This window comes from Roseateles sp. (genome assembly GCF_044373315.1).
GTDB lineage: Bacteria > Pseudomonadota > Gammaproteobacteria > Burkholderiales > Burkholderiaceae_C > JACDQM01.
Genome location: NZ_JBILQK010000001.1, coordinates 1 through 112,796 on the forward strand (window position 1 = coordinate 1; position 112,796 = coordinate 112,796).

Sequence of the window (112,796 nt, forward strand, 5' to 3'; positions counted from 1 at the left end):
GTTCGACAAACTGGGCTTGCCCAGGCTCTCATAACCTCAAGCGCTCGAACCGCCTGGTGCGGACCCGCATGCCCGGTGGTGTGGGAGGGGTGGAGTCGATAATGGCTCACCCCTATCCCGATTGCAGCTTGTTCCGGTAGATCCGACCCGCCTTCATCACCAGCCGCACGCCTTGCTCGGGCTGCTCCAGCATGGTCAGGCCCTGGCGCGGATCGCCATCAATCAGCAGCAGATCGGCATAGGCGCCAGGCTGAATGCGGCCGATGTCCCGCTCCTGACGCATCAGTTGCGCGGCAGTCCAGGTCGCACTCTGCAGAATCTCCAGCGGCGGCACGGCAGCTGCCCGCAGCGCAAACTCGCGGTTCTGGCGCGGCTGCATGTGACCCAGCAGATCGGTGCCGAAGGCCATCGGAATGCCCACAGAGCGCGCCAGACGGATGGCCTCTATGCCACGCGACTGCACCCGCTCCAGCTTGGCCAACATCTCGTCTGTCCAGCCCAGCCGAGCCCCCTCCTCGCCCAACGCCTCGTAGGTCGCCAAAGTCGGCACCAGATAAGCGCCATGGCGCTTCATCTCGCGGGCAGATTCTTCGTCAAGCAGATTGCCATGTTCGATCGAACGCACGCCGGCTTGCACCGCGCGGATGATGGAGCGCGGCGAGTAGGCATGCGCCAGCACGTAGAGATTGGCAGCATCGGCCTCCTCGCAGACGGCCGTCAATTCGGCCATCGAGTACTGAGTGCCGTCGATAGGATCGGTCGGGCTGGCAACGCCGCCGCCGGCCATCACCTTGATATGGTTGGCGCCGTTGCGCACCTGCTCGCGCACGGCGCGGCGCACTTCGGCATCACCATCGGCGATTGCACCGAACAGTCCCAGTCCAGCGCAGGTGCAGAAGATTTCTTTGGTGCCTTTGGGCCTGGCATCGGCATGACCGCCGGTCTGCGTAATCGGGTGGCCGGCAATAAACAGCCGCGGCCCATCGAACAGCCCGCGTTCGACCGCCTCCTGCAAGCCGAAATCTGCTCCGGCGGCATCGCGCACCGTGGTGTAGCCGCGTGCCAGCAGGCCTTCCAGCACGCCTTTGCTCTGCGCTGTGATGAGCGACGGCGGCTGGGCCGACAGGCGAAGCACATCGTGCGACACCGCCGTCACATGCACATGGGCGTCGATCAGGCCAGGCAGCATCACTCGGCCGCGGGCATCGATGTGTTGCGCCGCATCCTCCACCTGCAGAGGTTGCTGAGTCACATGGGCGATGCGCTGCCCCTCCACCACCACCGTGGTGTGCGGCTGCAGTTCGAGCGTGGCACTGTCGAACAGGCTGCAGTTGCTGATGACCAGGCGCTGGCTCATGGCAAGACCTTTGGGCAAGAGATCGAAGACACAGGCCTCGCTTTTGCCACAGCGCGGACATAAAAAAGCGGGGTTAGCCCCCGCCTTCGTCACCCAGGCGATGCAGATCGCCCGCCCTGCGGCTTCATCAGCCCAGCGCCAGACGCTCGCGCGCGGCCTGGTACTCGCGCGCCAGGCGCTCGACCAGCACGCGGGCCGGCACCACCTCGCGAATCGCACCGATGCCTTGTCCGCAGCCCCAGATGTCCTTCCAGGCTTTCTTGGCGTCACCGCCGAAGTTCATCTGGCTGGCATCACTCTCGGGCAGCTTATCGGGGTCCATGCCGGCCGCAACGATGGAGCCGCGCAGATAGTTGCCATGCACGCCGGTGAAGAGATTGCTGTAGACGATGTCGTCGCTGTTGCTGTCGACGATCATCTGCTTGTAGGCGTCCACCGCACGCGCCTCTTCAGTGGCGATGAAAGCCGAGCCGATGTAGGCAAAGTCCGCCCCCATGGCCTGCGCGGCCAGCACGGCATCGCCACTGGCAATCGAGCCGGACAGTGCTATCGGGCCGTCAAACCACTCGCGGATCTCCTGGATCAGCGCGAACGGGCTCTTCAAGCCCGCGTGGCCACCAGCACCGGCCGCCACCGCGATCAGGCCATCCGCGCCCTTCTCGATGGCCTTCTTGGCGAACTTGTTGTTGATGATGTCGTGCAGCACCACGCCACCCCAGGCATGCACGGCGGCGTTGACGTCTTCACGCGCGCCAAGCGAGGTGATGATGATGGGCACCTTGTACTTGGCGCAGACCTGCATGTCGTGCTCAAGCCGGTCATTGCTCTTGTGCACGATCTGGTTGATGGCGAACGGCGCCGCCGGCTTGTCCGGGTTGGCCTTGTTGTAGGCCGCCAGCGTCTCGGTGATCTCGGCCAGCCATTCGTCCAGCTGCTCGGCAGGACGGGCATTCAGCGCCGGCATCGAGCCGACGACGCCGGCCTTGCACTGCTCGATCACGAGCTTGGGATTGCTGATGATGAACAGCGGCGATCCGATGATGGGCAGGGGCAGGTTTTGCAGGATGGGAGGCAGTGCCACGCGAGTCTCCAATTGATGTCTATTCGGTGCCGGACAGGCTAGTGTGGTGACGGGGCGCAAAGGCCCCAATCACCTGGGCGACAGTCGAGCCCTCAGAAGGCCTCGAGCGGCAAGGCTGTCACGCTGTCTGCGCCTTCGACGATGGCATCGCGCAACCCGCCTGCACGGGTCAGGATGTGCTCGGCATAAAAGCGTGCCGTCGCGATCTTGGCGCTCATGAAGGCCACCTCTTCGCCTGCGGCCAGCTTGTCTTCCGCCACCATCAGCGCGCGCGCCATCTGCCAGCCCGCCACCAGATTGCCGGCCAGCATCAGATAGGGCACCGAGCCGGCGAACGCGGCATTCGGATTGCCCTTGCCCGAGCCGGCGATGAACTCGGCCGATTCCACAAAGGCCACGCGAGCTGCCGACAGGCGCTTGAGCATCACCGCTGCCGCAGCACTGCTGCGCTGAGCCAGCAACTGCTCGGTCGCCTCGATCTGCACAGCCACGGCCTTGGGCATCTGGGCGCCGTCGCGCAGGGTCTTGCGCCCGACCAGATCATTGGCCTGGATAGCAGTGGTGCCCTCGTAGATGGTCAGGATCTTGGCATCGCGGTAGTACTGCGCCGCACCGGTCTCCTCGATGAAGCCCATGCCGCCATGCACCTGCACGCCGAGGTCGGTGACCTCCAGACTCATCTCGGTGCTGTAGCCCTTGACCAGCGGCACCATGAACTCGTAGAAGGCCTGGTTCTGCTTGCGCGTGTCGGCATCAGGGTGGTGATGCGCTGCGTCGTAGGCCGACGCAGCCACCAGCGACATGGCACGGCAACCCTCGGTCAGCGCACGCATGGTCATCAACATGCGGCGCACATCCGGGTGATGGATGATGGCGGCGCTGCCGGCCACCGAGCCGTCCACCGGACGCGACTGCACGCGATCGCGCGCATAGCCCACGGCCTTCTGATAAGCGCGTTCCGCGATGGCGATGCCCTGAACGCCCACACCGAAGCGTGCGGCGTTCATCATGATGAACATGTATTCCAGGCCGCGGTTCTCCTGGCCGATCAGGTAGCCCACAGCACCACCGTGGTCGCCGAACTGCAGCACCGCCGTCGGGCTGGCCTTGATGCCCATCTTGTGCTCGATCGAGACGCAGTGCGCGTCATTACGCGCGCCCAGCGAGCCGTCCGCGTTGACCATGAACTTCGGCACGATAAAGAGGCTGATGCCCTTCACCCCTTCCGGCGCGCCAGCCACACGGGCCAACACCAGATGCACGATGTTCTCGGACATGTCGTGCTCGCCATAGGTGATGAAGATCTTGGTGCCAAAGATCTTGTAGCTGCCATCGGGCTGCGGCTCGGCGCGCGTACGCACCAGGGCCAGGTCCGAACCGGCCTGTGGCTCGGTCAGGTTCATCGTGCCGGTCCAGCTGCCGTCGATCAGCTTCGGAATGTAGGTGGCACGCTGCTCGTCGCTGCCCGCTGTCAGCAGGGCCTCGATCGCGCCGTCGGTCAGCAGCGGGCACAGCGCGAAGCTCATATTGGCGCTATTGATCATCTCGCCGCAGGCAGCACCGATGGTCTTGGGCAGGCCCTGGCCGCCAAACTCGCTCGGGTGTTGCAAGCCCTGCCAGCCGCCTTCGGCGAACTGGCGGAACGCATCCTTGAAGCCGGGCGTGGTGAAGACCTGGCCGTCCTTCCAATAGGACGGGTTCTTGTCGCCTTCCCAGTTCAGCGGGGCGATCACGTTCTCGTTGAGCTTGGCGCACTCTTCGAGCACAGCCTGTGCAGTCTCGATACCAGCATCGGCGAACTCGGGGATCTCGGTCAGGGTCTGCAGGCCGGCGAGTTCCTGCATATTGAACAGCATGTCCTTGACGGGGGCACGGTAAGTCATGTTCTTGTCTCCAGATACAACAAGGGCGCCGCGACCGCGAAGTCGGGCGCCCTGGGGCTCGCTAGACCAGCGAGGCTCAGAGGGCGTTCACCAACTCCGGCACGGCCGCAAACAGATCGGCTTCCAGGCCGTAGTCAGCCACCGAGAAGATCGGCGCTTCCGGATCCTTGTTGATCGCCACGATCACCTTGGAGTCCTTCATGCCAGCCAGGTGCTGAATGGCACCCGAGATACCCGCGGCGATGTAGAGCTGCGGCGCCACGATCTTGCCAGTCTGTCCAACCTGCCAGTCGTTGGGAGCATAGCCGGCGTCCACGGCGGCACGGCTGGCACCCAGTGCGGCGCCCAGCTTGTCGGCCAGCGGCGTCAGCACTTCATTGAACTTGTCGCTCGATCCCAGCGCGCGGCCACCCGAAACGATGATCTTGGCCGCGGTCAGCTCAGGGCGGTCGCTCTTGGTCACCTCACGGCCCACGAAGCGGCTCTTGCCGCTGTCGTCCGACGCCGCCAGGCTCTCGACGGCGGCGCTGCCGCCCGTGGCTGCTGCCGGGTCGAAGCCGGTGGTGCGCACGGTGAGGATCTTGGTGGCATCGCCGCTTTGCACGGTGGCAATGGCGTTGCCGGCGTAGATCGGGCGCTCGAAGGTGTCGGCGCTGATGACCTTGGTCACATCGCTCAACTGGCCCACATCCAGCAGGGCCGCCACGCGCGGCGCCACGTTCTTGCCCGAGGCCGTGGCCGGGAACAGGATGTGGCTGTAGTTGCCGGCGATGGCCAGCACTTGCGCGGCCAGGTTCTCGGCCAGGCCTTCGGCCAGGCTAGCGCCATCGGCGTGCAGCACCTTGGACACGCCGGCGATCTGGGCCGCAGCGGCAGCAGCTGCGCCAGCGTTATGGCCAGCCACCAGCACATGCACGTCGCCGCCACAGGCAGCAGCGGCGCTCACAGTGTTCAGGGTCGCGCCCTTGATGGACGCATTGTCGTGTTCGGCAATGACGAGTGCGGTCATGGTCAGATCACCTTGGCTTCAGTCTTGAGTTTCTGGACGAGCGTGGCCACATCGGCCACCTTGATGCCGGCGCTGCGCTTGGGCGGCTCGGCCACAGTCAGCGTCTTGATGCGCGGCGCCACGTCTACGCCCAGATCAGCCGGCTTGAGCACGTCGAGCTGCTTCTTCTTGGCCTTCATGATGTTGGGCAAGGTCACGTAGCGCGGCTCGTTCAGGCGCAGGTCGGTGGTGATGACGGCCGGCAGGCTGATGCTCAGCGTCTCCAGCCCCCCGTCGACTTCCCGCGTCACCGAGGCACGGCCGTCGGCCACTTCGACCTTGGAGGCGAAGGTCGCTTGTGGCAGACCCGCCAGCGCGGCCAGCATCTGGCCCGTCTGGTTGCAATCGTCGTCAATCGCCTGCTTACCGAGGATCACCAGCTGCGGCTGCTCCTTGTCCACCAGCGCCTTGAGCAGCTTGGCCACGGCCAGCGGCTGCAACTCGACATCGGTCTCGACCAGGATGCCGCGGTCCGCGCCGATGGCCATCGCAGTGCGCAGGGTCTCCTGGCACTGGGTGACGCCACAGGAAACGGCGATCACCTCAGTGACCACGCCCTTCTCCTTCAGACGCACCGCCTCTTCGACGGCAATTTCGTCAAAGGGGTTCATGCTCATCTTCACATTGGCCAGGTCGACGCCCGAGCCATCGCTCTTGACGCGAACCTTGACGTTGTAGTCCACCACTCGCTTGACGGGAACCAATACCTTCATCGAAGTGCTCCAGGATGAATTGACGTTTACGTTAACCGCGGATTCTACGGGCGCCCTCTGGCAAGACAGAGTCACCCAAGCGCCAAAACGACAAAAAATAGAACGACCGTTCTATTTTAACGACGCGGCGCGGCCCCGGCAGTGCGGCAACTAGACTGCCGATCCTGATGATCCGTGTGCACCAGCCTCCCATCGCCTGCATTGGCGTCTTCGACTCCGGCGTCGGCGGCCTGACCGTGCTGCGAGCCTTGCGGCGCGCACTGCCATTTGCGCCGCTGCATTACGTCGCCGATACCGCTTTCGCACCCTACGGCGAACGCCCCAGCGAATTCATCCAGCAGCGCAGTCTGGCCATTGCCGAGCATCTGTGGAATTCAGGCGCCAAGCTGCTGGTGGTGGCATGCAACACAGCCACCGCGCACGCCGTGACCACGCTGCGCCAACGCTGGCCGGACCGTCCGATCGTCGGCATCGAACCTGGCATCAAACCCGCCGTTGCTGCCAGCCGGAACAAGCGCATCGGCGTGCTGGCCACACCTGCAACGCTGGCCAGCGCACGCTATCAGGCGTTGCTGAGCGAGCATGCGCCTGAGGTGCAGGTCATCAGTCAGCCCTGCCCTGGCTTGGCCGGGCTGATCGAAACGGGACAGCTCGCAAGTCCTGCCCTGATTGAGCTCGTCGAGCGCTGCTGCGCTCCGCTGCGACAGTCCATGGTCGACACCGTGCTGATGGGCTGCACGCACTATCCCTTGATCCAAGCGCTGCTCCAGGAAAAGCTGGGCAGCGGGGTTCAACTGCTCAATGTCGAAGACGCCGTGGCCCGGCAAGCCCTGCGGTTCTGGGCCGCGAGTGACGACACGAAGTCTGCCTTTCTGAGGCTGGAAGCCACCGGCGAACTGACTGGCCTGCAAGCCTTGGCACCTGCTGCATTGGCCAACGCCCCGTTCACCCTCGACAAGGTCTCGATCTAGCTCGCGCTCATTCAGCCCGGGCCACGGCCTGGCCGCGCGCCACATCGACACCCGACAGGATCCACCAGCCCAGCAGAAAGAAGGCGCCCGTGCTGAGAATGGCCAAGCGATGGTTGCCATCGGTCAGCACAGTGACGATCCCGTAGCTCAGCGGCCCGATGATGGCCGCCAGCCGTGTGGCGAAGGCCCAAAGCCCGTAGAACTCAGCCAATCGGTCGGACGGAGTCAACGCGCCCACCAAGGCACGCCCGCAGGACTGGCTTGATCCCATGCACAGACCAGCCAGCACGGCAGCCATCCAGAACAGCCAGGGAACGGTGGCAACGAAGGCCAGCAGCGTCATGCCCGTCCACCCCGCCAGCGTGAATGCCAAGGCCCGTTGGTGGCCGACTCGGTCCTCGTAATAGCCGAACCCGAAGGCGCCCACCGCCGACGCAATATTGACCAGGAACACCAGAGCCATGGTCTGCGCCTGAGTGAAGCCCAATGTCTGCTCGGCATAGACCGCGGCCAATGCGATGACGACAGCGATCCCCGCCTGATAGCTGGTGCCGCACAGCAAAAACCGAAGAAAGTCCGGATAGCGCTTGGCCCGCGCCCAGGAAGCTCCAAGCCCGGCCCATGCCGACACCTTCAAGCGCGTCGCTGCAGCGGGCGCTGCCGAGCCACTGCTTCCGCGCTCACGCAGCAGCAAGAATGTCGGCAAGGCGGCAGCGGCGTAGACGGCCGCCGTGATGTACATGGTCACTGGAACGAACTCGGTGGCAGGAATGCCCGCTGCCTGCGCGTACAGCACATAGGCAAGGCTCAAGCCGAGCGCCAGCATCCCGCCGAAATAGCCGAAGGCCCAGCCCCACCCGGACACGCGTCCGAGCGAATCTCGCCGCGCCAGTTCGGGAAGGAATGCCGCAATCAAGGCCTCGCCGCAGGCATAGCAGGTATTGGAGATCACGACCGCGGCTGCGGCCCAGGCCAATTCACCTTGGCCCGCAAGCCCAAGGCCCACCGTCGAGGCCACGCAACCAAGGGTCATTAAGCCAAGCAGACGCTTCTTCGCAGAGCGTCGATCCGCATACGCACCCAACCCCGGCATGATCAGCATCACCAGCAGATTGGATAGCGCCAGCAGGCTGGTCCAGATCAGCGTCGCTGACGCTGCACCTTGTGCGATAACGCTGACGAAGTAGGCGTTGTAGACCGCCGTTAGCACTACCGTCGTGTACCCGGAATTGGCGAAGTCGTACATCGCCCATCCGAACACTTCGCGCTTGGCGACGCCATCGTTCAGCATGTCGCGGGCAAACAGAGCCATTGCTAACCCTCAGAGTGAATAGCGCCGCTGGTGCCCAGGACGGGACTCGAACCCGTACGCCCGATCAAGGGCCGCGGATTTTAAGTCCGCTGCGTCTACCAATTTCACCACCCGGGCGGCGCTGATGCGACGGCATTATCACCGTGCACCTCACATCGACAGGCGTCACCAGTCGCAAAGAAAAAAGGGGAAATCCGAAGACTTCCCCTTTTCACATTTGGAGCGGGTAACGAGGCTCGAACTCGTGACCTCAACCTTGGCAAGGTTGCGCTCTACCAACTGAGCTACACCCGCATTTCGCCTGACGTTTGGTGGCGTCAAGCCCGGCGCGAGCCGGTCTTCTGGAGCGGGTAACGAGGCTCGAACTCGTGACCTCAACCTTGGCAAGGTTGCGCTCTACCAACTGAGCTACACCCGCATGTCTTTGGAGGCGCGGGCCGGAGTCGAACCGACCTACACGGATTTGCAATCCGGTGCATAACCGCTTTGCTACCGCGCCCCAGAATCTCTTGGTTAGATTCCGACAGCGCTGCTGTCAGAAACAGCAGCTTCGATAAAAAAGGGAAGCCGGGGCTTCCCTTCGAAAACTGGAGCGGGTAACGAGGCTCGAACTCGTGACCTCGACCTTGGCAAGGTCGCGCTCTACCAACTGAGCTACACCCGCTTAGTTTCAACACACTGCACACAATGCAAACTCCCTGAGGACCTTGCGCTGCGCCGTCTGCGCTGAAGCTCATATTCTAAGCTGAAATTCTCGTCCCGCGCAAGCATTCTGCGCGGAACAATTCAAATCAGTCAGTGCTTGATGGACTCGCTGGTCGCATCAGCCTTTGCCACTTCGGCAGTCGCTGGCGCATCCTTGGCCACCGGCTCTTCATCCGGCAAAGCCTGAGGCACAGACTCAAGTGCGACTTCAAGCACTCGATCAATCCACCTGACCGGGACGATCTCAAGCTGATTCTTGACGTTCTCGGGAATGTCTTGAAGGTCCTTGACGTTCTCTTCCGGGATCATCACGGTCTTGATGCCACCGCGATGTGCCGCCAGCAACTTTTCCTTCAGCCCGCCGATCGCGGTCACTTCGCCACGCAGAGTAATTTCCCCAGTCATCGCGACATCGGCGCGAACCGGAATGCCCGTCAGCGCGGAGACAAAAGCGGTGGTCATCGCGATACCAGCACTCGGCCCGTCTTTCGGCGTGGCGCCGTCCGGCACGTGAATGTGCACATCTCGCTTCTCAAACGCCTCGTCCTTGATACCGAGTCGACGCGCCCGGGAGCGCACGACCGTACGGGCAGCTTCGACGGACTCCTTCATCACATCGCCCAATTGTCCGGTGCGGATGATGTTGCCCTTGCCCGGCATGGCCGTGGCCTCGATGGTCAGCAGATCGCCACCCACTTCGGTCCATGCCAAGCCAACCACTTGACCGACCTGGTTCGATTTCTCCGCCCGACCGAAGTCGTACTTGCGCACACCGAGGAAGTCATGAAGGTTCTCTTCCGTCACGACAACCTTGCCTTCGTAAGTCTTGAGCTGAATGCCCTTGACCACCTTGCGGCAAATCTTCGAGATCTCGCGCTCAAGCGAACGCACACCAGCTTCGCGCGTGAAGTAACGGATGATGCCGCGGATCGCGGACTCGGTGACATCCATCTCCTCGTCCTTGACGCCATTGTTCTCACGCTGCTTGGGCAACAGATAGCGTTGGGCGATGTTGACCTTCTCGTCCTCGGTATAACCGGACAGGCGGATCACTTCCATCCGGTCCAGCAGAGCCGGCGGGATGTTCATCGAGTTCGATGTCGCCACGAACATCACGTCAGACAGATCGAAATCGACCTCGACATAGTGGTCACCGAAGGTATGGTTCTGCTCCGGATCCAGCACCTCCAGCAGAGCCGAAGAAGGATCTCCGCGGAAGTCCATGCCGAGCTTGTCGATCTCGTCGAGCAGGAACAGCGGGTTGCGCGTGCCGACCTTGGACAGGCTTTGCAGCACCTTGCCCGGCATGGAGCCGATATAGGTGCGGCGGTGCCCACGAATCTCAGCCTCGTCACGCACACCGCCCAGGGCCATACGAACGAACTTGCGTCCGGTCGCCCGTGCCACGCTCTGTCCGAGCGAAGTCTTGCCGACGCCGGGTGGGCCGACCAGGCACAGGATCGGAGCCTTGACCTTCTCGACGCGCTGCTGAACAGCAAGATATTCAAGGATGCGATCCTTGACCTTCTCCAGACCGTAATGGTCTTCGTTCAGCACCGCTTCGGCGTTGGACAGATCGTGCTTGATCTTGGTCTTCTTGCTCCAGGGCAGATTGACCAGAGTCTCGATGTAGTTCCGAACCACCGTCGCTTCCGCCGACATCGGCGACATCAACTTCAGCTTCTTGAGCTCACCATCGGCCTTCTTGCGCGCCTCCTTGGGCATGCGAGCGGCTTGAATCTTCTTGTCCAGTTCGTCCAGGTCAGCGCCTTCATCGCCGTCGCCGAGCTCCTTCTGGATGGCCTTGACCTGCTCATTCAGGTAGTACTCGCGCTGGCTCTTCTCCATCTGGCGCTTGACGCGGCCACGGATGCGCTTTTCAACCTGCAGGATGTCGACTTCGTGTTCAAGCAGATCGAGCAGCTTTTCAAGCCGCTGGGAAACATCGGCCAGATCGAGTACCGACTGCTTGGCGTCGAGTTTGAGCGGCAGATGGGCGGCAATCGTGTCCGCCAGCCGACCGGCATCATCAATGCCTGCGATCGACGTCAAGATCTCCGGAGGGATCTTCTTGTTCAGCTTGACGTACTGGTCGAACTGCTGAGTCACGGCGCGGCGCAAGGCCTCGACCTCAGGCTTGGCGTCGGTCTCAGGCGGAATCGGCATCACTTCGGCAGTGAAGTGCTCTTCACCGTCGGTGATGGTTTGCGTGGTTGCGCGCTGCAAGCCTTCAACCAGCACTTTGACCGTGCCGTCAGGCAGCTTCAGCATTTGAAGGATGCTCGAGACGCAGCCGACCTCAAACATGTCGTCGGACTTGGGTTCGTCCTTGCCGGCGGCTTTCTGAGCCACCAGCATGATCTGGCGCCCGGCTTCCATCGCCGCTTCCAAGGCCTTGATGGACTTGGGGCGGCCGACGAAAAGCGGAATCACCATGTGCGGGAACACCACCACATCGCGCAGCGGCAGCAGCGGCATCGTGATGGGTTCTGCAGGCAGGATGGGATGACCGGACATTGAAAACCTCTCTTTCTCAGGCTCATCTGTGGCCTGAGCGGCTAAATGCAATACGCCGAATCAGCGGAATCGGCCTCAGGCGCTGGCTTTCGCCTGCTCCCGATAGACCAGCAGAGGTTTGGCATCCTCTTCGATGTTGTGCTCATCCAGCACAACCTTGGCCACGCCATCCATGGCGGGCAAGTCGAACATGGTGTCGATGAGTGACTGCTCCATGATGGAGCGAAGCCCTCGCGCGCCAGTCTTTCGCGCCAGCGCCTTGCGCGCGATGGCCGCCAACGCCGAAGGCCGAACCTCCAACTCGACGCCATCCATCGCGAACAGCTGCTGATACTGCTTGAGCAGGGCGTTCTTGGGCTCAGTCAGGATCTGAACCAGCGCGTCCTCAGTCAGTTCGCCCAAGGTCGCAACCACAGGCAGGCGACCGACCAATTCCGGGATCAGGCCGAACTTGATCAAGTCCTCAGGCTCGACCTCGCGGAAGACCTCGGACACGCGGCGCTCGCTCTTGGTCTTGACCGTTGCCCCAAAGCCGATACCAGACTTCTCTGAACGGTTCTGGATCACCTTCTCCAAACCGTCGAAAGCTCCCCCACAGATAAACAGGATGTTGGTCGTGTCAATCTGCAGGAAGTCCTGATTCGGATGTTTGCGGCCGCCTTGAGGCGGCACCGAGGCCATCGTGCCTTCAACCAGTTTCAGAAGCGCCTGCTGGACGCCTTCACCTGAAACATCGCGTGTGATCGAAGGGTTGTCGGCCTTGCGGGAGATCTTGTCGATCTCGTCGATGTAGACGATGCCTCGCTGAGCGCGCTCCACGTCGTAATTGCAGTTCTGCAGCAGCTTCTGAATGATGTTCTCGACATCCTCACCCACATAGCCTGCTTCGGTCAGCGTCGTGGCATCGGCGATGACGAAAGGCACATTGAGCAAGCGCGCCAATGTCTGCGCCAGCAAAGTCTTGCCTGAACCCGTCGGGCCGATCAGCAAGATATTGCTTTTTGAAAGCTCGACGCTTTCCTTGCTGTCCGCCATGTGGCGCAGACGCTTGTAGTGGTTGTACACAGCCACTGAGAGCGTGCGCTTAGCCACGTCCTGGCCAATAACATACTGATCCAGGCTCGCCTTGATCTCACTGGGAACAGGCAGGTCGGACTTGCTGGTGCGCGACGAGGCTGTCTCGGACGGCACTTCATCGCGAATGATGTCGTTGCACAGCTCAATGCACTCATCGCAAATGAACACCGACGGTCCGGCGATGAGCTTCTTCACCTCATGCTGGCTCTTGCCACAAAAGGAGCAGTACAGGACTTTCTCGCTGGAATTGCCTTTTTTCTCGGCCATGGATCTGCTTGACTGTTCAGGCGGTACTGCCTGTCTGGATGATAGTTCAAGCGCCGGAGTGGGCCTTTGCTCGATAAGGCCCGCCAACCGGCACCAGTTGGGTCCACTGGACCACGATGACATGGCTCAGGGGCGCTTTTCGATCACTTCGTCGATCAGACCGTAGTCCTTGGCCTCTGCGGCGGACATGAAGTAATCGCGCTCGGTGTCGTTCTGGATCTTCTCGAGGCTCTGGCCGCTGCGCTCGGCAAGGATGCGGTTGAGTTGCTCACGCGTCTTGAGAATCTCGCGGGCATGGATTTCGATATCCGTGGCCTGCCCCTGAGCCCCGCCCAGCGGCTGGTGGATCATGATCTTGGAGTTCGGCAACGCCAATCGCTTGCCCTTGGCGCCAGCGGCTAGCAAGAAGGCCCCCATGCTGGCGGCCATGCCCATGCACAAAGTCGAAACCTGCGGCTTGATGAACTGCATGGTGTCAAAGATCGACATCCCTGCTGAGACACTGCCGCCGGGCGAGTTGATGTACAAGAAAATGTCCTTGTCCGGGTTCTCGCTCTCGAGGAACAAGAGCTGCGCAACCACCAGATTGGCCGTTGCGTCATTGACCGGCCCGACCAGAAACACGATGCGCTCGCGCAGCAGACGGCTGTAGATGTCGTAGGCGCGCTCACCGCGGCCCGATTGCTCGATGACGATGGGCACCATGCCCAAGTTGCTAGTTTCCAGAGCGCTCATGAATTCCTCGTTGTGCGTGAGAGTCTTGATTATGTAGCGGCTGCAATGGCCTTGCCGCAAACGACAAGGGCGCCGGCCTCGCGGCGCGGCGCCCTTGCAAGGCGATCGCTGGGGCGATCAGCCGGCAGCAGCCATCAACTCATCGAACGGCAGGCTCTTGTCGACCACCTTGGCCTTGGCCAGAACAAAGTCGGTGACATTGTTCTCGATCACCACAGCCTCGACTTCGGCCAGACGCTCGCGGTCACTCAGGTACCAGCGCACGACCTCAGCCGGCTTCTCGTAGCTCTGCGACAGTTCTTCAATATGCGCCTGCAGTTGCTCGGGCTTGGCTTGCAGATTGTTTGCACGCACCAACTCAGCAACAACCAGCCCCAGACGAACACGCTTTTCAGCCTGCGGCTGGAAGATCTCGGCAGGAATCGGCGCTTTGTCCGCATCCTTGACGCCGCGCTTCTTCAGGTCTTCGCGGGCAGCACCCACCATACGCTCGGTCTCACCGTTGACCAGGGCCTTCGGCACGTCCAACTCGGCGACAGCAACGAGGGCATCCATGACGGCACCCTTGTTGCGGGCCAGCACGCGGAACTTGACCTCGCGCTCGAGGTTCTTCTTGATGTCGGCGCGCAGCGCTTCGATCGACGCTTCCTTGATGCCCAGCGACTTGGCAAAAGCCTCGTTCACTTCGGGCAGATGCTGCGCTTCGATCTTCTTAACCGTCACCAGGAAGTCGGCTTCCTTGCCTGCCACGTCTTTGCCGTGATAGTCCTCAGGGAAGGCCAAGGGGAAGGTCTTGGACTCACCCGACTTCATGCCGCGCACGGCCTTCTCGAAGGCTTCGAGCATCTGGCCTTCGCCCAGGATGAACTGGAAGCCTTCAGCCTTGCCGCCAGCGAAAGGTTCGCCGTCGATCTTGCCTTCGAAGTCGATGGAGACGCGGTCCCCGTCCACTGCAGCGTCGGCAGCAGCGCGCTGCGCAAAGCTGCGGCGCTGCTTGCGCAGGATTTCGACGGTCTTGTCGATGGCTTCTTCGGTCACTTCGCTAGCGACGCGCTCGACTTCTGCGGTCGCCAGGTCACCCAGCTTCACTTCCGGGTAAACCTCAAAGGTGGCATCGAATGCCATTTCGCCTTCGGCGGCATCGTCCTTCTGAGCAATGCTCGGCACGCCGGCCACACGCAGCTTGGCCTCATTGGCAGCGACGCTGAAGGCCTCGCCCAACTTGTCGTTCATGACTTCGTACTGAACCGAGTAGCCGTAGCGCTGAGCGACAACGCTCATTGGCACCTTGCCGGGGCGGAAGCCGTCGGCCTTGACGGTGCGTGCCAGCTTCTTGAGACGGTTCTCGACTTCGCTGTTGATGTCAGCGGCCGCCAGCGTGAGCGTGATGCGGCGTTCGAGCTTTTCGAGGGTTTCGACGTTGACAGCCATAGTTGACTCTGAACAAAGTTATCTGGTGCGCGGGGCCGGACTCGAACCGGCACGCCCGTGAAGGCGTCAGGACCTAAACCTGGTGCGTCTACCAATTTCGCCACCCGCGCGAGTGGAATCAAGTCAGTCTTGGTGCGAGCACCGCCACAGCCTTGAGGCATTTCGGCAAACCGGTGATTGTATCCACTGCGAGGCCGAAATTCGCCGCCCCGCAGAAAAGCCGCGGGGCGACGACTTCAGTGGTTCAAAAACGGGAGTTGCCGCCCGTGGGGCGCTTGATTCGGAACCACGCCGCGTACATCGCCGGCAGCGCAAGCAGCGTCAGCGCGGTAGCGACAATCAGACCGCCCATGATGGCGACGGCCATAGGCCCCCAGAACACTGAGCGCGACAAGGGGATCATGGCGAGCACGGCCGCCGCAGCGGTCAGCACGATAGGCCGGAAACGGCGAACCGAAGACTCCACGATCGCCGACCAGGCCGGCACGCCGCGCGCCCTGTCCTGCTCGATCTGGTCGATCAAGATCACGGAGTTGCGCATGATCATGCCCATCAGTGCGATCACGCCAAGCAGGGCCACAAAGCCGAACGGCCGATTCAGCAGCAGAAGGGCGCCTGCAACACCGGCAATCCCCAGCGGCCCGGTCAGGAACACCAGCATGGCTCGGGAGAAGCTTTGCAGCTGAAGCATCAGCAGGGTGAAGGTCAGGAACAGCATCACCGGCACGCCGGCAGCAATCGAACCCTGGCCCTTGCTGCTTTCCTCGACCGCGCCGGCAATCTCGATCCGGTACCCCTGTGGCATCTTGATCTGCAGCTCCTTGAGCGTCGGCCAGATTTGCGCGGTAACTGTCGCCCCCTGCACACCATCAACCACATCCCCCTGCACCGTCACAGCGTAGCTGCGCCCCTCGCGCCAGAGCACACCTGGCTCCCACTCGAAGCCGATCTTCGCAATCTGGGTCAGCGGAATGCTGCGCCCGCTTGCAGTGGGCAGATAGGCGCTACCCAGATCAGTGATGGCAGACCGCTCATCCAGAGGCTGGCGCAAGACGATGTCGATCAGCTTGTCCCCCTCCCGGTACTGTCCGATCGTCGTTCCAGACAGAATGGTGCGTGAGGCCTGCGCAATGCTCTGGCTGCTGACGCCGAGTGCACGGGCTTTGTCCTGATCGATTTCCAGTCGCAACGCCTTGATCGACTCGTTCCAGTTGTCATTGACGCCGCGCATGCTCGGATTGGCGCGCAGCACTTCCTTCACCTCATCGGCCCAACGGCGCACCTCCTTGGGGTTCTCGCCGATCACGCGGAACTGGACCGGATAAGGCACGGGGGGACCATTCGGCAACAGTTTGACCCGGCCGCGCGCCTCAGGAAACTCGCTCGCCAAAATCGTGGGCAGGGCCTTTCGCAAGCGTTCACGCTCTGTCAGATCCTTGGGCAACACGATGATCTGGCTGACGTTGGTCTGAGGGAAGATCTGATCTAGCGGCAAGTAAAAACGCGGCACTCCGCTACCCACCCAACTGGTCACCGTCTGCACGCCAGCGTCCGAGGCGATACGCTTTTCGAAACGCTCCACCAACGCCTTGCTCTGAAGAATGGTCGAGCCCTCTGGCAACCAAAGATCGACCAGCACCTCAGGACGGCTCGAGTCCGGGAAGAACTGCTGCTGCACCTTAGACATGCCCACCAAACCGAGCACGAACACCAGCACGGTGAAGGCAATCGTCTTCCATCGGTTTTCCACACACCAGCGAACCACGCTGCGGAAGCGGTTGTAGAACGGCGTGTCAAACAACTCGTGTGATTCGCCAGGCTTGGCCGCATGCGTGCGCAGCAGCAAAGCGCCCAGGTAGGGCACGAAGTAAACCGAGACAATCCACGAAATCACCAAGGCTGCGGCGGTCACAGCGAAGATCGCAAAGGTGTATTCACCCGTCATCGACTTGGCCATCCCAATGGGCAGGAAGCCAACCGCGGTGATCAAGGTGCCCGTCAGCATGGGCATGGCCGTTGCGTCATAGGCAAACGTGGCGGCATGCATCTTGTCGTAGCCCTCCTCGAGCTTACGCACCATCATTTCCACGGCGATGATGGCGTCGTCGACCAACAGGCCCAGCGCAATGATCAGTGAACCCAGCGAGATCTTGTGCAGGCCAACGCCCCAATAGAACATCGTCACGAAGGTAATCGCCAGCACCAGCGGAATCGTGATCGCGACAACCAAACCTGGCCAGATGTCGATGCGCAAGGGGCGCGTGTGCAGGCCCAGGGAGATGAAGCTGACCGCAAGCACGATCACCACCGCCTCGATCAGCACCTGCACGAATTCGTTGACCGAACGGGCCACGGCCTGCGGCTGATCCTGGACCTGAGCCAGTTCAAGTCCAACCGGCAGGCCTTGCTGGATCTGGGCCTTGGTGGCCTTCAGGGCCTTGCCCAGGGCGATGATGTCGCCACCTTTGGCCATCGACACGCCGAGCGCAAGAACGTCCTTGCCTTGGTGGCGGACCATGACCCCCGGTGGGTCGGCGTAATCCCGCTTGATCTGGGCAATGTCGCTGAGCCGCAAGTTGCTGGCTTGTCCGGTGGCCGGATTGATCGCGCGAATCGGGAAAGACTCCAGCGCCTGCACAGAGTTCAGCTGGCCCTGAACCCGCACCTGCAGATTGCCCGTGTCGGCGCTCAACACGCCCGCACCTTCAACTGCGTTCTGTGCACCCAGCTGCGCGATGATCTGGTTGAAGTCCAGACCCAGCTCAGCGAGCCGCTTCTGCGAAATTTCGATGAACAGCTTTTCCGGCTGCACCCCAAAGATTTCAACCTTCGCGACGCTCTTCACCTTCAGCATCTGGCCGCGCACCCGCTCGGCATACTCTCGCAATTCCTCGCGGCTGTAGCCTTCGCCTGAGAGCGCGAAGATGGAGCCGTAGACGTCGCCAAACTCGTCATTGAATCCTGGGCCGATCACCCCTTGCGGCAAGGTGTGACGCATATCGCCAAGCTTCTTGCGAACCTGGTACCAGACGCTTGGGACCTCTTCCGGGGGGGAGTTGTCCGCAATCTGCAGAATCGTCAGTGACTCGCCAGGCTTTGTGTAGGAGCGGATCTTGTCCGCATGAGGCACTTCCTGCAGTGTCTTCTCGATCTTGTCCGTCACCTGCTCAGCCATCTGCTGTGCGGTGGCGCCAGGCCAGTAAGCCGTCACCACCATGGCTCGGAAGGTGAAGGGGGGATCCTCATCCTGGCCAAGCTGGAAATAAGCCGCAAAGCCCATCACCATCAGCACGACCATCAGGTAGCGCGTCAACGCCGGGTGTTCAAGCGCCCAGCGCGATACATTGAAGCGCGAGACGAGGTGGTTCGAGTTGCTGCTGCTCATGCGACGCCCTTTCAGCGGGAAGCCGCGCTGGCGGGAACAGCAGGCGTCGCTGCAGCGTAGCGCCGCACCTTCTGACCTGGCGTCAGGACATGCACGCCGGCGGTAACGACCTCCTGACCAGGAACCAGACCTGAGGCAATCAGCACCTCATTGCCATCCGCGCCGCCAATCGTCACGGGCACCAGCTTGACCGTCAGGCTCTTGGCGTCCAGCAGCCACACAGCGCTCTTGCCTTGCTGCTCCAGCACCGCACTCAGGGGCAGCTTGATCGCCTGAGGCTGCTTGGGCAGTACCAGGCTGATACTCGCAGTTTGGCCAAGCCGGGCGTCCAGGCGCCCAGCCTCTGCCTTGACCAGGAAAGTCCGCGTCACAGGATCAGCCGCCGCCGACACCTCGCGCAGCTTGGCTGGCAGAACCTCCTGCCCTTCACCCCACATACGAACCGTCAAGGCACCTGGCTGGCTGGCCGCGGCTCGCAGCCTGGCAATCAGATGCTCCGGCACCGAGAAAACGATGTCCTTGGGGCCCTCATGCGCGATGCGCAACACCGGCGTTCCCGCACCGACCACCATGCCCGGCTCAGCGTCCACAGCCGTGACCACACCTGCAGTGTCGGCAACCAGATTGGTGTACGAAGCCTGGTTGAGCTGCGCATCGGCCTGGGCCTTGGCCTGATCCAGCTGCGCCTGAGCCGCCTTGAATGCGGCATCACGTCGCTCCAGTTCGGCCGCGCTGATGAAGCCCTGCTTGTGAAGGTCGATGAAGCGTTTGTAGTCGGCGCCAGCCTGGTCACGGTTGACGCGTGCGGCCTGCATTGCAGCCCGGGCGGCGTCCTGCGCCAGCAGCAGGTCCCGTGCGTCCAGTCGGGCGAGCACCTGGCCTGGCTTGACCACATCGCCCAGCCCCACACGCCGCTCTATGAGCTTGCCACCGACGCGGAAGGACAGACGCGACTCGGTGCGCGCGCGCAGTTCGGCGGCGAACTCCAAGGTATGTCCGGCGCTCTCGCCGGCGACCACCAGGGTGCGCACGGCGCGCTCGGGGTCGGGCTCCGGCGCCGGCTTGCTGCATGCCGTCAGGCCGGCGGCAAGCGCGAGCAATGCCAAGAAAGTCCAGCGTGGCTGGTGGGAGAGTGTGGGCATGAACAACCTCGTTTCGGGCCGTGACTCCGAGACTACCCTGGTGGAGTGTCCCCAAGAAGCATCCGACCGACCACAATTAACTGACTGACCGGTCAGTAATGTATTTGGCGTCCCGACGACTGTCAATCGCACGGCGACTGGCTCCAGCAAGGGATCGCCGTTCTCGCGCAGCAGACAGTCATCGTTCTCGACAGACAATTGCGGCGTGAGCATAGAGCACTACGAAAACTTTCCTGTCGCTTCATGGTTGTGTCCGCCCGCCCTGCGGCCACCGATCGTTGCCATCTATCACTTCGCCCGCACCGCAGACGACATCGCCGACGAGGGTGACGCAAGCACCGGCGAACGCTTGGCAAGCCTTCGGCGGTTCCGGGCCGACCTGCATGCCGTGGCAGCCGGAGGCAGCCCCAGTGCTGCTTGGGCTCAGACGGTCTTTCTGCCGCTGGGTGCCGCCATGCTTCAGTATCGGCTCCCCCTGCAACTACTTGAAGATCTGCTCGACGCCTTCGAGCAAGACTTGGTCAAGAATCGTTACCAGGACCGAGAGGATCTGGTGGACTACTGTCGTCGCTCGGCCAATCCGATCGGGCGCCTGCTGCTGCATCTATACGGCGTGAACGACAGCCTGGCCTTGCGGCGCTCTGACGCCATCTGCACCAGCCTTCAACTGATCAACTTCTGGCAGGACGTCAGCCGTGACGGCCCCCGTGGCCGTGTCTACGCGCCGCAAGCGGACTTGGCTCGCTACGGCGTCAGCACTGATGAGTTTGCCGCGTGCCGCGACAGCGCTGCAGCACGCTCAGTGCTGCGCGATCTGTGCCATTGGGCAGAGCAGTCGATGCACGATGGCGCGCCACTGGTGCATCAGTTACCTGGTCGAGCCGGCTGGGAATTGAGGTTGGTTGTGCAGGGAGGCCTGCGCATTCTTGCGAGAATCCGGGCCATGGATCACGCCAGCCTTCTGCACCGCCCTCAACTCGGTGCGTTCGACCTTCCCGCCCTGTTCTGGAGCGCAGCGCGCATGACCAGGACCAGTACTTCGACATCGTCCGCAACGGAGGCGCCGTGACGCCTCAACAGTACTGCCAAGACAAGGCCGCCCAGAGTGGATCCAGCTTCTATTACGCCTTCCTGTTCCTGCCGCCCCAGCGACGTGCAGCCATCACCGCCTTCTATGCCTTTTGTCGCGAAGTGGATGATGTCGTCGACGAGACGCAGGACAGCGGTGTCGCGGCGACCAAGCTCGCTTGGTGGCGCAAGGAGGCGACGTCCGCCTTCGCCGGCCATCCCACCCACCCCGTGATGCTTGCACTGATGGCGCATGTGCAGGCTTTCGACATCCGGCTGGAGCATCTGAACGCCGTGATCGACGGCTGCCAGATGGACCTGGAACAGACGCGCTACTTGGACTTCCCGGGACTTCAACGGTATTGCCATCTGGTGGCAGGCGTCGTCGGCGAGGTGGCCAGCAACATTTTCGGCCGCTGCGATCCGGCCACGACCGCCTACGCCCACAAACTCGGGCTGGCCATGCAGTTGACCAACATCATTCGTGATGTCGGTGACGACGCACGACGCGGCCGCATCTATCTGCCGGTCTCGGAGCTCCAACAGTTTGACGTCAAGGCCCATGAAATCCTGAAGCGCCAGAGCCCCTGGGGCTATAGCGATCGCTTCCTGGCTTTGATGCAGTTCCAGGCCCAGCGCGCTCACAGGCTCTACGACGAAGCATTGGGCCTGCTCCCCGAAACCGACAGGCAGGCGCAGAAGCCAGGCCTGATGATGGCCAACATCTATCGCGCCTTGCTGCGAGAGATCGAGGCCGAGCAGTTCCAGGTTCTGCATCAACGCATCTCACTGACACCGCTTCGCAAGCTGTGGATCGCGATGCGCACCAACTGGCGCGGCCGATGAGCGCCAATACCCTAGCCGTCATCGGTGGCGGCTGGGCTGGCATTGCCGCGGCGGTCACAGCCCGACGTGCCGGCTGGCAAGTGAGCTTGTACGAGATGGCGCCACAACTGGGTGGGCGCGCGCGCAGCTTCGGCGCCGCTCCTCAGTTTGACAACGGGCAGCACATCCTGATCGGTGCGTATGTTGACACCCTCAACTTGATGCGAACCGTCGGCGTCGACATCGAGCAGGCTTTGCTGCGGCGCCCTCTCACGCTGCAATACCCCGACGGCAGCGGGTTGCGCCTGCCGCCCGGCCCAGCCCTGTTGTCATTCGCTCGCGCCGTGCTGAGCAATCGTGCGTGGTCCTGGCCCGTTCGCATCCGCCTGCTTCAAGCCTGCAGCAGTTGGGCCATACAGGGCTTCCAGTGCGATGCTTCGTTCAGCGTTCGCCAGCTCTGCCACAGGCTGCCGCAACAGCTGATGGCTGACTTGGTCGACCCCTTGTGCGTCGCGGCCCTCAACACGCCGGCCAGCGAAGCAAGTGCGGCGGTGTTCCTGCGGGTACTGAAGGACGCCTTGTTCCGCGGCCCTGGTGCGTCTGATCTGCTGCTACCGCGCACGCCGCTGAGCCAGCTACTGGCGCAGCCCGCAGAGAACTGGCTGCGAGAACAAGGCTGCGAATTGCTCTTGGCACACCGCGTAAGCTCGCTGGCCGCGCGGCAGAATGGCGGCTGGACAGTGGATGACAAGGCTTTCGACCGAGTCATCCTGGCCTGCAGCTCAGTCGAGGCCGCACGCCTTGCCGAGCCCATCGCCCCAGACTGGGCCCGGACTGCGGAAGCCTTGCGCTTCGAGCCCATCATCACCGTCTATCTGGAAAGCCCGGGCAGTCGCTTTCCAGCGCCGATGATGGCCCTGCGAGAAAGTGATGAAGCGCCGGCACAGTTCGCCTTTGACCTGGGCCAGCTCGGCCTGGCGCCTGGTCGTTTCGCCTTTGTCATCAGCGGAGCATCGCTCTGGACCGAGCGCGGGCTGGACGCAGCGGGCGAAGCGACGTTGGCACAGGCCCGCAAGGCGCTGGATTGGCTAAGTCCGCCGCAACTGCTGAAGACCTTGGCAGAGAAGCGCGCCACCTTCGCTTGCACGCCCGGGCTGCAGCGGCCTGATCCGCAGCTCACCGCGGGTCTCTGGGCTGCAGGTGACTACGTGGACGGCCCCTACCCTGCCACGCTTGAAGGTGCGGTTCGATCAGGGCTTGCTGCGGCGGATGGGCTGGGCGCCGCTTGGCAAAACTCCGCAGCCCGCTGACAACAGCTTGGCTCCCATTGCATTTCGCGATGCAAAATGACTGAGAGTTCGCGCACAATGGCGCCATGAAGAGCAGAGAGAACGCGACCCCCGCCATTCAAGTTCTGGAGCGCGCATTTGCCTTGCTGGACGTGTTGGCCAGCCATCAGGACCCGGTCTCCTTGAAAGAGATCAGCGAAACCACCGGCCTGCACCCATCCACCGCGCACCGAATCCTCAATGACCTGACCATCGGTCGCTATGTGGACCGCCCCGAGGCTGGCAGCTACAGGCTGGGCATGCGGCTGCTCGAATTGGGCAACCTGGTGAAGGCGCGGCTCGATGTGCGCGACGCAGCCCTCGGACCGATGCGAGAGCTGCACAAGTTCACCCACCAGCCGGTGAACCTGTCAGTGCGGCAAGGTGATGAGATTGTCTATATCGAGCGCACCTACAGCGAGCGTTCTGGGATGCAGGTGGTACGGGCAGTCGGCGGCCGGGCTCCGCTGCACCTGACCTCGGTTGGCAAACTGTTTCTCGCCGCAGACGACCCGCAGCGCGTGCGCGCCTATGCAACTCGCAGCGGCCTGGCGGGACATACACGCAACAGCATCACCGAGCTCATCGCACTGGAGCGAGAGATGTCGACCGTCCGCCAGCGCGGCGTCGCTCGGGACGACGAAGAACTAGAACTCGGGGTTCGCTGCATGGCTGCAGGCATCTTTGACGACCAAGGCAAGCTGATCGCCGGTCTGTCGATCTCCGCACCAGCGGATCGCCTTGAAGAGAGTTGGGTGGCCCGACTCAAGGACACGGCAAGCCAGATTTCGGCCGCACTAGGCTACCGGGGCTGAGCCCGGCGCTGACACGCCGGCCCGCACAGGCTTGCGCCTTCTCAGCTGCTGGTGGAAACCGGGCGAAAGGTCTCAGTCGGCTGGGTGCTGATCCATTTGCGCACCCGCTCGGCATCGCCGATTCGCGAGTACTTGCCGGTCGAATCCAAGAACACCATGATCAGCTTGCGCCCCGCCAGTTGCGCCTGCATGACCAAGCACCGCCCAGCTTCCGCGATGTAACCGGTCTTCTGCAGACCGATATCCCAGCTAGGACTGCGAACCAGGCCGTTGGTGTTGTGGAACTGCATCTGGCGGCGGCCCACGGCGACCTGGTGCTCGGGCGACGTCGACAACTCGCGCAGCAAATGGTGCTCATGCGCTGCCTTGACGAGCACAGCCAAGTCCTTCGCGCTGGACTGATTCCGGCTCGACAACCCTGTCGGCTCCACATAGTGTGTGTCCGTCATGCCCAAGGCCTTGGCTTTCAGGTTCATGGCCGATGCAAAGGCAGCCAGGCCGCCCGGGTAATGGCGCCCCAGGGCATTTGCGGCGCGATTCTCGGAAGACATCAACGCGAGATGGAGCATCTCACCACGCGTGAGCCGGGTGCCGACGGCCAGACGCGACCGGCTTCCCTTTTCAGTATCGATATCCTCTTCCGTCACCGTCAGCATGTCATCCAGCGACAAGCCAGCTTCGACAACCACCAAGGCCGTCATCAGCTTAGTGATCGACGCGATCGGCAGCACCGCCTGTGAGTTCTTGGACAGCAGCACCTCGTTGGTGTCCTGATCCATCACCAGCGCAACGCTTGACTTCAGGTCCAGCGGATCGCTGACCGAGTGCAAACCATAGATCTGCCCGAAAGAGGGCTTGGCCGCCACTACCGCCGCTGTGGCGGTCGCCGCGGCAGCCACCTTGACCTTGCTTGGCGTGCGCGCGCTTCGCTTCGGCGCCGGCTTGGCCTTGCGAACTGTCCGACTGCTCGCCTCCGATGCTTTAGCACTCTGACCCGCAGCATGTGCCGTCGCTGTCAGCGTGACCGAGCTGCCAACGGCAATAACGCTGCCCACGAGGGCAACGGACAACAGGTTAAAGAGCTTCTTCTTCAATCCGACCTCCAACGACAGCTCAGTCAGTTTAGGGGATAGAAAAAAGTGAGGCAAGACAAAAACTTAGCGGCGAGATCTAAAGCCAGCTCTAGCGAGCATTACAACAAGCCGTCGAGCTTGCTCTGGATCTCTCCGCGAGGCATCTACCCTGCCACGGCTGCGCAGCGTCTCAGCCTTGCACAGCGGCTTGCTCAGCCTTGCGCTGCCACGCGCTCGGTCTTGCTTTGCAGCTTGTTCAAGGCAGACAAATATGCCTTGGCCGATGCCACCACGATATCGGGATCGGCCCCGACGCCGTTGACCACCCGCCCGGCATGTTGCAGCCGCACCGTCACTTCGCCTTGCGATTCTGTGCTTCCGCTGGTGATAGCGTTCACCGAATAGAGCAGCAACTCGGCACCACTTTCAATCTTCGACTCGATGGCCCGTAGGCTGGCGTCGACCGGACCATTGCCATCACTTTCCGCCTTGTGCTCGACGCCACCGGCCGAGAAGACCACGCTGGCATGCGGCCGCTCGCCAGTTTCAGAGCGCTGCGACAGCGAAAGCAGGCGGAAGTGCTCCTGCTCAGAAGTGACCGACTCATCCATCACCAGCGCAATGATGTCCTCATCGAAGATCTCGTTCTTGCGGTCGGCCAAGTCCTTGAAACGCACGAACGCCGCGTTCACTTCGGCCTCGGACTCCAGCTCGATGCCCAGCTCCTGCAGGCGCTGCTTGAATGCATTGCGCCCGCTGAGCTTGCCCAGAACGATCTTGTTGGCACTCCAGCCCACATCCTCTGCACGCATGATCTCGTAGGTATCCCGCGCCTTCAGCACACCGTCCTGGTGGATGCCTGAAGCGTGGGCAAAGGCATTGGCCCCGACAACGGCCTTGTTGGGCTGAACCACGAACCCCGTCGTCTGCGACACAAGGCGCGAAGCTGGCACGATCTGCGACGCATCAATCCCGACATCCAGCCCAAAGTAGTCGCGACGCGTCTTGATGGCCATCACCACCTCTTCCAGTGAGCAGTTGCCCGCCCGCTCGCCCAGCCCGTTGATCGTGCATTCAATCTGGCGCGCGCCGCCAATCTGCACGCCGGCCAAGGAATTGGCCACCGCCATTCCCAGGTCATTGTGACAATGCACGGACCAGACTGCCTGGTCGGAATTGGGAACCTTTTCGCGCAGCGTCTTGATGAAGTTGCCGTACAGCTCCGGCACGGCATAGCCCACGGTGTCCGGAATGTTGATCGTACCTGCACCCTCGGCGATGACAGCCTCGATCACCCGCGCCAAGAAGTCCATATCTGATCGATAGCCATCCTCAGGCGAGAACTCCACATCGCCCGTGAGGTTACGTGCAAATCTCACCGCCAGCTTGGCCTGCTCCAGCACCTGTTCACGCGTCATGCGCAGCTTCTTCTCCATATGCAACTCGCTGGTCGCAATGAAGGTATGAATCCGCGACCGCGCCGCACCCTTCAGCGCCTCGGCTGCGCGGGCGATATCTCGGTCATTGGCCCGCGCCAGCGAGCAGATCGTGCTCTCCCGCACCGCATCTGCAATCGCCTTGACCGCCTCGAAGTCACCATTGCTGGACGCTGCGAAGCCGGCTTCGATCACGTCCACGCGCATGCGCTCCAACTGACGCGCAATGCGTAGCTTCTCGTCCTTCGTCATCGAGGCGCCGGGCGACTGTTCGCCATCGCGCAATGTGGTGTCGAAGATGATCAGCTTGTCAGCCATGGGGGTCTCCGTGAAAGGCTAGTTGCAGAAAACAACACGGCCCGCGAAGCAGATGCTTGGCGGGCCGTTGATGCAGGAATCCTGTAGACGTGTGCAGTCAGCGCGCCCGGGGCACGGTGGCTAGTAGCAGCAACGCGAATGCGAAATGCGACGTCATGTGGACCAATATAGCACGCAAGCTCGGGCAGCGAGCCTCTCTCAATGGTGAAGTCCCTTTTCGTCCGGCTCATCGGTCGAGGTGGCGATCACACTGACCGGCTTGCCTTTGGCCTTGCGCCAGAAGTAGATCGCGTAGCCCGACAGACCATAGGCACAGAAAATGGCAAACAGGCCAAGTGGTGGGTTCTGGCTGATCAGGACGATAGCCAAGGCGATCGCGACCAGCACGACGAACGGCACGGTGCGGCGGCTGCCGACCACCTTGAAGCTATAGAACGGCGCATTGGTGACCATTGAAAGCCCTGCAAACAAGGTCACGCCGAACGCGGTCCAGACAATCCAGGGAGTGCCCGTGACTTGCTTGAAGCCGGAGTCATCGAAGGCCCAGATCATGCCAATCACGATGGCAGCTGCAGCTGGGCTGGGCAGCCCCTGGAAGAAGCGCTTGTCCACAACGCCTATATTGACGTTGAACCGCGCCAGACGCAAAGCCGCGCCCGAGATATAAACAAACGCAGGAATCCAGCCCAGCTTGCCCATGTCCTTCAAGGCCCAGATATAGACAATCAGCGCTGGCGCGGCGCCAAAGCTCACCATGTCCGACAGGCTGTCCATCTGCTCGCCAAATGCGCTTTGGGCGTTCGTCATGCGCGCAACCCGACCATCCAGGCTATCGAGCACTGCCGCACAGAAGATGGCAATGCAGGCCAACTCGAAGCGGCCATTCATCGACATCACGATGGCATAAAAGCCAGAAAAAAGTGCCGCCAGTGTGATGGCATTGGGCAGCACGTAGATGCCTTTGCGCCGCGGGCGCACGGGCGCCGGCGAGGTGTTCTCGCCCTCCTCCGAAGGCTCAACCTGGCGGTTCTTGTTCGATTCGATCATGGGGCAGGAGGATACAACAGGGTGCCAGCAAAAAAGCCGCGGGCCAGGAGGCGCCGCGGCTTTGATGTGTTCGCCTCAGCCGTGCCGCAAGGATGCGGCACGCACTTCATGAGGCGTGGCCGAGTACACAGGCACTCGGCTCGATCCTCGCTCAGTTCTTCGACTGGTCGACCAGACGGTTCTTCTTGATCCAGGGCATCATCGCGCGCAGCTTCTCGCCGACCTGCTCGATCTGATGCTCCGAGGTCAAACGACGACGCGACAGCAGGGTCGGAGCTCCGGCCTTGTTCTCCAGGATGAAGCTCTTGGCATATTCGCCGGTCTGGATGTCCTTCAGGCACTGCCGCATGGCCTTCTTGGTCTCCTCGGTCACGACGCGCGGGCCGGTGACGTACTCGCCATACTCGGCGTTGTTGGAGATCGAGTAGTTCATGTTGGCGATACCGCCTTCATAGATCAGGTCGACGATCAGCTTAAGTTCGTGCAGGCACTCGAAGTAGGCCATCTCGGGTGCGTAGCCGGCCTCCACCAGAGTCTCGAAGCCTGCCTTGATCAGTTCGACGGCACCGCCACACAGCACGGCCTGCTCACCGAACAAGTCGGTCTCGGTCTCTTCGCGGAAGTTGGTCTCGATGATGCCAGCCTTGCCGCCGCCGTTGGCAGAGGCGTAGCTCAGGGCCAGATCACGCGCCTTGCCACTCTTGTCCGCGTAGACCGCGATCAGGTGCGGCACGCCGCCGCCCTGGGTGTAGGTGCCACGCACGGTGTGGCCGGGGGCCTTGGGAGCAACCATCCACACATCAAGGTCGGCACGCGGCGTCACCTGGCCGTAGTGCACATTGAAGCCGTGCGCGAAGGCCAGCGACGCGCCTTGTTTGATATTGGGCTCGACTTCCTTCTTGTAGACGTCGGCGATCTGCTCATCGGGCAGCAGGATCATGACCACATCGGCTGCCTTCACTGCGTCAGCGATCTCGGCCACTTTGAGGCCGGCGTTCTCGGCCTTGGACCAGGACGCACCACCACGGCGCAGACCCACGGTGACCTTGACGCCGCTGTCGTTCAGGTTTTGCGCATGGGCGTGGCCTTGTGAGCCGTAGCCGATGATGGTGACGTTCTTGCCCTTGATCAGGCTCAGGTCAGCGTCCTTGTCGTAGAAAACGTTCATTTCGGTCTCCAGGGAAAAATCAGTACAGGAAAATGTGCGGGCCCAGGGTCTTGATGAACTTGTCACCGGGCCGCCCCAAGACAAGCTCATTGCCCCTCGCGGGGCGGCGCAAGAGCCGCTGCGGCCTTGCGCCTGGGGCCAATCAAACGCGCAGGATGCGCTCGCCGCGGCCGATGCCACTGGCGCCGGTGCGCACCGTCTCCAGAATGGCGCTGCGGTCGAGTGCATCGATGAAGGCGTCGAGCTTGGACGCATCGCCCGTCAGCTCGATCGTGTAGGTCTTCTCAGTCACATCGATGATGCGGCCGCGGAAGATGTCGGTGGTGCGCTTCATCTCTTCGCGCTCCTTGCCGACAGCACGCACCTTGATCAGCATGAGTTCGCGCTCGGTGTAGTTACCCTCGGTCAGGTCCACGACCTTAACGACCTCGATCAGGCGGTTCAGATGCTTGGTGATCTGTTCGATCACTTCGTCCGAACCCGTCGTCACGATGGTCATGCGCGACAGCGAAGCGTCCTCGGTCGGCGCGACGGTGAGACTCTCGATGTTGTAGCCTCGGGCAGAGAACAAAGCGACCACGCGCGACAGCGCGCCAGGCTCGTTCTCGATCAGCAGTGCAATGATGTGTTTCATGGCTCTCGTCCTGCGCGCTCTTCAGGCTGGCGGCGGTAACCGACGGCCCTTGGCCACGCTGTTCGATCGTTAGTGGAATGCGGGGAGTCCGCTGCAGATTTCGTTCGTCATGCCCGGCCGGCGACGCGGTAACGCCGCCGCCCTGGCGCGACTTCAAAACGCTTACAGGTCTTCGGAGCCCAGCAGCATTTCCGAGATTCCCTTGCCCGCCTTGACCATCGGCCAGACGTTCTCGGCAGGATCAGTGCGCACGTCGAGGAACACCGTGCGATCCTTCAGGCGCATCGCCTCACGCAACGCGCCCTCTACATCGCTGGGCTTCTCCACGAGCAGCCCGACATGGCCATAGGCCTCGGCAAGCTTGACGAAGTCCGGAAGGGCGTCCATGTAGCTATGCGAGTAGCGCTTACCGTAGTCCAACTCCTGCCACTGCCGCACCATCCCGAGGTAGCGGTTATTCAGCGAGACGACCTTCACCGGCGTGTTGTACTGCTTGCAGGTCGAGAGCTCCTGAATGCACATCTGGATCGAGCCCTCGCCGGTGATGCAGAACACATCTGATTCAGGCTTGGCCAGCTTGATGCCCATGGCGTAAGGAAGCCCCACTCCCATCGTGCCCAGACCACCGGAGTTGATCCAGCGCCGTGGCTCGTCGAAGCGGTAGAACTGCGCTGCCCACATCTGGTGCTGCCCGACATCGGAGGTGATGTAGGTATCCCGATCACGCGTCAGGTTCCACAAGGTCTCAACAACCATCTGTGGCTTGATCACATCACTGTTGCGGTCGTAGGCAAGGCAGTCGCGACGGCGCCACTCGTTAATCTGGCTCCACCAGGCATTGATCGCCGCCGCATCAGGTCGCGCCTGCGCTTCCTTGATCTGAACGATCAGTTCCTGAAGCACTTCCTTGACATCACCGACGATGGGAATATCCACGCGAACGCGCTTCGAAATCGACGAAGGGTCGATATCCACGTGAATGATCTTGCGCTCGACTTGGGCGAAATGCTTGGGGTTGCCGATCACGCGATCATCGAATCGAGCCCCGACCGCCAGCAGCACGTCGCAGTTCTGCATGGTCATGTTCGCTTCGTAAGTGCCGTGCATGCCGAGCATGCCCAGGAAGCGCGGGTCCGTGCCCGGCATCACGCCCAGGCCCATCAGCGTGTTGGTACAGGGATAGCCCAGCAGATCGACCAATTGGCGCAGCTCTGCAGTAGCTTCACCCAGCACAACGCCGCCGCCCGTGTAGATGTAAGGCCGCTTGGCCTGCATCAACAGCTGCACCGCCTTGCGGATCTGGCCGGAGTGCCCCTTGCGCACCGGGTTGTAGGAGCGCATTTCCACGTGCGTGGGGTAGTTGAAATGCGCCTTGTTGAGCGACACATCCTTCGGGATGTCCACAACCACGGGGCCGGGGCGGCCGGTACGGGCGATGTGGAAAGCCTTTTTCATCGTCACGGCCAAGTCACGCACATCCTTGACCAGGAAATTGTGCTTGACGATGGGACGCGTGATGCCGACGGTGTCGCACTCCTGGAACGCATCCAGACCGATGGCTGGCGTGGGGACCTGCCCGGTGATGATCACCATCGGGATCGAATCCATGTAGGCGGTCGCAATGCCGGTCACGGCATTCGTAACACCTGGACCCGAGGTGACTAGAGCGACGCCAACGTCCCCGGTCGCCCGAGCATAACCGTCGGCTGCGTGAACGGCAGCTTGCTCATGACGCACCAGAACGTGCTGGATCGACTCCTGCTTGTACAACGCGTCGTAGATGTACAGAACGGACCCACCGGGGTAACCCCAGAGGTACTTGACATCTTCAGCCTGCAGGCAGCGGACAAGGATCTCGGAGCCATTGAGCTCCGATGAGGAGGAAGTGGGGGAATTGATTTGCGGTTGTGCCGAAGCGGCACGCTTGACTTCCGCGGCAGACATATCCATATCGAACCTTTGCGATTTTCTCTGACGAAAAACCATCGGTGCCCCTCCTCGCACCCTTGTGGGGTGGACTCGGAACCTGCGCGGTCAAAAACGAGGCGTCCCGGTTGGACGGCCAGCTTGAGACCCAAACTCTTGTGCGAAGCAGCATTATGCACGCAGACTCGCCGAATTGGCAGTACGACGCCGTGATTCGGGTCAAGGGTGCAATAATTCGCGCCTCCACGCCAGCTCAGGGCTCGCCCGCCAGACCTTTGGCCACCGACAAAGAACTCAACGACTTTCTTCGCAGCGTCGAGAAGCGCGCCTTCAAGCGCAGCCTCTATCTGGTCCGAGATGACGAGGCCGCCCTGGACATCGTTCAGGATGCGATGATGCGCTTGGCTGAAAAGTACTTCGACCGGCCGGCAGCGGAACTGCCCCTGCTCTTCCAGCGCATTCTGTCCAACGCAACAATGGACTGGTTTCGGCGCCAGAAGGTGCGTCGCGGCCTGTTCCAGAACATGTCGGACTTCGACTCAGACGATTCGGCCGACGACTTTGACCTGCTGGAGGCACTGGAAACAGGCGATGGCGCTATGGGCTCCTTGAGCGCTGCCGACGAGGTCTCGCGGGCCCAAATCTTGCGTGCTATTGACCGCGAAGTGGCAGAGTTGCCAGCGCGTCAACGCGAGGCCTTCCTGCTGCGTTACTGGGAAGAGATGGATATCGCCGAGACGGCTGCCGTCATGGGATGCTCGGAGGGCAGCGTGAAGACGCACTGCTCGAGGGCAGTTCATGCACTGGCAAAGGTACTGAAGGCCAAGGGGATCACACTATGAACAAGCCGCTGCACACTGCCCGGGAACTGGACACACGCATGTCCCGCTTCGGCCTGCGCTTGACTGCAGGCTTGAGCGAACAGTGCGAGCAACTACCGCCCGACATCGGCGAGCGCCTTCGCGTAGCGCGCGAGCAGGCACTGATGAAGGCTCGAAGTGCGCGCGCAGCACAGCCTCAAGAGGCTCGTCAGACCGTGCTTCTGGCCGACGGCACACTCAGCGTGCAGGGGGCAAAAGGTCCTGGCGGGCGCTGGCTCAAGTGGGCATCAATTGGGCCACTGCTGCTGCTGGTGTTCGGCCTGCTGTTGATTCAGCACAGCCAGTGGTACCAGCAAATCGTTGCAGGTGCCGATCTCGATGCTGCGCTGCTGACCGGAAAGCTGCCGCCCGCGGCCTATGGCGATCCAGGCTTTTCGGAATACCTCAGCACTGAGGACGAAACAGCGGACACCAAACAAGACGAATAGACTGGCACAATGACGCGAAGTGCGGCCACTCCCCCCTCCTTCTGGCAACGGCGACAGCCGCTGGCCTCCCTGGTTCCGTTGGCTGCCAGCATCTTGCTGAGCAGCACCGCATCGATCGCCCTGGCACAGGCCGTCGCGACGGTGCCTGCGCGTCCGACGCTAACAGCGCCTGCATCGCTGATCAACCCGGACTGGAACTCGCTGAGCACTGAGCAGAAACGTCTGCTCGAGCCCCTTGCGGCTGAGTGGAGCAGCTTGGAGCCAGCGAATCGGGTGCGCTGGATCGAGTTGACGGCTCGGCACCACAGCATGCCAAGCGAGGAACAACGCCTGCTGGAGGAACGCATTGCCAGTTGGGCACGACTTTCGCCGATTGAACGGCAGCAGGCACGTCAGAGCTTCAAGCAGGTGCTCCAGGCGAAGCCGCAGGATCTTGAGGCAAAGTGGGAGGCCTACCAGGCCCTGCCTCCCGAGCAACGAGAAGCCCTTGCCGGCAAAGCGGCGCAAAAGCGCCAACCCACCACGACAAGCGCAGCTGGCGTAGCGCCGACAAGCGCAGCAGTGGTGAGCCCGCCCGAACGCAAGCCTGGCGCGGCCTTGATTCCGATGCCGCTCCCGACCACAAGCCGCCAGCCGCAGGGCACCGCGCTCCTGCAAGCCAAACCTGGGGTGACGACCGTGCTGATTACGCAGCGCCCGGCGCCGGCGGCAAGCAAAATCCGCCGCCAGTTCTTCGACGCCAAGCAATTGGACAACAAGACCCTCCTGCCCAAAGTCCCCGTCGCCCCGGTCGGCGGACAGTCCTGATCTGATGAACGAGACCTACGGGCCCGAGCGCCCCGCCCCAGCCGGTATTGCGCGCCGCATGGCAGCCTTCTTCTACGAGGGTATGCTGCTGTTTGGGGTCGTTTTCACAGGCGGCTTCGTCTACTCGGCAGCCACTCAACAACGCCACGCCCTGCAAGGTCAGTTTGGCCTGCAGGTCTTCCTGTTTTGCTTGCTGGGCCTGTACTTCGCCTGGTTCTGGTCGCATGGCGGGCAGACCCTGGCCATGAAGGCCTGGCATCTTCGCGTGCTGGATGCGCAGGGGCGCCCGCTGCGCCCTTTGCGCGCCGTGATGCGCTACCTGCTGAGTTGGCTTTGGTTTCTGCCGGCATTGCTGAGCGTCTACACGCTCGGAGTCCACGGCACAGGACCCATCTTCGGCAGCCTGGCTGCCGGGGTGATCGCCTATGCAGGTCTGAGCTGGCTGCACCCAAGGCGACAGTTTCTGCATGATGCTGTGTGCGGCACCGAATTGGTGACACAGCTTCCACGCAAGAAGCCATGAGCGAGCCCAATCCACACAAAGGCCGCACGGGCATAGACCGCATTCTTCATGCCGCGGGATACTCTGTGGCCGGGCTTCGCGCAGCCTACAGTGGCGAGAGCGCATTTCGCCAGGAGTTCTGGCTTGCGATCATCGCCACACCTCTCGCATTCTATCTGGGCAGCAACTGGGTCGAAGTGGCCCTGCTGCTGGGCTCGCTAGCGATCGTGCTGATTGTCGAACTGCTGAACTCCGGCATCGAGGCCGCAATCGACCGTATTTCGTTCGAACGCCACGAATTGTCTAAGCGCGCCAAGGACCTTGGCAGCGCTGCGGTCATGCTGGCCTTGCTGCTATGCGGCGGCATCTGGACCGCCGCAGCCTGGCACCGCTTGTTCGCCTGAGCCACGCAGCACCCGGGCCAGAAGGGCTCAGACCGCCTCTTCGTCAGTCTCGCCGGTGCGGATACGCACCACCTGCTCGACAGCCGTCACGAAGATCTTGCCGTCGCCGATCTTGCCGGTCTTGGCCGCCTTCAGGATGGCGTCGATGCAGCGATCGACATCCTCATCCTTGACCACCACCTCGACCTTCACCTTGGGAAGGAAGTCGACCACGTATTCCGCACCTCGGTAGAGCTCGGTGTGACCCTTCTGGCGGCCGAAGCCCTTGACCTCGGTGACGGTCAGACCCGAGGCACCCACCTCGGCCAGGGCCTCGCGAACTTCATCCAGCTTGAACGGCTTGATGATGGCGGTGATTTGCTTCATCCAAAAACTCCATAGACAGGAACCTGCCGAGATTTAAGCACGGAACCCCGGCCGCTCAGTCGGGGATGCGATCGAGATCCGCCAACCAGACCGCCGACTCCGAATCGCTGGGCGCACGCCAGTCGCCACGCGGCGACAAGGAGCCGCCGCTACCGACCTTGGGACCATTGGGCACGCAGCTGCGTTTGAACTGGCTGCCCTTGAAAAAGCGCTGCACGAAGATGCGCAGCACGCGCTTGATCTCTGCCAGGCTGTATTCGTTGCGCACAACATGGGGCGCATCCGGCCAGCTGCCACGCTCGCGCGAGCCCCAGGCGTGACGTGCCAGGAAGGCGATCTTGGCCGGCGCGTAGCCGTGGCGCAGCGTGTAGAAGAGGTGGAAGTCCTGCAGCTCGTAAGGCCCGATCGCGGCCTCGGTGCTTTGCATGGGCTGCGCTGCCGTGGCCGGCACCAGTTCCGGGCTGATCTCGGTGTCGACGATGTCCCGCAGCACGCCGTGGTCGCCCTGCCCCAGCTGACGGGTCTCGGCCACCCAGCGCACCAGGTGCTTGATCAGCGTCTTGGGCACGCTGGCATTGACGTTGTAGTGCGACATGTGGTCGCCGACGCCATAGGTGCACCAGCCCAGCGCCAGTTCGCTCAAATCGCCAGTGCCCAGCACCAGCGCTGCGTGATGGTTGGCCATGCGGAACAGATGGCTGGTGCGCTCGCCCGCCTGCACGTTCTCGAAGGTGACGTCGTACTGCGGCTTGCCGTCGACATGCGGGTGAGCGATGTCCTTGAGCATCTGCTCGCAACTGGGCCGGATGTCGATCTCTCGGGCCTCGCAGCCCACAGCGGCCATCAGGCGCAGCGCCTGCTCGCGCGTGCGCGTGCTGGTCGCAAAACCTGGCATCGTGACGCCCAGAATTGCCGTGCGCGGCAAGCCCAGCTGATCCATTGCACGCGCAGCCACCAGCAGCGCATGGGTCGAGTCCAGCCCGCCCGAGATGCCGATCACCAGCCGCTTGATGCCGCTGGACTGCAGGCGCTGCACCAGCCCCTGCACCTGGATGCTGTAGACCTCCTGGCAACGCTCGTCGCGGCGACCATGATCGGCGGGCACATAGGGGAAGCGCTCGACATGACGCTGCAGCGCCAACGGCTGCTCGCGCGCGATCTCCAGTTTGAATGCCACCGAGCGAAAGCCACGCAGCAGTGCGGCGTGCCGGCGCACCGACTGCCCGAAGCTGGTTTGGCGCATGCGCTCGCGCGAGAGGCGCTCCAGATCGACATCGGCGCTGATCAGCTGCGCGCGGCGCTGGAAGCGCTGCGACTCCGCAAGCTGCTCGCCGTTCTCGCAGATCAGGGCCTGGCCATCCCAGGCCATGTCGGTCGTCGACTCGCCATGCCCCGCCGAAGCATAGGCGTAGGCCGCCAGGCAGCGCGCCGATTGCTGCGCCACCAGCTGCCGCCGGTAGCTGGCCTTGCCGATCACCACATTCGAAGCCGACAGATTGAGCAGAACCGTCGCCCCAGCCAAGGCGGCGTAGGACGACGGCGGGATCGGCGCCCACACGTCCTCGCAGATCTCGACGTGAAATCGAAGCAATGGCAAGTCTTCCGCCGAGAACAGCAGGCCGCTGCCGAAGGGCACGCGCTGGCCCAAGAGCTCGATCTCGTCCCCCAGAGCCTCGTCGGCGCTGTTGAACTGGCGCAGCTCGTAGAACTCGCCGTGGTTGGGCAGATAGGTCTTGGGCACCACACCCAACAGGCGGCCGCGCTGCAGCACCACGGCGCAGTTGAACAGGCGCTGCTCAAAGCGCAGCGGCAGGCCTACCACTGCCACGGTCGGCAGACGGCGCGAGGCCTGCACCACGCGAGCCAAAGCCGCCTCGCAGCCCTCCAGCAGCGCGCGCTGATGGAACAGGTCGTCGCAGCTGTAAGCCGACAGACCCAGTTCCGGGAACACCGCAAGTGCCGCACCTTGCGCTGCCGCCTGCAGCAGCAGTTCGATCGTCTGCTCGGCGTTGTAGGCCGGATCTGCAACGCGGCACAGCGGCACGCCGACGGCGATCCGAGCGAAATCGTGGGTGTAGAGATTGTCGAAGTGCATGGGCATGAATCCTGCCATCAAAGTGCAAGGGCTTGCGTGCCACCCTAAGATTTCGCATCCGTCATGAACTCAAGCACACCGCCCTCCACGCCCCCACCCGCCTTGACGTTGCGCGTCGACAGCGAACTCGCCGAGCTGCCGATGGCCGCCTGGAATGCCCTGCTGGCCCAAAGCGAGCAGCCGACGCCCTTCATGCGGCTGGAGTATCTGCTGGCCTTGCAGCAGTCCGGCAGCGCCAGTGCCGAGACCGGCTGGCAGGCGCAGTTCCTCAGCGCCTGGCAAGGGGACCAACTGGTCGGCGCCTGCCCGGTCTGGCTGAAAAGCCACTCCTATGGCGAGTATGTGTTCGACTGGGCCTGGGCCGATGCCTACCGCCGCCATGGCCTGGCCTACTACCCCAAGCTGCTGGTGGCCGTGCCCTTCACGCCGGTGGCCGGCAGCCGGCTGCTGGCGCGCGACGGCGCGGTGCGCGACACGCTGCTGCAAGGCCTGCTGACGCTGGCGCGCCGCCAGCAGCTCTCGTCCGCCCACCTGCTGTTCGGAACGGATGCAGACCATGAGCAGGCCGCGGCCCAGGGCTGGCTGGCACGCACGGGCGTGCAGTTCCATTGGAGCAACCGCGAGCCGCTGCCCTACGCCGACTTCGAGGACTACATGGCCTCGCTGCAGCGCGACAAGCGCAAGAAGATCCAGCAGGAACAACGCCGCGTGCGCGAGGCCGGCATCAGTTTCCAGGCGTTGCAGGGCGAAGCCATCACGCAAGAGGACTGGGACTTCTTCCACCGATGCTACATGCTGACTTACGCAGCACACCACAGCACGCCCTACTTGAGCCGGGACTTCTTCACCCGCATGAGCCGCACGATGAGCCGCCACTGGCTGCTGCTGCTCGCGCGCCGCGGCGAGGAACGCATCGCCGCTTCACTGCTGGCCCTGGACCCCGAGCGGCGCATCGCCTACGGCCGCTACTGGGGCGCGACCGAACCGGTCAGCTGCCTGCATTTCGATGCCTGCTACTACCAGCCGCTGGCCTGGTGCATTGCCAACGGGTATCAGTGCTTTGAAGGCGGCGCGCAGGGCGAGCACAAAATGGCCCGCGGCCTGCTACCGGTGGTGACGCACTCCTCGCACTGGCTCGCGCACCCGCAGTTCCGTGATGCCGTCGCTGATTTCCTCAGCGAAGAGGGCCAGGCCATCGGCCGCTATGTCGACGAACTGGAGCAACACCAGCCCTTCAAGACCGCGCCCACCGAATCGCCATGAAAAAAGCGCCCGTAGGCGCTTTTTCTCAAAGGTCAACGAAAAGCAGCAGGCGCCGACTCAGGCCTTCTTGCTCTTGTTGTAGCTCTCGATGCCCGAGACGATCTCGGCTTTGGCGGCCTCCGGACCTTCCCAGCCTTGCACCTTGACCCACTTGCCAGGCTCCAGATCCTTATAGTGCTCGAAGAAGTGCTGGATGGCGTTCAGGCGCATCTTGTTGACGTCTTCGGGCTTCTGCCAGTGGGTGTACATCGGCAGGATCTTGTCGATCGGCACGGCCAGCAGCTTGGCGTCACCGCCGGCTTCGTCGTCCATCTTCAGCACGCCGATGGCGCGGCAGGTCACGACGACGCCGGGCGTCAGCGGGAACGGGGTGACCACCAACACATCCACCGGATCGCCGTCGTCCGACAGCGTCATCGGGATGTAGCCGTAGTTGCACGGGTAGTGCATCGCGGTGGTCATGAAGCGATCCACGAACATCGCGCCGGTTTCCTTGTCGACCTCATACTTGATCGGGTCGGCGTTCATCGGGATTTCGATGATGACGTTGAACTGCTCGGGCGCCTTGGCGCCGGGGGTGACGTTGTGCAGGCTCATGGATCAATTCTCAAATGCAGGGGAAACCCCGATTCTACGGGCTCGGCTTGCCCCGCCCTGACGCTCACTGAGGGGGCAAGACCCGACCCCCAGGGGGCCGCAGATCGTGCTCGCGCCAAGCCCAGCCTCGTTTACCCGCATCCACTGGTAAACACCCAGCCCGCTCGATTGCTTCGGCCCATGGCCTTCACTTAGCATGAATTCAGCGAGCTGTTGAACCACGTGCAGGGCTGGCGGAGTGAGAGACAGGCGCGTCTTTCCATGACACAAACGACAGAGGAGACATGTTCATGTCGACGAGTGTGGCGCTGTACTTCGCGATGGCCTGTGGGCTTGCCGCGGTCTTATATGGATTCATCCAACGCTCCTGGATCCTCAGCCAGGACGCGGGCAATGCCCGCATGCAAGAGATCGCTGCGGCGATCCAGCAAGGCGCTGCCGCCTATCTGGCGCGGCAGTACAAGACGATTGCCATCGTCGGCGTGGTGCTGGCGATCCTGATTGCGGTCTTCCTCGACGTGACGAGTGCCGTCGGCTTTGTCATCGGCGCGGTGCTCTCCGGCGCCTGCGGCTTCATTGGCATGAACGTCTCGGTGCGCGCCAATGTGCGCACCGCGCAGGCCGCCACGCATGGCATCGGGCCCGCGCTCAACGTCGCGTTCAAGGGCGGCGCAATCACTGGCATGCTGGTGGTCGGCCTGGGCCTGCTGGGCGTGGGCCTGTTCTTCTGGTATCTCACCAAGGGCGAGCAGATCGATTCGGCCACGCTCAAGCCGCTGCTGGGCCTGGCCTTCGGCTCCTCGCTGATCTCGATCTTCGCGCGCCTGGGTGGCGGCATCTTCACCAAGGGCGCCGACGTCGGCGCTGACCTAGTGGGCAAGGTGGAAGCCGGCATCCCAGAGGATGATCCGCGCAACCCCGCCGTTATCGCTGACAACGTGGGCGACAACGTCGGTGATTGCGCCGGCATGGCGGCCGACCTGTTCGAAACCTATGCGGTGACCCTGATCGCCGCAATGGCACTGGGCGCCCTGATGGTGACCGGCGCACCGGCCACGGCCGTGATCTACCCGATGGTGCTGGCCGGCGTGTCCATCATCGCCTCCATCATCGGCTGCGGTTTCGTCAAGGCCAGCCCCGGTATGAAGAACGTGATGCCGGCGCTCTACAAGGGCCTGGTCGTTGCGGGAGTGCTGTCGCTGGTGGCCTTCTACTTCATCACCACCGCGATGTTCCCGCAGCCGGTCACGATGACCGGCGGCATGACGGCCAGCGCCATGCAACTGTTCGGCGCCTGTGTGGTTGGCCTGCTGCTGACCGCCGCGATGGTTTGGATCACCGAGTTCTACACCGGCACGCAATACAGCCCGGTGCAGCACATTGCGCAGGCCTCGACCACCGGCCACGGCACCAACATCATTGCCGGTCTGGGCGTCAGCATGAAGAGCACGGCCTACCCGGTGATCTTCATCTGCGTGGCCATCTACGCGGCCTACGCGCTGGCTGGCCTGTACGGCATCGCCGTCGCCGCGACCTCGATGCTGAGCATGGCCGGCATCGTTGTGGCACTTGATGCCTACGGCCCGATCACCGACAACGCCGGCGGCATCGCCGAAATGGCCGAACTGCCCAGCAGCGTGCGCGACGTGACAGATCCGCTGGACGCCGTCGGCAACACCACCAAGGCCGTCACCAAGGGCTATGCGATCGGCTCGGCCGGCCTGGCAGCGCTGGTGCTGTTCGCCGACTACACACATGCGCTGGAAGCACGCGGCATGTCGCTGAGCTTCGACCTGAGCGACCACAAGGTCATCGTCGGCCTCTTCATCGGCGGCCTGATCCCTTACCTGTTCGGTGCCATGGCGATGGAAGCCGTGGGCCGCGCCGCTGGCGCAGTGGTGGTGGAAGTGCGCCGCCAGTTTCAGGGCGGCGAGATCATGGCCGGCACCAAGAAGCCTGACTACAGCGCGGCCGTCGACATGCTGACCACCGCGGCGATCAAGGAAATGATCGTGCCCTCGCTGCTGCCGGTGGTGGCCCCCATCCTGGTGGGCATGCTGCTCGGCCCTGCAGCACTGGGAGGCCTCTTGATGGGCACCATCGTCACCGGCCTGTTCGTCGGTATCTCGATGTGCACCGGCGGTGGCGCCTGGGACAACGCCAAGAAGCTGATCGAGGAAGGCTTCAAGGACGCTGATGGCGTGCTGCACAAGAAGGGCAGCGAGGCGCACAAGGCCGCCGTGACCGGCGACACCGTGGGCGACCCCTACAAGGACACCGCCGGCCCGGCCGTAAACCCGCTGATCAAGATCATCAACATCGTCGCCTTGCTGATCGTGCCCTTGCTGCCCATGACCAGCAATGGCCACAAGGCCGCAGAGCCTGCCGCTGCGGTCATGCCCGCCAGCGCGGTGCCGGCGTCGGTGGCTAGCGCTGCTGAACCTTCGGCCTCCAAGCCCTGAGTCAGGATTGCCGCCCCTCAGGATTACCCTGAGACGCACAGAACAGCCCGCCTTGGCGGGCTGTTTTTCATTCCGGGCGGGCAAGTCCGAGACACAATGGAGGCACACGCAAGCTGCGGCCGGACTGAACCACAAGACAGGACCGAAGGGACATGATGCATCTGGCGATCACCCGCCATGAACTGGAGCGCAGGAAGGCCCAACTGGCCGACCTGCAGCGCTACCTCAGCAGCCAGGAGCAGGACTACCGGACCCTGCGTGCGCAGTTGCAGGCCTTTATCGACCGCTATGTGTCCCAACTCGGCGAGCTTTACCTCGAACATGATTCGCTCGAGTCGCAGCTGCACACGGCCATGGTGCTGCTCAGCGAAGCGCTGCGCCGTCACGGCATGGATGCACGCGAGCCGGTGCTGCCCAAGGCCACGGTCTTGCCCAGCCTGAAGCACCTTCCCGATGCTGCACCGCTGCCCGCACCGCCCCAAGGCGGCCTCGCAGAGGCAGCGCCGCCGACGCTGAAGCAGCTCTACCGCCGCGCCGCGATGCGCCTTCATCCGGACCTGGCACAGGGTGACCTGCAGCGCTGCGAGCGCGAGCAGCAGATGCGCACGGTCAACGAGTGTTACGCCGCCGGTGACCGATTGCGCCTGGAGTCCCTGCTGCTGGCTGCCGGCGAGGACCCTGTCAAGGTCAGCGGCAGTGACCGCTCAGCGCAGCTTGAGTGGCTCAAGCGCGCCGAGACTCTGGTGCAAGGGCGTCTGCGCGTCGTGCAAGCCCATCTGGCCGAACTCGAGGCGCATGCCATGCATCGCCTGTGGCTGGCCATCACACAGGCCGAAGCCAAAGGTCTGGACCCGCTTTCCGTCATGGCCAACCGCCTGCGCGCCCAGATCGCAGAGCGCCGGCAGGAGCTCTATATCGGACTGCGCCTGCAGCCCGAATCCGCCCTGGCGAGCGACTTTCTGCGCCGGCGCTGCGAGCGCATCGGCAGCGCCTGCTGAGCGCCGGCCGCCGCACGCGCGACGGCCAGGATCACCAGGGCAGGCCGACGTAGTTCTCGGCCATCACCGTCTGCGCCGCAGGCGAGCTGATCAGGTACTCCAGCTCAGAGCGATGCAGCTTGGCATCAATCGCGGGCTCGTTCTTGAAAGTGTGCATCAGGCTGGTGAACCACCAGGAAAAGCGCTCAGCCTTCCAGATGCGCGACAGGCAACGCGCCGAGTAGTGCTCGATGCCTGCCTGACTTTGCTCGCGGTAATGCTCGCCAAGCGCCTGCCAAAGGTAGTAGACGTCCGACGCCGCCAGGTTCAGGCCCTTGGCGCCGGTGGGCGGCACGATGTGCGCCGCGTCGCCGGCCAGGAACAGGCGGCCGAAGCGCATCGGCTCGGCCACGAAGCTGCGCAGCGGCGCAATGCTCTTCTCCAACGCCGGGCCGGTCACCAGGCCGGCGGCAGTTTCGCTGCCCAGGCGCTGCGCCAGTTCATCCCAGAAGCGTGCATCGCTCCAGTCCTCGACACGGTCGCTCAGCGGCACCTGAAGGTAGTAGCGGCTGCGCGTTTGCGAACGCATGCTGCACAACGTGAAGCCACGCTCATGCCGGCCGTAGATCAGTTCATGGGAGACCGGCGACGTGTCGCTGAGCAGGCCCAACCAGCCGAAGGGGTAGATCTTCTCGTAGGTCTGGATCACAGCCGCTGGCACGCTGGCGCGGCTTACGCCGTGATAGCCGTCGCAGCCGGCGATGAAGTCGCACCGGATCTCGATCTCCTTGCCGGCCATCTTGCAACGCGCAAAAGGCGCGTCGCTGTCAAAGCCGTGAAGCGAAACATCCTGCGCCTCATATAGCGTCGGCAGGCCGGCTGAGGCGCGGGCTTCCATAAGGTCGCGCGTCACGTCGGTCTGACCGTAGACCATGACGGACTTGCCCCCGGTCAGCGCCTGCAGATCGATGCGATGACGCTTCCCATCGAAGGCGAGCTCGAAGCCTCCGTGAAGCAGCCCTTTCGCATGCATGCGCGCACCGACGCCGGCTTCGTCCAGCAGGTCCACTGTGGTCTGCTCCAGCACACCAGCACGGATGCGCCCCAGCACGTAGCCCCCACTCTGCCGCTCGACGATGAGGTTCTCAATGCCGGCCTTGTGCAGCAACTGTCCCAGCAGCAGGCCCGACGGGCCGGCGCCGACGATCAACACCTGGGTACGCACTGTCTCCATCACCCACTCCTCTTGATGTTTGGCAATCGCGTCAGCGTAGGCGCCTCCCCCTTCCACGACAATGCACATTGCCAACCCAAAATTGCACATTTCGAACCCATGCGACGCACTGCACCTTTCCGCAGCCCTCCCGTCTATGAGCTTTACGGTGAGCAGGAAATGGACGCAACGCTAGATGGCCTGCACTGCGAGTCGATCGCCGACAGAAGCCGATTGCACAATTGGGAAATTCAGCCTCACCGGCATGCGACCTTGCTGCAACTGCTGCTGATCGACCGCGGCACGGCCGGCGTGAGGCTGGATTCAAATGAGCTGAACCTGCGCTCACCCGCCCTGGTGCTGGTGCCACCCCTGGTGGTCCACGGCTTCCGCTTCGCACCCGGCACAGCAGGTCTGGTACTGACGCTGGACCAGCCCCGCCTTGCGAGACTGCTGAGAGGCGCCCCGGGGCTGGCCGAACGACTGACTCTGCCCCTTGCCACTTCGCTCAAACGAGGTGCCGCCGATACCGCGTCGCTGCAGGAAGCCACCCGAGCACTGGCGCTGGAGTACGCAGCCACCGGCCCGTGGCGAGGCCTTGCGCTGGACAGTGCCATATCAAGGATGGTGCTGGCCGTGGCTCGGCTGCAGCACACCGGAGCATCTCCTGAGCGCTCGGGCGACAGCCGAAGCATGCAGCATCTGGCTCGCTACCGCGCACAGATTGAACGCCGGTATCGGGAGCAGCCGACCGTGGTCGCGCTGGCCCAGCCACTAGGCATCACGCCCACCCAGCTCAACCGCCTGTGCCAGCGTGAACTGGGCTGCTCGGCCTTGGGCCTGCTGCATCAACGACTCTTGCTGGAGGCCAAGCGGGAGCTCAGCTACACCGCGCTGCCGATCCGCCAGATCGCCGACGGCCTGGGCTTTTCTGCCCCTGCCTACTTCACGCGCTTCTTCCAGCGCCTGGCTGGCGCTTCACCCAGCCATTGGCGAGCGCAGTCGGGCCGCGCCCCTCAGGCCTGACATCCTGCGCCAAGACCGCCGAAGACCTCTGGCGTTCTGCTAGCCTGATCGCATGCTACCCCGCACCGTCACCGAACGTCATGGCGCCTGGCGTCTCATCCTGCTCGCACTGTTGCTGCTCATCAGCTACCTGGCGCTGAGCCCCGCCCCCCCGCGCGGTGTGGATACTGGCTGGGACAAGCTCAATCACCTGCTGGCCTTCGCCGCTCTTGCCTTGGCGGCCTGCTTCAGCACCCGCGCCTCGGTCATTCGGATCGGCGCTTCGGCGCTCGGTCTGCTGGCCTATGGCGGCTTGATCGAGCTGCTACAAAGCCAGTTGCCGCCGCGCCAGGGCGAATGGGCCGACCTGCTGGCCGACGCCCTGGGCATCGCCCTGGGGCTGGCGGCCGCGGCCTTGTTGCGTCGCCTGTCCAGGCCTGCTGCCTGACGTGCCGTGACCTTTGGCGACTCGACCCAAGCGCAGACATAATCGCCACCCGTTGTTTCTGCCCCAACAGGGAGGCCTCGCATGAAAGCCGTTTGGATGGACACCATCATCGCCGAGAGCGAGGACACCGTCGTGGTGGACGGCGATCACTACTTTCCGCAGAGCTCGCTCAAGCGTGAATACACCAGCTTCAGCAACCACCGCCGCATGTGCTCTGAAAAAGGTCAGGCCCACTACCTATCCTTGATGGTCAGGGGCGAGTTCAAACCGGACGCCGTCTGGTTCTATCCCGAGCCGCGTCCAGGCTCAGAGGCGCTTGCGGAGCGCGTCGCCTTTGCACGAGGAGTTCAAATTGTCGAATAGCTCTCTGAAACTGCTTGCGTTGGGTGTCGCGCTGCTACTTCCCACCGCGCTGTGGGCGGCGGAGGCCGCCAAGAAACCTATCGCCCTGGTCAGCGCCGTGGGCGACCAGCTGACCCTGGTGCGCCAGAAGGAAGGCATCGGCAGCAATATCGAGCCCTTCACCCGGCGCGAGCTGCAACTCAACGGCCAGAGCCTGAACTTCGCCATGCTGCGCGGCCTGGACAAGGCCCTGGAACTCGAAGAGCCTCAGACGCCGCGGGTGCTGCTGCGCTGGGAGGCGCCTGAAGAGACCCGCAAGGCGCTGGCCGAGAGCCAAGGCCGCGAACGCGACGATGCCGTGCTGCAGGCGCTGATCAGCCATCTGCGCAGCCTGCCCGAGCGCGGCCAATGGAGCCGCATCGAAGCGCTGCTGCCCAAGTTCTTCCGTCACCAGGCCCGCGGCATGGGCACCAAGCTGGCTGGCATCGGCATCTACACCCAGCCGCTGGAAAGTGGCCAGATCGACCTCAGTGGTGATGGCGTGGCCACGGCGATCGAAGGGCCTGCCGACGGCCACAACCGCACCATCAACCCGACCACTGGCGAGTACGGCCGTGCCAGCACCTATGTCGCGCCCTATGTGTATTTCGAGCGTGTCACGCTGGATGCGCAGACCCTGGCCGTGATCGGCCGCAAGAGCCAGTTCGACAACGTCAAGTACCACGACCCGATGGCGACAGCCAACGATGTCTTCAAGCACCTGCCGCTGAACGACTTGCTGGGGCGCCTGATGGATCTGGCAGAGCGCTCAGCCTATCAATCGGTGCGCGGCAAGGAAGGCAGCGTCGAGGTCAGCACGCCGCGCGAATTGCCAGCGAGCGCGCCAAAGCGCTGAGGCCCGCCGGCTCGCTCAGTCAGCGCTCACCAGGGAGGCCAGGCGCACCACGGTCACACCTGCGCGCGCCTGGCGCGTGGACGGCATCACCAGCACGCAATCGTCGAAAGGCGTGAGCACGGGCTCGCCATCGTTGTCACCGATCACGGTGCCGGCCTTGGCGATGCGCTCGAGCCCGGTGTAGGGGGCAACGAAGCTGAAGTGTTCACTGCGCGCAACCACGGCAGCGCGCACCTGCAGCGCCAGCGCCGGCATCGCCGCATCGTGCTGAAGCCAGCCTGGCAATGTCGCCTCCAACTCCACACGGTCCAGCAAATCAGCGGCCAGCAACAGACGGGCGCAGTAGTCCTGCGCGACCTCGCGGCTGGAGCGATCGAGGTGGTAGCCGCATTCCAGCAGCAGCGAGCGCGTCGGGCCGGCCGATTCATCGCTGCCAGAGAAGCGCCCGTAGTCACGCATGCGCACGCCGTCGGAGTGCCCGGCGTCGATCACGATCGCGGCACGACCGGCCAAACTGCGCGCCAGCGCCAGATTGCGCGGCTGCAAGCCAGTGAGCAGCAGCGGCGCCGAAGGCTCGTGCATCGAGTGCAGATCGAGCAGCCAATCCGCCTGCTCGACGAAAGGTCGCAGCTCGGCCGCGCGGCGGCGTTCCTGACTGCTGGGAGTCGCCAGCCGCTCGTCCGTCCACTGGCGATTCATGTCTTCGTCCACGAAGCGGGCCGCGTCGTGATTCGACGCGTCGAAGCGATCAAAGGCCTGCAGATTGCAGAACGCCAAGGTCAGGCGGCCGCGCTGCGGGCGCAGCCCCTGGCGCAACATCCCCAGCAAGGCCCAGGCGCCACAGAGCTCATTGCCATGCACCAGCGCCGCAATCATCAGGTGGCGACCAGCACGGCCGCTGTCGAACTGCCACACCCCTTCGGTACCGGTATTGCCGGTGCGCCAACTGCCCAGCTCAGGCTTCTCCAGAGTCTGCTGCATAGCGCTCACTCCGCTTCGATCTTGGCAAACTCGACAATCTTGGCGAAGCGTTCGACCTCGCTGCGCACGAACCTGCGGCCATCCAGATCCGGCGTCAACGTCAGGCCTGCAGCTTGCAGCTTGGCGATCACGTCAGGCTGTCGCAGCACCTCACGCAGCTCTTTTTGCAGCTGACCCAGGGCGGGCGCTGGCGTCTTGGCCGGCGCAAACAGACCAAACCAGACGCCCAGATCGACACCGCCAAATGTCTTGTCTTCGGCCAAAGCCGGAATCTGCGGCGCCGCAGCGGAGCGCTTGGCGCTGGTAACGCCGATGGCCTTCATCCGGCCTTCCTGGATATGCGGCAAGGCACTGGACAGTACGAACACCGCAAAGTCCACCTGGCCACCCAGAAGATCCGTCACCATCGGCGCCGCACCGCGGTAAGGGATGTGCAGCATGAAGAGCCGGCCTTCGCTCTTGATCAGCTCACCCGCTAGGTGCAGCGGCGTTCCGATGCCCGAACTGGCATAGGCCAGCTTGCCGGGCCGCGCAGCCACATGGCTGCGAAAGCTGGCGATGTCGCTCACCGGCACCCGCGGCGTGGTCACCAGCACCAGGGGCTGGCTCCCGATCATCCCGACCGGCGCCAGATCGGTCAGCGCGTTGTAGCGCGAGCGCTTGGAGATCAGTGCATTGATGCCCACCTCGCTGGGCGACCCCATCAGCAATGTATAGCCGTCCGGCTGCGCCGCCACGACGCGGTAGGCGCCCAATGTGCCGCCCGCGCCGGCCACGTTCTCGACCAGCACCTGCTGACCCAGGCGCTTGGAGAGCTCCGGCGCGACGGTACGCGCCACCAGGTCCACGCTGCCGCCGGCGGCATAGCCGACCACCAGCGTGATCGGGCGTTTCGGAAAGGCTTCAGCGCCGGTCTGTGCCTGCGCAGGCCCCGCGCCCAGAGTCAAGCCAAGCATGGCGGCCAAAAGGGCGCGGCGAAGTGAAAGCGGTGCAGACATGGTGAGCGGTCTCGCGGGGTTGCTGGAAATTGGCGCCATCTTCCCGGCCGGCACTGCGCCGGCACTTGCCGATCCAGCAACAGAGATTGCCTTGTCGGCAATGCTCCTCGCTCAGCGGCTGTGCGCCACCAAGGCGTCCCAGACCTGGGCCACCGCGACAGACGGCGGGCGCTTGCGGCGGAACAGCCGCGTCTCGAAGGGGATCTGCCAGGCCGGCTCGCCCCAGAGGGTCAGCAGACCGGTGCGAATGTCCGCGGCCACCATGGACAGCGGCAACCAAGCCAGACCCATGCCGCGCTGGGCGTACTCGCGCAAGGAATCCACCGAGTCGCAGCGCATGGCCAACTCCAGCGTCGGCACACCGGGCAAGTGGGCCAGGTGGTCATCGACAAGCCGACCCAGAGCCTGGCTCGGGTCATAGGCCAGCAGGCGCGGCAGGCCCTTGCCTTGGCCACGCATCACCGGCACCAGCCGATCATCCGCACCGCGCGCCTGGATGAAGCGCCGGCCGTCCAGGCGCAAAGCCAGTGCCGGGTGGTGATAGCTCAGCAGGATGTCGACCGCATCGCGCTCCAGCAACTCGCTGGCTTCGGCCATCAAGCGCGTCATCACCTGCACCTGGGGTGCATCACGGCGGCGCATCAGCGGCGCCAGCGCATCCGCGACGACACCGCGCGCCAAAGCACGGCCGGTGGCCAGACGCACCAAGGAATCATGCGCGCCCTGGGCGAGCTCCTGCCGCAGAAGCTCAAGTTCACGCGTTGTCGCGACCGCCTGCTCGCACAGGCGAAGCCCGGCCAACGTAAGGCGCACCGGCTGGCTGTCGCGTTCAAACAGCCGCGTGCCGGCCCAGGCCTCCAGTGCCTTGAGCCGCCGGCCGAACGCCGGCGCGGTGACATGGCGCCGGTCTGCGGCCGCCTTGAAGCTGCCCAGCTCCGCCACGGCCTGCAGATCGGCCAGCCACTTCAGCAGCACGGCAGCTCAGGGCGCAGCGACGACAGTGGCCGCGCAATCGCCGAAGCCGATGCGCCGGGCTCCCTTGGCGTGCGCAAAACCGCGCAGGATCACACTGTCGCCATCCTGCAAAAAGGTGCGCGCCTCGCCATTGGGCAACGTGATCGCCTGCTTGCCACCCTGGCTCAACTCCAGCAGCGAACCGCCCTCACCCGCCTCAGGGCCGCTCTGGGTGCCAGTGCCCAGCAGATCGCCAGGCTGCAGATTGCAGCCATTGCTGGCGTGGTGGGTGAGCATCTGCGCCAGCGTCCAATAGGCGTATTTGAAATTGGAGCGCATCAGGCGCACCGCCGGCTGGCCGGCGGTGCGCATCTGCGCGGTCTGCAGCCAGACTTCCAGCTCGATGCCGTAGTTGCCGCCGGCGCGATTGGCCGGCGAGTCGAGATAGGGCAGCGGCTGCGGATCGCCCTCGGGCCGCGTGAACGGCAGGCGGAAGGGCTCCAGCGCCTCCATCGTGACGATCCAGGGCGAGATCGTCGACGCGAAGTTCTTGGCCAGGAAAGGCCCAAGCGGCTGGTATTCCCAGGCCTGCAGATCGCGCGCCGACCAGTCGTTGAGCAGGCTGAGGCCGAACATGTGCTGCTCGGCCTCGGCCATGGGAATCGGCTCACCCAGCGCATTGCCGCCGGCAACGAAGAGGCCCAGCTCCAGCTCGTAGTCCAGGCGCTTGCAGGGGCCGAACACCGGCGCCTCGGCATCTGGCGCCTTCAACTGACCCAGGGGCCGGCGCACAGTGCCACCGGAAACGCCGATCGAGGAGCTGCGGCCGTGATAGCCGATCGGCACCCATTTGTAATTGGGCAGCAGCGGGTTGTCGGGGCGGAACAGCTTGCCCACCGTGGTGGCGTGGTGGATGCCTGTGTAGAAGTCGGTGTAGTCGGCAATGCGGCAAGGCACGGCCATCTCGGCCTCATTCTGAGGCAGCAAGCAGCCGCTCAGTTTGGCGTCCAGGCCCGAGTCGGCATGTAGCGCGTCGAACAGCGCCAGGCGCAGTGCGCGGCGCTTTTCTTGCGGCAGGGCCATGAAGCGATTCAGGTCGCCTTCGGCCAGCGGCTGCAGCAGCACCAGCGTGTCGCTGCTCCAGCAGCTGGCTTGCGCCGCGCGCTTCAGGTCCAGGATCTGGTCGCCGATGGCGACGCCGACACGCCAGTCCTGCTGGCTGCCGGCACGGCGAAACAGGCCGTAGGGCAGGTTCTGCAGTGGAAAGTCGGCGTCGGCTGCGTTGGCGCTGGGCACCCAGCTTTGCGCTTCGGGATCGTGGGTGTGGTCGGTCAAAGTCATCGTCGTCATCTCGTTTCAGGCGGCCGCAGTCCGGGCCAGCGTGTTCTCGCGCGCCAGGTTCAGTGCCGCAACAAGCACCTCCTGAACGCCGATATGGTTGGAAAGGATCAGCGCCAGCTTGGCCAGCAGCATGTCTGCCTGCTCCTCGCTGAGGCCGCGCTGGGCGTCAATCAGGGCTTCGTAGAAGCCATCGGTGTCTTCCAGATTGGGCAAGCGTTGCAGATCAGCCATCGCGGCCTCCTCGCTCAGTGGCCCAGGCAGCGCGCCAGCGCTGCCCGGACGGCGTTTTCATCAAAGCGGCGCCAGCGCGCTGCCACGTACTGGTCCGGACGGATCAGGTAAACCGTGCCGGGCTGGGCGTCATAGCGCTCTGAAAGAACACCCTCGGCATCGAGCAGATCGCGGCCCACTTCCAGCAACTCAGCACTAATGCCGCCCAGCGCCACAGGCCGCGCGCCAGGGCCGAAGGCCAGCAGCGTGAAGCCACGGCCCAGCTGGTTCAACAGCCAGGCGTCCGCGCCGGCGATCTGCACTGGCGCATCGGCGCAGGGCGTGCCCGGCAGCATCCGGCCAATGAAGGCGTCTGCATCCAGCGTGTTCAGCGAGCAGCCCAGATAGTGCGTCGGCGTGGACAGCCGGCCGCTGTTGACCAGCGGACGCGCGAAGGCTTCGCTGCGCGCAAGCTCCAGCACCGCATTGCGCAGGCGCAGCGAGCTGCGGCTCTTGGGCGTGATGAAGTCGGTGGATCGGGTGGAGTTGCGCAGGTTGTCGTCGGCGGCCAGCGCGCGTTCCTCGTGATAGGTGTCGAGCAGGCTCTCAGGCGCCTGGCCGGCCAGGACCGCCGCCAGTTTCCAGGCTAGGTTGTCCACATCCTGGACGCCGCTGTTGGCGCCACGCGCGCCGAAAGGCGAGACCTGGTGCGCCGCGTCGCCCGCAAAGATCACACGGCCGTGGCGGAACTTGTCGATGCGTCGGCAGGCGAACTGGTAGACCGAGACCCATTCGAGTTCAAACTCCACGTCCTGGCCCAGCATGGCCTGGATGCGCGGGATAACGCGCTCGGGCTTCTTCTCTTCGACCGGATCGGCTTCCCATCCGAGCTGGAAGTCGATGCGCCAGACGTTGTCGCACTGCTTGTGCAGCAGCACCGACTGGCCTGGGTGGAAGGGCGGATCGAACCAGAACCAACGTTCTGTTGGAAACTCTGCCTTCATCACCACGTCGGCGATCAGGAACCGGTCCTGAAAGGCCTGGCCGGTGAACTCCGCCCCGACCATCTTGCGCGTGTCGCTGCTGGCGCCGTCGCAGGCGATCACCCAAGCGGCCTGCATGCTGAAGCGGCCATCGGGCGTCTCCACCTGCAGTTGCACGCCATCGGCGCCCTGCTCGAGGGCCAGCAGCTTGTGCTTCCAGCGCAGTTCGATCAACGGCTGCGCCATGCAGGCCTCGACCAGGTGCTCCTCCAAGTAGTACTGCTGCAGATTGATCATCGCCGGCAGCTTGTGCTGGGCCTCGGGCAGCAGGTCGAACTGGTAGGCCAGGCTATCGCGGTGGAAGACCTTACCGACCTGCCAGCGGATGCCTTGCTCCACCAGCGGCGCAGCCACGCCCAGACGGTCCCAGAACTCCAACGCGCGCTTGGCGTAGCAGACGGCTCGCGAGCCAATCGACACACTGTTGTTGTCGTCGAGCAGCACCGTCCTGATCCCACGCGAGGCGCAGTCCAGCGCCATGCTCAGGCCAACCGGCCCGCCGCCGATGATCACGACCGGGTGGTGCTGTGCCTGGCCACTGAGCTGCTCCGCGCTCCGGTGGTACTCGAACTCGGGGTAGGTGTAGGTGTGCATCATTGCGATGTGCCCCGCCCTGCTCAGTCCTCGGCGCCGGTGAACTCTTTTTCGTGCATCCAGGCGGCATGCTTGGGCGCACGTTTGGTGCGGTTCCACTCCTCCAGCATCTCCCACTTGCAGGCGTCGAGCTTGGCGTACATCTCAGGCGTGCCCACATCAGCGGCCAATTCCAGACGATGGCCGTTAGGGTCGAAGAAATAGATGCTCTTGAAGATGGTGTGATCGGTCACGCCCACCACCTCGATGCCGTCGGCCTGCAGGCGCGCCTTGGTCTCTTCCAGCGTCTTCACGCTGTCGACCTTGAAGGCAATGTGCTGCACCCAGTTCGGCGTGGCCTCGTCGCGCCCCATGGCCGGCGAATTGGGCAGCTCGAAGAAAGCCAGCACATTGCCATTACCGGCATCCATGAACAGATGCATATAGGGGTCAGGCGCCTGCGTGGACGGCACCTTGTCCTCCGCAATGGCGAGGACGAAGTCCATGCCCAGATGCTTGCGGTACCACTCGACCGTGGTCTTGGCATCGATACAGCGGTAGGCGACGTGATGGATGCGCTCGATCTTCAACATGATGACTGGTCTCCGTGTTTGCTAACTGATGGGGTGCTTCTGCTGCGTCCGGCTCAGACGTCTTCCAGCGCACGCCACATCGCGACATCGCGCTCGGCGGTCCAAATGCGCGGGTCGGGAAATTGCGTCGCTTCGTCGTAGGCACGTGTCACGTCGAAGGGCATGCAGTGGGCAAAGATCACCCACTTGCCGTACTTCTTCTCCAATTCGGCAAAGGTGGCCTTGTAGACAGCTTTCAGGTCTTCACCCTTGGCCACGCCGGCCTTCACATGGGCGAAGAGTTCACTGACAAAGGCGCGCGTGCCGGCCAAGCCCGCCGCTACATCCGCGGGCGTCTGCAGCGCCTTGCCTCGCCCGGGCACCAGCTTGGCGGGCTGCAAGGCAGCGATGTTGTCCAGCGTCTGCGGCCAGTCCTGGAAGTAGGCATCGCCGGCATAGGGCGTGGCGTCGAACTCGACCAGATCGCCGGAGAACAGCACCCGGTCCTTGGGCAACCAGACCACCGTGTCACCCTTGGTGTGACCGCGCCCGAGCTGCAGAATCTGCACTTCCAGCGACCCCATCCACAAGGTCATCTTGCGGTTGAAGGTGATGGTGGGCCAGGTCATGCCGGCCGGCACGGTTTCGACGTTGCGGAACAGGCGCGGGAAGCGGCCGATCTCGCTGGCCTTGTCCTGCTCGCCGCGCTCGACGATCAGGTCATAAGTGTCCTGACTGGCGATGATTTGCTCGCAGCCCTCGGCCTTATAGGCCGAGGCACCCAGGACGCGCACCGCGTGGTAATGCGAGAGCAGCACGTATTTGATCGGCTTGTCGGTCACCTCGCGGATGCGGCGGATCACGTCCTGCGCCATCAGCGGCGTGGCCTGCGTATCAATCACCATCACCGCGTCATCGCCGATCACGATGCCCGTGTTGGGGTCACCCTCAGCCGTGTAGGCGTAGGCATGCTCGGACAGCTTGTCGAAGCTGACCTGCTTCTCCTCCAGGTCAGCCTGGGACGCAAAGGTCTTAGCAGTGCTCATGGCGCTTTGTCTCGCATTCGATGTTTAACAATGGCGAATTGATTCGCCCATGAGGAATTCAGGGCTTGATCTTAATCAGTTGATTTGTTAATGTCTAATCAATTAGATCAATAGAAACCCTATGTTCACTGAAAGCCCCGACACCAGCAACACGGACCGCAGCCCGCGCGGCATCCAAAGCGTCGAGGTGGGCGGGCAACTGCTGATCGCGCTCGCACAGCATGGTCGGCCTTTGCCGCTGAAGGAGTTGGCCACCGCAGCCGGCATGCCCGCTGCCAAGGCTCACCCCTATCTGGTCAGCTTCATCAAGCTGGGACTGGTGGAACAGGAAAGCGGCGGCGGCCACTACGGCCTGGGTCCGCTGGCGCTGCAACTCGGGCTGATCAGCCTTCAGCAGTACGACCCGGTGCGACTGGCGACGCCGCGAATCGAGGAGTTGGCGCTGCTACTCGGGCACACCGTTGCCATTGCGGTGTGGGGCAATCGCGGGCCGACCATCGTGCGCGTGGCCGAGGCACCCTCCCCCGTGCACATCAGCATGAGGCATGGCGTGGTGATGAGCTTGCGAGGCACAGCCTCAGGCCGACTCTTTGCGGCGCATCGACCGCGCCCTGAGTTGTTGGCAGCGCTGCAAGCAGAAGCAGCGCTCGATGGCGGGGATGCGCGCGTCGGCGCGGATTTTGAAAAGCTGCTGACACAAGCCCGGCAGCAAGGCCTCGCCAGTTCCCGTGATGGCGTCGTGCAAGGTGTCAGCGCCCTGGCAGCGCCAGTCTTCGATGAGCAGGGCCGCATGGTGCTGAGCCTGACTGCGATCGGCCCGAGCGGCAGCTTCGATGCCAGCCTCAACGGCAGCGCAGCACTGAACTTGAAGCGATCGGGCTTGGACCTGTCACGCCAGCTTGGCTGGCGTGAGCGCTGAAGCGCAGAGGCGATTCAGGCCGCTTGACGAGCCTGAGATTCCAGCTGGCAGAAGAGCCGGTCAAGCAGGCCGGCCTGTTCCTCGGGCCCGAAGAAATGCGGGTAGAGGGAGCGCGTCAGCCCGGCATTGCGCGCACCGCCGAGGCTGTCGATCTGCTGCTGCGCGTAGGCCAGATCCAGACACATCAACACCGCAGGTGCTTGCACACGCGGGTTCAGGCGCTCTTCGCTAGCGACCGTGAAACCCAGCATGCGCCGGTAATAGGCCACGTGGCGCGGGTTGACCTCGATCACCAGCAACTCGACCTCGTTGACCTGATGGGCATAGAGGTGGGCCGCATGAAACAGGCCAGCCAGCACGTTCACCGAGGTGATACCGTGCTCAAGGGCCAGTTGGGTGAATTCGCACAGGCGCAGCCCCTGGGCACGCAGCACCCGCATCTCTTCGGGGAAGGCCTCATCCGCTTTCAGGCCTTGCGCCGAGTCCAGGCGCACGCCCAAGGTACCCAGCGTACCGGCCGCTCCGCTAGCACTCAAGGTCAGCAACTGCGGCTCGGTCGCTGAGGACCAAGGCATCCGCAGGTAGCCACGTTGCGCGTACCGCTGGATCACCAGACGCTGTGCCATCTCGCTCAAGGAGCCCGAGCGGGTGGCATGGATGGTGAAGCCGCCGTCCGCAGAAGAAGCCAGCGCGCTCAGGGGCAACGCAGTGGTCTGCGGCACTTGATGAAGGCTGTTGCTATGCACGGAAAGCCCGATCTATGAATTCGTTGGCGCGAGTCTAGCCTGCTATATCGACAGATTCGTGGCCAAACTGTAACGACTTGCGCTTACACAGTTCCCGTCGGGCCACAAGCCCCACACCTGGGGAAACCCCCATGCCTGCGGGGTACACCCGTCCACAGCCCTCAGGATCACGTCTGCGCCGATGCCTGCAGGTCGCCAAGCTCGACACGCGCCTGCAACAAGGCCTGCGCCACACGCCCATCTGCATGCCGCGCAGCAAGGTGCGGGTCGAACACGGCCTCAAGACTTGCGAGTGGCATCGCTGCAGCCAGCACGGCATCTCCTTGGAGCAACTCGCGGGCCAGTTGCCTCAGTGGCCGGCCCTGCTGCCTTACCTGCAGACACATTTGCTCGACACAAGCCTGGGCCGGCAAACGCCCCATCGAAGCGGCCAGCAAAAGCACCAGCCCTTCTGCGCAGACCAGATCCAGTTGACGATCGATGTTCTGAAGCATGCGGGCGGGATTGACGCGCAACGGCAAGGCCAGCGACAAGGCCTGCAGGCCGCTGTGGCAGCACTGCAGCAGGCCGGAAAACTCCGCCTGTTCGGCTTGCCACCCCCCCAGCCCCCGCTCATGCTCCTGATTCATGCACGCCAGCAGGGCCGCCACACGAACCGGTGCCCGCTTGGCGGCAGCTAGAGCCAGCAGGCAGGCCACCGGATTGTCCTTGCTCGCGTAGCCGCAAAGCCCGCTGCGCCCAGGCGCCAGGGGCTCGTTGATTTCGCCAACTTCGGCCTGACTCAGCAAGGCCAGGTCACCCGCATACTTGCCGAGCACGCCACACAGCAGTCCGAGCTCGGCACCCAGGCGCACCCAACGGTCGCGCTGGGACTGCCAAGGCACAGCCGGCAACTGCAAGCCCAGTTCACGTGCCAGTTCAGCACCTACCGCATCTGCTTTCGCACCCAACGCAGCCTGCGTGCCGACCAAGCCGCCGAATTGCAGCAGAACGGCCTCGGCGGCCTGTTGACGCAGGCTTCGCGCACAGCGCAGCAACGGCGCCAACCAGCCCATGGCCTTAAAGCGCAGGCTGGTGACCTGGGCGGGCTGCATCAGCGTCCGCGCCAGCATCGGCATGGCCGGTGCGCCCTCGGCCAAACTCAGCAAACCCTCGCACAGGCGCAACAGGTCAGCGTCGATCAGGCGCAAGGCGCGCTGCGTCTGCAAGGCCAAGGCGGAGTCCAGCACATCCTGCCCGGTCGAACCCCAATGCACATAGCCGGCCGCCACGGAATCGAACAAGGCGACTGTCTCGGTCAGCTTGTCGATGACCGGCAGCGCCAGGCTGCCAGCACGAGCGCTGGCGCCGACCAAAGCACTGACGTCATAGAGCTCGGCACGACAGAGGCTGCTGATGGCCTGTGCTGCGGCAGGCGGGATCAGACCCACCCTCGCCTGAGCGCGTGCCAGAGCCCCCTCGAAGTCCATCATGGCCTGAACCATGGCCTGCTCGTCGAGCAGGCAGGCCATCTCGGACGTGGACAGGAAGCCCTCGAACACTGGCTGTGCCATCAAGGCCTTCCTTCATAAGAAAGTTGGCCACCCGCGTACTGCGGGCGGCCCTGTCGCATGCGCGCTCAGGCGGCGCGGTGCAGTTGCGCCAAACGCCCCATATTGCCCATCGAGACGCGGTGCATTTCCAGCAAGGCCAAGAGGCCGCTGCGATGCAGCTGCACCACCTGATCATCGGGCAGCTCGGCGAGCTTCTGTTCGTTGACGGCCAGGAAGCCATCCACATCGATCTTCTCGCCATCCGGCAAGGTGGCTTCGAAGCGCATGTCCTGCAGCAGATCCAGCGCCGCCAACTGCTCGCAGACCGAACGGGTGCGCTCGGCCTCGCGCTCAAAGTTTTCCAGGAAGGTCTTGGCGTTCATGATGAACTCGCTGGGCTGGCCGTCGGCCTCGAACAGCGGTGTGCCCTCGCTGGTCGAGAAGCCACGCCAGTCAGCATCGAAGCAGACTGCAATCTCGTTCTCGCTGATGCGTGCCATCGCGAAGGGAAAACGACGCAGATACGCAGGCATGTAGTTGCCGGTCCACTGGCCGTCCTTGACGAACAGGTTGCTGCCAGGCTTCAGGCCCAGAACAGCCAGCGGCGCGATCGCCTGCGGCGTACCGTCGGCCGGCTCATCGCCGACACGCACAAACACCAGCGGAAACTCCTTGCAGGCGTCGGCGAACTCAACCGCCGTCAGGAACAGCGAGTTCAAGTTCTCGACCCGTTCCAGGGTCGACAGCTCTGTCTTCAAGCGCAGGTGCTTGTGCTGTTCTCGGTCCAGCGGCACCAGATTGCCGTACAGCGGGGGATTGCTCATTCTTTCTCTCCTTCGACAGCCAGTCTCGTGACCAGCACCTTGTCCACACGCTTGCCATCCAGGTCAACAACCTCGAAACGCCAAGCATCCCATTCCACCGCGTCCGTCGTGCGCGGCAGTCGACCCAGCAGCAGCATGATCATGCCGGCCAGGGTGTTGTAGCGCCCGCGATCTTCCTCGGGCAGCTCCTTCAATTCCAGGCGGTCCTTGAACTCCGGTACCGGAATCAAGCCATCCATGAGCCAGCTGCCATCCTCGCGCTGCACGGCCCAGGCGTCGCCATCACTGGGCGCAGAGAACTCGCCGGCGATGGCTTCGAGCACATCACGCACGGAGATCACGCCCTGCACTTCGCCATACTCGTCAACGACAAAGACCAGCTGCGCATCTGACGCGCGGAAGTGATCCAGCAACTCCATGCCCGAGAGCGTTTCGGGCACGAAAATCGGCGCTTCCAGGTCTTCACCCAGGCTCAGGGCCTGGCCCGACAGCGCGCGCTGCAACAGGGTCTGCGCAGAGACGACGCCGACCACTTCAGTGAGACCGCCGCGACAGACCGGATAGCGGCTGTAGCCATGCGCACGCAGCATCTCCAGCACGGCCGAGGCTTCGTCTTCGATGTCCAACCAGGCGATTTCCGCGCGCGGGATCATCATCGAGCCGACCTGGCGCTCATCGAGCCGGAACACATTGCGCACCATCTGGTGCTCCTGCTCCTCGATCACACCCGCATCCAGGCCCTCTTCCAGGCTGGCGGCGATCTCTTCTTCCGTCACGCCGCGCTGCACCTTGCCGCGCTGCCCCATCAGTCCCAGCGTGGCCTCGGTGGCGAAGGTCAGCAGCTTGACCAGTGGCCGCGCCACCATCGACAGGACTTCCATCGGCGGCGCGACCAGGCGTGCCACCGTCTCAGGGTAGATCTGCCCCAGGCGCTTGGGCACCAGTTCGCCAAAGATGATGGTGGCGATGGTCAGCAGCACCACAACCAAGCCAGTGGCCGACACCTGCGCCACAGATTCCGTCAGGCCCAGGCTCAACAGCCATTGCGCCAGCGGGCCGGAGAAGGCCGCCTCACCGACGATACCGTTAAGGACGCCAATCGACGTGATGCCGATCTGCACCACCGAGAGGAACTTGGTCGGGTTCTCGTGCAGATCCATGGCCGCCTGCGCGCCGGATTCCTGAGCCTCCAGCATGACCTGCAAGCGCGCCTTGCGGCTGGCCGTCAGCGCCATCTCGGACATGGCAAAAATGCCGTTGAGCAGGATCAGAAAGAGTACTAGCGCCGTGTCCATTGAGAGCACGCCAGCGCCGAGCTTCTAGCCGGCGGGCGCGCACGTTATTCGCGAAGGCCGCAAGGGTAGCAGATGGGAATGACCCGGCCGCACCGCACAATCCCGGTATGAACTACCTGATTGGCGACGTCCAGGGCTGCTGCGACGCGCTGGAACGGCTGCTGGCCGAAATCGACTTTTCCCCCTCGCGCGACCAGCTCTACCTGCTGGGCGACCTGGTCAATCGCGGCCCGGCTTCGCTAGCCACGCTGCGCCGCCTGCAGGGCATGGAGGGCGCCGCCACCTGCCTGCTGGGCAACCACGACCTGCATCTGCTCGCGGTCGCCGCCAAGACCAGGAAGCCGCACCGCAGCGACACCTTGCACGATATCCTCGAAGCACCCGATCGCGAAGCCCTGCTGGCCTGGCTGCGCCAGCAACGCCTGGCCGTCCACGCCCATGGCTGGCTGATGGTGCATGCCGGCGTAGTGCCGCAATGGGATTTGGCCCAGACCTTGAGCCTGGCGGCCGAAGTGGAAGCGCTGTTGCGCAGCCCGGCGCTGGGCGAGTTCCTGCCGCAGATGTATGGCAACGAGCCGGCGCAGTGGCGGGACGATCTGCAGGGCGCGCCCCGGTTGCGCTTCATCATCAATGTGCTGACGCGCTTGCGCTTTTGCGATGCGCAGGGCCAGATGGACTTCCACACCAAGGACGGCGCAGCCGGCGCGCCAGCGGGCTTCTTGCCCTGGTTCGAGGTGCCCGGTCGGCGCAGCGCCAGCACCCCGATCGCCTTCGGCCACTGGTCCACGCTGGGCCTGATCAACCGCCCTGACCTGCTGGCCTTGGACACCGGCTGCATCTGGGGCGGACAACTCAGCGCCATGCGCGTCGATGGCCAGCGCCGCGAACTGATCCAGGTGCAGTGCGCACAAGCGCAAGCACCTGGTGCCTGAGCCTCGCGCCACAGGCTAGAATAGCCCCCTTCAAGAGGAAGCGTGGCCGAGCGGTTTAAGGCACCGGTCTTGAAAACCGGCGAGGGTTTGCGCCCTCCGTGAGTTCGAATCTCACCGCTTCCGCCATTTCTGCGCACCGAGCACGGCGCGCCGAGCGGTCGCCGCAACCCAGGCCGGCGCCACTCACACCTCCAGCCACTCCTTGCGGATATAGCTGTTGCCCCGCAGATCGTCGGGCGAGCCTTCGAAGACGATGCGGCCATGGCCCATTACATAGCAGCGCTCGGAGATCTCCATCGCGATCGCCAGCTTCTGCTCTACCAGCAGCACCGCGATGCCGCGGCGCTTCAGCTCCTTCAGATACTCGGCCACCTGCTCGACAATCTTGGGCGCCAGGCCTTCGGTGGGCTCGTCGATCATGATCAGATCGGGGTCGCCCATCAGCGTGCGGCACAGCGTCAGCATCTGCTGCTCGCCGCCCGACAACACGCCGGCCTCGGTGTGCTGGCGCTCCTTCAGACGCGGGAACAGCTGGTACATGTCGTCGAAGCCCCAGCGCGCGTTCTTGGCGCCGCTCTTCTGACCCAGCAGCAGGTTCTGGTGCACGGTCAACTTGGGGAAGATGTCGCGGTTTTCCGGCACATAACCGATGCCTTCGTGGGCAATCTCGTAGGCCTTGCGGCCCAGCATCTCGCGCTCGCCAAACTTGATCGAGCCGCTGCCGTCGACATTACCCATGATGGTCTTGACCGTCGTCGAGCGGCCCGAGCCGTTGCGGCCCAAGAGGCTGACGATTTCGCCCGGCCGCACCTCCATGCTGACGCCATGCAGCACATGGCTCTTGCCGTAGAAGGCGTGGACGTTGTCCAGCTTCAGAAGTCGTCCCTTGCCCGCGCTCATGCCGCCACCCCTCCGGCCGCGCCGGCCGCCTGCGCTTCGGCCAACACCGAGCCGAGGTAAGCCTCCTGCACACGCGCATTGGCGCGCACCGCATCCGGCGTGTCGTAGGCGATCACTTCGCCATAGACCAGCACCGCAATCTTGTCGGCCAGGCCGAACACCACGCCCATGTCATGCTCCACCGTCAACAGCGTCTTGCCCTGCGTGACCTCGCGGATCAGCTGGATGAAGCGCTTGGTTTCACTCTTGCTCATGCCGGCGGTCGGTTCGTCCAGCAGGATCACGTTGGAGCCACCGGCGATGGTGATGCCGATCTCCAGCGCCCGCGCCTCGGCGTAAGTCAGGTTGGTGGCCAGCACATCGCGCCGCTTGTCGAGCTTGATCATCTCCAGCACCTCTTCGGCGCGGTCATTGGCGTCGTCCAGATCAGCCAGGAACTTCCAGAAGGCGTAGCGATAGCCCATGCTCCACAGCACCGCACAACGGATGTTCTCGAACACCGACAAGCGCGTGAACAGATTGGAGACCTGGAAGCTGCGCGACAGCCCGCGGCGATTGATCTCGTAGGGCTTGAGCCCGTCGATGCGCTCACCATTCAGCTTGATTTCGCCGCTGCTGGGTGCAAAGCGGCCGCTGATCAAATTGAACAAAGTGCTCTTGCCCGCGCCGTTCGGGCCGATGATGGCCACGCGCTCGCCGGGCCGAACCTGCAGCTGCGCGCCACGGATGATCTCGCTCTTGCCGAAGCGCTTGTGCACACCCAGCAGTTCGAGCGCAAATTCGGAACTGCCGCTCATCACAGCGCCTCCCTGCGTTTGATTTCTTTCTCGATCTCTTCCTGGATCTGGTCCCACTCGCGCTTGAACTGGCGACGGGCCAATTCAAACAAGCCCAGACCCAGCAGCAACAGCATCGTGGAACCCAGCCAGGCATCGACGCCTGCACTGTTCAGCGTCACGCCGGCAAAGCGCAGCACCGGACCCAGGGCTTCGTTGAGCTGGTGGTGGTAGAGCATCTCGATCATGGCCGCAGCACCCATCAGCATCGCCAGCGCCGTGCCGGCCAGCGCCAGATAGGAGGTCCACAGCCGGCCCAGCTTGCCATAGGCAGCCACGCGCAGATTCATCATGATCAGGCTGGCGATACCGCCCGGCGCATACATCACCATGAACAGGAAGATCAGCCCCAGATAGAGCAGCCAGGCCTGCGTCAGCTCGGACAGCAGAACGCCGGCCAGCACCATCAGCACCGCGCCGATGATGGGCCCGAAGAAGAAGGTGGCGCCGCCCAGGAAGGTGAACAGCAGATAGCCCCCCGAGCGCAGAGCGCCCACCACCTCGGCGGTGACGATCTCGAAGTTCAGCGCCCCCAGGCCGCCCGCCACACCGGCGAAGAAGCCCGAGATCATGAAGGCCAGGAAGCGCACCCACTGCGTGTTGTAGCCGACGAACTCGACGCGTTCGGGGTTGTCGCGCACCGCATTAAGCATGCGGCCCAGCGGCGTACGCGTCAGCGCAAACAGCAGCGCGGTGCTGATGAAGCAGTAGAGCGCGATCAGGTAGTAGACCTGGATCTGCGGGCCGAAGGTGATGCCCATCACCGGCTGGCCAACCACCCGGTTGCCCGAGATGCCGCCCTCGCCGCCGAAGAACTCGGGCAGCATCAAGGACATCGACCAGATCAGCTCGCCCAGGCCCAGCGTGATCATCGCGAAGGGCGTGCCCGACTTCTTCGTCGAGACCCAGCCGAACAGCAGGGCAAATGCCAGGCCTGCCAGGCCGCCCACCAGCGGGATCAGGCTCACCGGCACGGCCAGCGCACCGTTCGACACCTGGTTCAGCGTGTGGATGGCAAGGAAGGACCCCAGGCCACTGTAGACCGCATGGCCGAAGCTGAGCATGCCGCCCTGCCCCAGCAGCACGTTGTAGGCCAGGCAGGCAATGATGCCGATGCCGATTTGGCTGAGCATCGTGTGCGAGAGGCTGCTGGTCCACAGGAGCGGCGCCACGATCAGGGCCGCCGCATACAGGCCCCAGATCAGCCAGCGGCCGACGTTGTAGGGTTTGAAGTGATAGTGAGCGTGTGTCGCGCGAGTGAGAGACATGGCTTATTCCTCGCGCGTGCCGAGCAGGCCCTTGGGCCGGAAGATCAGGATCAGAACCATCAGCAGATAAGGCAAGATTGGCGCCACCTGGGCGAGCGTGAGCTTCAGGAAGGGGTAACCGATGGTCTCGGGGCCGATCTGTGCGCCCCAGCTGTTGAACAGCGTGGCCAGAGAGCCGTCCACGGTCAGAGGCAGGGTCTGCAGCAGGCCGATCAGGATGGAGCCGACGAAGGCTCCCGCCAGCGAGCCGACACCGCCGACCACCACCACCACGAAGATGATGGAGCCGACGATCACCGCCATCGAGGGCTCGGTTACGAAGGTGATGCCGCCGATCACGCCGGCCAGCGCGGCGAGTGCGCAGCCACTGCCGAACACCAGCATGAACACGCGCGGCACGTTGTGGCCCAGCGACTCGACCATCTCCGGATGCGTCAACGCCGCCTGGATCACCAGGCCGATGCGGGTGCGCGTCAGCAGCAGCCACAACGCCAGCAGCATCAGCAGCGCCACGCCCATCATGAACGCGCGCGTCATCGGAAACTTGGAACAGATCACACCCGCCGTGCACAGGCCGGCAGGCGCTTCACCCAGCAGCAGCGACAGCCCCTGCAGCGGGTGCTGGATGATGGTGAACGCCGGGCCCTGCAGGCTGGGTGGCGGAGGGAAAGCAAGCGCCGTGCGGCCCCAGATCAGCTGCACCAGCTCCAGGATCACATAGGACAGGCCGAAGGTGATCAGCAGCTCAGGCACATGGCCGAACTTGTGCACCTTGCGCAAGGCGCCGCGCTCGAACAATGCACCCAGCAGCCCCACCAGCACCGGCGCCACGATCAAGGCGGGCCAGAAGCCGATGAACTTCACCAGCGTGAAGGCGAAGTAGGCACCCAGCATGTAGAAGCTGGCGTGGGCGAAGTTCAGCACACCCATCATGCTGAAGATCAGCGTCAGGCCCGAGCTGAGCATGAACAGCAGCAGTCCGGAGGACAGGCCGTTCAGAAGGTTGATCAGGAGTTGGTCCACGGCGATTGGGGTTCAGGCGCAGCAGGACGCGGCGCGGAGGAAGAACTGCGCGGATTTTTCGGGAGGGCTGCCGTCGTGAGCGGGTTGGGCTTGCGGCGCGCAGCCGTACACAGGTACGGTGAGCACCGCAAGCTCAGAATCGGCCCGCGCAGTAGGCAGACACCCGAAAAATCAGGGGCGCTTCATTTGGCAGGAGGTCGGCGTGCTCGACACATACGGCTCGAAGGTCCGCACAGGCACGAAGGTCATGCCGGTCTTCTCAGCGCTGTAGCTGTTCTTCGCATCGGTCTTCTGCCACACCGACAGATACAGCGTCTGCTGCAGTTGGTGGTCGGTCTTGCGCATCTCGACTTCACCGTTGAAGCTCTTGGTCTTCAGACCTTCCAGCGCCGCCGCCACCTTCACCGGATCAGTGCTCTTGGCCTTGGCCATCGCCTCGGACAGCGTGGTGTAGATGTGGATCACGCTGCCGGTGTAGAAGTCGGCATCGAACTTCTGCTGGAACTCGTTCTGCCATTTCTGCATCTGACCACCCATGTTGTAGTGGTTGTACGAGATCTGGTAGACGCGGCCGGCAGAGCCGGTGCCCAAGGCGGTCGGGGTGCCCGTGACGCCGGCGTAGTAGGTGAAGAACTTGGCATTCAGGCCAGCCTCGTTGGCCGACTTGATCAGCAGCGCCAGGTCAGAGCCCCAGTTGCCGGTGATCACGGTGTCGGCGCCGCTGGCCTTGATCTTGGCGATATAGGGCGCGAAGTCACGCACCTGGGCCAGCGGGTGCAGGTCTTCGCCGACGATCTGGATGTCCGGGCGCTTGCGCGTCAGGTTTTCCTTGGCGTACTTCGCCACCTGATGGCCGTGCGCGTAGTTCTGGTTCAGCAGGAAGACCTTCTTGATGTCCGGCTGGTCCTTCATGAAGGTGGTCATCGCCTCCATCTTCATCGAGGTGTCGGCATCAAAGCGGAAGTGCCAGTAGCTGCACTTGCTGTTGGTCAGATCGGGGTCCACGGCCGAGTGGTTCAGGTAGACCACTTCCTTGCCGGGATTGCGCTCGTTGTGCTTGTTGACCGCGTCGATGATGGCCATCGCCGCACCGGAGCCATTGCCCTGGGTGACGTAGCGCACGCCCTGGTCAATGGCCGACTTCAGTGCGTTGAGCGACTCGGCCGGGCTGAGCTTGTTGTCGATCGGAATGATCTCGAACTTCACGCCCGCCGGGTTGGATGCATTGAACTTCTCGGCGAAGAACTGGAAGCTTTTGACCTGGTTCTGGCCGACCGGCGCCATCAGGCCGGACAGCGGGTCGATCCAGGCGATCTTGACCGTCTCGCCCTTCTGGGCATAGGCGGCACCGGTGCCCAGGGTGAGGGCTGCGGCGATGGCGATCAGGGTGTGGCGCTTGCTGTACATCGTTGTCTCCTTGGGTTGTGTAAGGCGTGTAGTAAGCGGGTCAAAGAAACCGGCGGACTGGAGTCGGCCGGCGCTGGGTGGGCGCCGGCAGCTCCGGTCTCAACCGGGCAGTCGGTGGCTCTTGAACTGCTCGCGCAGCTTGAGCTTTTGTATCTTCCCGGTCGCAGTGTGGGGGATTTCGTCAACGAAGACCACGTCGTCCGGTATTTGCCACTTGGCGATGCGGCCCTCGTAGAACGCCAGCATCTCGTCGCGTGTCAGCTCGACACCGGGCTTGCGCACGACCACCAGCAGCGGCCGCTCGTCCCACTTGGGATGAGCGCAGGCAATGGCGGCGGCCTCATGCACCGCTGGATGCGCCATCGCGATGTTCTCGAGATCGATGGAGCTGATCCACTCGCCGCCGGACTTGATTACGTCCTTGCTTCGGTCGGTGATCTGCATGAAGCCATCGGCGTCAATGGTGGCCACGTCCCCGGTCGGGAACCAGGTGCCCATGCCGGCCACCTCCACCAGCGGCGAAGCCGGCTGCTGGAAATAGCTGTCGATCACCCAGGATCCGCGCACCACGAGATTGCCGGCGCTGGCGCCATCCCAGGGCAGCGGCTTGCCTTCGTCGTCGATCACGGCCATGTCGATGCCGTAGATCACCTTGCCCTGTTTCTCAAGGATGCGGCGCTGTTCCTCGACCGGCAACTCCAGTTGCTTAGCCGTCAGCTTGGACAGCGTGCCCAGCGGCGAGAGTTCGGTCATGCCCCAGGCGTGAATGACTTCGACGCCGTAGTCGTCCATCAGCGTGCGCAGCATCGCCGGCGGGCAGGCCGAGCCGCCGATCACCGTGCGCCTGAAGGTCGAGAACTTCAGCTTGTTCTGGCCCACATAGTTCAGCAGGCCCAGCCACACCGTCGGCACACCAGCGCTGAAGGTGACGCCTTCGTTCTCGAACAGCTCGTACAGCGACTTGCCATCCAGATGCGGGCCGGGAAACACCAGCTTGCAGCCTACGATGGCCGCGCTGTAGGGCAGGCCCCAGGCATTGACGTGGAACATCGGCACCACCGGCAGTACCACGTCCTTGCTGGAGCAGTCCATCGCATCAGGCAGCGCCGAGGCATAGGCATGCAGCACGCTGGAGCGGTGGCTGTAGACAGCGCCCTTGGGGTGCCCTGTGGTGCCCGAGGTGTAGCAGATGCTCGATGCGGTGTTTTCGTCGAAGCTCGGCCAAGCGTACTGGCCATCCTCGGCTTCGACCAGCTCTTCGTAGCACAGCAGGCCGGGGATGGAGGTCTGCGCCGGCATGTGCGCCCGGTCGGTCATCAAGACATAGTGCTTGATGCCCGGCATGTGGCTGACCAGCTTCTCGACCAGCGGCAGGAAGCTCGCGTCGAAGCACAGCACCTTGTCCTGCGCGTCATTGGCAATCCATACCACCTGCTCAGGGAACAGACGCGGGTTGATGGTGTGGCAGACCAGCTGCGAGCCGGAGGCGCCGTAATAGATTTCCAGGTGGCGGTAGCCATTCCAGGCCAGCGTTGCGACGCGCTCACCAGCCTGCAAGCCCAGTCGGGCCAAGGCCTGAGCGACTTTGCGCGAGCGCAGTTCGGCGTCGCGCCAGGTGTAGCGGTGCAGATCGCCCTCGACCCGCTTGCTGACGATTTCGGTCTCGCCTGAATGACGCGCCGCATGCTGGATCAGCGACGAAATCAACAAGGGCATGGCCATCATCTGACCCATCAGCGCCATCAGCTGTCTCCTGGTTTGTATGTCCAGCGAAGGACTTGTTGCAAACCAGTTTAATCCTCGGATCCGTCCCGCCAGAGTCACCCGAGTTACACAAGCGCGACACGGGCCCTAGGGGTATTCACTTGCCCCTAACGCACTGGATCGCAGCCGAGCGCTACAGCCACGGCGGATGCCCGGAGAAACCCCAACACCAAGCCGGCCAGCGGGCCCTGACTACACTGCCGCCGATGAACGCGCCCCTGCCCCTGCTGAAGCAGGCACCCCGACCTGACGTCGCGTGGCTCAACCGCTTTGCCGCGCTGGGTTCGACCTTCCACACCGAACTGCCGCCCATCGGCCTGCCCGATCCGCATTGGGTGGCACACAGCGCTGACTGTGCACAGCTGCTGGGCTGGCCCTCCGACTGGTGGCAGCAGGACGGCGCGCTGGCCGTGCTGGCTGGCAACGCCTTGTGGCCCGGCATGCGCCCTGTCGCCACCGTCTACAGTGGCCACCAGTTCGGCGCCTGGGCCGGCCAGCTGGGCGACGGCCGCGCACACCTTCTCGGTGAGTTGCAGACGGCGGACGGGCGCAGCTTCGAGCTGCAACTCAAAGGTGCCGGACTGACGCCCTACTCCCGCATGGGGGATGGCCGCGCGGTGCTACGCTCCTCGATCCGCGAATTCCTGTGCTCAGAAGCGATGGCCTCGCTGGGCATCCCGACCACGCGCGCGCTGGCGATCACCGGCTCGGCGCTGCCAGTGCGCCGCGAGACGATTGAAAGCGCGGCTGTGGTCGCACGCACGGCGCCCAGCTTCATTCGCTTCGGCCACTTCGAGCACTTCGCGCACAGCGACCAGCACCAGGCGCTGCGCGAGTTGGCCGACTTCTTCATGCAGACGCACGCGCCCGAGTGCCTGGATGCGCCGCAGCCGGTAGTCGCGCTACTTGAGCGCGTAGGCCGTCAAACCGCCGAGCTGATGGCGCAGTGGCAGGCGGTGGGCTTCTGCCACGGCGTGATGAACACCGACAACATGTCCATGCTGGGGCTGACGCTGGACTACGGGCCTTTCGGCTTCCTGGACGGTTTCGACCCCGGCCACATCTGCAACCACACCGACCGCCAGGGCCGCTACGCCTATGCGCGCCAGCCCAATGTGGCCTTCTGGAACCTGCATGCGCTGGCCCAGGCCCTGCTCCCGCTAATCCCAGGTGAACGCGAAGCCGCCGGCGCGCAGCTGCTCGGCGCGCTGCAGGCCTATCGGCAGGTCTTCCCTGAGGCGCTGCTGGCGCGCATGCGGGCCAAGCTCGGGTTCAGCCTCGTCCAGGACGAAGACCGTGCCCTGGTCGACGACTGGCTGCGCCTACTGGCCGCGCATCGGGTGGACTACACCATCGCCAACCGGCGCCTGGCCCGCCATGCCTCGGACGCTGTCGCGCTGCGCGACCTGTTCCTCGACCGACCGGCCTTCGACGCCTGGTTCGAGCGTTACCAGGCCCGGCTCGCAGCCGAGCCGCTGCCGGCGCAAGAGCGCGAGGCGGCGATGCTGACCAGTAACCCGGCCGTGGTGTTGCGCAATCATCTGGCCGAGGGGGCTATACGCCAAGCCCAGGCTGGCGACTTCAGCGAAGTGCAGCGCCTGCTGGCCGTGCTGCAGCGTCCCTTCGACGAACCGGCTCTGGCCTCGGACGCCGGCTTTCCGCCCGACTGGGCCCAACATCTGGAAGTGTCCTGTTCATCATGAGCGACTCCACCCCTGACGACCGCGACTATCCCGTCCAGAAGAGCGACGCCGAATGGCGCGCCCAGCTCGACCCGATGCAATACCAGGTGGCGCGCCACGCTGCCACCGAACGCGCCTTCACCGGCAAGTACTGGGACCACTGGGACCAAGGGCACTACAACTGCGTGGGCTGCGGCGCAGCGCTGTTTGAAGCACAGACCAAGTTCGACGCCGGCTGCGGCTGGCCCAGCTACTGGGCACCTGTGAACGCCGAAGTCGTCGAGCGCGTGGTGGACGAAAGCCATGGCATGGTGCGCGTCGAAGTGCGCTGCAACAACTGCGGCTCGCACCTGGGCCATGTCTTCCCCGATGGGCCGGAGCCAACTGGCGAGCGTTTTTGCATCAACTCGGCCGCGATAGACTTCGCGCCTGACTGAGCCCCCTTTCCCCGCCTGAACCTGCTCGGGTTTGCGTGGCGCGGCGCAGCGCCACACCCCAGCCATCCCATGAAAATTTTCCTGGACTTCCTGCCGCTGATCCTGTTCTTCGGCACCTTCAAGTTCGCCGAGTCCCGCCAGGAAGCCGCCGCCCAGTTCGCCACCCAGCACTTCGGTTTCCTGGTCGCCAGCGGGCATGTCAACGCCACTGTCGCCCCAGTGCTGCTGGCCACGCTGGTGGTGATGGCTGCCACCTTGATCCAGGCCCTGGTGCTGAAGCTGCGCAGCCAGAAGATCGACCTGACGCTGTGGATCAGCCTGGCGCTGGTCGTGGTGCTGGGGGCCGCCACCGTGTGGTTCCAGAACGAGACCTTCATCAAGTGGAAGCCCAGCGGCCTGTACTGGGCCATGGCGCTGGTGTTCTTCGTGAGCCCGCTGCTGTTCGGCAAGAACCTGCTGAAGTCCATGCTGGGCAAGGACCTGCAGCTACCGGATTTCGTCTGGCGCCGCCTGAACCTGGCCTGGGTGCTGTTCTTTGCCGCGATGGGCGTGCTTAACCTCTACGTGGCCTACAACTTCTCCACCTCCACCTGGGCCAACTTCAAGGTCTTCGGCGCCACCGGCCTGATGCTGCTGTTCACGCTGGGCCAGGGCCTCTACATGAGCCGCTTCCTCAGCGACGAGGACCCGAACAACAAGGACAAACAACCATGACGCCGCGCGCCTCATTGCAAGAGATGGAGCAGCGCCTGCGCGCTGCGCTGGAGCCCAGCGTGCTCGAGCTGCACGACGACAGCGCCAGCCATGCCGGACACGCCGGGGCTCGCGAGGGCGGGCATTACCAGCTCCGCATCGTCAGCCCCCGCTTTGCAGGCCTTGGCCGCGTGGCGAGACACCGCCTCGTATATGATTCCCTCGCAGAGTTGATGCAGCATGGCATCCACGCGCTGGCGATTGATGCCCGCGCGCCGGACGAAGGCTAAAGCACTCCGCAAACCGCGCCTACCGGCGCTTTTTTTCATTCATTGCGTACATATCCATGAAGAAGCTCGTGCTCGCCGCGGCCATCGCGGCCCTGACCGCAACGCTTGTGCCCGTGACGGCCAGCGCACAGAACATCGCCATCGTCAATGGCAAGGCCGTGCCCAAGGCACGCGCCGATCTGCTGATCAACCAGGTCACCAAGGCCGGTCAGCAGCAGAGGACGCCAGAACTCGAAGCCCAGGTGCGCGACGAGGTCGTGCTGCGCGAGATCTTCATGCAGGAAGCCGAGAAGCGCGGCATCCCGGCCAGCGCCGACTTCCGGGCACAGATGGAACTGGCCCGCCAGTCCATCATGATCCGGGAGCTGTTCGCAGACTTTGCCAAGAAGAACCCGGTGACCGACGCTGAAGCGCAAGCCGAGTACGACAAGTTCAAGGCCCAGAACAGCGGCACCGAATACCGTGCCCGCCACATCCTGGTGGAGAAGGAAGAAGACGCCAAGGCGCTGATCAAGCAGCTTAACGGTGGCGCCAAGTTCGAGGATCTGGCCTCCAAGAACTCCAAGGACCCCGGCTCGGCAGCCAATGGCGGCGATCTGGACTTCGCCAATGCCAACAGCTACGTGCCCGAGTTCAGCAAGGCCATGGTCGCGCTGAAAAAGGGCGAGATGACCCAGGACCCGGTCAAGTCGCAGTTCGGTTTCCACATCATCAAGCTGGAAGACACGCGTGAAGCGCAGTTCCCCGCTTTCGCCGATGTGAAGGCCCAGATCGTGCAGCGCCTGAACCAGCAGAAGACGGCTGACTTCCAGCAAGAGCTGAAGACCAAGGCCAAGACCGACTACAAGTTCGCGCGCTGATCCGCACGCGCCTGAACCGGCAAGCAGCCCGCGCCACGCCCGTCAGCGTGCGCGGGCTTTTTTCCACCTGAACGACTCTGCGCCCTCCCCTGTGCCCGCCACCCGCCTCGCCAGAAGACTGCTGCCCCACCCCGACACGCTAGCCCAGACACCCGGCCTGCGCTGGCTGGGCCGCTATCTGGCGCCGCGCCCCTGGCTGTGGGTGGCGCACCGCCGCCGCGTCGCCATGGGGGTGGCCGTCGGCCTGGCCATCGGGGTGATTCCGCTGCCGACCCAGATGCTGGTGGCCGCAGTCTTTGCCATCGTGTTCCGCGCCAATGTGGCGGCGGCGGTGGCAGCCACCTGGCTGACTAACCCCTTCACGCTGGTACCGATCTGGAGCCTGGCGATCTATCTGGGCCGGCTGGCATCAGGCCATCAGGGCCCGATTGCCACGCCCGAGATGCTGGACATCGCCTGGGCCCAGCCAGCCACCTGGGGGCCTTCGCTATGGGCCTGGGTGCAGGCGCTGGGCCATCCGCTGCTGGTGGGCCTGCCGCTGGCCGGGCTGGTGCTGGGCGCCGCCGCCTATGCGGTGGTCTATATCGGCTGGTGGGCGGTGATCCGCGGTGAGCGCCTACGCCGGTTGCGCCAGCGCAGCCGGCGCAGTGATCTCGCTTAGCCGGCCGGCCTCGATGCGCAGCTGACGCTGGCAGCGCTGCGCGATGGCCGGGTCGTGCGTTACCAGCACCAAGGTCGTGCCGGCCTCGCGATTGAGCTCGAACATCAAGTCCATCACCGCGGCACCGGTGGCGAAATCCAGGCTGCCGGTCGGCTCATCGGCCAGCAGCAAGGCCGGGCGCTGCACAAAGGCGCGCGCCAAGGCCACACGCTGCTGCTCGCCGCCCGACAAGACGCGCGGATAGTGGCGCAGGCGCTCGCCCAAGCCCACCCGCTCCAGCATGGCCTGTGCAAGCGCGCGCGCATCACGCTCGCCGCGCAGCTCCAGCGGCAGCATCACGTTCTCCAGCGCCGTCAGATTGGCCAGCAGCTGAAAGCTCTGGAACACAAAGCCCACATGCTGGGCGCGCAAGGCGGCGCGCTGGTCCTCATTGAGATCGAACAAGGCCTGGCCAGCCAGCTTGACGCTGCCGCTGCTGGGCGTGTCCAGGCCCGCAAGAATGGCCAGCAGCGTGCTCTTGCCCGAGCCCGAAGCCCCCACAACCGCCACCGATTCGCGCGGCGCCAGCGTGAAGGAGACTTCATGCAGTATCGTCAGCAGCCCCGACGCGTCCTGCACCTGCTTGGTCACGCGCTCGACTTCGATAATGGGCTTCTGGTCAATGGATGCGGACATGAAGAGACGGCTTGGACAAAGCAAGCGACGTGATTGGATGCGGGACTGTAGCCTGCTGGCGCTATCCCTGGCGGTGCCGGGTCTTGCCGTGGCGCAGACGGGCAAGCCGCGCCGCATCGTGGTGATCGGCGACAGCCTGTCGGCCGAGTACGGCATTGCACGCGGCAGCGGATGGGTGGCGCTGCTGGAGCAGCGGCTGAAGGCGCGCAAGATTGCCGCCGAGGTCATCAATGCCAGCATCAGCGGCGACACCACCTCGGGCGGGCGTTCGCGCCTGCCGGCGGCGCTGGCGCGGCACAAGCCCACACATCTGATCATCGAGCTGGGCGGCAATGACGCGCTGCGCGGCTTGGCGCTGGACATGACACGCGACAACCTGCGCGCCATGGTCCGCGCCGGCAAGGCCGCAGGCGCCAAGGTGCTGCTGGTGGGCATGCAGGTGCCGCCCAACTATGGCCCGAGCTACGGGCGCGACTTCTTCGCGCTGTTCGGCCAGGTGGCCCGAGAGGAGAAGACGGCTCTCACGCCCTTTCTGCTGCAAGGGGTGGCCGACCGTGCCGACGCCGAGGCATGGTTCCAGCCCGACCGCATCCACCCGCTGGCCAAGGCCCATCCGCTGATGCTGGATCAGGTCTGGGCCGGGCTCGAACCCCTGCTCTGAGCGCCGGCCCGGCCGCTTAGCGCTGCTGCTCGCGCTCGCGCTTGCTGACGACCCCTTCGGCAGGCTCGCCGCGACTGCGCTTCTCACCGCGCTCATCGCCGGGGCGGGCCCGCTCGGGTGCCGGCTGAGGCACGCGCGGCGGGACCGGCATGGGCATCGCGCGCTCGACGGGGCGCTGCTCCATCGGCCGCTCCATCGGACGCTCGATGGCGCGCTCCACCGGACGCTGCGGTGGCATCGCAATCTGCGGCTGCTGAAAGCCTGGCACGATGCCGCGCTCGATGCGGCGCTCAGGTGGCTCGGCCCGCTCATTGCGTTGCTGGGCGCGCTCGATCGCCGACATCGGCACGCCAGCATCGGCGCCACGCTCGATGCGTTCAATGCGCTCAATGCGTTCGGCGCGTTCATTGCGCTGCTCGGTCTGCTGCCAGGCACGCTCTGGGGCGGACATCGGCACACCCGGCTCGCCGCGCTGCGGGCGCGGCGCATCGATCGGATCAGCCGGCCGTGGCGGCACCGGCCGCACGGGCACCGGCACTGGCGCGCCAGGCACCTGTGGCGCCTGCACGTTCGGCACTTGCACATTCGGCACTTGGACCTGCGGCGGCTGCACCTGTGGGGGCGCCACTTGGGGCGGCTGGGGGCGCACCACCCCCGTGCCACCCTGGCCACGGCCAGGTTGCACCGACAAGCCCAGGCCAGGCTCGTCGCGCGGCCGCGGCGGCCGCTGCGCGCCATCGCCTGGGCGCGGCACATAGACCGGATCATGGTCGCGGTTGATGCGCTCACGGTAGTTGGGGGTATGGCGGTAATGCGGCTGATAGACCTGATAGGGCGCCAGCGGCGCCCACATGCCCGGGCGCGGTGGCGGCGGGCGCGAACCGCCAATCGTCACGCCGACGCTCAGATGCGGGCCACTGCTCCAGGCCACCAGGGCAGGCGAATAGACCGGGCGCGCCACATAGCGCCCCGGGGCCCAGCCCCAGCGCCCGCCAACGCGCACCCAGCGGCCATAGTGAAAAGGCGCAAAACCCCAGGGCTGCGCATCAACCCAGGTCCAGCCCCAGCGCGCAGTCCAGACCCAGCGGCCATGCTGGTAAGGCGCCCAGTCCACCGCCACTTGGGTCGGATACCAGAGGGCGCCGTACTCGTCGTGCCGGTCCCAGCGCCCAAAGCGGTCCAGATCCTCGGCCCCCGTCATCTCGGGCGAGACATAGCGATGCGCTGTCATCTCGCCCTCGGTCTCACGCTGGTTCTGCAGCCAGCGGGCAAAGCTGTCGCGCTCCACCGACTGGCGCTCGGTGCGCGGGCCCTGGCTCCACCACAGCTCGGCCTGCTCGCCAGGTGCCAGCCACACCGGGTCAGCCTCAGCCGTACGGAATTCGAAGCGCGCGCGCCCCTGCCACGCCATTGCGCGCGAGCCGCGCTCCAGCTGGTCGATGCGGAACATGCCCTCGCCGTCCAGGAACAGCCGGCCCTCGCGCGTCAACAGCCGGTAGTCCTGTGCCTGCTCGCGGCTGCGCAGCTTCAGCGCAAGCCCGCCGCGATCCACGCGCAACAGCACGCGCTCATCGTCCATGCGCTCGACTTCCAGCTCGCTGCGCTCATCCAGCCACAGCGTGGTCGAACCGATACGCAAGGTGATGCGGCTGCTGCCGTCGCTGCGCAGGCGGTCGCCCTCGGCCACGGTCTGGTTGCGCGCCAGGCGCTCCCAGTCGCGGCTCTGGCTGTCAAAGATCCAGGCTTCGCCGCTGATATCGGACACGCGGCCGGCGCGCGCCGGCGGATCCTCGGCCCGCGCCGGCAAGGCCAGCAGCAGGCTCAGCAAACCCAGCAGACCGATCAGGCCCAGCCAGACGACCCGGCTCGGGTCGGGAATGGCAATACGACGACGCTTCATGCGACTCTCCTCGGCACAGGCACACAACGTGCGCGAGCCGCGCTGCGCCGACCGCATTTACAAATCTTTTCCGGGACTTGGCTTCAGTCGTCGGCCGCGGGGTCCAGTTCGGGAAACAGCACCGAGGTGAAGCCGAAACGGCTGAAATCCTTGACCCGCATCGGATACAGCACGCCATCCAGGTGGTCGCACTCATGCTGCACCACACGGGCGTGGAAGCCTTCGGCCTCGCGTTCGATGGGCTGGCCATCGACATCGAAGCCGCGGTAGCGGATGCGCGCGCTGCGCGGCACCACGCCGCGCAGGCCTGGAACCGACAGACAGCCTTCCCAGCCGTCTTCCTGCTCGGGCCCCAGCGGCTCGATGACCGGATTCAGCAGCACCGTGGGCGGAACCGGCGGAGCATCCGGGTAGCGGGTGATGCGCTCGTAGCCGAAGATCACCAGCCGCAGGTCCACGCCGATCTGCGGCGCCGCCAGACCAGCGCCCTGCGCGGCCTTCATGGTCTCGAACATATCGGCCACCAGCTGGTGCAGCTCGGGCGTGCCGAACTCGATCACCGGCTGCGCCACGCGCAGCAAACGGGCATCGCCCATCTTCAGAATTTCGTGAACGGCCATGTCAGATGCTTCCTTGCGCTATGGTGGCGGGCATTCTATGTACGGAGACTGTTCCCGATGCCCGACTTTCTGCAAGCCCTGGGCGATGGCATCTATGCCATTGACACCGGCTTCCAGCGCGATCGTTTCGACGCTGCCTACCTGATCACCGAAGCCGGCCGCGCCGCCTTCATCGACACTGGCACCAACCACAGCGTGCCGCGCCTGCTGACCAGCCTGGATGCGCTGGGCATCGCGCGCGAGGCGGTGGACTGGGTCATCCCCACCCATGTGCACCTGGACCACGCCGGTGGCGTGGGCTTGCTGGTGCAGTCGTTGCCCACGGCACGCGTGCTGGCGCACCCGCGCGGGCTGCGCCATCTGGTCAGCCCGACGGCGCTCTGGGCCGGCGCGCTGGCCGTCTATGGCGAAGAAGAAATGCAGCGCAGCTACGGCCGCCTAGTCCCAGTGCCCGCAGCGCGCGCAGAGCCCAGCCACGACGGCCAGGTGATTGAGCTGGCTGGCCGGCCCCTGCTGTTGATCGACACCCCGGGCCACGCGCGCCATCACCACTGCATCTGGGACGAGCGCAGCGGCGGCTGGTTCACCGGCGACACCTTCGGCATCGCCTACCCGGAGTTCACGCGCGCCTCGGACGGCGCGCCCTGGCTGTTTCCCACCAGCACGCCTGTGCAGTTCGAGCCCGATGAGCTGCGCGCTTCAGTGACGCGCCTGTTGGAGAAATCGCCGCGCGCGATGTACCTGACGCACTACAGCCGCGTGGGGCGCAGTACGGATGAGGTGCGCGCGCTGGCTGACTATCTGCTGAAGCTCGTCGACGCGATGGTGCATGCCGCGCAGGCTGTGAAAGACCTGGCAGGCGCCGAGCGCCATACCGCGTTGAAAGCGCGCCTGTTATTGCTGTACCAGCAGGAAGCCTGCGCGCATCAGCCGGCGCTGACGCCAGAAGCCGCGGCCGAGCTGCTGGGCTCGGACGTGGAGCTGAACGCGCAGGGGCTGGAGATCTGGCTGGACAAGCTGCTGCAGGCGCAGCAGCAGTAAAGCCGCTCAGCCCGCCAGCGCCACGTAGACCTCCTGCACATCGTCGTTCGCGTCGATGGCGGCGAGAAAGGCTTCCACTTCCTCCAGCTCGGCCGCGCCCAGCGTGGCAGGATTCTTGGGCCGGTAGCCGAGCTTGGCCGAATTCACGCTGAAGCCCTGTGCCGGCAGCGCACGGCAGACGATGTCGAGATCGGCCGCATCGGTGTAGAACTGCGCACCGCCGCCATCGCCGCTGTCTTCGTCAGGCGCCAGGATCTCGAAGTCCTGCGCGCCGGCCTCGATGGCGGCCAGCTCGGCATCGGCGCCCGGCTGCAGTGGGCTGGCCTCGATGATGCCCAAATGGTCGAAGTCCCAGCTGACCGAGCCACTGACGCCCTGCTGACCTTTGCGGAACAGCACGCGCATGTCGGACGCGGTGCGGTTCACGTTGTCGGTCAGACACTCGACGATCACCGCCACGCGGTGCGGCGCGAAGCCCTCGTAGGTGACGCGCTCGAAGCTCACCGCTTCGCCCAGCAGACCTGCGCCCTTCTTGATGGCGCGCTCCAGTGTGTCGCGCGGCATCGAGGCCTTCTTGGCCTGCTCCACCACCATGCGCAGCCGTGCATTCATGTCAGGGTCAGCGCCATTGCGCGCGGCCTGCATGATCTCCTTGGACAGCTTGGTGAACATCCGGCCCTTGGCATTCGCCGCGATGTCCTTGTGCTTGGCTTTCCACTGTGCGCCCATACGACTTCCTTCTCTTCCTTGCTCAAGCGTTGTTGCGTTGTTCGAAACGTCCGGGCTTATACACCCGCGCTGGACGGCTGGTGCCGGGGGCGCTCAGGCGAACGGCAATGGATGGCTGGCCAAGCTTCCCCTGGATGAACCTCTTGAGCCCCGATTCAGGCGACCCCCTCAGCGGCCTTGGGCTGCTTGAAGCGGCGCGGCGTCAGCTTCTGGATCATGTCGTCCACCAGCGTGTAGAGCACCGGGATCACCAGCAAGCTCAGGAACGTGGAGGTGATCAGGCCGCCGATCACCACGATGGCCATCGGCGCACGGAAGCTGGGGTCGGTGCCGAAACCCAGGGCGATGGGCATCATGCCGGCGCCCATGGCGAGCGTGGTCATGACGATGGGACGGGCGCGCTTGTGGCAGGCATCGATGATGGCGTCGAGCCGTCCCATGCCTTGATCGCGCATGGCGACGATGGCGTACTCGACCAGCAGGATCGAGTTCTTGGTGGCGATGCCCATCAGCATGATCATGCCGATCATGGCGGGCATCGAGAGGTCGGTGCCCGTCACGAACAGCGCCAGGATGGCGCCAGGAACCGACAGCACCAGTGCCCCCAGGATGGTGATCGGCTGCACCCACGCGTGGAACAGCAGCACCAGTACGATGTAGATGCACGCCACGCCGGTGCCCATGGCCAGCAGGAAGCTGGTGCTGAGTTCGGCGAAGGCCTCGGCATCGCCGATTTCAGTCTTGATGATGCCGGGCGGCAGATCGGCGATGGAGGGCAAGGCAGTCACGCGCTGCTGCACGTCGCCCAGGGCCTGGCCGTTCAACTCAATCTCGAAGTTGATGTTGCGGGCGCGGTTGTAGCGGTCGATCTGGGCCGGGCCGGTGCTCATCTCCAGCGTGGCCACCTGGTGCAAGGGCACCGGGCCGCGCGCGCCGGGCACGGTGAGCTGGCCCAGCAGGGCCAGGTCCTGGCGCGCGGCATCGGGCAGATTCACCACCACCGGCACCTGGCGCTGCGCCAGGTTGAGCTTCGTCAGCAGTTGGTCGTAGTCACCGGCGGTGGCGATGCGCAAGGTGTCGGCAATGGCGGCGGTGCTCACACCCAGGTCAGCCGCGCGGGCAGCATCTGGCCGCACCACCAGCTCAGGCCGCTGCAGGCTGCTGCTGCTGGTGACCTGGCCAATGCCTTGCAGGGTTCGCAGCTCGCGCTCCACCTTGGCGCCGTGGGCGGCCAGGGCGTCGCCATCCTCGCCGGCCAGCACCAGCACATATTTCTCTGCCGAGCCCCCAAAGCCGACCGTGAAGCGGGCTCCGGGAATGGCCTCGATGGCGGCGCGCAGCTGGCGCTCAATGTCTTGCTTGGTGACGCCGCTACGCTCTGACCGCGGCGTCAGGTTCAGCGTCAGCGTGGCTTTGCGGGCCTCGGGCGCCCCGCTGGGCGCGAAGGGGTCGGCGCCCGCAGCGCCGCCGCCCACGGCGGTGTAGACCATTTTCACGTGCGGGTTGCTGGCCACGGCCTCGCGCGCCTGCTCGGCCACCTTCAGCGTTTGGCTGTAGGTGCTGCCGGGCTCCAGCTGGATGTAGATCTGCGTCTGGCTCAGGTCATCGGGCGGGATGAATGCGCCGGGGATCTTGCCCATCAGTAGCGGCGCGCAGCTCACAACGCCGAAAGCGAAGGTGATGGCCAAAGTCTTGCCGCGGTGCGTGAGGCACCAGCGGGCCAGGCGCAGGTAGCCGGGCATCCACTTGGGCTCACCATGGTCCTTGGCCGGCTTCTTCAACAGATAAGCCGCCATCATGGGGGTGAGCATCCGCGCCACGACCAGGCTGAAGAACACCGCGATGGCCGCCGTCCAGCCGAACTGCACGAAGAACTTGCCGGGCACACCGGCCATGAAGGCGGTGGGCAGGAACACCGCGATCAAGGTGAAGGTGGTGGCGATCACCGCCAGCCCGATCTCGTCGGCCGCCTCGCGCGCCGCCTCCAGCGGGGTTTTGCCCTGCTGCAGGTGGCGCATGATGTTTTCGATCTCGACGATGGCGTCGTCCACCAGGATGCCGATGACCAGCGACAGCGACAGCAGCGTCACCGTGTTGAGCGTGAAGCCCATCCAGTGCATCACCGCGAAGGTGGGAATGGCCGACAGCGGCAAGGCCACCGCACTCACGAAGGTGGCGCGCGCATCGCGCAGGAACCACCACACCACCACCACGGCCAGGAAGGCACCCTCCAGCAACAGCACCATGCTGCCGTGGAAGTTGTCGACCACGGGGTCGACGAAGTTGAAGGCCTCGGTGACTGTGATGTCAGGGTGCGCAGTCTTGAGTTCCGCAACGGCAGCGCGCACAGCCTCGGCCACGTCCACTTCGCCAGCGCCGCGCGAGCGGGTGATCTCAAAGCCCACCACGGGCTTGCCATTGAGCAAGGCGCCCGAGCGCTGTTCGGCCACGGTGTCTTGCACGGTCGCCACCTGATCGAGGCGCACGCGGCGGCCGTCGTTGAGTGCAATTTCCAGCGCGGCCAGCTCTTGAGCATTGGCCACGGTGGCGATGGTGCGCACGCTTTGCTCGGCGCCGGCCAGCTGGGTGCGGCCGCCCGGGGCTTCCTGCTGCACCTCGCGCAGCTTGCGCGACACCTCGGCCGCAGTCACGTTCAGTGCCAGCAGCTTGGCGGGGTCCAGCGCCACCCGCACCTCGCGGCTGACGCCACCGACGCGGCTGACCGCCCCCACCCCACGCACGGCCAGCATGCGCTTGGTGACTTGGTTGTCGACGAACCAGCTCAGGCCTTCGTCGTCCATGCTGGTGGACGCCACCGTGTAGGTCAGTATCGGCGAACCGCTCAGGCTCATCTTGGTGATGACGGGGTCGCGCAGGTCTGCCGGTAAATCCGAGCGCACGCGTGCCACGGCGTCGCGCACGTCATCCAGCGCCTCCTGGGTGGGTTTCTCCAGGCGGAACTCGGCCGTCACCGTGGCCACGCCGTCTTGCACCTTGGTGTAGAGGTTCTTCAGGCCCTGCACCGTGGCCAGGGCGTTCTCCAGCTTGCGGGCCACCTCGGTTTCCATCTGCGCCGGCGCGGTGCCGGGCAAGCTGGCGGTAACCGTGATGGTGGGCAGCTCAATGTCAGGGAACTGCTGCACCTTCATCGCCTTGAAGCCCAGAAGCCCCGCGGCCGTGAGCATGATGAAGAACAGGATCGAGGGAATGGGCTGGCGGATCGACCAGGCAGACACATTGAACATGGCGGGTCCTTGGTTCAGCGGGCTGCCGTGGTGGTGGCGGTGGGCGCAGCCGCAGGCGCAGCGGGCACCACGCGCACCGTGTCGCCATCGGCCAGGAAGCCCACGCCTTGCGTCACCACGCGGTCAGCGGCGCCCACGCCGCTTCGCACGGCCACACGGTCGGCCTGGCGCTCGCCCAGCTGCACCTTGATCTGGCGCACCTTGCTGGACTTGCTGTCCTTGCCATCTGTTTCAACCTTGAAGACATAGGCAAACCCATCGCGCAAGAGCACGGCCGATTGCGGCAGGGTCAGCACCGGCGCCTCGCCAAGCACGATCTCGCCGCGCGCAAACATGCCAGCGCGGGCTTGGCCGTTGGCTTGCACATCCACCAACACGCGCCCGTTGCGGGTGGCGGGGTCCACCGTGGGGGCCACCAGGCGCACGCGCCCTTCGATGGAACCAGTCCCTGCCGGCGTGATGCGCACGCGCTGGCCCGGGCTCACCTGCGCCAGCTCGGCGGCTGGCACCTCGGCGCGCCACTCCAGGCGCCCATCGCGGATCAGCTGGAACAGCGCCTGGCCGGGCTGGGGCAAAGCGCCCTCCACCGCGTCGCGCTGGGTGATCACACCGTCCACCGGCGCAACCACACGGGTGTGGCTCAGGCGCAGCTCATCGGCTTGCGCACGTGCCTTGAGCGAGGCCACGCGTGCCAGCGCGCCGGCTTGAGCCGCACGGGCCTGGTCCAGCTGGCTGGCACTGACGGCATCGGTGCCAGCCAAGCTCAGGGTGCGCGCGGCGGTGGCGCTGATTTCCTGCGCGCTGGCTTCGGCCTCGGCCAAGCTGGCGCGGGTGGCGGCCAAGTCGGCCTCCAGGCTGGCGCGGGCCAACTGGGCCAGTAGCTCGCCCTTCCTGACGCGCTGGCCCACATCCACCAGCACACGCTCGATGCGCTGACCGCTGGCCTCAGTGCCCACTTGCACCTCGCGCCAGGCAGCCAGGCTGCCGGTGGCGCTGAGCGTCCGTGACCAGGTTTGTGGCTGCGGACTGACCACCGCCACGCTCAGCGCGGGCTTGGGCGCGCTGGGGGTCGCCGCCTGGTTGGCCCAGGCCGTGCTGGGAAACGTGGTCGGGACCACGACAGCTGCCGTGGCCATCAGGGCCGCCAAGGCGAGGCGCGAAACAGAAGTGTTCATGGCAAGAGCAGGTTCCGGATGTCAGGAAGAAATGGGGGGGACGTTGCGCGTGGTGGCGCTCGTGGTTGCAGTCACGTTCGGCTTTGCGGCAGGGTCTTGCCAACCGCCGCCCATCGCGCGCACCAATTGCAGCCACGCGGCGATGTGCTCGCGGGCGGCGTCCAGCGCGGCGCTGCGGGTGGCCAGCGCATTGCGCTCGTCTCGCACGCGGGTTTGGCCGCTGACCAGGCCTGCACGCGCTTGGGCGGCACTGGCCTCGTCGATGCGCCGCCACTGCTGCAGCGTCGCTTCCGCCTCTTGACGCCGCTGGCTGGCGGCCTGCCAGCGCAACAGCGCTTGCTCCACCTCAGCCACCGCGCCGCGCCATTGCGCCTCCAAGCTGGCGCGGGCCAGCGCTTCGGCGGCATCGGCGGCCTGGGTTTGGGCGGCGCGCGCACCGGCATCCCACACCGGCAAGCTCAGGCTGGGCGCCAAGCTCCACACCGAGCCCATGATGTTGCTGGGCTGGACCTCCCAGCGGCTGCGTCCGACCAGGGCTGCGAAGCTGAGCTGCGGTGCGTACTGCGCAATCGCCGTACCGCGTGCCTCCCAGGCCGCGGCCAGCCATTGCCGGTGGGCCGCCGCGAGGTCGGGCCGGCGCGAAAGCAAATCGCCCGGCACCATCGTAACGGCCAGCGCCGGCGCCGCTGGCAGCGGCTGCGGCGGGCCGCTGTGGGCGCGTGCCACCTCGGCCGCATCGGTGGCACACAACAGCGCAAGGCTTTGCAGCCAAGCGCCCATTTGCTCTTGCCAAGCCTGCGCCTGCACCCGGGCGTTGGCAGCCACGGTTTGCGACAAGGCCGCCTGCGCCGCACTCAGCAAGCCGGCCTGCGCCAGCGCGGCATCGGCACGGGCGGCCGCTTCAGCCAGCTGCACGTCGCGCGCCGCGATCAAAGCCTGTCCTTGGGCATGGCGCCAAGCCAGGTAAGCCTGCACCACCTCCACCGCCAAAGTGGTGCGCGCATCGTCCACGCTCAGGGCCGCGCTCTGCGCACGCTGGTCGGCCGCATCGCGTTGGGCGCGGGCGGCGCCGAACAGGTCCAGCTCCCAGCGCGCCTGCAGCGCCCATTGCGCCGTGGTTTGAGCGGCAAAGGTGGGCGGCTGTGCACCCCGCATCGCATCGGCCTGTGCCGTCAGGCTGGGCGACAGCGCCGCCTGGCTGGCTTGCCGCTGCGCCTGTGACTGGCTCAGCCGCGCACGCGCCTGAGCCAAGGTGGGACTCTGGTTCCAAGCCTGCTCGACCAAAGCACCAATGGCGGGGTCGCCCAGTGCCTGCCACCACTGCGGCGCCAAGCTGTGCGCCGGTGCGGCAGCGGTGTTCAGCCACTGAGCCGGCAGCGCACGAGGGGCAGGCAACGGGCCGGGCGGCGTGGCACAGGCGCCCAGCAAGGCCACCAGGGCAAGGGCCGTGAAGATGCGTAAGGAAGAAATGCGCTTCATGGGGCGTCGCTTGTGGGGGGAACAACAGGGGTGGTCGGCAAGCCTGCGGCTAGCCGCTCGGCAGCCAGGGTGGCGCGAATCACGCAGCGCTGACGCTCCAGCTCGACCAAGGCCAGGGCCCAGTCGATCAGCCGGTCGCGCACATCCTCCATCACGCCTGGCGCATCCAGCCAGCCGGGCGTGATCAGGTCCTGGAAGGCACGGCCCATACAGTAGTCATGGGCCATAGCCAGCAAGCCATAGACAAGCTGGTGCACCAAGGGATCGTTGCTCTCGCAGCCGATCTGCCGGGCCATGAAGCGGGCCATGGCATGGTGGTGAGGGGCAATCGCGTCGCGCATGGCCTGCGCAAACACGGGGCTGGGGCGCAGCGTTTCGTTGAGGAACAAGCGGATCGAGGCCTCGGGCACGGCCTCAGGCGCGCTGAAGAATGGCGTAAGCAAGCGCGTCAGCGCCTCGCGCAGCCCCAGGCCCGGCGTGTCGAAACCCGCAAAGGCATGGCTCATGGCCTCGATCGGCTCCAGCAACAAGGCTCGGTACAAGCCTTCCTTGTCGCCAAAGTGGTAGTGGATCGCCCCTGGGTTGAGGCCGGCTGCGGTGCAGATTTCCCGGGTGCTGGTGGATTCGACCCCTTGCTCGGCGAACAGCTTCGAAGCCGCCAAAAGCAGCGCCGCGCGTCCATCGACCGCGCTGGCTTTGCTGCGGCGCCCGGCGCGCGCCGCCGGGCTGGCTGGCCGCTTGCCAGCCAAGCTGCTGGCGCCAGTGGGCTGAACTGGCGTGCTGCTCGCCGGCGGGGCCTGGTCTGGCGACGAAATCGGGGGGTGAGACGACATGGCGCCGCACTGTACACAAACAATCAAGCGCTTGCTTGATTAATGCTCGAAATCCCTATCGAGTGATATTCAGTCGCTAAAGCAGCTTCAAATCGCCGACTTGTGCGCTTCGTCGGCCAAATCAGCGGAAGCCACCCACCGTTCGAAGCAGGGACTTGGGTTCACCGCGTGTCTCTTGTACTTGGCGGGCGGGGCAGGCTTGACGCCTTTGCCGACAGGGCTGCGGGCCAAACACTGCAGTCCGCTTGAAGAGATTGAGCCCCTGCAGCTCCTGATGCGGGGCAGCCTGCACAAGCCAACCGCAAGGGTAGCCCCCAGCCGCCGGAGCTGCTCGAACAGCTAACCAGCGGGCATAGGCTCAGCCGAGGACCCGCAGCCCGGCGGCGGCCGGGCTGACTTCCGTCAGCCCTTGCGGCGACGGCTCGCGGCCAGTGCGGCCAAGCTGAGCCCCAGCAATGCCAGCGTGGCAGGCTCCGGCACCTCGCTGGTCTGGACCTCGAAGTTGGACGTGGTCCGCACTTCGCCAATCGTCCAGCTGATATTGTCGACCGCACCCTGGAAAGGTCCCCAGCCGCTGCCGACGCCAGCGCTGAACCCGAGGATCACGGCGCTCTGCAGAAGTTCGCTGTCTTGCCATTCGTCCAAGGTGTCGTAGGGTGTGCCGTCGGCATCGATATCGAACTCATTCTTGCCCAGGCCAAGCCCGAAGTTCCACAGCTTGCTGCTGCCGCCGACCATGTCCGACACCCAGGCGTCGGTCGGTGCACTGCCAGCGACGTTGTAGGTCCGCTCAAACACCAGACCGCCGCGGTCATTCGTCGTAGCTAGGTTGCCATCGCGGTCCAGCAAGATGCGCAGCGCCGGATGTTGCACGGGGCTGTTGCTGCTGCCACTGCTGCGGTACCAGTCGTACGACATGCCCAGGAAGGACGAGAACAAGCCCAGCGAACTGCTCGCATAGTAGTTGCCGCCAACGCTGACACCACCGGCCAAGTACTCGACATCCGCCTTGTAGGACGCGCCACCAGGCCCCGCGGTGCCTGAGAAAGCCACCGATCCGTTGCCGGAGCGGGCATAGCTGGTGCTGACGCCAACCGAGCCGCCGTTGCGCACATTGTTGTAGTACCAGCCGGTGCCCCCCACCGCCTGCCCCTGGTTGATGGCCGTCGCGTTGGTGAATGCATCGCCGGGTGCAGCGCCGTTGGCGTAGACCGTTGCCGCCGTGGCGGCAGCACAGAATCCAGCGCTGGCAGCCAGAGTGGCCACCGTGCCAAGCATTTGTGTCAAGCGTGTCATCAGTCAGCTCCCGGAGTTGCGTTGGTTTGCCATGTCTGGATGGCCAAAGTGAACAAGCAATATCCAGGCCGCGGACGTAACACATTGATTGAGCGGAACAATTCGTTTTTGGCCGGATCCAGGTGTAAAGCAAGTCGACACGGATTCAGGCTCAGGCCCCTCTGCCGCCGCCAGACCCAGGGCCTACAAGCGCACCAGCCTCAACACTGGCGCGCCACGAAGCAAGGCCCCATGCCGCAGCCTGGCACGCGCGCGAGCGGAGCTCGATCAGCCCTTCAGCACCCAAGTTCAGTCGTGTTTGACCGTCGCTCCTTGCGAGCCCTACAGTGGGGGGAAAATGTTGGGGCCGTCGATGAAGCTGTTTTTGACCAGGCACGAGTTGGACTTGCTGGAGCAAAGCCTGCCCCTGAAGACCGGGTTAGATCAGCTGAGGACACGGGTCGAGCTGGCCTGGTATTGGCGCCAGACCGACAGCCGGCAGGCACTCCTCTGGGCGGAGTCCGGCGAACGCCGCCTGGCCGAACGGGCCGAGCTGGCACCCGAGGCGACGCTGAATGCTGCCATCCCGAGCCTGGAAGCACGTCTGCTGCTGGTGCGCGCCGAACTGCAATTTCTGGCGGCCGAGCTCGATCGAGCCTTGCAGACCGCAATTCAGGCAGAAACCCTGTTCGAGGCCTGCCAGGACTTGGCGGGCCGGGGCGACGCACACTGGCTGCGCGCGCAGATTCTGGAGGACAAGGGCCAGGCCGGACCGGCTGCCGCCGCCATGGATGCCGCACAGCAGGTCTATCAGGCAGCCGCCGACACGGACCGGCTGCACGCTTTGCAGGCACGCCGCCTGACGCGCTCGGTGTTCGAAGACCCGCTGGCCGCAGCGGCTGCCCTGCAGCAGGACTTTCCGGCGGGGCGGGACTGGCCATTACCGGTGGCCTTCTGGGTCGACAGTGCACGCGGCCTGGTCTGCGCGATGAGCGGTGACCCCGCGGCCTCCATCAAGCACTTCATGCGCGCCTATGAGCTCGGGCTGGACATGGGTCAACTGAGGTTCGCACTGGTGTCTGGCAGCAATGCCGCGGAGTCGTTTCTGCGACTGGGCGATCTGGACACCGCCCTGACCCTGCATGAAGAGCATCTGGTGCTGGGGCGCAAGGTGGGCTGGCCAGCCAGCCTGGGGCTGTGCCTGTTCAAGCTCGGCAGCGCCATGCGGGCCTTGGGGCGCAACGCAGAGGCACGCGGCTACCTGCAGGAGAGCGCCCAGCAACTGGCACAAGTGCCGGGGTCGCGTTCACAAGCCCAAGTGCTGGTGGAACTGGCTGAGCTGGAGCTGGCGGATGGCCGCTGCGCCAGCGCCACCGAGGCCTTTGAAGCCTTGCTGACACAGCGCAATGTCAAGTTGTCGGCCGACCTCCTGCTGATCGCGCTACTGGGCCAGGCAGCAGCGCTCTTGGCTGTGGGGCGGCAGCCTGCCGCCAGCGAAGCGGCAGCGGCTGCACTGCAGCTGGCCACGAGCCTGGGCGATGTGCTTGGGCAGGTGAAGGCCTTGCAAATCGCGGCGCAGATGCCGGACTACGACGCGCTGCAGTGCTTGCGGCAGGCGCTGGCGCTGGCAGGCACCATCAAGGGCTATGCCGCTACACCTGAGCTGCTGGACCAGCTGGCCGCCGCCGAAGCCTCAGCCGGTGAGCACGAGGCAGCGTACGCCCATGGCCTGGCCGCCCACCAGGCCTACCGCAAGAGCCAGACCGCTGCGGTTCAGCAGCGCTCGGTGGCGCTGCGGGTCAAGTACGAGCTGGAGCAGGCTCAGGCCCAGGCAGCCTTGCACCGCCAGGCCGCCGAGACCTTGCGTGAGGCAAATGCGACGCTCGAAAGTCTGGGGGCGATGGGGCGCGAAATCACGGCATGCCTGCAGGCTGAAAGCGTTTTCGAGACCCTGAACAAACATGTGGACCAGCTGCTGGACGCCAGCTGCTTCCTGGTCTTCATGCTGACGCAACAGCCCGAGGGCGAGTCGACCGCCGGCCAGTTGCTGCTGAGCTACGGTTTCGAGAACGGGCAGGCCTTGGCGCCTGAGACGCTCGCGATGGACGGCGATTCGGTGCTCGCCCGCTGCGCCCGCGAACGTGAGGAACTGCTGATCAATCTGGAGCATGAGAGCGACGATGCGCCACGCCAGATTCCGGGCACGCTGGAAACCAAGAGCCTCCTGTTCGGCCCGCTGCTGGCAGGCGACCGACTGCTGGGGGTGCTGTCGATCCAGTCGCCGCGCCGGAATGCCTATGGCGACCGGGAGCGATTCATCTTCAAGGCCCTGTGCGCCTACGGAGCGATTGCGCTGGACAACGCACAGGCCTACACCCGCACCGAAGCCGCCCAGCAGCAGACGCATGCCGCCCTGATGGAACTGCGGCGCGTGCAGCGCGATCTGATCGAGCGCGAGAAGCTCGCGGCGCTGGGTGCGCTGGTGGCAGGCGTGGCACATGAACTCAACACCCCGATCGGCAACAGCTTGCTGGTGGCCAGCACCTTGCAATCGGACAGCGCCGCCCTGTCAGCCGCCTTGCACGAGGGTCACTTGCGCAAATCGCAGCTGGACCAGTTCAGCGGCAGCGCCCAAAGCGCCTGCAACCTGCTGGTGCGGAATCTGGCCAGGGCAGCCGAGCTGGTGAGCAGCTTCAAGCAGCTTGCGGTGGACCAGAGCTCGGAACGCCGTCGCGAGTTTTCATTGCAGCAAACTTGCCAGGAACTGGAACTGACGCTGAAGCCTGTGCTGGAGCGCGACGGCCACGCCTTGAGCCTGCGGATCGACGAGCGCCTGACGCTGGACAGCTACCCAGGCCCCTTGGGGCAGGTGCTCAGCAATCTGGTCATCAACGCCATCCACCACGGCTTCGACGGCAGGCGAGGCGGCCAGATGCGGCTGAGCGCGGAACCGCAAGGAACAGCGCATGTGCTGCTGAGCTTCGAGGATGACGGTCGCGGCGTTGCAGCCGACCATCTGGACCGCATCTTCGAGCCCTTTTTCACCACCCGTCTGGGCCAGGGCGGCAGCGGGCTGGGCCTGCACATCAGCTACAACATCGTGCGCAATGTGCTGGGCGGCAGCATCACGGTCAGCAGCGCCCCAGGCCAGGGGACCCGCTTCACCCTGCTCCTGCCGCGGGTCGCGCCGCAGGCTGACAACGCGCCGCTCTGAGGCCGCAGCCCAGGCGCTTGAAGCACACCGGTCTCAGCCCGTGATCAGCCGATCGCGGCCTTCGCTCTTGGCTTGGTAGAGCGCCCTGTCCGCCCGCGACAGCAAGGCATTGCGCCCTTCACCGCCCCTGTCGTCCGCCTGCACCAGGCCCGCCGAGCAGCTGTAACGAAACTCGGGCTGCAGCGCCAGCGGCTGCGAGGCGCGCACTGCGACCAGGAGCCGTTGCAGTACCCGCTCGGCCTCCGGCAGCGGCGTATCCGGCAGCACCAGCACAAACTCCTCGCCGCCGAGCCTCGCGGCAATATCGGCGCGGCGCACCGACTGCCGCAACAGATGCGCGAAGTCTTGGAGCACCAGGTCACCCCCGTCATGGCCGAAGCTGTCGTTGATGCGCTTGAAGTGGTCAAGGTCAAGCACGGCCAGGCTCAGGGGCACAGCCGGATCACGCGCCAGCAAGGCGTCTAGCCGCTCCAGGCAGTAGCGACGGTTGCTCAGCTGGGTGAGCTCATCGGTCCAGGCGGCGCGCTGCGCCAGATCACGCTCCTGGCGCAGATCGCGACCTTCGGTGTGCAGGCCGCTCACATCGCTGGCGATGCACAACATCCAGCCATTGGCCAACGTGGTCTCGCACATCAGCAACCAACGGCCATCCGACAAGCTGGTTTCGAAGCTGCGAAAGGGCAGCTTGCCTCGCCGGGACTGTGCCGCTGCCAGCCAGGCTTCGAAGTCAGTGGTCGAGACCTGGGTGCCCCGTCCGCTGCGGTAGCCCAGCCGCATCAGCTCTGCCCAGGTCGGCAGCTCCGCGGCCGACAGCCCCAGCGCCAGCCGGAAAGCGCGGTTCGCGAAACGCAACTGGTCGCGCGCATCGAACACGGCCACCAACTGCTCGCTCGCCTCGAAAAGCGCTGGCAGGTTCTCCAATTCGGATGGGCCTAACTGCATGCAGCTATTCTGCCTCCAGCCCCAGGAAGCCTCCGCTCTGATGCGCCCACAGCCGCGCATAGATGCCGCCCGCGGCCAGCAGTTCGGCATGCGAGCCTTGCTCGACGATGCGGCCGGCATCCATCACCACCAGGCGGTCCAGCGCGGCGATGGTGGAGAGGCGGTGGGCGATGGCAATGACAGTCTTGCCTTCCATCAGCGTGTAGAGGCTTTGCTGGATCGCCGCCTCCACCTCGCTGTCCAGCGCGCTGGTAGCTTCGTCCAGCAGCAGGATGGGCGCATCCTTCAGCATCACGCGCGCAATCGCGATGCGCTGGCGCTGGCCGCCGCTGAGCTTGACGCCGCGCTCGCCCACATGCGCCTCCAGGCCGGTGCGGCCCTTGGGATCTGAAAGCGTGGCAATGAACTCGGCCGCGTGGGCGCGCTCCACCGCAGTCTGCAACTCGGCCGGCGCGGCGCCGGGACGACCATAAAGCACGTTATCCGCCACCGAGCGGTGCAGCAGCGAGGTGTCCTGCGTGACCATGCCGATGTGGCTGCGCAGCGAGTCCTGCGTCACCCGCGCAATGTCCTGCCCGTCGATCAGGATGCGGCCGCCATCGGCCGGCAGATCGTGCAAGCGCAGCAGCAGGTTCACCAGCGTGCTCTTGCCCGCACCGCTGCGGCCCACCAGGCCGATCTTCTCGCCGGGGCGGATGGCCAACTCCAGCCCGTCGATCACCGCCCTGCCCTCGCCATAGCCGAAGCGCAGCTGCTCGAAGCGGACCTCGCCGCGCGGCACCTGCAGCGCGGTGGCGTCCGGCGCGTCCACCACAGTCTGCGGTTTGGCCAGCGTCTGAAGCCCGTCCTGCACGGTGCCGATGTGCTCGAACAGCGAGGCCATCTCCCACATCACCCAATGCGAGATGCCGTTCAGGCGCATCGCCATGGCGGTGGCTGCCGCCACGGCACCGGCGCCGATGGCGCCCTGGCCCCACAGCACGAGGGCCAGCAGCGCGGTGCAGCCCACCAGCAGCGCCGACAGCAAGGTGTTGACCACCTCGAAGCCGGTCACCAGTCGCATCTGCGCATAGGCCGTCGTCATGAACTCGTCCATCGCGCCGCGCGCATGCGCGGCCTCGCGCTGGCTGTGCGCGAACAGCTTGACGGTGGCGATATTCGTGTAAGCGTCGGTGATGCGGCCGGTCATCAGGCTGCGCGCATCGGCCTGCTTCTCGGCCACCTTGCCCAGGCGCGGCACGTAGAAACGCAGCGCCGCCACATACAGCAGGAGCCACACCGCAAAAGGCAGCATCAACCAGGGGTCGAAGCTGCCAACGATGGCCACCAGCGTGCCGAAGTAGACGATCACATAGACCAGGATGTCGACCACGATCAGCCAGGTGTCGCGCACTGCCAGCGCGGTCTGCATCACCTTGGTGGCGATGCGGCCGGCGAACTCGTCGCCGAAGAAGGACAGGCTTTGCGCCAGCATGCGGCGGTGGAACAGCCAGCGCAGCCGCATCGGGAAGTTGCCGAACACGGCCTGATACTTGGTCAGCGCTTGCGCAGCCGCCAGCCCCACGCTGGCCACCAGCACGCCGCCCAGCAGCCACAACACGGGCTGCGGTTCCTGCCAGAGCTGCGCGGGCTGGATGCCAGCCAGCCAATCGACCAGCCGCGCCATCAAGCTGAACAGCAGCGCCTCGGCCGCGGCAATTCCGGCAGTCAGCAGTGTCACCAGCAGCAGCTGCGGCCGCAGGCCTTCGCTGCAGCGCCACAGGAAGGCGAAGAAACGCGCCGGCGGCGCGGCCAATGCAGCGTCCGGATAGGGATCAACCCAGCGCTCAAAACGCGCGGCCAGGCCGCGCCAGGAGTTTTTCGACGTGTCTTCTTGCATGCGGTCAGTGTCGCAGAGCACTGCCGCCAGCGTTATGGCAGGAACTGCGGGCTCAGGCGTCCAGCCCCAGCTCCTGGATCTTGCGGGTGATGGTGTTGCGGCCAATGCCCAGCTTCTGCGCCGCCTCGATGCGCCGGCCGCGGGTGACATCCAGCGCGGTGAGGATCAGGCTGGCTTCGAAGCGGCGGGTCAGCGCTTCCCAGACCTCGGGCTCGCCGGCCTGCAGCAGGCGGCGTGCCTCGCGCGCCATCTCGGCCACCCAGGCATCAGGACCGGCGCCGAAGCCCGGCCCTGGTGCTGCGGCCGACGCCAGCTCGCCCAGACCTGGCGGAAGGCTGGCAGCCGCAGACTGCGGCGCTGCCGTGGTGGTCAGCGGCTGCTGCAGCAATTCCTGCGGCAGATCCTTGGGCTCCACCACCTGGGTCGGCGCCATGACGCTAAGCCAATGGCAGACGTTCTCCAGCTGGCGCACATTGCCCGGAAACTCAAAGTTCGTCAGCCGAGCCAATGCCGCATCCGACAGGCGCTTGGCCTCGATGCCCAGCTCGGTGGCGCTGCGCTGCAAAAAGTAGCGAGCAAGCACCGGAATGTCTTCGCGGCGCTCGCGCAGCGCAGGCAGACGCAAGCGGATCACATTGAGGCGGTGGAACAAGTCCTCGCGGAACACGCCTTGGCGCACCCGCTCTTCCAGGTTCTGGTGGGTGGCGGCGATCACCCGCACGTTGGCGCGCAGTGGGCTGTGGCCGCCGACGCGGTAGAACTGGCCGTCCGAAAGGACGCGCAGCAGCCGCGTTTGCAGATCAAGCGGCATGTCGCCGATCTCATCCAGGAACAGGGTGCCGCCGTCGGCCTGCTCGAAGCGGCCACGGCGGGTGGCCTGTGCGCCGGTGAAGGCGCCTCGCTCGTGGCCGAACAGCTCGCTTTCAAGCAGGTCCTTTGGGATGGCCGCCGTGTTGATCGCGACAAACGGCCCTTCGGCGCGCGGGCTGTGCTTGTGCAGCGCACGTGCGACCAGTTCCTTGCCCGAGCCGGACTCGCCGGTGATCAGCACCGTGACATGGCTCTGGCTGAGGCGGCCGATGGCGCGGAACACGTCCTGCATGGCGGGCGCCTGGCCCAGCATCTCGGGCACTTGCGCGGCAGCCTCCTCGGCCACGGCCTCGCGCTGGCTTTCTTCCTGCGCGCGGCGGATCAGCTCGACGGCGCGCGACAGGTCGAAGGGCTTGGGCAGGTATTCAAAGGCGCCGCCCTGGAAGGCCGAGACGGCGCTGTCCAGGTCGGAGTAGGCCGTCATGATGATGACCGGCAGGCCCGGCAGCTTTTCCTTGACCTTGGCCAGCAGATCGAGGCCCGAGCCGCCCGGCATGCGGATGTCGGACACCAGCACCTGGGGGCTGTCCTCCTCGAGCGCGGCAAGCAGGTCGCGCGCATTGCTGAAGCTGCGCACCGGCAGGCCTTCACGCGCCAGCGCCTTCTCAAGCACAAAGCGGATCGAGTGGTCGTCGTCAACAATCCAGATGGATTTCATGGGCTTGGTTTCCCTGCGGGTCTTCGGTCATGCCAGCGCCTGGATCTCAGGGCAAGGGCAAGGTGATGCGAAAGTCTGTCCGGCCCGGTTCGCTGTCGCAATCGATCATGCCTTGGTGTTGTTGCGCAATCGTTTGAGCCAGCGTCAGGCCAAGTCCCGATCCGCCGTCTCGCCCTGAAACCAGGGGGTAGAAGATGCGGTCTCGGATCTCGGCCGGCACACCGGGGCCGTTGTCCTGCACATGCAATTCCAGTGCCAAGCGCCAGCGCTGCTTGCCGATCGTGACCTGCCGGGCCACTCGCGTCTGCAGGGTGATCACGGCCGTGCCTTCGGCGATCTGTGCATGCAGGGCCTGGGCCGCGTTCTGCGCGATATTGAGCACGGCCTGGATCAGCTGCTCGCGGTCGCCCCGGAAGTCAGGCAGCGAGGTGTCGTAGTCGCGCTCGATCTTGAGGCCGCGCGGGTACTCCGCCAGCACCACCGAGCGCACCCGCTCGCAGACCTCGTGGATGTTGACGTCACCCACCACCTGGGCACGCCGGTGCGGTGCCAGCAAGCGGTCCACCAGCACCTGCAGGCGGTCGGCCTCGTGCACGATGACCTGGGTGTACTCGTTGAGTTCAAGACCGAGCTCGGTGCCCTGAAGCTCCAGCGCCAGCAGCTGCGCCGCGCCGCGGATGCCGCCCAGCGGGTTCTTGATCTCGTGGGCCAGATTGCGGATCAATTCCTTGGTGGCCTGCACCTGGTCCAGCGTGCGCTCTTCGCGATCCTGGCGCGCCTGCTGCGCGTTCTCGATCAGCTCGACCAGCACCAGCTCCGGGCTGTCGGTCTGGCTGACGATGACCTGCACTGGCAGCAGATCCTCATGCGGCCGCGGGCCGCGCCGCAAAAGGCCGTCGAAGCGGCTGCTGGCCACGGTATTGCGCGCGACGGCAGACACTGCGTCCGACAGGTGTGCCGGGTCGGAGAACCAGTCACTCAGGATGGCACCCTGCACCGTGCGGCGCGACAGTCGCATCACATCCTCGAAGGCCGTGTTGGCAAACACGCAGTCGCCATCGGGACGAACCACTGCCACCATGGTGGCCAGCAGATCGAAGGCGTCAAAGCTTCCGCCCGGCGGGCGTGGGTCGTTGTCGTTCATGGTGTCGGGGGCTGATGGCACACCCGACGAGCGGGTGTGTCAGGGCAGCTTGCTGATTTCGCGCTTGAGCGCCTGGATGTCATTTTCCTGGCGGCTGATGGCCGCCTTGATCTCGGCCACGCGGTCGAGATAGCGCTGGTAGTTGCGCTCATCGCCGCGCCGTTCGGGGGCACCGGCCGAGAAGTCGCGCTGCAGAGCAGCCAAGCGCTCTTCTGCCTCACGCAATTCGGTCTCCAGCACGCGGCGGCGCTCGCCGTCTCGGCTGCGCTGCTGGGCCGGGTCAACACGGGCCTCACTGCGCCCCTCCGTCGTGCGCGGCGCCGAAGCCGGCGGCTGAGTGGCGCCGCCCGCGCCTGCAGCAGACGTTGGAGCTGCCGGCCGCGGACGCATCGGCTGCAGCACGGTGATGGGCGTGCCTTCGATCGAACGGCAACCCTTGTCCTGGGCCTCCTTCGGACTCAACGCATCGGTGTACAGCACCGGCGGCCCAGGGCAGCGATACACCACTGACTGTGCCGACGCGGTGCTGCCCGCGGCAATCAGCGCCAAGCCAAGAATCAGGACGGCAGGTCGGATGTGCATGGCGCGATTGTGGCCCATACCGGCGACGCCAAAAAAGAAGGGACGGCGGCTGCCGTCCCTCGCTGCGGGAGGGCCGCGATGCGCGCTCTGCTGCACGCATGCTGCCCGCCGACATCACAGTGCGTAGTACATGTCGAACTCGACCGGATGCGTTGCCATGCGGAAACGCGTCACTTCCTGCATCTTCAGGTCGATGTAGGCGTCGATGTAGGCATCGGTGAACACGCCACCCTTGGTCAGGAAGGCACGGTCCTTGTCCAGATATTCCAGCGCCTGGTCCAGGCTGTGGCAGACGGTCGGCACCAGCTTGTCCTCTTCCGGGGGCAGGTGGTACAGATCCTTGGTGGCAGCCTCGCCCGGATGGATCTTGTTTTCCACGCCGTCCAGACCAGCCATCAGCAGTGCGGCGAAGCACAGATAGGGGTTGGCCGAAGGATCGGGGAAGCGTGCCTCGACGCGACGGCCCTTGGGGTTCGCCACATAGGGGATGCGGATCGAGGCCGAGCGGTTCTTGGCCGAGTAGGCCAGCTTCACCGGGGCTTCGAAACCAGGCACCAGACGCTTGTACGAGTTCGTACCCGGGTTGGTGATGGCGTTCAGCGCGCGAGCGTGCTTGATGATGCCGCCGATGTAGTACAGCGCGAACTCGCTCAGGCCGGCATAGCCGTCGCCAGCGAACAGGTTCTTGCCGTCCTTCCACACGGACTGGTGCACGTGCATGCCGGAACCGTTGTCGCCAACGATGGGCTTGGGCATGAAGGTCGCGGTCTTGCCATAGGCGTGAGCAACGTTCTGCACCACGTACTTCTGCAGCTGGGTCCAGTCAGCGCGCTGCACCAGCGAGCTGAAGCGGGTGCCGATTTCCATCTGGCCGGCATTCGCCACTTCGTGGTGATGCACTTCAACCGGAATGCCCAGCTGTTCCAGGATCAGGCACATCTCCGAGCGCATGTCTTGGCCGCTGTCGACCGGGGGCACGGGGAAGTAGCCGCCCTTGACGGTGGGACGGTAGCCGCTGTTGCCGTGCTCGTATTCCTTGCCGGTGTTCCAGGCGGCTTCTTCGGCTTCGATCTTGAAGAACGAGCCCGACATGTCATTGGCCCAGCGCACCGAGTCAAAGATGAAGAACTCGGGCTCAGGACCGAAGTAGGCAGTGTCGCCCAGGCCCGAAGCCTTCAGGTAGGCCTCGGCGCGCTTGGCCAGCGAACGCGGGTCGCGCTCATAGGCCTTGCCGTCGGCCGGATCGATGACGTCGCAGGTCAGGATCAGGGTCGGCTCTTCGAAGAAGGGGTCGATATTGGCCGTGCTGGGGTCCGGCATCAGCAGCATGTCAGAGGCTTCGATACCCTTCCAGCCGGCGATCGACGAGCCGTCAAAAGCGTGGCCGGAGACAAACTTGTCTTCGTCGAAATGCGAGACAGGCACGGAAACGTGCTGCTCCTTGCCACGGGTGTCGGTGAAGCGGAAGTCAACGAACTTGACTTCGTTTTCCTTCACCATGTTCATCACGTCGGCGACGGTCTTGGCCATCAGTCACTCCTAGCGGATAGCTGTGTACGCATGTTGCGTACGGTTTGCGGAAGAAAAAGGTTCGACGAATTCTTGGGCGAGCGGGGTACGCACGCGCCAGAGTTAAAGCAGTTACCGTGCCAGCCATCATTGACTGGCGCCAGCTCGGTGCATTACGAGCCAAGCGCTTGATTATGCGGCGCGAGCCTGGCCTTACCCATGACATTCACCACGCCTTGCCCACGCGACGCTCCAACTTGGTGCAGCTCAACGCACCAATTCGGCGCCAACCGAGGCACCAAATTGGGACAGCCCTGATTTGAGCTCCGCATAGGCGGCGTCCAGCCTGTCAGTCGGCAGGTCCGGTCCGGCCTTGACGCCCAGTTCGATATGGCGCCCCCACTGCGGGTGGTCTACGCTGGGCAGGCTGAAAACCTTGACCCCGGGATGCTCGGCCTCGATCCGCTCCATCAAGGGCGTCAACGTGGCCTCCATGGCGCCGGCGACGATCATTGACAACTCGCGCCCCGGGCAGGCCCGGTGCAGGTCGCGGTGGCGCTCATCCAGCACCCATTCCATCATCGGGTGCGCCATCACAGGGAAGCCGGGCACGAAGTAGACCGTGCCGACGTGGAAGCCGGGGATCTTGTTATAGGGATTGGGGATCAGCGCCGCGCCCGCGGGGAAGACGCCCATCTCGAAGCGCCGCAGCGTATCCGGGTGATCGGCATCCGCAACTTCGCCGCGCTCCGCAGCCATCTGCTGCACACGCTGCCAGATCAACTCGCGCGCCTCTGCATGCAGCGCGAGCTCCCGCCCCAGCGCCGCAGCCGCAGCCTGCCGGGTGTGGTCGTCCGGCGTGGCGCCGATGCCGCCGCAGCTGATCACCAGATCGCCGCTGGCAAAGGCGCGCCGCAGGGCGGAAGTGAGGCGCTCGCGATCGTCGCCGACGTACTCCGCCCAGGACAGACTCATGCCGCGGGCCGACAGGATCTCGATGAAGCGGCTCAGGTGCTTGTCCTGGCGCTTGCCGGAAAGGATTTCGTCGCCGACGACGATCAGGCCGATATTCATGGCAACAAGGGAGGCTGGAGATTGGGGACTGGCAGCACCGCATCCGGCGCAGAAGGCTGGGCGGGCAGCGGCTGCTGCCGGGCCCGCAGATCAGCCAGCGCCGCCAGACAGTAATGGGTGAACCAGAGACTGGAGAAGGCAAACACCAGCGTGTAGAGCCAGATCGTGAGCAGCACCAGGAACGGGGCCAGTACCACGGCCATCATGCTGAAGGCCCAGATCAGCGAAGGCGCCGCACCCAGGTAGCCGGTGATGACACCCATGGTCAGCAGCGGCAGCCGATGCTTGCGCATCACGCTGTCACGTTCCTCGGCACTGGCGTGCTCCGCCAGCGCATCGAAGGCGAAGACCTTGTAGCTGAGCCAGCCCCAGATCAACGGCGGCAGCACCAGCACCAGCGGCGGCACCAGCCACAGCGGCATGCTCAGCACCACCAGCGCTAGCGCGATGAAGGACAGCAGCAGCGACCAGGCGAAACTCTGCCACCAGCCCGCGCCGCGCTTGCGCTCCAGCTGCAGGAAGCGGCGCTCGCCCACCAGCGCCACGATGGACGGCGTCATCATCGTGGCCACCAGCAGCAGGCTCAGCATCAGCACCACCGGCACCGCCAGCGCGATCACCACCAGCGGCGCCATCACCGAGCGAAAGCCCTCGGCGCCCATGCTGTCGAGCCAGCGCAGCAGGCTGCCGACCAGCAGCCAGGACTCGAGCGTGGCACGCACCGAGGCCACCGCCGACTCCCAGAAGAAATACGCCAGGCCCACGCTCAGGCTGGCGGCAATCAGCAGCGGCAGCAGCGACAGCGCGATGACGCGCGGATGCAGGCAGTAGGCAGCGGCGCGCCAGAAGGCATCGCCCAGCCGTCCCATCGTGTCGACCATGGTTTCCTTTGTCGCCTCAGCTCAGACGCTGACGCTGCAAGCATAGCGGCAGCATGGGCCGCAGCCGCTTCACACGACGGGCTGCGGCCGTGGCCGTCAATCGTCGTCGCCGCTCAGAATGCCGCCCAGGATGCCGACGCCGGCCACACCGGCCAGCAGCGAGCCCTGCTCGCGTCCGCCACCACCGGTCTGCGGCGCCGCGGCGAACACGCGCGAGGCCAGACGCGAGAACGGCAGGCTCTGCAGCCAGACCTCGCCCGGTCCGCTGAGCTTGGCCAGGAACAAGCCCTCACCGCCGAACAGCGCCGTCTTGATCTTGCCGACGTATTGGATCTCGAAGTTCACGCTGGGCGTGTAGGCGACCACGCAGCCGGTGTCCACCAGCAGGGTCTGGCCCGGCTGCAGCGAGCGGCGCACCACGGTGCCGCCTGCGTGGACAAAGGCCAGGCCGTCGCCTTCCAGCTTCTGCATGATGAAGCCCTCGCCGCCGAAGAAGCCGGTGGAGAGCTTTTGCTGCAGGGCGATGCCCAGCGAGACGCCGCGCGCCGCGCACAGGAAGGAATCCTTCTGGCAGATCAGCATCCCGCCGAGCTGCTTCAGGTCCATCGGCAGGATCTTGCCCGGATAGGGTGCGGCGAAGGCCACGCGCTGCTTGGCGCCGGCATTGTTGGTGTAGATGGTCGTGAACAGCGACTCGCCGGTGACGAGGCGCTTGCCTGCACCCAGCAACTTGCCGAAGAAGCCGCCCTGCTGCTTGGCGCCATCACCGAAAACCGTGTCCATCTGGATGCCGGCATCCATGAACATCATGCTGCCGGCCTCGCCGATGGCAGCCTCGCCCGGGTCGAGCTCGACCTCGACGAACTGCATCTCGGCGCCCTTGATTTCGTAGTCCACCACATCCATTGCCATCGCGATCTCCTTGCATGAGGGAATTCAAACGGGCGCGATCGTACCCAAGTTTGGAAGTCCGGCCGTGTGACATGCCCTGCCTATACTGATCACATGAGCGCCGACAGCCCATCCGAAGCCCCGCCTGCTGAAACTGCCCTCAAGCCGGGCGACGGCTATGTGCAGTCCTTCGCGCGTGGCCTGTCGGTGATCCGGGCCTTCAGCGCCGAGGCACCACGGCAGACCCTGACCGAAGTGGCCAAACGCTGCGGCCTGACTCGCGCCGGCGCTCGCCGCATCCTGCTGACGCTGGAAACGCTGGGCTATGTGAAGAGCGAAGGCCGGCTGTTCTCGCTAACGCCCAAGATCCTGGACCTCGGCTTCGCCTATCTCTCGTCGCAACCGCTGTGGCAATTTGCCGAGCCGGTGATGCAGAATCTGGTGGCCGACCTGAAGGAGTCCTGCTCGGCCGCGGTGCTCGAAGGCAGCGACATCGTCTACGTGCTGCGCGTGCCGGCGCGCAAGATCATGAGCATCAACCTGGGCCTGGGCAGCCGCCTGCCGGCCTGGTGCACCTCGATGGGCCGCGTGTTGCTGGCCGGGCTGTCGGATGCCGAGTTGCTGGCCTATCTGGATGCGGTCGAATTGCGCCCGCTGACGGCGCGCACCGTTGCCAGCAAGGACGATTTGCGCCAGCGCATCGAGACGGCCCGCACACAGGGCTGGTGCCTGATCAACCAGGAGCTGGAAGAAGGCTTGGTCTCGCTGGCGGCCCCGATCCGTGACCGCAACGGCCAAGTGCTGGCCGCGCTCAATGTCAGCGGCCAGTTCAACCGCACACCGCCGGATGCGATGGTGGCGCATTGCCTTCCGCGCCTGCTGGAGGCGGCGGCGCAGATTTCTAGGTTGTTGCAGTTGAAGAGTTGAGGCAGCGAGGCGACCTTTCGCCTAGTGGGCAGGGGCAGTCGTCGTCCTTTGCCTGCCACGCCGCCCCGGCCAGCCCACGTGAGACGTAGGCCGGCGTTCGTCAGGCGTCAGACAGCCCCCGGGGCTGTCCTCGATCCTGACTCTCCCCGGCCAGTCGGCTTGCAGGCCGACTGGCGTGAGTGAGGCACGAAACAGCCCGCAGGGGCTGTTTCGTGTCCGCACTCACCCCATGTGCAGCCCGCCGTTGCAGCTGAAGTCGGCGCCGGTGGTGAAGCCGGAATCCTCGCCTGCCAGCCAGGCCACGATGGCCGCGATTTCCTCGGGCTTGCCCAGGCGCTTGACCGGGATGGTGGAGATGATCTTCTCCAGCACGTCCTCGCGCACCGCCTTGACCATGTCGGTGGCGATATAGCCCGGGCTCACAGTGTTGACCGTCACGCCCTTGGCTGCCAGCTCCTGCGCCAGCGCCATCGTGAAACCGTGCATGCCGGCCTTGGCTGCCGAGTAATTGGTCTGGCCCGCCTGACCCTTCTCGCCATTGACCGACGAGATCTGGATGATGCGGCCCCAGCCCTTTTCTACCATGCCCGGCGCCACCTGCTTGGTGACGTTGAACATGCTGTTGAGGTTGGTGTCGATCACCGCACGCCAGTCGTCCGGCGACATCTTCAGGAACATGCGGTCCCGTGTGATGCCGGCGTTGTTGACCAGCACATCGATGGGGCCATGCTCGGCGACCGCCTTCTGGAAGGCCGCCACGGTGGACTCCCAATCAGCCACATTGCCGACCGAAGCGTAGAAGGTGTAGCCCAGTGCGGCTTGCTCGCTGAGCCACTTGTCGTAGTCGCGGCTCGGGCCGCAGCCCGCAATGACCTTGAAGCCCTCCTTGTGCAGACGTTGGCAGATCGAGGTGCCGATGCCACCCATGCCGCCGGTCACATATGCGATTTTCTTGCTCATAGCTTGTCTCTCCTGCGCCTCCAGGGCTCACTGCTTGTGCCTCGCCAGCGCCGCGTCATGCGCCGTGATTCGAGGCCCTATGTCTCAACGAAGACGCGCCCTCAGCCTCCCGCATGCCCGACACAGGGTCAAGCGGGTTGCACCTGACAGGGTTTTCTTTAGCGCTCCACCGTCAGCGCCACGCCCATGCCACCGCCGATGCACAGCGAGGCGATGCCGCGCTTGGCATCGCGGCGCTGCATCTCGTGCAGCAGCGTGACGAGGATGCGGGCGCCCGAGGCGCCGATCGGGTGGCCCAGCGCGATCGCGCCGCCATTGACATTCACCTTGCTGGTGTCCCAGCCCATCTCGGCATGCACCGCGCAGGCTTGCGCCGCGAACGCCTCATTAATCTCCAGCAGGTCCAGGTCCTGCGGCTTCCAGCCGGCGCGCTCCAGCGCCTTCTTTGCGGCCGGCACCGGGCCCATGCCCATATAGGCCGGGTCCAGGCCCGCGCTGGCATAGGAGGCGATGCGAGCCAGCGGCGTGAGGCCGAGCGCCGCCGCTTTCTTGGCACTCATCACCAGCAGCGCCGCGGCGCCGTCATTCAGGCCCGAGGCATTCCCGGCGGTGACGCTGCCGGCCTTGTCGAAGGCCGGACGCAGCCCGGCCAGCGCTTCGGCGTTGGTCTTGCGGTTGATGTACTCATCGGCATCGACCACCAGCGCATCGCCCTTCTTCTGCGGGATCAGCACGGGCACGATCTCGTCCTTGAAGCGGCCGGCATCCTGCGCCGCGGCCGCCTTCAGCTGAGAGGCCAGCGCCAGCGCGTCCTGCGTCTCGCGGCTGATGCCGTACTTCTTGGCCACGTTCTCGGCCGTGATGCCCATGTGGTACTGGTTGTAGACGTCCCACAGGCCGTCGACGATCATGGTGTCGACCAGCTTCCAGTCGCCCATGCGCTGGCCATCGCGCGAGCCCGGCAGCACATGCGGCGACAGGCTCATGCTCTCCTGGCCGCCGGCGATCACGATGTCGCTGTCGCCATCGCGGATAGCTTGCGCCGCCAGCATCACTGCCTTCAGGCCCGAGCCGCAGACCTTGTTGATGGTCATGGCCGGCACATGGTCCGGCAGACCGGACTTGATCACCGTCTGGCGCGCAGGGTTCTGGCCGCAGCCCGCCTGCAGCACCTGGCCGAGGATCACCTCGCCCACCTGTGCGCCATCCAGGCCGCTGCGGCGCAGCAGGTCCTTCACGACGGTGGCGCCCAGCTCGACCGCCGGGGTCTTGGCCAAGGCACCGCCGAACTTGCCGATGGCAGTGCGGGCTGCGGCAACGATCACGATATCGCTCATCTCAGTCTCCTTGCTTGATGTTTCGGGGCGGCCGGCTCAAGCCTTCTGCTTGACGTAGCGGCCTGGAGCGGGCTCGATGGACTTGTACTTGCGGCTGCCAGGCGTCTTGGGCGCGGCCTTCTGGCTACCGGCATGGCTGGCCAACCAGGCGGACCAATCGGTCCACCAGCTGCCCGGATGCTCGGTCGCCGCGTCAAACCACTTCTGGTGCTCGGCCGGCAGGGCGGTGCTCTTGCCGATCCAGTGGCTGCGCTTGCCCTTGGCCGGCGGGTTGATCACGCCGGCGATATGGCCTGACGCGCCCAGCACGAAGCGCTTCTTGCCCTTGAAAACCTGGGTCGAGCGGTAGGCGCTGTCCCAGGGCACGATGTGATCCTCACGCGAACCATAGATGTAGACCGGCGCCTCGATCTTGCCGAGGTCCAGCGCCTCGCCGCAGACCGTGAGCTTGCCCGGCTGCTTCAGCTCGTTCTGCAGATAGGTGTGGCGCAGATACCAGCAATACATCGGCCCGGACATATTGGTCGCGTCGCCGTTCCAGTACAGCAGGTCGAAGGCCGGCGGGGCCTCGCCCTTCAGGTAGTTGCCGACCACGTAGTTCCAGACCAGATCGTTCGGGCGCAGGAAGCTGAAGGTTGTGGCCAGTTCCTTTCCCTTGAGCAGGCCCGGCCCCTTGGGGCTCTGCTCCCCAATGGTCATCTCGCGCAGCCGAACCGAGCCCTCATCGACGAACAGGTCCAGCACGCCATTGCTGCTGAAGTCGATCAGCGTGGTCAGCAAGGTGACACTGGCCGCCGGCTGCTCACCCCGCGCGGCCAGCACGCCCAGCGCCGTGGCCAGAATGGTGCCGCCGACGCAGAAGCCCAAGGTGTCGATGGTCTCGGTGCCGGAGATCTCCTGCACCACCGAGATCGCCTTGATGGCAGCCTTCTCGATGTAGTCGTCCCAGGTCCAGGCCGCGCAGCTCTCATCCGGATTGCGCCAGCTGACCACGAACACGCGGTGGCCTTGGCTCACCGCATAACGAATCAGAGAGTTGTCCGGCTGCAAGTCCAGGATGTAGTACTTGTTGATGCAGGGCGGCACCATCAGCAAGGGCCGCTCGAACACCTTGGCCGTCAGCGGCTTGTATTCGATCAGCTGCAAGAACTCGTTCTCGAAGACGATGTCGCCCTCAGTGGTGGCCACATTGCGGCCCACCTCGAAGGCGCTCTCATCGGTCTGCGAGACATGCCCGCGCTGGATGTCGGCCCACAGCTGCTGCACGCCTTTGGCCAGGCTTTCGCCCTGGGTGTCCAGCGCCAGCTTCAAGGCCTCGGGGTTGAGCGCCAGATAGTTGCTCGGCGAGGCGGCATCGACCCACTGCTGCACCGCGAAGCGGATGCGCGAACGGGTTTTCTCGTCGCCTTCGACCTGCTCGGCCATCTGCTGCAGCGTGCGCGCATTGAGCAGGTAGAGCTGGGTCACGAAGCTGCTGGCCGGGTTCTCGCCCCAGGCTGGCGATGCGAATCGCTTGTCGGACAGCTTCGGCGCAGCATGGCCGGTCTGCACCGAGGCGTTCCATAGCTCTGAAGCCTTTTTCAGGTACTCCGCCTGCAAGGAAGCCAAGGACTGGGCGGGTATCTGCAAGCCCGCGACCGATTTCCACATCTCGCCCATCTGGGCGGCCATCTCGGCCACGCCGGCCATGCCCTCGGGGCCGGTACCGGGGGCGTTCGCAGAGGAATTGCGCTGCTTTTTCATGGGTCTCCTGTCGGGCATGGGCCGGCTCTGTGACGATGAGCCGGTCCTCCAATCATGCAGGCAAAAAGCCTGCCATGAGCCCTATGCCCAATGTTGTACGCTCGCGAACTTACCTTCTGATGACAAGCAACGCATGTACCTGGTCGCGATCGCCTGGATTTACGTGGCACTGATGATGGCGCTGGCTGAAGCCACCAGCACCCAAGGCACGGTGCTCGGCGCGATATTCACCTTCTTGCTGTACGGTGTGCTGCCGATTTCCATCGTCATGTACGTAATGGCCACGCCTGCTCGGCGCGAGGCACGCCGTCGGGCCGAGGCTGCGCAGGCGCAGGCAGCAGCAGCACCAGCCGATGAGGTCGCCGCGCCCATGACTTCAGCGCAGCCGGATGGCAGCGACCATGCGGCCGCTGGGGGGCTCGCGGCGGAACGAAAAGAACCGTGATGCGTCGCTGACGGTGCACCACTGGCCGCCGCTGATGGCAGACAGGCCCAGCGCACGCAGCCGCCGCCGGGCCAGCTCGGCCAGATCGGCGCGCCAGCGCGGCTCACCCTGCGCATTGGGCCGGTAGGCGAACAAGCAGGGGTCAGGTCTTGCCGGTTCGGCGCCAAAGGCGCGCAGCACCTCCTCCCCCACCTCGAAAGCCTCAGGGCCTATGCAGGCGCCCAGCCAGGCCTGGATGTCGGCCGGCGCGCAGGCGGCCTCCTCGCACAGCGCTTCGACCGTGCGCTCCAGCACGCCAGCGGCCAAGCCGCGCCAGCCGGCATGGGCGCCACCCACAGCGCGCGGCGCGGCAAACAGCACCGGCAGGCAGTCGGCCGCCATGATGGCCACCGCCACATCGCGGTGGCGACTGACGGCTGCATCGGCCGGCGGCGTTATGGCGCCGGGCACTCCCATCTCAGGACTGAGCCGCAGCACCTCGACGCCATGAACCTGATGCAGGAACACGGCCGGCGCGCCGATCGCCTCGCACACCCGGGCGCGGTTGTGCGCCACGGCCTGCGGATCGTCCTGCACCGCACGGCCCACATTCATGCTGGACAAGCCACCGGTGCTGATGCCACCGGCACGCGTGGTCATGAAGGCCTGTACCTGCGGCAGATCCCAGTCGGGCAGCAGCCAGTCGGGGTGCAAAGCAGGCCGCGCCGGGCTCAGCGGCTCACTCGGCATCCGGGCAGGCGCTCGGCTGGGTCTTGGCAAAGGCGTCCAGCGCCATGCAGTGCTCGAACACGGTCATCACGGTCGGCAGATGGTCGAGCCGGCAGTCAAAGCGCTGCGCATTGAAGATCTGCGGCACCAGAACGCAGTCCGCCAGGCCGGGCATGTCGCCATGGCAGAAACGGCCGGTCTGGCCGTCCTTCAGGCGGCGCTCGAGCGCCTCCAGCCCGGTCTCGACCCAGTGCCGGTACCAGCGGTTCTTGTTGTCCTCGCTGACGCCCATCTCCTTGACCAGATAGCGCAGCACGCGCAGATTGTTCAGCGGATGGATCTCGCAGGCGATGTCCTGGGCCAGCGCGCGCACGCGGGCCCGCCCCAGCGCATCGGCCGGCAGCAGCGGCGGCTCGGGGTGGGTCTCGTCCAGGTATTCGATGATGGCCATCGACTGGGTGACGACCGCATCGTCGTCACGCAGCAGCGGCACCAGACGCGCCGCCGAGACGTCGGCATAGGCCTCGTTGAATTGCTCGTTCTTCGCCAGGTGAACGGCGCGGTAGTCGTAGTCCAGGCCCTTCAGCGCCAGTGCGATGCGCACGCGGTACGAGGCCGAAGAGCGGAAGTAGTTGAAGAGTTCCATGGCTTGATGATGCCACGCAGGCGGCGACGCCAACAGCGCCTCGCCGCTACACTGAAGCCATGTTGATCACCCGCCGTTTCAAGCATTGCCCCAGCTGCGGCGCTGCCGTCAGCTACCAGGTGCCGGCCGACGACAACCGTGAGCGCGCCACCTGCCCGGCCTGCGCCAGCGTGCACTATGAAAACCCCATCAATGTGGTCGGCACGCTGCCGATCTGGGGCGAGCAGGTGCTGCTGTGCCGGCGCAATATCGAGCCGCGTTACGGCTTCTGGACGCTGCCGGCGGGTTTTCTGGAACTGGGCGAAACCAGCGCCGAAGGGGCGCTGCGCGAGACCGACGAGGAGGCCGGCGCCGAGATCGAGCTGCAGAACCTGTACTGCCTGCTCAATGTGGTGCGGGTCGGCCAGATCCATCTCTACTACCGCGCCCGCCTGCTGTCGGACCGCTTCAATCCCGGCCCCGAAACCATCGAGGCCCGGCTATTCCATGAGCACGAAGTGCCCTGGGACGAACTGGCCTTCCGCACCGTGCGGGAGACGCTGCAACGCTATTTCGACGACCGACGCGCCGGCCGCGAATTCGCACTGCACTGCGCCGATATCGGCTGAACCGTCGCCCTCAGCGCGCGGCCTGCGCCGTGGCCCAGGGGCCAGTCACGCCGTCGATCTCACAGTCCCACAGCGCCTGTACGTCCATCGGATCGACCAGGCCCTCGGCATGCACCTGCAAGGCCAGACTGCGCAGCATGATGACCATGCCGCGCACGAAAGCCGCGCGGGCCGCGTCGCCTGACACGCCCACCACCACCGACTTGTCCAGCTTCACATAGTCCAGCCCGGCCTGATACAGGCGCTCGACCTGGGCCAGGCCGGCGCCGGCATGCTCGATGCCCAGCTTCACGCCCAGCGGACGCAGCTGACGCCCCATCTCGTGCAGCAGATCGAAATGCTGCGTCGCTGCGCCTTCGGCCAGTTCGAGGCCCAGCTTGCGCGCCGCCTGCGGCGACTGGAACACCAGCTCGCGCAGTCGCGCCACAAAACCGCCGTCCAGCAGGGAGGCCGGCGCCACGTTGATGCAGCGCATGCGGCCGTCCAGCGCGATCGCTTCCAGTGCCAGCGTCACCGCCTGCAGATCCACCTCGGCGGTCAAGCGGCTGCGCACGGCCAAGGGCAGCCAGCGCGCCGCGTTCTCGAAGCCGCCGTCAGCGCTGAGCTGCAGCTGCAGTGGGCATTCAAGATGCAGCAGCGCGCCCTGCCCGTCCAGCACCGGGTACTCCAGCAGCCGGCTGCGGCGCTGCTGCAGCGCCTCGGCGATCTGCGCATGCCAGGCGCGCTCACCCTGCACCCGTTCGGCTGAAGGGTGGCGCAGCGCTTCCACCGGGAAGCCGCTGCGCGACTCGGCCTGGGCCAAAGCGGTATCAGCGGCGGCGAACCAGTCGCTGATCGGCCGCTCCCGCGCCAGCTCGACAGCACCCAGCGCCACCTGCACGCCGCTGCCAAAGGCCGGCAGGCTGGCGCGCAAAGCTTCGGCCAGGGCCTCGGCGGTTTCCGCCGCCACATCCGGCGCCGGCAACCACAAGGCGAAGTCGGCACCATTCAAGCGCCCCGCAAGGCAGCCCTTGACGCGCTCAGGATAGACCTGCACCGCATGCGCCACCGCCACCAAGGCCTGATCCACCAGGACGCGGCCGAGTCGTTGATTCAGACCGGCCAGATCGCGCAGGCGCAGCAGGATCAGCCCGCCATGCGTCGGGCCCTCATCCCGGCTCAGCACCGAATCGAACTCGGCCAGGAAATGCTTGCGATGACTCATGCCGGTCAGCACATCGCAATGCGCCTGGGTGCGCAGCACGTCCAGCTGCTCCGACTGGGCCTCGAACATCTGCTTCAGGCGCAGGACCATCGCGTTCATCGCCTGGGTAAGCCGGCGCAGCTCGGGCACCGTGGATTCCTCCACCGTCGTGAAGTGCCCGTCGACCAAACCCTGGGCCTGGGCCACCGTGCGGTCCAGCGGGCGGCGGATGCGCGACAAGACGAGCAAAGCCGCACCGCCCGCGAGCACCCCGATGCTGAGCAGCACCAGCGCAGTGCGCCAGGTCGCGCGCCACAACTCGTCGTGGCCATACGCCGAGTGGCTGAGCACCTCAACCGAGCCGGCGTTCTTCCAGCCGTCGGACACCTTGGCCACACCGGCCTTCAAATCGATCGGCGTCAGCGCCACAAACCAGGCAGGCGCACGGCTGGCGCGCCCCGGCATGGTGCGCTCGACGCCCACCGTGCCATCGGCACGCAGCCAGCGCAGACTCGCATAGTGGCCGGTGTCGAACTGAGCCGTCAGCACCAGCGACATCAGCTCGGCATCGCCGCCCTGCTGCGACATGGCCAGCGCCAGTGCCGCGGCGTTGTCGCTGTTCTTGACCTGCAGCTGAGTCTGCAGCAGTGAGCGCATCGCGCCGGTCGACACCGCCACGCTGCCGATCAGCGAGGCCAGCACCGCACCCAGCACCAGGAACCAGACTTGACGTATCAGCGACATGGCGCCATCCCCAACGGTTTGTTCATCATCATCAGAATCCCTCTGCCCTGACCTTGGCCAGCGCATCCCTCCACAAGGACAGGCGCGCTACCGGGTTGCCCGCGCTCGCACTGCCCACGCCTTCCCACAGGCCTTCGCCATTGAAGCTGAAGACAGGCTGCAGATCGGGCCGTCGGCCAGCCGGCAACACGGCGGTCTGCAGATTGTCCAGAATCAGCGGCTCGGCATCCGGCTGGCTGTAATAGGCCAGCACCATATGGGCCTGGCGGCGCCCATCCAGCATCGCACGCACATAGACCAGGCGCAGCCGCGCCTCGGGAACGCCGGCCGCCAGCAGACTGAAATACTTGGCGATCGCGTAGTCCTCGCAGTCGCCCTGGCCTTTTTCCAGCGTCTCCAGCGGGCTGGCCCAGTAGTCGATACGACCCCAGGTCTCGGTGTCTTCGCGAAACGCGATGCGCTGATTGAAGAAATCATTGACCAGCGCCAGACGCTGGGCATCGCTGACCTGTGCTGCGCGCTCGACCAGTGGAAGCAGCGAACGCGCGCCGGCCAGGGCACGCGGGCCCATCCGTGCAGCGGACTCCAGCACCTTGTCGCTGTCCCAGGCTTCGGCCACCACGCTGAACTGCATCAGTGACAGGCCGAGCGCCAAGCCGCCGGCGGCCCGCAGCAGCCAGCCGGGGCAACGCCGGGCGGACAGGCCTGTGACAAGTGCGGGGGGTGGCTGAGCCGGCGCCATAGCCAAGGCACTGTACCGTGCCATCAAGAATGGAGCGAAGGACTCGCCGTGCATTACTGCCGATCCGGCGCCCGTGCGCCTTGAGATAATTCCGGACAACCCATGCTCAGGGCAATGCCTTGCCGCCCCCCCTATGAAGACCCAGGCGATACGCCAAGAACTCGATCAGGCGCGCGAGCGCGGTGCGCTGCGCCAGATCGTGATCCCCCCCTGCCCTGAACTGCTGGTTCGTCTGCAGGATGCGATGTCGCAGCCCGAGGCCGACCTGACCGAAGTGGCGCGCATCGCCGCCAGTGATGTGGCCATGTCGGCCACGCTGCTGCGCGCCGCCAACAGCAGCCTGCACATGCCGCCGGGCAGCCAGCCCTGCACCACGGTCGGTCAGGCGCTGACCCGCATCGGCCTGGACGAGACTGCGGCACTGATGACCGCCTTTCTGGTCAAGCACGCCATCCCAGTCAACAGCCCGCACCTCGCGCGCTTCTGGGAGCGCTCCACCAAGCGTGCCATCGCCTGCGCCTTCATCGCGCGCCAGTTGCCAGGGGTCTCGCCCGATCTGGCGCACACCTATGGCCTGTTCTGCCACGTCGGCATGCCGGTCTTGCTGCAAAGCGTGCGCGGCTATGGCTCGACGATGGTGGAGGCCGCGGCACGCATTGACCGCCCCTACATCGCCACCGAGAACGCCAACCACAAGACCGACCATGCCGTGGTCGGCGCGCTGGTGATCCGGGCCTGGAATATGGCGCCGCAGATCATGGCGGCCATCCGTCTGCACCACGACTACAGCGCTCTGGGCAATGCCGACATCGAGGCCGAGATCCACACCCTGGTGGCTGCCGGCCTCGTCGCCGAGCACCTGATGCGCCGGCACGAAACCCTGCCGGAAGATGCCGACTGGAAGAGCAACTGCCATGTGGCCATGGATTGGCTGCAGATCACGGCGGACGATCTGGAGCAGTGGGACGAACAGCTGCGTCCGCTGCTGGACGACGCCTGAGCGCAGCGCCGCGATGCTGCTGCAGCGGTCTTCGCCGGGCTGAAGCGGCGCGCCTTGCCAAGCAGAAAGTCCGCCGTTATGGTGTGACCAAGGAAGTCGCACGCATGACGTACTGATCGAGGAGATCGCGATGAAGCTGCTGATGCCCCAGCTGGCCTTCTGCATACTGGGACTGTGCTTCGTTCTGGCGGCCCAGGCCCAGACATGCCGCAGCCTGATCGCCTCGGGGAACCCGCAGTACCCGCCCTATCTCTGGCAGTCACCTCGCGACGAGGCGCGCCTGATCGGCGCGAATGCCGAGCTGATGGAATGGCTGGCCGACGAGATCGGCGTGCCGATCGAGACCCGGCACATCGGCAACTGGGCACGAGTTCAAGAAGAAGCCCGAGCCGGGCGCGTGGATCTGATTGCCGGCGCCTTCTTCACGCTGCCCCGCACGGAGTACCTGGATTACGCCCACCCGCCGTTCCGCGACACCCGCTCGGTGGTGATCGTGCGTGAAGCGAAGCGCATCACCTTCAAGCGCTGGGAGGATCTGGTGCCGCTCAAAGGCCTCACGGTGGTGAACAACAGCCTGGGCCAGGCCTTCGACAAGTTCGCGGCCGACTCGCTCAGCATGACCAAGGTCAGCAATCTGGAGAAGGGCCTGCAGATGCTGGAGCTCGGCCGCGGCGACTACCTGGTCTACGAGGACAGCCCGGCTGAAGCCTTCATCGCGCGCATGGGTATCAAGGGCCTGCGCCTGCTGCAGCCGCCGGTGGCGCAAGAACAGCTGTACATCGCCATCTCGCATCGTTCGGCCTGCAACACGCCGGAGTTGCGCGGTGCGATTGCCCGGGCAATGTCCAAGCTGCGCCAGACAAAGCTGATGCTCACCTTCGTCGAGCGGGCGGTGCAGACCTGGCGCCTGCAGCAGCAAGAGCCCGCCAAGCCTCAGTGACGGGCGAAGCGAAAGCTCAGGCGGGCGCGGAGCGCAGGCCGTAGATGCGGCCCTGGGCGAACAGGTACTCCACCCGCAAGACGGGCTCGCCGCGCTCTCCGGCGAAGGAGAAGCCCAGCAACTCCAGCGCATCGCCGGCCTTAATTTCGGCCACGCCCCAGGCCTGCATGCGCGTCAGCGGCGCCAGCTCGATCTGCCAGCGCCGATCACGCCGCGTCGGCAGCTGCGCCTTCGCCAGCAGGGCCGATCCATCAACCGGGGCCGTCTGCCGCGGCAGCAGGCGCTGCTTCAGATCTGCAGGCAGGCTCAGGTTCTCGGCCAGATCCAGCTCAAGTTCGGCATGCGGGTTGCGCCAGGCGACCTTCAGCGCCTTGCCGGCCAGGTAGATCGGCCGCTCCTGATCGAAGCTGCTCCAGCCATGGTGGGCGCGAACCCAGGCGGGCAGCGCCAGCAAGGCAGTGCCCGCCAGAAGCTGGCGGCGATGGACGAGAAGAGCGGCGCACGTCATCGGTATCTCCTTCATGAGTAGGCAATCCAGCGGCCACAGATGATGACAGCGGCCCAAATCCCCAGTGACAACAGGCCATGCAGTTGCGCAGTCCGGTCCGCAGACTGCAAGGCGCCGCGGCGGGAATGGAACATCGCCGCATTGCAGCCCGCCAAGGTGATCAGCCCCAGCTTGAGCAGGAAAACGCGATTGTCCAACAGCTCCTGCGCCTGGGTGGCAAACATCAGCGAGCCACTGAGCGCGCAGAGGAAAAAGCCCAGCAGCGCAGGCAACAGCGTCAGCCGGGCCAGCGCCTCCAGCGGCAAGGCGGCCGCCAGCCCCAGCAGGCGGAGCTCGAACACCAGCAATCCGCCGAACAGCATGGCCAGGCCCAGCAGGTGCACGACCTCGAGGGCTGGATAGGCCCAGGGGTGGGCGCTCAGACTTGCAATCAGCATGGGATGGGCCTAGTGCGGGTACTGAACCAGTTGCAGGACATTGCCGGCCGGGTCCTTGAAGCTGGCGAGCCAGCCGCCCCAGGCCTGACGGTCAGGCGCTTCGATGAAGGGCACGCCGGCCGTCAGCAGCGCGGCATGCTGCGCCTGGATGTCGTCGACGCTGAAGGACAGGCCGCTGAAACGGCCGACGAGCTGCTGCTCGTCGGCGGGCGCCTCGGGCGGCACCGCCTCCAGCACCAGATCCAGCACGCCGGCATCGAACACGCAGAAACCCGCGGCCGGGCCGCCGGCTTTCAGCGTCAGGCCGAGCTGCTGCTGGTAGAACGGCAGCGCAGCAGCCAGATCGCGCACGAACAAGCGCACCGAAGCAAGTTTCATCGTCATCCCTCGTCACACAAAGGCGGCCGGCCCTGACCCTGCAAGGCAGCGAGGCGCCAAGTCTCGCACCGAACAGAAGCTCGAGGTTCGGGCCCGCGCGCCATCGACAATGCCAGCATGACCGTCCACGGCGAACCTCTGCAACTGGGACTGCGCCTCTGGCGCTGGGCCTGGCTGTGGCTGGCACCCTTGTTGCTGGGGCTGCTGTACTGGGCGCTGGCGCCGGCCGGTACGGCGGTGCGAGTGGCGGCGATGAACTGGAGCCGCGACATCGAGGTTGAACGCCAAGTCCAGCAGCTGGACTCGGGCTGGTGCGACGAGATGCCACACGGCGCACAGGCCATCAGCCGGCGCAAGGTCGACCGGCCAGACAGCCTGCCCGGCGGCACGGCAGAGCACTGCCGCTACACCGTGCTGGTGTGGCGCGCCGTGCGCAGCCTGCACAGCGAAGGCCTGGCGCCCACGTCCCCGTTCTGGCC

At 64.9% G+C, this 112,796-nt stretch carries 102 protein-coding genes and 7 tRNA genes (1 of these 109 running past the window's edge); 35 read left to right on the top strand and 74 right to left on the bottom strand.

What is annotated here, in order from left to right; all coding sequences use genetic code 11:
* Positions 1–112 precede the first annotated feature (112 nt).
* The 5 genes from ACIQ67_RS00005 to ACIQ67_RS00025 form a co-directional block, all read right to left on the bottom strand.
* Positions 113–1,357, bottom strand: a complete 1,245-nt coding sequence (locus tag ACIQ67_RS00005) for an amidohydrolase family protein (protein ID WP_397532290.1) — start codon at positions 1,355–1,357, stop codon at positions 113–115.
* Between the two features lie 127 nt (positions 1,358–1,484).
* Positions 1,485–2,438 (bottom strand): NAD(P)H-dependent flavin oxidoreductase, encoded by a 954-nt coding sequence (locus tag ACIQ67_RS00010; RefSeq protein ID WP_397532291.1) that lies wholly within the window; start codon positions 2,436–2,438, stop codon positions 1,485–1,487.
* A 92-nt stretch (positions 2,439–2,530) separates the two neighbouring features.
* The gene (locus ACIQ67_RS00015) at positions 2,531–4,321 is read right to left on the bottom strand and encodes an acyl-CoA dehydrogenase (protein ID WP_397532292.1); all 1,791 of its coding nucleotides are present in this window, start codon (positions 4,319–4,321) and stop codon (positions 2,531–2,533) included.
* Between the two features lie 76 nt (positions 4,322–4,397).
* Positions 4,398–5,330: an electron transfer flavoprotein subunit alpha/FixB family protein gene (locus ACIQ67_RS00020; RefSeq protein WP_397532293.1), complete on the bottom strand. Its 933-nt coding sequence runs from the start codon at positions 5,328–5,330 to the stop codon at positions 4,398–4,400.
* 2 nt (positions 5,331–5,332) lie between these two features.
* Positions 5,333–6,082 carry an electron transfer flavoprotein subunit beta/FixA family protein gene (locus ACIQ67_RS00025; protein WP_397532294.1) on the bottom strand — a complete coding sequence of 250 codons (750 nt, stop codon included), beginning with the start codon at positions 6,080–6,082 and terminating at the stop codon, positions 5,333–5,335.
* Between the two features lie 167 nt (positions 6,083–6,249).
* Between ACIQ67_RS00025 and murI the strand changes: the two genes are divergently transcribed.
* Complete coding sequence (murI, locus tag ACIQ67_RS00030) at positions 6,250–7,053, top strand: glutamate racemase (protein ID WP_397532295.1); 804 nt, start codon at positions 6,250–6,252, stop codon at positions 7,051–7,053.
* 7 nt (positions 7,054–7,060) lie between these two features.
* On the opposite strand, the gene ACIQ67_RS00035 is transcribed toward murI, so the two are convergent.
* The 13 genes from ACIQ67_RS00035 to ACIQ67_RS00095 all read right to left on the bottom strand — a co-directional run bounded on the left by ACIQ67_RS00035 (position 7,061) and on the right by ACIQ67_RS00095 (position 19,624).
* Positions 7,061–8,365 (bottom strand): MFS transporter, encoded by a 1,305-nt coding sequence (locus ACIQ67_RS00035; protein ID WP_397532296.1) that lies wholly within the window; start codon positions 8,363–8,365, stop codon positions 7,061–7,063.
* A 28-nt stretch (positions 8,366–8,393) separates the two neighbouring features.
* A tRNA-Leu gene (locus ACIQ67_RS00040) sits at positions 8,394–8,482 on the bottom strand.
* 101 nt (positions 8,483–8,583) lie between these two features.
* A tRNA-Gly gene (locus ACIQ67_RS00045) sits at positions 8,584–8,659 on the bottom strand.
* Positions 8,660–8,707: 48 nt separating this feature from the next.
* Positions 8,708–8,783 (bottom strand) — tRNA-Gly (locus ACIQ67_RS00050).
* 7 nt (positions 8,784–8,790) lie between these two features.
* Positions 8,791–8,864 (bottom strand) — tRNA-Cys (locus ACIQ67_RS00055).
* 89 nt (positions 8,865–8,953) lie between these two features.
* Positions 8,954–9,029: transfer RNA gene (locus ACIQ67_RS00060), tRNA-Gly, on the bottom strand.
* 131 nt (positions 9,030–9,160) lie between these two features.
* A complete protein-coding gene (gene lon, locus ACIQ67_RS00065; protein ID WP_397532297.1) occupies positions 9,161–11,587 on the bottom strand; it encodes an endopeptidase La in 2,427 nt (808 codons plus the stop codon).
* Positions 11,588–11,662: 75 nt separating this feature from the next.
* Entirely contained in the window at positions 11,663–12,931 is a 1,269-nt protein-coding gene (gene clpX / locus ACIQ67_RS00070) for an ATP-dependent Clp protease ATP-binding subunit ClpX (protein ID WP_397532413.1), read from the bottom strand.
* Positions 12,932–13,057: 126 nt separating this feature from the next.
* The gene (clpP, locus tag ACIQ67_RS00075) at positions 13,058–13,666 is read right to left on the bottom strand and encodes an ATP-dependent Clp endopeptidase proteolytic subunit ClpP (protein WP_397532298.1); all 609 of its coding nucleotides are present in this window, start codon (positions 13,664–13,666) and stop codon (positions 13,058–13,060) included.
* A gap of 117 nt (positions 13,667–13,783) precedes the next feature.
* Entirely contained in the window at positions 13,784–15,097 is a 1,314-nt protein-coding gene (gene tig, locus ACIQ67_RS00080; RefSeq protein ID WP_397532299.1) for a trigger factor, read from the bottom strand.
* 23 nt (positions 15,098–15,120) lie between these two features.
* Positions 15,121–15,207, bottom strand: a tRNA-Leu gene (locus tag ACIQ67_RS00085).
* Positions 15,208–15,341: 134 nt separating this feature from the next.
* Positions 15,342–18,482, bottom strand: a complete 3,141-nt coding sequence (locus ACIQ67_RS00090; protein WP_397532300.1) for an efflux RND transporter permease subunit — start codon at positions 18,480–18,482, stop codon at positions 15,342–15,344.
* Between the two features lie 11 nt (positions 18,483–18,493).
* Entirely contained in the window at positions 18,494–19,624 is a 1,131-nt protein-coding gene (locus ACIQ67_RS00095) for an efflux RND transporter periplasmic adaptor subunit (RefSeq protein ID WP_397532301.1), read from the bottom strand.
* A gap of 205 nt (positions 19,625–19,829) precedes the next feature.
* Between ACIQ67_RS00095 and hpnC the strand changes: the two genes are divergently transcribed.
* From hpnC to ACIQ67_RS00115, 4 genes are all read left to right on the top strand, one after another.
* Positions 19,830–20,693 carry a squalene synthase HpnC gene (hpnC, locus tag ACIQ67_RS00100; RefSeq protein WP_397532302.1) on the top strand — a complete coding sequence of 288 codons (864 nt, stop codon included), beginning with the start codon at positions 19,830–19,832 and terminating at the stop codon, positions 20,691–20,693.
* Complete coding sequence (gene hpnD / locus ACIQ67_RS00105; protein ID WP_397532303.1) at positions 20,690–21,538, top strand: presqualene diphosphate synthase HpnD; 849 nt, start codon at positions 20,690–20,692, stop codon at positions 21,536–21,538. The genes hpnC and hpnD overlap by 4 nt, the downstream gene beginning before the upstream one ends.
* Positions 21,535–22,827 (top strand): hydroxysqualene dehydroxylase HpnE, encoded by a 1,293-nt coding sequence (gene hpnE / locus ACIQ67_RS00110; protein ID WP_397532304.1) that lies wholly within the window; start codon positions 21,535–21,537, stop codon positions 22,825–22,827. The genes hpnD and hpnE overlap by 4 nt, the downstream gene beginning before the upstream one ends.
* 65 nt (positions 22,828–22,892) lie before the next feature.
* Positions 22,893–23,660 carry an IclR family transcriptional regulator gene (locus ACIQ67_RS00115; protein ID WP_397532305.1) on the top strand — a complete coding sequence of 256 codons (768 nt, stop codon included), beginning with the start codon at positions 22,893–22,895 and terminating at the stop codon, positions 23,658–23,660.
* A gap of 41 nt (positions 23,661–23,701) precedes the next feature.
* On the opposite strand, the gene pbpG is transcribed toward ACIQ67_RS00115, so the two are convergent.
* The 6 genes from pbpG to ACIQ67_RS00145 all read right to left on the bottom strand — a co-directional run bounded on the left by pbpG (position 23,702) and on the right by ACIQ67_RS00145 (position 31,286).
* On the bottom strand, positions 23,702–24,754 hold the full coding sequence (pbpG, locus tag ACIQ67_RS00120; protein WP_397532306.1) for a D-alanyl-D-alanine endopeptidase: 1,053 nt from the start codon (positions 24,752–24,754) through the stop codon (positions 23,702–23,704).
* Between the two features lie 191 nt (positions 24,755–24,945).
* Positions 24,946–26,487: a 2-isopropylmalate synthase gene (locus ACIQ67_RS00125; RefSeq protein WP_397532307.1), complete on the bottom strand. Its 1,542-nt coding sequence runs from the start codon at positions 26,485–26,487 to the stop codon at positions 24,946–24,948.
* Between the two features lie 198 nt (positions 26,488–26,685).
* Positions 26,686–27,534, bottom strand: coding sequence for a CDP-diacylglycerol--serine O-phosphatidyltransferase (pssA, locus tag ACIQ67_RS00130; protein ID WP_397532308.1), 849 nt, complete (start codon positions 27,532–27,534; stop codon positions 26,686–26,688).
* A 151-nt stretch (positions 27,535–27,685) separates the two neighbouring features.
* On the bottom strand, positions 27,686–28,702 hold the full coding sequence (gene ilvC / locus ACIQ67_RS00135; RefSeq protein ID WP_397532309.1) for a ketol-acid reductoisomerase: 1,017 nt from the start codon (positions 28,700–28,702) through the stop codon (positions 27,686–27,688).
* Between the two features lie 142 nt (positions 28,703–28,844).
* Positions 28,845–29,336, bottom strand: coding sequence for an acetolactate synthase small subunit (gene ilvN / locus ACIQ67_RS00140; RefSeq protein WP_397532310.1), 492 nt, complete (start codon positions 29,334–29,336; stop codon positions 28,845–28,847).
* A 162-nt stretch (positions 29,337–29,498) separates the two neighbouring features.
* Positions 29,499–31,286, bottom strand: a complete 1,788-nt coding sequence (locus tag ACIQ67_RS00145; RefSeq protein WP_397532414.1) for an acetolactate synthase 3 catalytic subunit — start codon at positions 31,284–31,286, stop codon at positions 29,499–29,501.
* A 251-nt stretch (positions 31,287–31,537) separates the two neighbouring features.
* On the opposite strand from ACIQ67_RS00145, the gene ACIQ67_RS00150 reads away from it, so the two are divergent.
* From ACIQ67_RS00150 to ACIQ67_RS00170, 5 genes are read left to right on the top strand one after another with little or no spacing between them, the layout of a single operon-like run.
* Positions 31,538–32,104: an RNA polymerase sigma factor gene (locus ACIQ67_RS00150; protein WP_397532415.1), complete on the top strand. Its 567-nt coding sequence runs from the start codon at positions 31,538–31,540 to the stop codon at positions 32,102–32,104.
* Complete coding sequence (locus tag ACIQ67_RS00155) at positions 32,101–32,571, top strand: DUF3619 family protein (RefSeq protein ID WP_397532311.1); 471 nt, start codon at positions 32,101–32,103, stop codon at positions 32,569–32,571. Before ACIQ67_RS00150 ends, ACIQ67_RS00155 begins: the two co-directional genes overlap by 4 nt.
* 9 nt (positions 32,572–32,580) lie before the next feature.
* Positions 32,581–33,378: a DUF3106 domain-containing protein gene (locus ACIQ67_RS00160; RefSeq protein ID WP_397532312.1), complete on the top strand. Its 798-nt coding sequence runs from the start codon at positions 32,581–32,583 to the stop codon at positions 33,376–33,378.
* 4 nt (positions 33,379–33,382) lie between these two features.
* Positions 33,383–33,901, top strand: a complete 519-nt coding sequence (locus ACIQ67_RS00165) for an RDD family protein (RefSeq protein WP_397532313.1) — start codon at positions 33,383–33,385, stop codon at positions 33,899–33,901.
* The gene (locus tag ACIQ67_RS00170; protein ID WP_397532314.1) at positions 33,898–34,284 is read left to right on the top strand and encodes a diacylglycerol kinase; all 387 of its coding nucleotides are present in this window, start codon (positions 33,898–33,900) and stop codon (positions 34,282–34,284) included. The genes ACIQ67_RS00165 and ACIQ67_RS00170 overlap by 4 nt, the downstream gene beginning before the upstream one ends.
* Positions 34,285–34,311: 27 nt before the next feature.
* On the opposite strand, the gene ACIQ67_RS00175 is transcribed toward ACIQ67_RS00170, so the two are convergent.
* Together ACIQ67_RS00175 and ACIQ67_RS00180 are read right to left on the bottom strand one after the other, a co-directional pair.
* Positions 34,312–34,650: a P-II family nitrogen regulator gene (locus tag ACIQ67_RS00175; protein ID WP_397532315.1), complete on the bottom strand. Its 339-nt coding sequence runs from the start codon at positions 34,648–34,650 to the stop codon at positions 34,312–34,314.
* A gap of 55 nt (positions 34,651–34,705) precedes the next feature.
* Positions 34,706–36,751 (bottom strand): NAD(+) synthase, encoded by a 2,046-nt coding sequence (locus ACIQ67_RS00180; RefSeq protein WP_397532316.1) that lies wholly within the window; start codon positions 36,749–36,751, stop codon positions 34,706–34,708.
* A 57-nt stretch (positions 36,752–36,808) separates the two neighbouring features.
* Here ACIQ67_RS00180 and ACIQ67_RS00185 point away from each other — a divergent pair, with 57 nt between their 5' ends.
* Positions 36,809–38,008 (top strand): GNAT family N-acetyltransferase, encoded by a 1,200-nt coding sequence (locus ACIQ67_RS00185; protein ID WP_397532317.1) that lies wholly within the window; start codon positions 36,809–36,811, stop codon positions 38,006–38,008.
* 57 nt (positions 38,009–38,065) lie between these two features.
* Here ACIQ67_RS00185 and ppa read toward each other — a convergent pair whose 3' ends face one another.
* Complete coding sequence (gene ppa, locus ACIQ67_RS00190) at positions 38,066–38,605, bottom strand: inorganic diphosphatase (RefSeq protein WP_397532318.1); 540 nt, start codon at positions 38,603–38,605, stop codon at positions 38,066–38,068.
* A 290-nt stretch (positions 38,606–38,895) separates the two neighbouring features.
* On the opposite strand from ppa, the gene ACIQ67_RS00195 reads away from it, so the two are divergent.
* Positions 38,896–41,067 (top strand): sodium-translocating pyrophosphatase, encoded by a 2,172-nt coding sequence (locus ACIQ67_RS00195; RefSeq protein WP_397532319.1) that lies wholly within the window; start codon positions 38,896–38,898, stop codon positions 41,065–41,067.
* Positions 41,068–41,219: 152 nt separating this feature from the next.
* Complete coding sequence (locus tag ACIQ67_RS00200; RefSeq protein WP_397532320.1) at positions 41,220–42,065, top strand: hypothetical protein; 846 nt, start codon at positions 41,220–41,222, stop codon at positions 42,063–42,065.
* A gap of 31 nt (positions 42,066–42,096) precedes the next feature.
* On the opposite strand, the gene pobA is transcribed toward ACIQ67_RS00200, so the two are convergent.
* Entirely contained in the window at positions 42,097–43,269 is a 1,173-nt protein-coding gene (pobA, locus tag ACIQ67_RS00205) for a 4-hydroxybenzoate 3-monooxygenase (RefSeq protein ID WP_397532416.1), read from the bottom strand.
* 168 nt (positions 43,270–43,437) lie between these two features.
* On the opposite strand from pobA, the gene ACIQ67_RS00210 reads away from it, so the two are divergent.
* From ACIQ67_RS00210 to ACIQ67_RS00225, 4 genes are all read left to right on the top strand, one after another.
* Complete coding sequence (locus tag ACIQ67_RS00210) at positions 43,438–44,283, top strand: helix-turn-helix domain-containing protein (RefSeq protein ID WP_397532321.1); 846 nt, start codon at positions 43,438–43,440, stop codon at positions 44,281–44,283.
* A 52-nt stretch (positions 44,284–44,335) separates the two neighbouring features.
* Entirely contained in the window at positions 44,336–44,710 is a 375-nt protein-coding gene (locus ACIQ67_RS00215) for a VanZ family protein (RefSeq protein ID WP_397532322.1), read from the top strand.
* Between the two features lie 81 nt (positions 44,711–44,791).
* Positions 44,792–45,073: a DUF427 domain-containing protein gene (locus ACIQ67_RS00220; RefSeq protein WP_397532323.1), complete on the top strand. Its 282-nt coding sequence runs from the start codon at positions 44,792–44,794 to the stop codon at positions 45,071–45,073.
* Positions 45,063–45,947: a hypothetical protein gene (locus tag ACIQ67_RS00225; protein WP_397532324.1), complete on the top strand. Its 885-nt coding sequence runs from the start codon at positions 45,063–45,065 to the stop codon at positions 45,945–45,947. Before ACIQ67_RS00220 ends, ACIQ67_RS00225 begins: the two co-directional genes overlap by 11 nt.
* Before the next feature lie 15 nt (positions 45,948–45,962).
* Here the strand turns inward: ACIQ67_RS00225 and ACIQ67_RS00230 are convergent, their stop codons facing one another.
* The 8 genes from ACIQ67_RS00230 to ACIQ67_RS00265 form a co-directional block, all read right to left on the bottom strand.
* Complete coding sequence (locus ACIQ67_RS00230; protein ID WP_397532325.1) at positions 45,963–46,928, bottom strand: succinylglutamate desuccinylase/aspartoacylase family protein; 966 nt, start codon at positions 46,926–46,928, stop codon at positions 45,963–45,965.
* 5 nt (positions 46,929–46,933) lie between these two features.
* Positions 46,934–47,884: a Bug family tripartite tricarboxylate transporter substrate binding protein gene (locus ACIQ67_RS00235; protein WP_397532326.1), complete on the bottom strand. Its 951-nt coding sequence runs from the start codon at positions 47,882–47,884 to the stop codon at positions 46,934–46,936.
* A gap of 153 nt (positions 47,885–48,037) precedes the next feature.
* Positions 48,038–48,901 (bottom strand): LysR family transcriptional regulator, encoded by an 864-nt coding sequence (locus ACIQ67_RS00240; RefSeq protein ID WP_397532327.1) that lies wholly within the window; start codon positions 48,899–48,901, stop codon positions 48,038–48,040.
* Between the two features lie 6 nt (positions 48,902–48,907).
* Entirely contained in the window at positions 48,908–50,221 is a 1,314-nt protein-coding gene (gene fahA, locus ACIQ67_RS00245) for a fumarylacetoacetase (protein WP_397532328.1), read from the bottom strand.
* 15 nt (positions 50,222–50,236) lie between these two features.
* The gene (locus tag ACIQ67_RS00250) at positions 50,237–50,452 is read right to left on the bottom strand and encodes a DUF2783 domain-containing protein (RefSeq protein WP_397532329.1); all 216 of its coding nucleotides are present in this window, start codon (positions 50,450–50,452) and stop codon (positions 50,237–50,239) included.
* A 14-nt stretch (positions 50,453–50,466) separates the two neighbouring features.
* Positions 50,467–52,071, bottom strand: a complete 1,605-nt coding sequence (locus ACIQ67_RS00255) for an FAD-dependent oxidoreductase (RefSeq protein ID WP_397532330.1) — start codon at positions 52,069–52,071, stop codon at positions 50,467–50,469.
* A gap of 20 nt (positions 52,072–52,091) precedes the next feature.
* Entirely contained in the window at positions 52,092–52,637 is a 546-nt protein-coding gene (locus ACIQ67_RS00260; RefSeq protein ID WP_397532417.1) for a VOC family protein, read from the bottom strand.
* A 56-nt stretch (positions 52,638–52,693) separates the two neighbouring features.
* Positions 52,694–53,665: an MBL fold metallo-hydrolase gene (locus tag ACIQ67_RS00265; protein WP_397532331.1), complete on the bottom strand. Its 972-nt coding sequence runs from the start codon at positions 53,663–53,665 to the stop codon at positions 52,694–52,696.
* A 121-nt stretch (positions 53,666–53,786) separates the two neighbouring features.
* Here ACIQ67_RS00265 and ACIQ67_RS00270 point away from each other — a divergent pair, with 121 nt between their 5' ends.
* Entirely contained in the window at positions 53,787–54,584 is a 798-nt protein-coding gene (locus ACIQ67_RS00270) for an IclR family transcriptional regulator (RefSeq protein WP_397532332.1), read from the top strand.
* A 14-nt stretch (positions 54,585–54,598) separates the two neighbouring features.
* Here the strand turns inward: ACIQ67_RS00270 and ACIQ67_RS00275 are convergent, their stop codons facing one another.
* The 4 genes from ACIQ67_RS00275 to ACIQ67_RS00290 form a co-directional block, all read right to left on the bottom strand.
* Positions 54,599–55,330, bottom strand: a complete 732-nt coding sequence (locus tag ACIQ67_RS00275; protein WP_397532333.1) for an N-acyl amino acid synthase FeeM domain-containing protein — start codon at positions 55,328–55,330, stop codon at positions 54,599–54,601.
* A 167-nt stretch (positions 55,331–55,497) separates the two neighbouring features.
* A complete protein-coding gene (locus ACIQ67_RS00280) occupies positions 55,498–56,883 on the bottom strand; it encodes a lyase family protein (protein WP_397532334.1) in 1,386 nt (461 codons plus the stop codon).
* 65 nt (positions 56,884–56,948) lie between these two features.
* Positions 56,949–57,686, bottom strand: coding sequence for a SapC family protein (locus tag ACIQ67_RS00285; protein ID WP_397532335.1), 738 nt, complete (start codon positions 57,684–57,686; stop codon positions 56,949–56,951).
* Complete coding sequence (locus tag ACIQ67_RS00290) at positions 57,683–58,981, bottom strand: hemolysin family protein (RefSeq protein ID WP_397532336.1); 1,299 nt, start codon at positions 58,979–58,981, stop codon at positions 57,683–57,685. The genes ACIQ67_RS00285 and ACIQ67_RS00290 overlap by 4 nt, the downstream gene beginning before the upstream one ends.
* A 107-nt stretch (positions 58,982–59,088) precedes the next feature.
* Here ACIQ67_RS00290 and ACIQ67_RS00295 point away from each other — a divergent pair, with 107 nt between their 5' ends.
* Together ACIQ67_RS00295 and ACIQ67_RS00300 are read left to right on the top strand one after the other, a co-directional pair.
* Entirely contained in the window at positions 59,089–59,913 is an 825-nt protein-coding gene (locus ACIQ67_RS00295; RefSeq protein WP_397532337.1) for a symmetrical bis(5'-nucleosyl)-tetraphosphatase, read from the top strand.
* A 36-nt stretch (positions 59,914–59,949) separates the two neighbouring features.
* A tRNA-Ser gene (locus ACIQ67_RS00300) sits at positions 59,950–60,039 on the top strand.
* A gap of 57 nt (positions 60,040–60,096) precedes the next feature.
* Here ACIQ67_RS00300 and ACIQ67_RS00305 read toward each other — a convergent pair.
* From ACIQ67_RS00305 to ACIQ67_RS00330, 6 genes are all read right to left on the bottom strand, one after another.
* Positions 60,097–60,813, bottom strand: a complete 717-nt coding sequence (locus tag ACIQ67_RS00305) for an ABC transporter ATP-binding protein (RefSeq protein ID WP_397532338.1) — start codon at positions 60,811–60,813, stop codon at positions 60,097–60,099.
* Positions 60,810–61,610 carry an ABC transporter ATP-binding protein gene (locus tag ACIQ67_RS00310; RefSeq protein ID WP_397532339.1) on the bottom strand — a complete coding sequence of 267 codons (801 nt, stop codon included), beginning with the start codon at positions 61,608–61,610 and terminating at the stop codon, positions 60,810–60,812. The genes ACIQ67_RS00305 and ACIQ67_RS00310 overlap by 4 nt, the downstream gene beginning before the upstream one ends.
* Positions 61,610–62,917 carry a branched-chain amino acid ABC transporter permease gene (locus ACIQ67_RS00315; RefSeq protein ID WP_397532340.1) on the bottom strand — a complete coding sequence of 436 codons (1,308 nt, stop codon included), beginning with the start codon at positions 62,915–62,917 and terminating at the stop codon, positions 61,610–61,612. Before ACIQ67_RS00315 ends, ACIQ67_RS00310 begins: the two co-directional genes overlap by 1 nt.
* 3 nt (positions 62,918–62,920) lie before the next feature.
* Entirely contained in the window at positions 62,921–63,883 is a 963-nt protein-coding gene (locus ACIQ67_RS00320) for a branched-chain amino acid ABC transporter permease (RefSeq protein ID WP_397532418.1), read from the bottom strand.
* A gap of 228 nt (positions 63,884–64,111) precedes the next feature.
* Positions 64,112–65,347, bottom strand: a complete 1,236-nt coding sequence (locus ACIQ67_RS00325) for a branched-chain amino acid ABC transporter substrate-binding protein (protein WP_397532341.1) — start codon at positions 65,345–65,347, stop codon at positions 64,112–64,114.
* 99 nt (positions 65,348–65,446) lie between these two features.
* A complete protein-coding gene (locus ACIQ67_RS00330; protein WP_397532342.1) occupies positions 65,447–67,090 on the bottom strand; it encodes a 3-(methylthio)propionyl-CoA ligase in 1,644 nt (547 codons plus the stop codon).
* A gap of 227 nt (positions 67,091–67,317) precedes the next feature.
* Here ACIQ67_RS00330 and ACIQ67_RS00335 point away from each other — a divergent pair, with 227 nt between their 5' ends.
* From ACIQ67_RS00335 to ACIQ67_RS00360, 6 genes are all read left to right on the top strand, one after another.
* Complete coding sequence (locus ACIQ67_RS00335) at positions 67,318–68,814, top strand: YdiU family protein (RefSeq protein ID WP_397532343.1); 1,497 nt, start codon at positions 67,318–67,320, stop codon at positions 68,812–68,814.
* Positions 68,811–69,230, top strand: coding sequence for a peptide-methionine (R)-S-oxide reductase MsrB (gene msrB / locus ACIQ67_RS00340; protein ID WP_397532344.1), 420 nt, complete (start codon positions 68,811–68,813; stop codon positions 69,228–69,230). Before ACIQ67_RS00335 ends, msrB begins: the two co-directional genes overlap by 4 nt.
* Before the next feature lie 69 nt (positions 69,231–69,299).
* Positions 69,300–69,944, top strand: coding sequence for a septation protein A (locus tag ACIQ67_RS00345; protein ID WP_397532345.1), 645 nt, complete (start codon positions 69,300–69,302; stop codon positions 69,942–69,944).
* Positions 69,941–70,213 (top strand): BolA family protein, encoded by a 273-nt coding sequence (locus ACIQ67_RS00350; protein ID WP_397532346.1) that lies wholly within the window; start codon positions 69,941–69,943, stop codon positions 70,211–70,213. The genes ACIQ67_RS00345 and ACIQ67_RS00350 overlap by 4 nt, the downstream gene beginning before the upstream one ends.
* Before the next feature lie 56 nt (positions 70,214–70,269).
* The gene (locus tag ACIQ67_RS00355) at positions 70,270–71,073 is read left to right on the top strand and encodes a peptidylprolyl isomerase (RefSeq protein ID WP_397532347.1); all 804 of its coding nucleotides are present in this window, start codon (positions 70,270–70,272) and stop codon (positions 71,071–71,073) included.
* Between the two features lie 91 nt (positions 71,074–71,164).
* Positions 71,165–71,734 carry a DUF2062 domain-containing protein gene (locus ACIQ67_RS00360; protein WP_397532348.1) on the top strand — a complete coding sequence of 190 codons (570 nt, stop codon included), beginning with the start codon at positions 71,165–71,167 and terminating at the stop codon, positions 71,732–71,734.
* Here the strand turns inward: ACIQ67_RS00360 and ACIQ67_RS00365 are convergent.
* The gene (locus ACIQ67_RS00365) at positions 71,690–72,409 is read right to left on the bottom strand and encodes an ABC transporter ATP-binding protein (RefSeq protein ID WP_397532349.1); all 720 of its coding nucleotides are present in this window, start codon (positions 72,407–72,409) and stop codon (positions 71,690–71,692) included. The two genes, ACIQ67_RS00360 and ACIQ67_RS00365, sit on opposite strands and share 45 nt — an antisense overlap.
* A gap of 37 nt (positions 72,410–72,446) precedes the next feature.
* Between ACIQ67_RS00365 and ACIQ67_RS00370 the strand changes: the two genes are divergently transcribed.
* Positions 72,447–73,070: an arylesterase gene (locus tag ACIQ67_RS00370; RefSeq protein WP_397532350.1), complete on the top strand. Its 624-nt coding sequence runs from the start codon at positions 72,447–72,449 to the stop codon at positions 73,068–73,070.
* Positions 73,071–73,086: 16 nt separating this feature from the next.
* Here ACIQ67_RS00370 and ACIQ67_RS00375 read toward each other — a convergent pair whose 3' ends face one another.
* Positions 73,087–74,970 carry a DUF6600 domain-containing protein gene (locus tag ACIQ67_RS00375; protein WP_397532351.1) on the bottom strand — a complete coding sequence of 628 codons (1,884 nt, stop codon included), beginning with the start codon at positions 74,968–74,970 and terminating at the stop codon, positions 73,087–73,089.
* An 83-nt stretch (positions 74,971–75,053) separates the two neighbouring features.
* On the bottom strand, positions 75,054–75,590 hold the full coding sequence (gene def, locus ACIQ67_RS00380; protein ID WP_397532352.1) for a peptide deformylase: 537 nt from the start codon (positions 75,588–75,590) through the stop codon (positions 75,054–75,056).
* Positions 75,591–75,647: 57 nt separating this feature from the next.
* Here def and ACIQ67_RS00385 point away from each other — a divergent pair, with 57 nt between their 5' ends.
* Positions 75,648–76,631 carry an MBL fold metallo-hydrolase gene (locus ACIQ67_RS00385; protein WP_397532353.1) on the top strand — a complete coding sequence of 328 codons (984 nt, stop codon included), beginning with the start codon at positions 75,648–75,650 and terminating at the stop codon, positions 76,629–76,631.
* A gap of 6 nt (positions 76,632–76,637) precedes the next feature.
* Here ACIQ67_RS00385 and ACIQ67_RS00390 read toward each other — a convergent pair whose 3' ends face one another.
* The 6 genes from ACIQ67_RS00390 to ACIQ67_RS00415 all read right to left on the bottom strand — a co-directional run bounded on the left by ACIQ67_RS00390 (position 76,638) and on the right by ACIQ67_RS00415 (position 85,388).
* Positions 76,638–77,360, bottom strand: coding sequence for a YebC/PmpR family DNA-binding transcriptional regulator (locus ACIQ67_RS00390; protein ID WP_397532354.1), 723 nt, complete (start codon positions 77,358–77,360; stop codon positions 76,638–76,640).
* A 155-nt stretch (positions 77,361–77,515) separates the two neighbouring features.
* Positions 77,516–80,605, bottom strand: coding sequence for an efflux RND transporter permease subunit (locus ACIQ67_RS00395; RefSeq protein WP_397532355.1), 3,090 nt, complete (start codon positions 80,603–80,605; stop codon positions 77,516–77,518).
* A gap of 14 nt (positions 80,606–80,619) precedes the next feature.
* A complete protein-coding gene (locus ACIQ67_RS00400; protein ID WP_397532356.1) occupies positions 80,620–81,780 on the bottom strand; it encodes an efflux RND transporter periplasmic adaptor subunit in 1,161 nt (386 codons plus the stop codon).
* Positions 81,781–81,801: 21 nt separating this feature from the next.
* Positions 81,802–83,259, bottom strand: a complete 1,458-nt coding sequence (locus tag ACIQ67_RS00405) for a TolC family protein (protein ID WP_397532357.1) — start codon at positions 83,257–83,259, stop codon at positions 81,802–81,804.
* Positions 83,256–84,092 carry a TetR/AcrR family transcriptional regulator gene (locus ACIQ67_RS00410; RefSeq protein ID WP_397532358.1) on the bottom strand — a complete coding sequence of 279 codons (837 nt, stop codon included), beginning with the start codon at positions 84,090–84,092 and terminating at the stop codon, positions 83,256–83,258. The genes ACIQ67_RS00405 and ACIQ67_RS00410 overlap by 4 nt, the downstream gene beginning before the upstream one ends.
* Before the next feature lie 402 nt (positions 84,093–84,494).
* Positions 84,495–85,388: a PEP-CTERM sorting domain-containing protein gene (locus tag ACIQ67_RS00415; RefSeq protein ID WP_397532359.1), complete on the bottom strand. Its 894-nt coding sequence runs from the start codon at positions 85,386–85,388 to the stop codon at positions 84,495–84,497.
* Positions 85,389–85,740: 352 nt separating this feature from the next.
* Between ACIQ67_RS00415 and ACIQ67_RS00420 the strand changes: the two genes are divergently transcribed.
* Positions 85,741–88,581 carry an ATP-binding protein gene (locus ACIQ67_RS00420; protein ID WP_397532360.1) on the top strand — a complete coding sequence of 947 codons (2,841 nt, stop codon included), beginning with the start codon at positions 85,741–85,743 and terminating at the stop codon, positions 88,579–88,581.
* 33 nt (positions 88,582–88,614) lie between these two features.
* Here the strand turns inward: ACIQ67_RS00420 and ACIQ67_RS00425 are convergent, their stop codons facing one another.
* The 9 genes from ACIQ67_RS00425 to ACIQ67_RS00465 form a co-directional block, all read right to left on the bottom strand.
* Positions 88,615–89,523 carry a diguanylate cyclase domain-containing protein gene (locus ACIQ67_RS00425; RefSeq protein ID WP_397532361.1) on the bottom strand — a complete coding sequence of 303 codons (909 nt, stop codon included), beginning with the start codon at positions 89,521–89,523 and terminating at the stop codon, positions 88,615–88,617.
* A gap of 4 nt (positions 89,524–89,527) precedes the next feature.
* Entirely contained in the window at positions 89,528–91,402 is a 1,875-nt protein-coding gene (locus ACIQ67_RS00430) for an ABC transporter ATP-binding protein (protein ID WP_397532362.1), read from the bottom strand.
* Positions 91,403–91,454: 52 nt separating this feature from the next.
* On the bottom strand, positions 91,455–92,930 hold the full coding sequence (ntrC, locus tag ACIQ67_RS00435) for a nitrogen regulation protein NR(I) (RefSeq protein ID WP_397532363.1): 1,476 nt from the start codon (positions 92,928–92,930) through the stop codon (positions 91,455–91,457).
* Between the two features lie 46 nt (positions 92,931–92,976).
* A complete protein-coding gene (gene glnL, locus ACIQ67_RS00440; protein ID WP_397532364.1) occupies positions 92,977–94,074 on the bottom strand; it encodes a nitrogen regulation protein NR(II) in 1,098 nt (365 codons plus the stop codon).
* 39 nt (positions 94,075–94,113) lie between these two features.
* On the bottom strand, positions 94,114–94,656 hold the full coding sequence (locus ACIQ67_RS00445) for a hypothetical protein (RefSeq protein WP_397532365.1): 543 nt from the start codon (positions 94,654–94,656) through the stop codon (positions 94,114–94,116).
* Between the two features lie 114 nt (positions 94,657–94,770).
* Positions 94,771–96,186, bottom strand: a complete 1,416-nt coding sequence (gene glnA, locus ACIQ67_RS00450; protein WP_397532366.1) for a type I glutamate--ammonia ligase — start codon at positions 96,184–96,186, stop codon at positions 94,771–94,773.
* Between the two features lie 246 nt (positions 96,187–96,432).
* Complete coding sequence (locus ACIQ67_RS00455) at positions 96,433–97,239, bottom strand: competence/damage-inducible protein A (RefSeq protein WP_397532367.1); 807 nt, start codon at positions 97,237–97,239, stop codon at positions 96,433–96,435.
* Positions 97,236–98,120, bottom strand: a complete 885-nt coding sequence (locus tag ACIQ67_RS00460) for an EI24 domain-containing protein (RefSeq protein ID WP_397532368.1) — start codon at positions 98,118–98,120, stop codon at positions 97,236–97,238. The genes ACIQ67_RS00455 and ACIQ67_RS00460 overlap by 4 nt, the downstream gene beginning before the upstream one ends.
* A 96-nt stretch (positions 98,121–98,216) precedes the next feature.
* The gene (locus tag ACIQ67_RS00465) at positions 98,217–99,032 is read right to left on the bottom strand and encodes a TIGR00266 family protein (RefSeq protein WP_397532369.1); all 816 of its coding nucleotides are present in this window, start codon (positions 99,030–99,032) and stop codon (positions 98,217–98,219) included.
* A 93-nt stretch (positions 99,033–99,125) separates the two neighbouring features.
* Between ACIQ67_RS00465 and ACIQ67_RS00470 the strand changes: the two genes are divergently transcribed.
* Complete coding sequence (locus tag ACIQ67_RS00470) at positions 99,126–99,938, top strand: IclR family transcriptional regulator (protein WP_397532370.1); 813 nt, start codon at positions 99,126–99,128, stop codon at positions 99,936–99,938.
* 222 nt (positions 99,939–100,160) lie between these two features.
* Here the strand turns inward: ACIQ67_RS00470 and phbB are convergent, their stop codons facing one another.
* From phbB to phaC, 3 genes are all read right to left on the bottom strand, one after another.
* Positions 100,161–100,898, bottom strand: coding sequence for an acetoacetyl-CoA reductase (phbB, locus tag ACIQ67_RS00475; protein WP_397532371.1), 738 nt, complete (start codon positions 100,896–100,898; stop codon positions 100,161–100,163).
* A 158-nt stretch (positions 100,899–101,056) separates the two neighbouring features.
* Positions 101,057–102,235 (bottom strand): acetyl-CoA C-acetyltransferase, encoded by a 1,179-nt coding sequence (locus ACIQ67_RS00480; RefSeq protein WP_397532372.1) that lies wholly within the window; start codon positions 102,233–102,235, stop codon positions 101,057–101,059.
* A 36-nt stretch (positions 102,236–102,271) separates the two neighbouring features.
* On the bottom strand, positions 102,272–103,924 hold the full coding sequence (gene phaC / locus ACIQ67_RS00485) for a class I poly(R)-hydroxyalkanoic acid synthase (RefSeq protein WP_397532419.1): 1,653 nt from the start codon (positions 103,922–103,924) through the stop codon (positions 102,272–102,274).
* 187 nt (positions 103,925–104,111) lie between these two features.
* Between phaC and ACIQ67_RS00490 the strand changes: the two genes are divergently transcribed.
* A complete protein-coding gene (locus tag ACIQ67_RS00490) occupies positions 104,112–104,423 on the top strand; it encodes a hypothetical protein (protein ID WP_397532373.1) in 312 nt (103 codons plus the stop codon).
* Here the strand turns inward: ACIQ67_RS00490 and pgeF are convergent.
* Together pgeF and maiA are read right to left on the bottom strand one after the other, a co-directional pair.
* Entirely contained in the window at positions 104,355–105,152 is a 798-nt protein-coding gene (gene pgeF, locus ACIQ67_RS00495) for a peptidoglycan editing factor PgeF (RefSeq protein ID WP_397532374.1), read from the bottom strand. The two genes, ACIQ67_RS00490 and pgeF, sit on opposite strands and share 69 nt — an antisense overlap.
* Complete coding sequence (maiA, locus tag ACIQ67_RS00500; protein ID WP_397532375.1) at positions 105,142–105,777, bottom strand: maleylacetoacetate isomerase; 636 nt, start codon at positions 105,775–105,777, stop codon at positions 105,142–105,144. The genes pgeF and maiA overlap by 11 nt, the downstream gene beginning before the upstream one ends.
* 59 nt (positions 105,778–105,836) lie before the next feature.
* On the opposite strand from maiA, the gene ACIQ67_RS00505 reads away from it, so the two are divergent.
* On the top strand, positions 105,837–106,385 hold the full coding sequence (locus tag ACIQ67_RS00505) for an NUDIX hydrolase (protein ID WP_397532376.1): 549 nt from the start codon (positions 105,837–105,839) through the stop codon (positions 106,383–106,385).
* Between the two features lie 10 nt (positions 106,386–106,395).
* Here ACIQ67_RS00505 and ACIQ67_RS00510 read toward each other — a convergent pair whose 3' ends face one another.
* Positions 106,396–108,312: a LapD/MoxY N-terminal periplasmic domain-containing protein gene (locus tag ACIQ67_RS00510; protein WP_397532377.1), complete on the bottom strand. Its 1,917-nt coding sequence runs from the start codon at positions 108,310–108,312 to the stop codon at positions 106,396–106,398.
* A gap of 31 nt (positions 108,313–108,343) precedes the next feature.
* Positions 108,344–109,078 carry a transglutaminase-like cysteine peptidase gene (locus ACIQ67_RS00515; RefSeq protein WP_397532378.1) on the bottom strand — a complete coding sequence of 245 codons (735 nt, stop codon included), beginning with the start codon at positions 109,076–109,078 and terminating at the stop codon, positions 108,344–108,346.
* 109 nt (positions 109,079–109,187) lie between these two features.
* Here ACIQ67_RS00515 and ACIQ67_RS00520 point away from each other — a divergent pair, with 109 nt between their 5' ends.
* Complete coding sequence (locus ACIQ67_RS00520; protein ID WP_397532379.1) at positions 109,188–110,054, top strand: HDOD domain-containing protein; 867 nt, start codon at positions 109,188–109,190, stop codon at positions 110,052–110,054.
* A 130-nt stretch (positions 110,055–110,184) separates the two neighbouring features.
* Positions 110,185–110,994, top strand: a complete 810-nt coding sequence (locus ACIQ67_RS00525; protein WP_397532380.1) for a substrate-binding periplasmic protein — start codon at positions 110,185–110,187, stop codon at positions 110,992–110,994.
* Positions 110,995–111,010: 16 nt separating this feature from the next.
* Here ACIQ67_RS00525 and ACIQ67_RS00530 read toward each other — a convergent pair whose 3' ends face one another.
* From ACIQ67_RS00530 to ACIQ67_RS00540, 3 genes are read right to left on the bottom strand one after another with little or no spacing between them, the layout of a single operon-like run.
* Entirely contained in the window at positions 111,011–111,502 is a 492-nt protein-coding gene (locus ACIQ67_RS00530) for a DUF6152 family protein (RefSeq protein WP_397532381.1), read from the bottom strand.
* An 11-nt stretch (positions 111,503–111,513) separates the two neighbouring features.
* Positions 111,514–111,936 (bottom strand): DUF6644 family protein, encoded by a 423-nt coding sequence (locus ACIQ67_RS00535; RefSeq protein ID WP_397532420.1) that lies wholly within the window; start codon positions 111,934–111,936, stop codon positions 111,514–111,516.
* A gap of 12 nt (positions 111,937–111,948) precedes the next feature.
* Positions 111,949–112,317 (bottom strand): VOC family protein, encoded by a 369-nt coding sequence (locus tag ACIQ67_RS00540; protein WP_397532382.1) that lies wholly within the window; start codon positions 112,315–112,317, stop codon positions 111,949–111,951.
* 117 nt (positions 112,318–112,434) lie between these two features.
* Here ACIQ67_RS00540 and ACIQ67_RS00545 point away from each other — a divergent pair, with 117 nt between their 5' ends.
* On the top strand, positions 112,435–112,796 hold the 5' portion of the coding sequence (locus tag ACIQ67_RS00545; RefSeq protein ID WP_397532383.1) for a hypothetical protein. The gene runs 226 nt beyond the window's last position; the window shows 362 of its 588 coding nt (coding positions 1–362); the start codon lies at positions 112,435–112,437; its stop codon lies beyond the right edge, outside the window.

Excerpts from the sequence above, each read along its gene's own strand:
- ACIQ67_RS00175 (WP_397532315.1), bottom strand. The coding sequence starts at position 34,650 with ATGAAGCAAATCACCGCCATCATCAAGCCGTTCAAGCTGGATGAAGTT.
- ACIQ67_RS00165 (WP_397532313.1), top strand. The coding sequence starts at position 33,383 with ATGAACGAGACCTACGGGCCCGAGCGCCCCGCCCCAGCCGGTATTGCG.
- lon (WP_397532297.1), bottom strand. The coding sequence starts at position 11,587 with ATGTCCGGTCATCCCATCCTGCCTGCAGAACCCATCACGATGCCGCTG.
- phbB (WP_397532371.1), bottom strand. The coding sequence starts at position 100,898 with ATGAGCAAGAAAATCGCATATGTGACCGGCGGCATGGGTGGCATCGGC.
- ACIQ67_RS00155 (WP_397532311.1), top strand. The coding sequence starts at position 32,101 with ATGAACAAGCCGCTGCACACTGCCCGGGAACTGGACACACGCATGTCC.
- ACIQ67_RS00375 (WP_397532351.1), bottom strand. The coding sequence starts at position 74,970 with ATGAAGCGTCGTCGTATTGCCATTCCCGACCCGAGCCGGGTCGTCTGG.
- pssA (WP_397532308.1), bottom strand. The coding sequence starts at position 27,534 with ATGATCGAATCGAACAAGAACCGCCAGGTTGAGCCTTCGGAGGAGGGC.
- ACIQ67_RS00115 (WP_397532305.1), top strand. The coding sequence starts at position 22,893 with ATGAAGAGCAGAGAGAACGCGACCCCCGCCATTCAAGTTCTGGAGCGC.
- ntrC (WP_397532363.1), bottom strand. The coding sequence starts at position 92,930 with ATGAAATCCATCTGGATTGTTGACGACGACCACTCGATCCGCTTTGTG.
- fahA (WP_397532328.1), bottom strand. The coding sequence starts at position 50,221 with ATGACTTTGACCGACCACACCCACGATCCCGAAGCGCAAAGCTGGGTG.
- ilvC (WP_397532309.1), bottom strand. The coding sequence starts at position 28,702 with ATGAACGTTTTCTACGACAAGGACGCTGACCTGAGCCTGATCAAGGGC.
- ACIQ67_RS00265 (WP_397532331.1), bottom strand. The coding sequence starts at position 53,665 with ATGAGCACTGCTAAGACCTTTGCGTCCCAGGCTGACCTGGAGGAGAAG.
- def (WP_397532352.1), bottom strand. The coding sequence starts at position 75,590 with ATGGCCGTTCACGAAATTCTGAAGATGGGCGATGCCCGTTTGCTGCGC.
- ACIQ67_RS00025 (WP_397532294.1), bottom strand. The coding sequence starts at position 6,082 with ATGAAGGTATTGGTTCCCGTCAAGCGAGTGGTGGACTACAACGTCAAG.
- pgeF (WP_397532374.1), bottom strand. The coding sequence starts at position 105,152 with ATGCCGAGTGAGCCGCTGAGCCCGGCGCGGCCTGCTTTGCACCCCGAC.
- ACIQ67_RS00530 (WP_397532381.1), bottom strand. The coding sequence starts at position 111,502 with ATGACGTGCGCCGCTCTTCTCGTCCATCGCCGCCAGCTTCTGGCGGGC.
- ACIQ67_RS00215 (WP_397532322.1), top strand. The coding sequence starts at position 44,336 with ATGCTACCCCGCACCGTCACCGAACGTCATGGCGCCTGGCGTCTCATC.
- ACIQ67_RS00430 (WP_397532362.1), bottom strand. The coding sequence starts at position 91,402 with ATGCAAGAAGACACGTCGAAAAACTCCTGGCGCGGCCTGGCCGCGCGT.
- ACIQ67_RS00325 (WP_397532341.1), bottom strand. The coding sequence starts at position 65,347 with ATGTACAGCAAGCGCCACACCCTGATCGCCATCGCCGCAGCCCTCACC.
- ACIQ67_RS00235 (WP_397532326.1), bottom strand. The coding sequence starts at position 47,884 with ATGCTTGGCTTGACTCTGGGCGCGGGGCCTGCGCAGGCACAGACCGGC.
- ACIQ67_RS00525 (WP_397532380.1), top strand. The coding sequence starts at position 110,185 with ATGAAGCTGCTGATGCCCCAGCTGGCCTTCTGCATACTGGGACTGTGC.
- glnA (WP_397532366.1), bottom strand. The coding sequence starts at position 96,186 with ATGGCCAAGACCGTCGCCGACGTGATGAACATGGTGAAGGAAAACGAA.
- ACIQ67_RS00395 (WP_397532355.1), bottom strand. The coding sequence starts at position 80,605 with ATGTTCAATGTGTCTGCCTGGTCGATCCGCCAGCCCATTCCCTCGATC.
- ACIQ67_RS00230 (WP_397532325.1), bottom strand. The coding sequence starts at position 46,928 with ATGCAGCAGACTCTGGAGAAGCCTGAGCTGGGCAGTTGGCGCACCGGC.
- ACIQ67_RS00005 (WP_397532290.1), bottom strand. The coding sequence starts at position 1,357 with ATGAGCCAGCGCCTGGTCATCAGCAACTGCAGCCTGTTCGACAGTGCC.
- ACIQ67_RS00445 (WP_397532365.1), bottom strand. The coding sequence starts at position 94,656 with ATGCACATCCGACCTGCCGTCCTGATTCTTGGCTTGGCGCTGATTGCC.
- ACIQ67_RS00480 (WP_397532372.1), bottom strand. The coding sequence starts at position 102,235 with ATGAGCGATATCGTGATCGTTGCCGCAGCCCGCACTGCCATCGGCAAG.
- ACIQ67_RS00280 (WP_397532334.1), bottom strand. The coding sequence starts at position 56,883 with ATGGCACAGCCAGTGTTCGAGGGCTTCCTGTCCACGTCCGAGATGGCC.
- ACIQ67_RS00410 (WP_397532358.1), bottom strand. The coding sequence starts at position 84,092 with ATGTCGTCTCACCCCCCGATTTCGTCGCCAGACCAGGCCCCGCCGGCG.
- clpP (WP_397532298.1), bottom strand. The coding sequence starts at position 13,666 with ATGAGCGCTCTGGAAACTAGCAACTTGGGCATGGTGCCCATCGTCATC.
- glnL (WP_397532364.1), bottom strand. The coding sequence starts at position 94,074 with ATGAACGACAACGACCCACGCCCGCCGGGCGGAAGCTTTGACGCCTTC.
- ACIQ67_RS00515 (WP_397532378.1), bottom strand. The coding sequence starts at position 109,078 with ATGGCACGGTACAGTGCCTTGGCTATGGCGCCGGCTCAGCCACCCCCC.
- ACIQ67_RS00520 (WP_397532379.1), top strand. The coding sequence starts at position 109,188 with ATGAAGACCCAGGCGATACGCCAAGAACTCGATCAGGCGCGCGAGCGC.
- ACIQ67_RS00350 (WP_397532346.1), top strand. The coding sequence starts at position 69,941 with ATGACGCCGCGCGCCTCATTGCAAGAGATGGAGCAGCGCCTGCGCGCT.
- ACIQ67_RS00365 (WP_397532349.1), bottom strand. The coding sequence starts at position 72,409 with ATGTCCGCATCCATTGACCAGAAGCCCATTATCGAAGTCGAGCGCGTG.
- ilvN (WP_397532310.1), bottom strand. The coding sequence starts at position 29,336 with ATGAAACACATCATTGCACTGCTGATCGAGAACGAGCCTGGCGCGCTG.
- hpnE (WP_397532304.1), top strand. The coding sequence starts at position 21,535 with ATGAGCGCCAATACCCTAGCCGTCATCGGTGGCGGCTGGGCTGGCATT.
- ACIQ67_RS00540 (WP_397532382.1), bottom strand. The coding sequence starts at position 112,317 with ATGAAACTTGCTTCGGTGCGCTTGTTCGTGCGCGATCTGGCTGCTGCG.
- ACIQ67_RS00405 (WP_397532357.1), bottom strand. The coding sequence starts at position 83,259 with ATGAAGCGCATTTCTTCCTTACGCATCTTCACGGCCCTTGCCCTGGTG.
- ACIQ67_RS00315 (WP_397532340.1), bottom strand. The coding sequence starts at position 62,917 with ATGTCTCTCACTCGCGCGACACACGCTCACTATCACTTCAAACCCTAC.
- ACIQ67_RS00020 (WP_397532293.1), bottom strand. The coding sequence starts at position 5,330 with ATGACCGCACTCGTCATTGCCGAACACGACAATGCGTCCATCAAGGGC.
- ACIQ67_RS00015 (WP_397532292.1), bottom strand. The coding sequence starts at position 4,321 with ATGACTTACCGTGCCCCCGTCAAGGACATGCTGTTCAATATGCAGGAA.
- ppa (WP_397532318.1), bottom strand. The coding sequence starts at position 38,605 with ATGAGCCTGCACAACGTCACCCCCGGCGCCAAGGCGCCCGAGCAGTTC.
- ACIQ67_RS00210 (WP_397532321.1), top strand. The coding sequence starts at position 43,438 with ATGGACGCAACGCTAGATGGCCTGCACTGCGAGTCGATCGCCGACAGA.
- tig (WP_397532299.1), bottom strand. The coding sequence starts at position 15,097 with ATGGCTGTCAACGTCGAAACCCTCGAAAAGCTCGAACGCCGCATCACG.
- ACIQ67_RS00285 (WP_397532335.1), bottom strand. The coding sequence starts at position 57,686 with ATGAGCAATCCCCCGCTGTACGGCAATCTGGTGCCGCTGGACCGAGAA.
- ACIQ67_RS00250 (WP_397532329.1), bottom strand. The coding sequence starts at position 50,452 with ATGGCTGATCTGCAACGCTTGCCCAATCTGGAAGACACCGATGGCTTC.
- ACIQ67_RS00125 (WP_397532307.1), bottom strand. The coding sequence starts at position 26,487 with ATGGCTGACAAGCTGATCATCTTCGACACCACATTGCGCGATGGCGAA.
- ACIQ67_RS00290 (WP_397532336.1), bottom strand. The coding sequence starts at position 58,981 with ATGGACACGGCGCTAGTACTCTTTCTGATCCTGCTCAACGGCATTTTT.
- ACIQ67_RS00355 (WP_397532347.1), top strand. The coding sequence starts at position 70,270 with ATGAAGAAGCTCGTGCTCGCCGCGGCCATCGCGGCCCTGACCGCAACG.
- ACIQ67_RS00335 (WP_397532343.1), top strand. The coding sequence starts at position 67,318 with ATGAACGCGCCCCTGCCCCTGCTGAAGCAGGCACCCCGACCTGACGTC.
- ACIQ67_RS00415 (WP_397532359.1), bottom strand. The coding sequence starts at position 85,388 with ATGACACGCTTGACACAAATGCTTGGCACGGTGGCCACTCTGGCTGCC.
- ACIQ67_RS00420 (WP_397532360.1), top strand. The coding sequence starts at position 85,741 with ATGAAGCTGTTTTTGACCAGGCACGAGTTGGACTTGCTGGAGCAAAGC.
- clpX (WP_397532413.1), bottom strand. The coding sequence starts at position 12,931 with ATGGCCGAGAAAAAAGGCAATTCCAGCGAGAAAGTCCTGTACTGCTCC.
- ACIQ67_RS00305 (WP_397532338.1), bottom strand. The coding sequence starts at position 60,813 with ATGAGCGCGGGCAAGGGACGACTTCTGAAGCTGGACAACGTCCACGCC.
- ACIQ67_RS00425 (WP_397532361.1), bottom strand. The coding sequence starts at position 89,523 with ATGCAGTTAGGCCCATCCGAATTGGAGAACCTGCCAGCGCTTTTCGAG.
- phaC (WP_397532419.1), bottom strand. The coding sequence starts at position 103,924 with ATGGCCGGCGTGGCCGAGATGGCCGCCCAGATGGGCGAGATGTGGAAA.
- ACIQ67_RS00220 (WP_397532323.1), top strand. The coding sequence starts at position 44,792 with ATGAAAGCCGTTTGGATGGACACCATCATCGCCGAGAGCGAGGACACC.
- ACIQ67_RS00330 (WP_397532342.1), bottom strand. The coding sequence starts at position 67,090 with ATGGCGCTGATGGGTCAGATGATGGCCATGCCCTTGTTGATTTCGTCG.
- ACIQ67_RS00385 (WP_397532353.1), top strand. The coding sequence starts at position 75,648 with ATGCCCGACTTTCTGCAAGCCCTGGGCGATGGCATCTATGCCATTGAC.
- ACIQ67_RS00145 (WP_397532414.1), bottom strand. The coding sequence starts at position 31,286 with ATGGATATGTCTGCCGCGGAAGTCAAGCGTGCCGCTTCGGCACAACCG.
- ACIQ67_RS00470 (WP_397532370.1), top strand. The coding sequence starts at position 99,126 with ATGAGCGCCGACAGCCCATCCGAAGCCCCGCCTGCTGAAACTGCCCTC.
- ACIQ67_RS00185 (WP_397532317.1), top strand. The coding sequence starts at position 36,809 with ATGAACTCAAGCACACCGCCCTCCACGCCCCCACCCGCCTTGACGTTG.
- ACIQ67_RS00270 (WP_397532332.1), top strand. The coding sequence starts at position 53,787 with ATGTTCACTGAAAGCCCCGACACCAGCAACACGGACCGCAGCCCGCGC.
- maiA (WP_397532375.1), bottom strand. The coding sequence starts at position 105,777 with ATGGAACTCTTCAACTACTTCCGCTCTTCGGCCTCGTACCGCGTGCGC.
- ACIQ67_RS00455 (WP_397532367.1), bottom strand. The coding sequence starts at position 97,239 with ATGAATATCGGCCTGATCGTCGTCGGCGACGAAATCCTTTCCGGCAAG.
- msrB (WP_397532344.1), top strand. The coding sequence starts at position 68,811 with ATGAGCGACTCCACCCCTGACGACCGCGACTATCCCGTCCAGAAGAGC.
- ACIQ67_RS00460 (WP_397532368.1), bottom strand. The coding sequence starts at position 98,120 with ATGGTCGACACGATGGGACGGCTGGGCGATGCCTTCTGGCGCGCCGCT.
- ACIQ67_RS00390 (WP_397532354.1), bottom strand. The coding sequence starts at position 77,360 with ATGGGCGCACAGTGGAAAGCCAAGCACAAGGACATCGCGGCGAATGCC.
- ACIQ67_RS00465 (WP_397532369.1), bottom strand. The coding sequence starts at position 99,032 with ATGGCAATGGATGTGGTGGACTACGAAATCAAGGGCGCCGAGATGCAG.
- ACIQ67_RS00295 (WP_397532337.1), top strand. The coding sequence starts at position 59,089 with ATGAACTACCTGATTGGCGACGTCCAGGGCTGCTGCGACGCGCTGGAA.
- ACIQ67_RS00090 (WP_397532300.1), bottom strand. The coding sequence starts at position 18,482 with ATGAGCAGCAGCAACTCGAACCACCTCGTCTCGCGCTTCAATGTATCG.
- ACIQ67_RS00180 (WP_397532316.1), bottom strand. The coding sequence starts at position 36,751 with ATGCCCATGCACTTCGACAATCTCTACACCCACGATTTCGCTCGGATC.
- ACIQ67_RS00170 (WP_397532314.1), top strand. The coding sequence starts at position 33,898 with ATGAGCGAGCCCAATCCACACAAAGGCCGCACGGGCATAGACCGCATT.
- ACIQ67_RS00160 (WP_397532312.1), top strand. The coding sequence starts at position 32,581 with ATGACGCGAAGTGCGGCCACTCCCCCCTCCTTCTGGCAACGGCGACAG.
- ACIQ67_RS00400 (WP_397532356.1), bottom strand. The coding sequence starts at position 81,780 with ATGAACACTTCTGTTTCGCGCCTCGCCTTGGCGGCCCTGATGGCCACG.
- ACIQ67_RS00320 (WP_397532418.1), bottom strand. The coding sequence starts at position 63,883 with ATGCTCAGCTCGGGCCTGACGCTGATCTTCAGCATGATGGGTGTGCTG.
- ACIQ67_RS00345 (WP_397532345.1), top strand. The coding sequence starts at position 69,300 with ATGAAAATTTTCCTGGACTTCCTGCCGCTGATCCTGTTCTTCGGCACC.
- ACIQ67_RS00255 (WP_397532330.1), bottom strand. The coding sequence starts at position 52,071 with ATGATGCACACCTACACCTACCCCGAGTTCGAGTACCACCGGAGCGCG.
- ACIQ67_RS00310 (WP_397532339.1), bottom strand. The coding sequence starts at position 61,610 with ATGAGCGGCAGTTCCGAATTTGCGCTCGAACTGCTGGGTGTGCACAAG.
- ACIQ67_RS00490 (WP_397532373.1), top strand. The coding sequence starts at position 104,112 with ATGTACCTGGTCGCGATCGCCTGGATTTACGTGGCACTGATGATGGCG.
- ACIQ67_RS00510 (WP_397532377.1), bottom strand. The coding sequence starts at position 108,312 with ATGTCGCTGATACGTCAAGTCTGGTTCCTGGTGCTGGGTGCGGTGCTG.
- murI (WP_397532295.1), top strand. The coding sequence starts at position 6,250 with ATGATCCGTGTGCACCAGCCTCCCATCGCCTGCATTGGCGTCTTCGAC.
- ACIQ67_RS00200 (WP_397532320.1), top strand. The coding sequence starts at position 41,220 with ATGATGCATCTGGCGATCACCCGCCATGAACTGGAGCGCAGGAAGGCC.
- ACIQ67_RS00195 (WP_397532319.1), top strand. The coding sequence starts at position 38,896 with ATGTCGACGAGTGTGGCGCTGTACTTCGCGATGGCCTGTGGGCTTGCC.
- ACIQ67_RS00095 (WP_397532301.1), bottom strand. The coding sequence starts at position 19,624 with ATGCCCACACTCTCCCACCAGCCACGCTGGACTTTCTTGGCATTGCTC.
- ACIQ67_RS00370 (WP_397532350.1), top strand. The coding sequence starts at position 72,447 with ATGCGGGACTGTAGCCTGCTGGCGCTATCCCTGGCGGTGCCGGGTCTT.
- ACIQ67_RS00035 (WP_397532296.1), bottom strand. The coding sequence starts at position 8,365 with ATGGCTCTGTTTGCCCGCGACATGCTGAACGATGGCGTCGCCAAGCGC.
- ACIQ67_RS00505 (WP_397532376.1), top strand. The coding sequence starts at position 105,837 with ATGTTGATCACCCGCCGTTTCAAGCATTGCCCCAGCTGCGGCGCTGCC.